Here is a 115,343-nt window from a genome sequence, read left to right as displayed (position 1 = left end):
AGGTTCCAAAGATGCAATTGTAAGAGTAAGTGTGAAGGAAGAAAAAGAAGATATTCTTTCAAGTAGCTTATTTAATGATGGCCCAAGCGAGGGTGAAAAGGTAGAAGAGACTACAAGTAGAGAATTTAAGGAAGAGTCTGAAGAAGAAACAAATAATATAGAAAATGATTTAAATTCTTCTTTAGAAGAAAGTACTCACGAACAATTTTTATCTGAAGAAGATAAGAATGAGGAATTTATAGAAAAAGAAGAAGATGAAAATGAAGATGAAGATTTTTCTGATATAGATGAAGAAGAATCTGTAGTTTCTGTAAGCGAAGAAGAGCTTTTAGAAAAAGCCAAGATAAGCCAAGAGCTACTTGGAGATATTCTTTCTAATATGAAGATTGAATCAAGTATTGAATACAATATAGTTAAAGAAAGAAATATTATTGAATTTAATATAAATGCTTTTGATGACAGAGATACATCTATAGTTATTGGTAGGAGAGGAGAAACCCTTGATGCCATCAACTACATTTTAAATCTTGTTTCTAACAAAAACTTTGAAAATTATACAAGAGTAGTTCTTGATATTGCAAATTATAGGAAGAAAAGAGAAGATCAGTTAATAAAACTTGCTCAAAATAAGGCTTTTAAAGTTAAGAAGTATAAAAAGAATATAAGACTTGAGCCTATGAATCCATACGAAAGAAGAATAGTTCATACAGCTCTTCAATCTTTTGAGGGAGTAACTACTGTATCTGAAGGTCAAGAACCTTATAGAAAAGTTGTAATCAAATATATAAAAAATATGTAGAAAATTTGAGTGAAAAAGCCACTTTTTAATTTAAGAGGCTTTTTTCTTTTTTAATATAAAATGTAGAATTTTTATATTTGGCTGGAAAAAATTTATACTTTGGGATATATTTAAATATATAAATTCTATATTTTATTTATTTTTTCATAAAGGAGGGGAAAATGGAAGATACAATTTGTGCTATATCAACTGCTATCTCTAAGAGCGGAATTGGGATTGTAAGACTATCGGGTAGGGAGGCTTTTGAACTTGGAAAAAAGCATTTTAAATCTAAGACCAATTCAAATATAGAAAATAGAAAATTAATGTATGGTAATTTTTATGATAACGATGAAAATCTTATAGACGAGGTTCTGATTTCTTTTATAAGGGGACCTAAATCTTATACAACTGAAGATATGGTAGAAGTTTATTCACATGGTTCTATTGTTTCTGTTAAAAAGATTTTAGAAAGCTTTTTACATTCTGGTGCAAGAATGGCAGAAAGAGGAGAATTTACTAAAAGAGCTTTTTTAAATGGTAGAATAGATTTAACAAAGGCTGAGGCTGTACTTGATCTTATTAACTCTGAAACAGAGATAGAGCATAGGTCTGCCTTAAATCAGCTTGAGGGATCTGTTACAAGAGAGATTGGTAAGATTTTAGATGATTTAACTGATTTAAATGTTCTTATGGAAGCTTCGATTAATTTTTCTGAAGATGATGAAATAGAGCCAGATAAAAGTTCACTTATTAAAAAGACTGAAGAAGTTTTAGATGAAATAGAAATATTAATTGAATCTCATAAGAGGGGCAAGATTATAAAAAATGGTATTAAAACTATAATTATTGGCAAGCCAAATGTAGGAAAGTCCAGCCTTTTAAATAATTTCCTAAATGAAAATAGGGCTATTGTTACAGATATTCCAGGAACGACTAGAGATGTTATAGAAGAATTTTTGGATGTAGATGGACTTAGTGTAAAGATTGTAGATACAGCTGGAATTAGGCTAACTGAAGATTTAGTGGAAAAAATAGGCGTTGAAAAATCACTAGACCTATCTAAAAATGCAGACCTAATAATAGCAATATTCGATGGTTCAAAAGAGCTTGAAAAGGAAGACTATATGATTTTAGATCATATAAGGGATAAGGAAAAAATTATTGTTGTAAATAAAACAGACCTTGATTTAAAAATAAATTTAGAAGAAATAGAAAAAAGAACTGGAAGTAAACCTATTTTCGCCTCAATGAGTGAAAGAAAGGGAATAAAGGAAATTTTAGATAGTATAAGTAGTCTATTTTTTAGCGGGAAAATCGAAGAGATGGATGATCTTGTGATTACAAGTAGTAGGCAGGAAAATCTTTTAAAAAAAGCCTACTTTTCACTTAAAAATGTTTTAAAGGGATTAGAAGATAATATTTTCCTTGACCTTATAGACGTTGATTTGAAAATAGCTACAGATAGTATTGCAGAGATATTAGGTAGAAATTTTGAAAAAGAAGATGTTCTTGATCAAATTTTCAAGAAATTTTGTATAGGTAAATAGATAATATGGAAGAGATAAAATATTTTGTTGAAGATGAATTTGATATTATAGTTGTAGGTGCAGGCCACGCTGGATGTGAGGCGGGACTTGCAAGTAGCCGACTTGGAAAGAAAACTCTAGTTATAACCATGTCCTTAGAGTCAATTGGAGACCTGCCTTGTAATCCAAACATAGGGGGTACTGGAAAAGGTCATTTAGTTAGAGAAATCGATGCTCTAGGTGGTCAGATGGCTATAAATATAGATAAATCTTTTATTCAGTCTAGAATGCTAAATACTTCAAAAGGTCCTGCCGTTCACTCACTTAGAGTTCAAGCTGATAAGATTAAATATCACATAAACTTAAAAAAAAGTTTTAGAAGACGAGAAAAATTTAAGTCTAGTTGAGGGAGAAGTAATAGAAATTCTCGAAGAAGATGGAAGAGCTGTAGGAGTTAAGCTTTCGAGAGGTTCTATATTTAAGTCTAAGGCTGTTATAGTTGCTAGTGGAACTTATCTAAGTGCCGAAATTTTGATGGGAGAGCTAAAATATAAGTCTGGGCCACATGGTATGGCACCATCATATAGTCTATCAGATTCTCTCAGAAAACTTGGAATAAGTTTAAAGAGATTTAAAACTGGCACGCCAGCTAGAGTTCATAAAGATAGCCTTGATTATTCTTTGATGGAGGTTCAAAAGGGAGATGAAAAAATAATTCCATTTTCTTTTATGACAGATAGAGAAAGTATTCAAATCGATCAGGTAGACTGCTATCTAACTTATACTACAGAGGAAACTAAAAAGATAATATTAGAAAATTTACACAGATCGCCTATGTATTCAGGTGAAAAGAGGGGAGTAGGCCCTAGATACTGTCCATCTATTGAAGATAAGGTTGTAAGATTTTCTGATAAAGATGTTCATCAGGTTTTTATAGAACCAGAGGGACTAACAACTAAGGAGATGTATGCAGCTGGAGTTTCTTCGACCCTACCTTATGAAGTTCAGCTAAAAATGTATAAAACAATAAAGGGTATGAAAGATGTAAAAATTCTAAGGCCATGCTATGGAATAGAATATGATACTATTGAACCAACAAGACTTAAAAGAACTCTTGAATCAAAGGATCTTGAAAGCCTTTATTTTGCTGGTCAAATAAATGGATCAAGCGGATACGAAGAAGCTGCTTGTCAGGGCCTTGTAGCTGGAATTAATGCAAGTAGGAAAATAGACGGCTTAGAAGATTTTATCTTAGATAGATCAAATGCCTATATAGGAGTTTTGATAGATGATTTAGTTACAAAGGGAACCAACGAACCATATAGGATGATGACATCTAGGTGTGAATATAGACTTTATCTAAGGCAAGATAATGCAGATATAAGGCTTACTCAAAAAGGTTATGATATTGGACTTGTTAGCGAAGAGAGATATAGGAAATTTAAAGAAAAGAAAGAACTAATAGATAGTGAGATTGAAAGATTGAAGCTAATAAATATTAATCCAAGCCTTGAAAATAACAAGATTCTTTTAAGCCTTGGGAGTGAAGAAATAAAAAATTCAATTAGCCTATATAATCTTATAAAAAGACCAGAGCTAAACCTTTTAGATACGCTCAAGGCTTTTGAGACCTACATTAATATACCGATTGAAGTTTTAGAAGAAGTTGAGATAATATCCAAGTATGAAGGCTATATAAAAAAACAAATGCAGCAAATAGAATCTTTTAGGAAATTAGAAAATAGAAGCTTAAAAAATATAGAAGATTATAAAGATATAAAGGGACTTTCTAATGAAGCTATTCAAAAATTAAATCAAATGAAACCAGACTCGGTTGGTCAGGCTAGTAGAATATCAGGAGTATCGCCATCTGATATTAACGTCTTACTTATTCATTTGGAGCTGGAAAGGAGAAAAGTTGGGAAATAAATTTGTTGAAGAACTTGAAGCTAAGGGAATCTTAACTTTAGAAAAAAAAAGAAAAAATAGAAAGATTTAAAGAGCTTGTTTTAGACTGGAATAAAAAAATCAACCTTACAGCTATAACAGAAGATGAAGAGTTCTATCTAAAACATACATTAGACTCTATTCTTGCCCTTCAAGCTGAAGAATTTTTTAATGCTAGAAAAATAATAGATATAGGAACAGGAGCGGGATTTCCAGGTATTATATTAAAAATTTTACTTGATGAAAAAGAATTTACCTTAATGGATAGCCTTAAAAAGAGGATTAATTTCTTACAATTAGTTAAAGATGACTTAGGTTTAAAAAAGCTAGAACTCATCCACGCGAGAGCCGAAGAGTTAGCTAGAGATAAAAACTATAGGGAAAAATATGATATAGCTGTATCTAGAGCAGTAGCAGAGCTTAGAACTTTAAGTGAATACTCACTTCCATTTGTTAAAAAAGGCGGATCATTTATAAGTATGAAGGGAGGGGCAGCCGAGGAAGAACTAAGTCTTTCCAAAAATGCAATAAAAATTTTGGGAGGGGGTATTGATAGAATAATTAACTATTCCTTAACTGAAAATGATCATGATAGAAGCCTAATAATTGTAAACAAAACCTCCATAACACCACTAAAATATCCTAGAGCTGGAGGAAAGCCTAGATCAAAACCACTATAATAATAAAGCAAAAGTAGTAGATATTATCTTTATATATCTACTACTTTTTTAATAAAATTAAAAAGGAAGCTAATATTAATACATATTAGCATAATAAAGAACACTATAAAGCTTGACAAATAAGATAAAATAGTGTAAAATTTAAAATAAGGAGGAGTACCTGTAACAATAAATGACAAGGCAAATGGTGCAAATTGGAGATATTGTGAAATATATTTAAATGAAGCAAAAATGGGAACAAGATCAAGTGAAGATAATGTTGCAACAATTATTCATGAGATGGGTCATGTACTTGGTTTAAGAGATATATATAATAAAAATTCAATAATGCATTTTAATGATGGTGGATATGCAAGAAAAGTAACAAAAGATGCGAATGATGCAGTAGTTAATAAATACTAGGAGGTATATTATGAAAAAGAAAATATTAGTCTTAGCACTACTTTTAATATTTACTTCATGCGCGAAGACTGAAAACAAAGAAAAGGCTGAACTAGCACCTAAGAAAACAGAAACAGCTGAAATAGAAAATGAAAAAGAAGTTAATAGTAGCGAAGACAAAGAAGATTTCGTTTTACTTAAAGATAATATAGATAAAAAAGACATTCTTTATAGTGGAGGTACGAGTGCTTCCTATTCAGCAGAAGGAGATTATATAAGCCAAAGCAAGGAAGCTGAAGCAATAATAATAGCTAAAGTAGAAGGAAAGGGAGAAGGCAGAAAACTATCAAGAGGAGGATTAATTTTTACTCCAATTAATGTAGAAGTATTAGATGTATTAAAAGGAGATAAAAATAGAGATTTTTCAACTATAGAACAAGTAGGTGGAGTAACAACAGCAAGAAACTATAGAGACTTTAACTTTGAAACCTCCAACGAAAAAATGGGCCTAGATAAATTAAGTGATGAAGAACTTGATAATAAATATATTGAAATGTATCCAGATGCATATAAGGAATTAAAAAAGGGTGGAGTATATATATTTTATTTAGGAGATCCAGAAAATGAAAAATTAAATTTTACTATACAAATGGACTCATACTCAATACTAAGCCTAGATGAAAACTACGAAGAGTCAAAACAAGTAGCAAATATGATAAAAGAAGAAAGTAAAGCAGCCTATGAATCAGAAGATATATACTTCAAAGGAGAAGTAGACGGAAAAGTAAGTTTAAAAGATATAATAAAGGCAGCAAAAGAATAAAGCATTTTAATTAATATTAAAGCAAGCTAAGTTTAGCTTGCTTTTTTAATTGTGCGCTTTAGCATGAATAAACCACCAGCTATGCTGGTGGTAGAAAAATAAGCTTTAGCTTCAAGCAAAAAACCTCCCATGATAAACTATTTATGTTACTGGCAGTAGCATAGACAGAAAAGGGAGGTATCCTAAATGGATAATAATAGTTTATCACATACATCATGGAATTGTAAGTATCATATAGTATTTGCTCCAAAATATAGAAGACAAGTAATATATGGAAGGTTAAAACAAGATATAGGAAAAATATTAAGGGACTTATGTGATAGAAAAGGAATAAGCATAATAGAAGCAGAATGTTGTCCAGACCATATTCATATGTTGTTAGAAATTCCACCGAAATACAGCATATCTCAAACAATGGGCTATTTAAAAGGAAAAAGTAGTTTGATAATATTTGACAGACATGCAAACTTAAAATACAAATACGGAAATAGACATTTTTGGTGCAGAGGATATTATGTAGATACAGCAGGAAAAAATGCGAAAAAAATACAAGAATATATAAAAAATCAATTAAAAGAAGATTACATGGCAGACCAAATAAGCATTAAAGAATTTGTAGACCCGTTTACGGGAGAGCAAGTAAACAAAAGCAAAAAGTAAGGTGCTTTAGCACCAGCTGTGAAAATTGGTGCACGAGAAAGAAAGTTCGAAGCATGAAATGCTGCCGGTAACAGCCCCTTATAGGGGCAAAACAAACCACCGGCTTAGCCGGTGGTTATGATTACAAAAATTATTAATAATTAGCTATTCATTAGTTATGTTTCACGTGAAACATATATTAAACAAAAAAAAAACTAAAATGTTTCACGTGAAACAAAATACAGATTAAACTATAAATATATGGTACAATATAAATGAAGGTGAAAAAATGAAAATTAGTATTTATATTGATAGAGATTGGGCGGAAAATAAAAATATTTTTTTGCTTTTTAAAAAACTAAGAAAATTATCTATTGATAGAAGACTTGAGATTAAAAAAATTGCAACATTCAAATATAATGCAAAAAATATAGAAAAAATAATAAATAATAAAGATGAAAACAAGATAATTATATCTGCAAAAAACAAGTATATAGCAAAAGCAAAGGTTAACTCAAGTCATTTTGAAAATTATACAGACAAAAATACAATCTTTCTTGATGAAAACCTAATCAATTTAAATGAAGAATTTTCAAAGCTTGAAAAGAATAGCTATTTAATATCTTATAAGTTTTTTGGCATATCTAAAAGAGACCTAAGAGAAAAACTAATATTAGACTTTAAAAAATATAATATTTTAGTAAAAATCAAGGGCTTTAAATTAAACGACGAACTAATTCTAACTATAAAATTTAAAAATGACAGCTACTTAAAAACAGATCTGAGCTTTATAGATGACTTATTTGCGAGTGAATACAAAGAGTATTATATAGGAAAAAATTATAAATCTGCTGAAGAAAGTCTATTTTCAGAAATAAAAAAAAGAAATATTAATCTAATAACTGGCGAATCTATAACAGGAGGGCTTGTTGCAGCTAAGTTTATAAATAACAAGGGTGCATCCAATTATATAAAGGAATCCTTTATAGTATATTCTAATGAGGCAAAGATTAAAACACTTGGAGTAAGGAAAAATACTTTAGATAAATATACAGCCGTAAGCAAACAAACACTTATTGAGATGCTAAAAGGACTAGAAAGAAAGAACACTTTGGCTATAGCTACAAGCGGCTATGCAGACGGAGAAAGAGATATATGCGGTATAGTATATTTTGGTGCATATTATAATGGAAGATTTAGGCTAGTAAGAAAAAGATATAGAGGAAAAAGAAATGAGGTAAGGGAAAATGCAAGTAAGGACGCCTTATTAAATGCCTATATTTTATTAAAATCTTTATAAAAATATTTCTTATATAGCTAGCAATATGGTATAATTTATTAAAAAGGAGGGTTTATGGCTAGAATAATCTCTATATTCAATCAAAAAGGAGGAGTTGGGAAAACAACTTCTGTGGTTAATATTGCTTCGGCTCTGGGAAAGCTCGGTAAAAAAGTGCTTGTTGTGGACATAGATCCTCAAGGCAATGCTACAAGCGGTCTAGGAGTAGATAAGAATTCTCATAAAACTATTTATTCCTTATTACTTAATAGTAATTTTGAAGATGGGTATTTAAAAGAAACATCTTCTAAAAATGTATCCCTTATCCCAGCTAATTCAGAGCTTGCAGGAACTGAAGTGGAGCTTGTTAATTTAGAGGATAGGGAGCTTAGGCTAAAAAATGCTCTAGAAAAATTTGAAAATGATTTTGATTATATACTAATTGACCCACCGCCTTCTTTGGGTCAGCTTAGTATCAACGCTTTAGTAGCATCAGATTCCATTATCATACCGATTCAGGCTGAGTATTATGCTTTGGAAGGAGTAAGTGAGCTTGTAAAAACCTACAATCTAGTAAAAGATACTCTAAATAAAGATTTAGAGATAGAAGGGGTTTTAATTTCTATGTTTGATGGAAGGAACAATTTAGCTCTAGAAGTTCTTGAGGAAGTTAAAAAGTATTTTAAGTCAAAAGTTTTTAAAACTTCAATTCCAAGAAATATAAGGGTAGCTGAAGCTCCGTCCTATGGTCTTTCTGTAATTGACTACGATGAAAATTCTAAGGGAGCAAAGGCCTATATGAAGATTGCTAAAGAGATAGTAAGAAACAATAAGAGGTGATTCAGTGGCAAAAAAAGAACGGGACTAGGCAAGGGCTTAGGAGCTTTAATAAGTAGTGAAGATATTGAAAGGGAGAAAAAAGACTCCATTGAAAAAATTGATTTAGATACTATAAGAGCCAATAAAGATCAGCCTAGAAAAGAATTTGATGAAGAAAAAATTAAAGAGTTGGCTGAGTCAATAAAAAGTCATGGAATAATTCAGCCGCTTATATTAAGGAAGAAAGATGGATATTATGAAATTGTAGCTGGGGAGAGAAGATTTAGGGCGGCAAAGCTTGTTCAACTTGAAAAAGTTCCCGCTATTGTTGTCGACATAGACGATGACAAGGCAAATGTTCTTTCTATAATTGAAAATATTCAAAGGGAAGATTTAAATGCTGTTGAAGAAGCGAGTAGTTATAAGAGCCTACTTGAAAGGTATAAGATAACCCAGGAGGAGCTTTCTAAAAAGATTGGAAAATCAAGGTCTTATATAACAAATACAATTAGACTTCTTAATTTAGATGATGAAAGCTTAAAATCTTTAGAAGATAGGTCTATAACGCCTACTCAAGCTAGAAGTTTACTTGCAATAGATGATTTAAAAAAGAGAAATAAATATCTTAATGATCTCATAAACAAAAAGACAAATATTAGAAAGATTGAGAAAGCAAGTAAAGAAAAAGAAAAAGATATTTTTAGTGAAGATTTAGAAAAGAGAATGGAAGAAGTTCTTGGAACTAAGGTAAGTATTGTAAAAAGAAAAAAAGGTGGAAAGATCGAAATAAAATATTTTGACAATGACGACCTACAAAGATTATTAGAATTATTAAATATAGAGTAAAGGAGATTATAAAGTGGATAAATTAATTAATTTAAGTCTAGAAAATTATTTGGAAAATGCTAAAACAAAGGAACCATACCCAGGAGGAGGATCTGTAGCAGCTTATGTTGGAGCAGTTGGAACAGCTCTTTCTATCATGGTTTTAAATCTATCTTATGACAAAAAATCATACAAAGAAATAGACGAGTCTATTAAAACAAAGCTAGAAGACTTAAAAGCTTCATTTGATAAGGATATTGAACTTTTAAAAAAATATGTAGATGAAGATGCAAGTAGTTTTGGGGGCGTGTTAGATGCTTTAAAACTTCCTAAAGAAACTGAAGAAGAAAAGAAAATTAGAAGTGAAAAGATTCAAGATGGTTATAAATATGCTTTAGAAGTTCCTCTTGGAACTGCTAGAACTTTAAATAACATCTTAAATAACCTAGATCTTTTTCGTAAAATATGGTACAGTTTCAGCAATTACTGATGTAGGATGCTCAATTCTTTTTGTAAGTTCAGCTATTGAGGCAGCTTTATTTAATGTTACTATAAATCTAAAGTCACTAAAGGATGAGGATTTTAGATCTAAGGTAGAAAAAGAAACTCATGACTTAATTGAAAATGCTCATAGATTAAGGGATAAATATCTAGAAGAAACCTACAATAGATTAAAATAGGAGGGTTTATGATTTATTTTGACAATGCTGCAACATCTTTTCCCAAACCAAAAGAGGTTATAGATGCAGTTAGTGAGTGTATGACTTCTTATGCGGCAAACCCAGGTAGGTCTGGGCATAAAATGTCTCTTATGATGGATAGAAAAATATTTGAAGCTAGAGAAGAAATAACAGATTTTATAGGTGGAGATGACCCGCTTAAGCTAATTTTTACTTCTAATGCTACTGAAGCGCTAAATATTGCAATAAGGGGTTCGGTTCACGAAGAAAGCCACGTTGTTACTACATCTCTTGAGCATAATTCTGTTTTAAGACCGCTTACACATTTAAAAAATGATAAAAATATAAAGTTAGATATTGTTTACGGTGACAAAAATTCTTATTTGAGTGCTAATAAGATTATGGAAAAGGTAACTAAAGATACAAGGGCTGTAGTTGTTACCCATATTTCCAACTTAACTGGAAGCGTAGTTGATATAGAAGAATTAGGCCAAAGAATTAAAGATTTAAATCCCAATATATTATTTATAGTTGACGCCTCTCAGTCAATTGGTCTTTTTGATGTAGATGTAAAAAGTATGAATATAGATTTACTTTGCTTTCCAGGACATAAGTCGCTACTTGGGCCAATGGGAACTGGAGCATGCTATATAAATACAGACATAGAGCTTGACTGTTATAGAGAGGGTGGAACAGGATCTTTTTCTAAACAATTAACCCAGCCTAATGTATATCCTGATAAGTTTGAAGCTGGCACTTTAAATGGGCCTGGTATAGTTGGGCTTATGGAAGGAGTAAGATATATTAAAAAAGTTGGAAGAGAAAATATTAAAAAGCATGAGCTTTCACTAAGGAAAAGATTTATAGAGGGGATTAAGGATTTGGATTTTGTTACAGTCTATGGCCCAATTGACGAACACTATTCGAATGTTTTAGCTATGAATATTAATGGAGTAGATTCATCTCTTGTTAGCTATAGGTTATCCGAAGAATTTGATATTGCAACTCGTCCAGGTATTCACTGCGCACCTCTTTGTCATGAAACTATAAATACAAGCGATATTGGGCTTGTGAGATTTAGTTTTGGCTACAGCAATACAGAAGAGGAAGTTGATAAGGCTATTTCTGCAATTAAAGCAATAGGTGAAAGTGAATGCAAGGATTAATAAATTTTTTTAAAACCGCTTCAGTCATATTATCGATAATAAGCATTGTGGGTGTCATTTTTCTATTTATGGTTATAGGTATTTTAAATAGAAGAATCAATAGGCTAAGAAAAAGATATGACAAGCTCCTTAGGGGTAGGGGAGAGATTAACATGGAAGAACTTGTTAGTATGCACTCTAAGGAAATAGAAAATTCTGAAATAAAGTTAAGTGAACTTGAAAATGATTTTAAGTTGCAAAAAGATTTTATAAAAAGAAGTATAGAGGAAATCCAAAACCAAAACAATCTAGCTGTTTCAAAGATAGGATTTCATAGGTATAATGCATTTGAGTATTTAAAGGGAGAAATGAGTTTTTCTTTAGCCCTTTTAGATGGATCTGGAAATGGACTTATAGTTACATCTATTTTTGGTAGAGAGAATTCGCAGATGTATGCAAAAGAAGTTAAAAATTTAAAAGCGGTTGATGAGTTATCTATAGAAGAAGAAATTGCTTTAAAAATGGCAATAGATAAAAAATAATTTTAGGAGGAATTAAATTGGAACTTTTTGAAGGCTTAAAGAAAAATATTGAAAACAAGGATTTAAGAATTGTATTTCCTGAATCTCAAGATGAAAGAATTTTAAGAGCTGTAGCTAGGCTTGAAAAGGAAAAAATAGTTAGACCGATACTTATTGGAAGTAGGGAAGAAGTATTAAATAAGGGAAAAGAATTGGACCTTGACCTTGGAGGAATAGAAATTATTGATCCAGAAAATTATGATGGATATGAAGATTTGGTTAATAGCTTTGTTGAAAGAAGAAAGGGAAAAGCAGCTAAAGACGATGCATATAAAATTCTAAAAAATCATAACTATTTTGGAACAATGCTAGTTTATAAGAAGCTTGCTGATGGAATGGTTTCAGGTGCTGTAGGATCAACTGGCGATACTGTAAGACCAGCCCTACAAATTGTAAAGACAAAGCCTGGAGTATCTAGAATTTCTGGAGCCATGATTATGATTAGTCCTGAAGGTGAAAAATACGTATTTTCTGATATAGCTATAAATATTACTCTCGAAGAAGATGCCTTGGCAGAAGTTGCGGTTGAAACAGCTAAAACTGCTAAGATGTTTGGTATAGATCCTAAAGTTGCTCTTCTTTCTTTTTCAAGTAAGGGTTCTGCTAAGTCTCCTGAGCAAGAAAAAGTAATGAATGCAGCTATTAAGGCAAAAAATATGGCACCTGAATTTAAAATAGATGGAGAGCTTCAATTTGATGCAGCTTTTGTAGAAAGTGTTGGGGTGAAGAAGGCTCCAGGCTCTGAAGTTGCAGGTAAGGCAAATGTATTTATCTTTCCTAGCTTGGAAGCTGGAAATATTGGATATAAAATTGCACAAAGACTTGGTAAGTTTGAAGCGATTGGCCCTATTCTTCAAGGACTTGCAGCGCCAATTTCTGACCTATCAAGAGGATGTAATGAAGAAGATATATATAAATTAACTATAATTACGGCAAATCAAGCAATAAATGACTAGGGTTTATAGGTACAGAGATCTTTCTATCATAGATTTTGGAGAAATGGAGATCTTAATAGCTTGTGACTCACTTGGCTCTATTGGGGAGAAGAAGTTAGATTTAGTTAAAACTAAAAATGAGATAGCTGGATACTATGAAGCTAGAGTTGTTTTAATGGAACTTATATCTCAGGGCGGTGAGATAAAAAGTCTTGTAAATGCTGTTTGTAATGAGTGGAATCCAACAGGAGCAGGAATTAAAAAAGGTATAGAACGTGCCTTGAAGGAAATAAATCTTGATCCTAATTTAGTTCTTAATGGTTCAACAGAGGAAAATTTTGAAACTTCTATGACTGCTTTAGGAATTATGGGAGTAGCTACAAGAAAAAAGAAATCATACTACTCAAAATCGGGTGAGATTGTATTGGCACTTGGAAAAAGGCTTTTGGGAGAAGATGTTGTAAAAGATGGTGGAAGCAGAATATTATCTTTAAATGATCTTATTCACCTTAGAAAAATGGACTATATCTCAGAACTCTTACCTGTTGGGTCTAAGGGAATTAATTATGAAATTTCAAAACTTGAAGAAAATAGTGGTTTAAAAGCAGAAATTTATGATAGTAAAATCGACAAGAACCTATCATGCGGTCCTTCAACAGTTGTCCTAGCTAGTTTAAAAGAAGAAGATATTAAGAAACTTGATTTTTTAGATATAGATAAAGAAATTGTGGCAAAGTTTATATAATATAAAGAGGTATGAAATGAAATTTAAAATATTAAATAGTAGTGCAAAAAAATATTTGAAAAATGTATATATTGAATATAGCCCAATATTTGAAAGATTGGCACTAGGGGCTAATAATCAAGATAAGATTATTATTGATGCACTAGGAGCTTGCTTGCAAGTTAAGAATAGGGAAGTTATAGACTCTGGATTTATTTATACAGTAACATTAAATGAGGTCTATAAAAATGATAAAAATCACTTTAATAAAATTGATAGCGATGACCAATATTTTTTAACTACGCTTCCAGAAAATACTATGGAATTTCAAAAATTAAATGATTTAAAATATAGTTTAAGAGCACCCCTTATCCTTAAAAATTACTATGACCTTTCTATTGGAGAGATATCAAACATACTTGATGAAAAGGCGGACATAGTTGAAAGAAGGATAAAGAGAGCTGAAAAGAGGCTGATATAATGAAAGAGACAATTAAAACATATTTAGACAATGAAACAACAAAACTAGCTTCAGGTCAAAAACCAATTAGAGAAGATATACTAAAAAAAGTTGATAAACTTCCTTTCTTTTACTACATGAAAAAAACTTTTTTTATGCTTATTGGTCTGGTAATTATTTTAGCTATAGTAATATTTGCTTTTGCAAAACCATCATCTAAAAACAAAGATAAGAAGCCAGAAAATAAAGTAACAGAAACTTCAAGTCCAAATACTAGTCAAACTAATACCAATAATAGCACTACAAGTAGTCCAGACAAAAATCAAAATAATAACAACACACAAAATACAACTAACACAAATGAGTTAAATAAAGATAAAACCAATGAGTCAACTGAAGATGGACAAAATGCAGACACTACTAATACAGATTCTTCAGTAAATTCAATATCAAATAAGAAAACTGATAAGTTTGATGTAACAGTTAAAAATAGTGAAGTTAGTTTTGATAGTCCTAAACTAGACATATATGTAAAAAATTTAGGGGAAGAAACAAGTATTACTTCTACTTTTGATGTTTATAAAGATGGTAACAAACTTGAACTTAAAGAAGAAATTCAAAGTGTTGAAGCTCAGCTAAAAAAAGATGCTGTATTATATATAGGGATAGATTTAAGTGACTACGAAGGCTTTGATAAAGGCAAGTACAAGATAAGTAAGGAATTATCTGGGGAAGAAGTATCATTTGATATAACTGTAAAATAATGAGAGTAGATAAATTTTTAGCTAATTCAGGAATTGGCAGTAGAAAAGAAGTCAAAAAACTAATTAAAGAAAAAAAGAGTTAGGCTTGGAGATGAAATTATAAAAGATCCAGGCAAGGAAGTAAAAGATAGCGACTTAGTTTATCTAGATAATGTGCCCATATCTTATAAAAAATATGTCTATATAGTTATGAACAAGAGAGCTGGCGTGGTAAGCGCTGTAGAAGATAATATTTACCAGACGGTAGTAGAAGAACTGGATGATTACCTACTTAGCTTTAAACCTTTTCCAGTTGGTAGACTAGACAGGGATACTACTGGCCTACTTATTCTAACTAATGATGGTGATTTTTCTCATAATTGCATGCACCCTAAAAGAGGAGTAAAAAAAACTTATTTAGCTCTTGTAGATAGGGATCTGGAGGAAAAAGATGTGGTAAAATTCCAAAAAGGAATATTTTTAGAAGAGGAAAATATAAGGACAAAAGAGGCAAAACTTGAAATATTAGAAGATAGACTTGCTAGGGTTACAATTACAGAAGGAAAGTATCATCAGGTTAAGAGAATGTTTAAGGCCTGCGAAAAAAATGTAATTGAACTTAAAAGGATTAAGATAGGAGAATATGAACTTCCAGAAGATCTAAAGCTAGGGGATTATAGAGAAGTTGATAGAAATAGTCTTGATAAAATATTTGAATAAAACCTGCTGGGATTAAATTTTTCCCCAGCAGGTTTTTTATATAAAAATCTAAATATATTTTTTTGTAGAAAAATTAGCTTATGCTTTAATAAAAAGACTTCCCTTCTCTAAACAAGTTACTAAGAACTAATATTTATAAAGCTAAAGCATAGATACAATAGCTTTGCCAAATAGATGTTTTAGTTTTACATAAAAAGCCTACTACTTAGACTAAAGAAAAATTATTTTTTAAAGAGTAAATTCTATAAAGACCTTTAAAAATAATTCGTATTTTACCCATAATAATAAGCTAGGATAAAAATTACTATATAGAGGAAACTCCTTCCTTACTTAAAACATATTCATATTCTTTTTCCTTAACTACAACGCTTTTAGCCAGATAATCTGTAATAGATTTATTTTCATCATTAAAAAATATAAGTAGGGCAAAAAGGTTAGTTGGGAAATTTAAAAGTAGAAATCTAGCAACAACTTCTCTAAATATAATATCTAGCAAATTAAAATCATCTTTTTCATAAATTACCTTAAGACCCATAATAATTTTTCCAATGCTTTGTCCTTTTGTGAGATAGGAGCTTATAGAAAAGTATAGAAGAACTATAATAGTAGAAAATGCGGCTCCTAGTCTTGTAAGTGGATCAATAGAAAAAATATTAAAAATTATAGATTTTATATTAGATGCAAGGAAACAATCTATAAGAAAAGCTATAAATCTTAGGGAAAATCCTGCATATATAAAAGAGCGAGATTTGTTATATAAACGCCTTTCATATTCTTCATCAAGACTAGATTTGTTAAAGAAAGTTTCTTCAGACTTAGATTGAATATTTAGATCCTCATTACTAGCTTCTTCCTTTTTCTTATTACTAGATTCATAAATTTTATCATCATCATGAAAAGGATAGATAAATTCTATATCTTTTTTATCATTTAAATCATTTAAAATCTTTTTATTTTCATCAGACATTATATACCTCCATAGATCATAAAAGGTCTATCTGCATTTTCTCTAGAAGATATTATAGATTTTACACTTTCTAAATCGGACTTTTCATTAGGAATATATTTTAAAAAGTCTAAAAAAGGTAATGAATTATAAGAATATTCAATTATACTTGCATCTTCAAGATGGTTATCGTGAGTAAGTGCATTAAGTGAGTCCTCTTCATCTCCAATTTTATCGATCATTTTATACTCTAAAGCTTTTTGAGCACTGTAGATTCTACCATCAGCAAATTTCTTAACTTCTTCTTTTGAGAGCTCACGGCCATTTGCTACAATATCTACAAATCTATCATAAGATGAATTTATGAAATCTTGAACAATTTCAAGCTCCTCAGAACTTGGTTCTTTGTAAGGTGAGAGCATATCTTTATTTTTGCCAGATTTTACAGTTACTGCTTTTACACCATATTTTTCCATAAGACCAGAAAAGTTCATTGATTGCATAATTACCCCAATTGAACCAGTTAGAGTTTCTGGATGGGCGTAAATTTTATCGGCATCAGAAGTTATATAAACTCCTCCAGAAGCGCAAATAGTGCCCATTTGAACATAAATAGGTATATTTTTTTCCTTAAGCTTCAAAATTCTTTTTCTAATTTCGCTTGACTCGTAAACTCCTCCACCAGGACTATTTACAAAAAAATATACACCCCTAATCTCATCATCTGAAATAGCCCTATCAAGAGATTTAATAAGCACGCTGTAGCTATTTGAGTTATCTTGAAGATAATTTTTACCATCATCAGCAATAACTCCTTCAAGGCTAAGTTTTAAAATTTTGCCATTTGTTCCAGCCTTTATAATATTTTCATTAGACTTATCTGAAAGCATATTATCAAAAGTATTTTTAAAGTCTTCATTTTCTTTCTTTGGTATTAGAGCATTTATCAAAATTATTATAAGACAAAGAATAATTGCTCCGATCCTTTTTGAATTCATTTTCAAGCTAATAATCCTCCTATTAATTAAGTATATTAAAATAATCTTCTACGCTTTTACCCGAATCTTTAATTTTTTTAGCTAAGTTTTCACCCACATACCTAAAATGCCATGGCTCATATATATATCCTGTCTCACTAACCTTGTCTTTAGCATATCTTAAAATGAAACCATATTTATGGGCATTTTCATTTAAGAAATTAAAAGATGGTGTATTTTCAAAATTAACACTTAAATTTTCTCCATACACAGAAAAATCAAATGCAAGTCCAGTTTGGTGTTCTGAATGACCAGCCCTAGCAGAGTAGGTGTCAGCGTAGTCTCCATCTTCTCTATAATAAGAAGAGAAAAGATTTTCTTGATAGTCATAGCTCCTAAAGGAAGAAATAATCTTTAATGATAAATTATTAGCCCCCATATCAGCTATCATTTTATCAAGTTTCTCCTTAGCTTCTTCATTTACTCCAGGGTTAAAATCGCTTGGAAGATAGTAATTTTTATTAACAATTAGCATTCCTCCAAGTACAAATAAACATTTTTCATCTTCAATTTCTAAAAAATTATCTTTTTTTACATAGTAAAAATTCCCCTTGTACTTTACCTTTAAAAAGCCATCTAAGTCTCCATAAATTTCAACATATTTACTATCAATAGTTTGGCTAGACTTACTAGACTCATCAAATGGCTTTAAATAAAGTGGACTTGACTTAGTCTGAATCATATACTTTTGAAGATCTGAAGGAAAGTCTTTTTCTGAAAAAATATTTTCCCCCTCACTTAAGAGAAGAAATTTATCTTTTAACATAGAGTTATCCTTACTATTTAAAAAAAGAATTATTTCTTTAGAAGTATAATCATCTTTAAAATATTTTCTTAAAGCCTGATATTCTTTTTTATTTTCATCGGGGTCCTTAAGAGAATTTAAATCTACTATCAAAAGATTTTTCTTAAAATAATTAAAATTTTCTTCTAGTTTATTCTTCTCTCTATTTGTTTTAAATAGATTGGATAAATAATCATAACTATAAAAAGTCTTGCTATTTAATTTCTGATTTTTAAAATTCATTTTAAATGTATTATCTTTTTTATCAAAATAAATATAGTTTTCATTTAGCTTATTATCTTTCCCATCAAGTAAGAAGATAAGATCATAGTAAGAATAGTCACAAGAATCTATATTTTTTTTCAAAAAAATATTTGAAGAGAAAAAACTAGTATTTAGATTATCTCCTACAAATAAAACCTTCATTTTATCATTTAAATCCGAAGCAAAATGAATTTCATAATCATCAGAAAAAATATTTCTTTCCTTAGCAAAAGATGTGCTAGAAAAAAGTCCAAATACAAGAAAAATAAAAAGAAAAATTTTTTTTATTAAATTTATTTCCATACAATCACCAACTTGATTATATCATAGATATGACCCCATATAAAATGATAGCTATATTATAAAAAATTTTATAAAAATAATAACTGCGGGGAAAATTCCATACTCTATAGTTATTAAACATCTTCCTTCCAGGTATCGAAAGTATCTTCCAGACACTTAAAAAAATCATCTCCAGGGCGAATAATATGCCTAACCCAATCTTTTTCTATTTTCCAGAGATTTGCCTGAACTGTAAATATACTTCTATCTGTAATTTCAAAAATTCTCTCCCAGCTATCTACAATTCTTTTTTTAACATCATCAAAAGCTCCAATATATTTTCTATCAAAAATATCAAAAGTATGTTTAAGACCCTTAGACCTTAAAAAATCTTCAAAATCCTTTCTATCATCTTCATCTTTTGCAATATATTGATTATTTAAGACCATATCCCACCTTGCTCCATCGAAAAAGATAATTTCATCTTCAGGAACACTCAAGGCGTAAACTACCTGCTTTTCAATTGGCTTTAAACAGTTATACTTTGACACGCTGCACCATATGGGATACTCAGTATCCAGATCACGTTTAATTTTTCTTTCAGCCATCTTAACAAAAAGATCATATTTTTCTAAAAAGAAGGTTGAAGTATCAAGCAAGTGAAGCTCAACATAGAGTCTTTTATTGGTTATTCTGTTTTTCCTTTCAAGTTCATATAAACTATTTTCATGCTGCCTTGTATATAGATTGACATACTCCATACTTACACCCCCATGTATTTATTTTATACCCCTAAGTTTTATAAAAGCTAGGCATATAGTATAATAAATATAGGTGATGTAATGAAAAAAAGAAGTTTTTTTACAATTGTAATATTAATCTCTTTTATACTGCTAGGCATTTATAAAGAAACAGATTTTATTAATAATATAGATAGAGGAATTTTATCAAGTATTCAAGGAATTTTTTCATCAAAATTAATTCTTCCAGATCTAATAACCTCAATTGGAAACCCAGCCACATATTTTATATTGACTCCAATATTTTTAATAATTTTTATGAGGAAAGAGGATAGAAGGGGAGCTAAAACAATTCTTATTTCAGTTCTAATCTCGACTATCCTTATGCTAAGCTTTAAAAATATTTTTAAATTGGAAAGGCCAATTGATTTTATGAGAATTGATCAAAATGGTTATACTTATCCTAGTGGCCATGCCCTAGTTTCAAGTGGAGTATATTTTACTATATATAGGATAAGAAAATTTAAAAAACCCTACAAATATTTTTTCCTTCTTCCAATACTCATTGGCTTAACAAGGCTAATCCTTGGCGTGCATTATCCAAGTGACGTTCTCATGGGAATCCTACTGGGATTAGTGGTTTCATCTTGGTCGATATATTATTATGAGGAAAATTTTTCGATAAGTAAAATTACTTTTAGCAAACAAAAATAATCTTTAATAAAAATTTTAATAAAAAATATTAATCATACTTTTACAAGAAGAGTATTTGTAGTATAATCATAGTGTAATTTATTTTTTATGGAGGATATTATGAAAAAAGTTTATGAAGGAAAAACAAAAGACGTTTATGAATTAGAAAATGGAAATTATGAACTAAAATTCAAAGACACTGTAACAGGAAAGGATGGAGTTTTTGATCCAGGCGAAAATCAAGTAGGTTTAACTATGGATGGAGCTGGAGATGCAAATTTAAAACTAACAAAATTCTTTTTTGAACTTCTTAACAAAAGAGGAATTCCAACTCACTATGTAAACTGTGATATTGAAAATAAAACAATGGAAGTTATAGCTGCAAAACCTTTTGGAAAGGGACTTGAAGCTATCTGCAGATACAAGGCTGTTGGTTCATATTTAAGAAGATATGGTCTTTATATAAAAGAAAAAACTGATCTTCCAGGATTTGTAGAAATTACTATTAAAGATGATAAAGCAGGAGATCCTCCAATCAGTCCAGAATCTCTAGAAATTCTTGGCATAACTTCATTAGAAGAAACTAAAATGCTTTATAAATTAACTAAAGATATTTCAGATATTATTAAAGAAGTTTTAGCTGAAAAAGACCTTGAACTTTATGATATTAAACTTGAATTTGGTAGGGACAAAGAAGGAAATGTTATTCTTATAGATGAAATTTCTGGTGGAAATATGAGAGTTTATAGAGGAGACGAATATATAGATCCACTTAGACTTCCTGGCCTACTTTTAGACTAATAAAATGTTATATATAAAAATCTATTCTAACTTACTCTTAAATCAATCAAATCTTATAACAAAATCCCCTCAAATTACTTTTTTAGAGGGGGTAGGGTTTTTATTTGCAAATTTACTCATATTTTTAGGCTTCTTTATATTTCATGAGCTTGGACATTATATTATGGGTAAAAGAAATAATTTTGAGTTTTTTAGTTTAGATTTTTTATTTTTTGAAATAAGAAAAATAGATAAAAAAATTAAGTTAGCCTTCCATAAGGATTTACCCTTCCCTGGAAGGCTAACTATGCTTTCAAACAAACTAGCTACTAGCGATAACTATATTCATTATTATATGGGAGGCTATTTATTTGAAGCTTTATACATAGCTTTTCTTTCATTATGCTTAATTTTAAGGGGAAAATATATCTATCTTATTTCTATTATGACCTACTATCTAATTAGATATATATATTTTTCTACAAGAAAAGAAGAACTCTTAAGTCTTACAGATTTTACTTATATAAAAATGTTTAAAGACAGAAAAGAAGCCTTAAAAAGCGATGGAAATTATGCCCTACTTCAATTAGTATCTGGGATGAGACCAAGAGATCTGGATTTTAAAAGGGACGATTTTAAAAAAGATATTTTTAAATACTATTACTATCTTGATAAAAAAGAATATAAAAAGCTCTCATCCTACCTTAAAGATTTATATATAGGATCGTTTGGCGAAAATATGGTTAATAAGCTTGCAATATACTACGAGCTTATATTTTATTACTCTTTTATAGAAAAAGATAAGTTTAAAGCCTACAAGTACTATAAGGAAGTTGAAAAAGAGCTTGAACAAGACCTTGATGTAAATTCTCTAAGGATTAGGGCTTATTATGAGTATTATATACAGATTGACGAAAAAAAAAGCTTTAAAATTTATAGAAAAAGCTGTTGAAATGGCACCATCTTATCCAATAAAGGGACTTTCAATAATGGAAGTTGATTTATTAGAAGAACTTAGAGAGGAAATTTTAAAAAATAAACACAAAAATAGAATATACTTATAAAATACTTTAAATTGGGTATAAACTATAAGAGGTGTTTAGCTTATGAAATTTGATTATAATGCTCAAGTTAAAAGACTTGTTTTTTATTTTAAAAGTGGAGAAAAAGAAAAAAAAAGATTTATGTATAGGAGTAGAGTTTGAGCATTTTGCCATAGATAATGAAAGTCTTGAAACTAAAACTTACCATGGAAAAGATGGCGTTGGTGAGTCTCTTGAAGAAATAGGGAAAATGGACTCTTTTATGAGATTTGAAAATGACGGATACCTTCTAGGCCTAACTGCTGATGATTTTGAAATATCAACAGAGCCAGCTGGTCAATTTGAAATATCAATTTCAAAGAAAAAATCTATAAAAGATTTAGAGAAAATATACTTAGATTTTATGAGAAAATATTTGAAAGTTTTTAAAGACAAAAACCAATCGCTTGTAGCCATGGGCTACCATCCAAATACAAGTATCAACGACTTTAAAATCTCTCCCAAAAAACGCTATGAGTTTATGTTTAACTATTTCAAAGATAAGGGAACTATGGCCCATAATATGATGAAGGGAACCTCATCTGTTCAAGTTACTATAGATTACTTAAATGAGAAAGATTTTGTAAACAAGTACAAGGCTTTTACCTATCTTTCTCCTATTTTATATGCCTTATTTGACAATAGCTATATATTTGAAAAAAAGCCTCTTGAGACTTATGCAATAAGACAGGAAATTTGGGAAAACACAGATCTTGCTAGATCAGGAGTCTTAGAAGAAGCCTTCCTAGAGGATTTTTCATACGAAAAATATGCGGAATATATACTAAATAATAATACAATATTTATTGATGACGAGATGGGATTAAGATCAACTGAAAATAAACTTTTTAAGGAAATCTTCGATCCAGAAAAAGAGGGAACGAGTGATATTTTCCATGCTATATCCATAGTTTTTCCAGATGTCAGACTTAAAAGATATATAGAAATTAGAATGATGGATGCAGTGCCATACCCTCTTAATTTTTCAATCGTTACCCTCATAAAAGCTCTAGCCTATAAGTCTGGTAATATAGAAAAAATCCTTAAAGAATTTAAGGGAGTCAAATTTTCTGATTTAGATAAGGCCAGGGGAGAAATAAGAAAAAAGGGAATAAATGCAAAATATTATGGTAAAACTATCTTGGAATGGGGAAAGTTTTTATACGATTTAGCTGAAAATAGCCTTGATGAAGATGAAAAACCATATTTAAAAGAGTTCAAAAAAATAATAGATGAAGGCAAAAGTCCAAGAGAAAAATTTAAAGAAATATATGAAGAAAAGTCTTTAAAAGATGCAGTAGAAAGTGAGAAAATTAATGTTTAATCAACAAATACTAGACGATTATTTTAAAATAGTTTATGAAATGGAGGACATAGCAAAAGAGGATTTAAAACTTTTAAGGAAAAAGGTCAGTTCATCTACGGCGACCTATCATGGCGAGCCAGTTCCTATAACCTATCAGCCAATGCTTCTACCTAAAAAGACTGTTGATGATTTTAGGAGAATTTCTAAAATACTTATGTCTATAACTAGAAAGGTAGTTTCTAAATTTTTGGAGGATGAGGATTATAGAAAGCTCTTTCATTTTGATAGTGACCTAGTAGATTATATTCTTATGGATCCAGCCTACAGCCTGCCAGTTCCTATAGCTAGATATGATTTATTTTATAATGAAGCTGATGATTTTATGCTCTGCGAATTAAATACTGATGGATCAAGTGCTATGAATGAAGACAATGTACTTGCTGATCTTTTTATTGAAACGGAGGCAATGAAAAAACTTAGTGAAAATTACTCTATTAAGTCTTTTGACCTATTTACTCCATGGGTAGAAAAAGTTATTTCTTTTTATAAGGAAAATAAAAAAGAAGATCTTAAAAATGTAGCAATAGTAGATTTTATAGACAAGGGGACTGGAACCGATTTTAAAGTATTTAAAGAAAAGTTTGAAGAAAAGGGTGTAAATTGCAAGATAGTAGACCCTAGAGATATTAAATATAAGGACGGATCAATTTACTTTGAAGATTTTGAAATTCAGCTAGTTTATAGAAGGGCTGTTACCAGAGATCTTTTTGAAAGAAGAGAAGAGATTGGGGAATTTTTAAAAGGATATAAAGAAAATGCTTTTTTAATGCTTGGATCTTTTAGGTCACAAATAATGCACTCAAAACTAATTTTTAAGGTATTTAGAGATCCTAAGACAAGGGAAATATTAAGTGAAGAAGAAAATGAATTTATAGAAAAAAGAGTTCCATTTACAGATATATTTGATAATAAGGACGCCTACTATAAAGTTTTAGAAAACAAAGACAAATATATATTAAAGCCATTTGATGGATATGCTTCAGGAGGAGTTGTTGCTGGAAGAGAACATTCACAGGAAGAGTGGGAGTATATTCTAAATGATATTTTTGGCTCAAATTATATATATCAAGAGTATTTTGAACAAGAAAAGATGGATTTTTTAGTTTTAAAAAATGGAGAATTTGTAAATGTTCCCCAAGCTAGAGTTTTCGGCCTATTTATTTATATGGAAGAATTTGTTGGACTCTACACTAGAGTTGGAAATGAAGCTCTTATTTCAGGAGCAAGAGAGTATATAGTAACTCCTAGTTTTGAGCTTTCTGACAAGTAGAAAAATCTTTTAATACTATAATGACCAATATTTTTACAATATAGATATAAAACTAAGGATGCTAAGCTAATTCTTAAAGCCTAGCATCTTTTTTATTAATTCTATATTATTGTATTTAGGAGTATAAAAATATAAAAATTCAATAAATTTATAGAAGTTCAAAAACAAAATATATGGCTTATGGAAAATATAAATATTTTAAATATTCCAACTTAAAAAAAGACTATAAGTAGCTAATTAAAAATATAAATTTTTTATATAAGTAAAACCCTCTCTTATCTTTTGGATAAAAGAGGGCTAAAATTTGTTTATCCTAATCTATTTTAAGCTAAGTTTTACTTAACTTCTTTATTTTTTAAGATGATACTTCCTCCTATGAAAAAGACTATTGTCCAAAGTAGGAGAATAGATAAACTAAAATATATATTGTTACTTTCAGGTCCACTCATAAAAACAATACTTCCATTTGCAATTTTACTTGCAGAAATATGTGTAAATGGGCTAAAGATAAGTAGAGGATTTTTAATTATAGTATTTATATAGAAAAAACCAGCAGATAGAGAAAGGGTTAATAGCAAAACTTTTATTTTTTCTTTTACGAAGATAGAAATAAAAGTACCCATACTACATAAAAAAGCAAGTTGGAAGATATAGCTTATTAACAGCCTTAGATTATATTTCCAAATCGGAATAAGTTTAAAATAATCTCCATCATTTAAAATAATTTTTTCTCTACATCAACATCTTTAATATATTGCACAATAGGGAAATTCAAATCCCCCAAACCTTCTGTAACTAGTCCAAAGGCGAACAAAATAATAAAGATTAGCCCCAAAACAATTAGGGATAGGAAAAAAGAAGTGAAAAACTTTTTAATATGGTATTTATTTCTAGATATTGGCTGAGTATATAAAAGTTCAATTTGATTTCCATACTCCCTATCATAAGAATATCCTCCAATAGAAATCATACAAATTAATCCTATAACAATAAGATCAATAGGGTAAGTTCTTTCAATTCTTCTAGGCAAATAAAAAGCCGAATGAGAATAAACATTATCATTTCTATATTCAGATTTCCATATATCAACATCTTCTAGGGAAGACATAAAAAGTTCATCTGAAATTAAAGCAGTTTCGTTATTATTTTTTGCCATAGACTTATATACTTTTTTAGATTCAAGATAGGAAGGCTCAGTATAATTTCCAGATTTAATATAAGATGAATAAATATTTTCATTGTTCATAATTTCATTTAATTTGTAGTTATAAAAGCTACTTCCATCTCCATTAGAGTAGAAGTCATAAGCTTTTAAAGAAAGATCATAAAGCTTTTTAAATTTCTCTATATCTTCATCCCACATTTTCTTTTCTTTTTTATATTCTTCGCTATCTATTGAAAATCCAAGATCCTCCCTATAAGATTTTAGATTCATTTCTGCTGTAGACTTAATAGAATCTAATTTTAACATAAATATTATTGGCAAGTTTTCCTTATAGTCTTTAGCAAATTTTTTATCTTTTATAAAAAATGATAGGCATAAGATTATAAATATCAAGAATATAGAATATATAAACTTAGAGAAATTTTTATCTTTTAATATTTTAAAAAATTCAAAAGCCCAGAGAGAATTAATAGTAAATTTACTATCTTTTTTCTTTACAAAGCTTAAGTCTCTTTTTGAGATTAGTAGAGATAAATAGCTCATGAAAATAGAAATTAAAAAATAAATATAATAGACTCCAAAGTTAGATTTATCTGTATATTTGGTAACCCAGTTACCGGCTTTATTTATGACTGAAACTCTGCCTAAAATATTATCCTTATAATTTATAGCAAATAGAGGATTATATATAACTTTAAAAGAATCAAAAGATTTTGTAATTATACTTAAAATAATGAAAATCCCAGAAGTTATTATTATAACGCTTAAAGAATCCTTCATTTTTTCACTTAAGAGTAATATTAAAGAGCTGTAAAAAATAACCATAATTATATAGGCTAAAAAAATTTTTAAAAGGAGCTTATAAGCATAAATATAGTATAGATTTCCATCAGTTGAAAAGATTCTGTAAATTTCTAAATGTCCATTATACCACTTTTGTCCCATTAAAAATCCAATTATTATTGTAAATAAAACCACGGATAGAAAATATATAATAGCACTTAATAGCATAATTATTTCTTTAGAAAAAAGAATTTTTATCTTATTTATTGGCTGAGTTTCTAAAAGTACTATATTTCCTAAATTCTTTTCTTTGGAAATGGTTGAAGCAAATGAGATCAAAAGTAAAAAAATAGGTAAAATACCAAAAAATATAGGGCTTAAAGTTATAAGAACCCTCATAGGATTAGAAGAATAAGAGCCATAAACTAAATCAGTTACCCTAGTATCATTTTCAATCATCTTTTCAACTTCAAGATCAGTCCATTTAAAATCAAGCCTATCTGCTAAAGGTGTTTCTATAGACATTTTCTCTAAAAGTTTTTTATTTTCATTTATTTGTTTAATAACAGACTCTCTTATATCAAAAGCAGTTTTTTCCTTGTCATTGTTATTTTTAGCATTATTTATATCCTTATAAAAAGCCTGCATAATTATATTTTGACTCACTCCATATTCATCCTTTTCTTCATTTGTAAGCGAAGAATATTCGTCTGAATATATGTCAATACCAGAGTAGATATAGGATAGGGCAGTATTTTGATTATTAATATAAGAGTCAATAGCAAAGTTATTCGACTTATAAGTAATAAAGGAAACTAAGAAAGCACTTATAATAAATAACAAAAAAATTTTCTTTTTGTTAGTCTTTATAAATTCAAATTTAAACATAATGTCCCCTTGATAAAATAATTAAAGCTAATCTGCTAAAAAAAGTATTCCTGAATAAGTAAGAAAATATTTATTTCCAGTATTCTTTAGACTTTTAAGCTTTAGACTTCCTTGATAGTAGTGACCGCTTCTATAAACTCTTCTATATATGGTGCCCTTAACAGCTATAGAGTTTGACTGATAAAAAGATTCAATATAAGGTATATATTCTCTAACTGGTGCCCTAAGAATAGTATTTTCGGATTCTACCTTAGCAAGCACAGACTTAGAAGGGCTTAGGCTAGTAGCAACTAAAATAGCTGCAAGTAATAAATTAATTTTTCTTTTCATAAAAAAACATCTATAATAAGTATTTTTATAAAGAGAATATAATTCTCAAACTACTTATTATATTTCTCTTTATATGATTATATTATCATATTAAACTAAAAAACTCAATACTATTTCTAATATATTTTATTAAAGTAATAAGAAAATAGAAGACGGATAACAAATAAAAAGATGGTATTTATATAACTTAAAATTTATTATAAAAAATATAATAATCTTGAGGTTAAATAAATTTATATTTTTAAAGATTTTTATTGATTATAGAACAAAAAAATAATTTTTAAATTTATTTTCTATTTAATCTTCTTTAATTAATAGTTGAAAGATTTAGATCAAAAATTTTATACTTTAAAAACTTTCTATTATCTGAATTTCTTTATTTTAATATCTATAGGTTTAGTTTTATTATAATATTTGATATCAGAATATACTTTAATTATCTATTATATTTGGTTTCATAAATCAACTAGTATAAAAGTGATTTAGTATAGGATATTTAAATAAAACCATAGAATTAATTTATTTAGATAAAACACTATTAAAAAAAGTTTATGTATGCTATAATATTAAAGAGGTGATTAATATGACAGTAAAAAAAGTTTCTTACAAAGATTTAGAAAAAGAAAAAATTGATAATGAAGACTTAATCGAATCTGCTAAAAAGGGCCTAGTATATGAAAAAGATGGAAAATTCTATACTTTTAAAATGGTAAGGGCGACAAAGTGCAGGATTGATGTTGTGGATGATAATCTAGATGAAATTTTGGAAGAATTTAGAAAAGATTTTCCTTTTATGACATATATCTGCCAAAAGGACGAGCAAGTTAGAAAATTTGATAAAATTGCTAAAAAGCGTGTTAAGATAGAAACTCTTCTTCCAAGCAAGATTGAGCTTGACAAGGAGGAGGTAGACGCTATGAAATCTTTCCTTTCTGAAGCTATTGTTATTCCTTGCATTGATACAGAAAAAGGTCCTGTAATGTGTGCTCAACACGAACAGTTATATTATATTGATAGTAAGAAATATAAAAAAATTGATATAGTGTATGTTGATGAGGATAAAAAGATTTTAAAAGCTAGAGAAAAGGCTGAAAAAGCTGGAGTAAATAATATTAAAGATTGTAAACTCGTATAAAATATCTTTAATTTTAGGTTAATTAATCATTAAAAGAATTTATATCTAAAATAACATTTAATTAAAAGGTGTATATGTTTCTTTTGGAAAAAACATATACACCTTTTATTTATTATAAGGCTTATAATTTATTTTGATTGAAACTCTTTTTTGAAATAATCATATTAGTATTATTAGTTTAATTAAACTGTGTTTTATAATGGATAACAAAAAAAGTAGGATAAGCTTCCTATCCTACTTTCTGAGCCTTGCCTGACACTTGGGGCAAACTTTTATTTTTTTATTAAAACATGAGAAAAATAGTTTACTTTCACAATCTGGACACTTGTAACTCACTATAAAATATATAAAAAGTCCAAGGGATATAAAAAAGATTATTAGGCCCAGGGTAACTTTTTTTAAATAAATAGAGAAGATAGTAAATATTATTAGTCCTAAAACAAGTGAAATTATAGCAAAATTAGCATAATTTCTAACCTTTCTAAATTCCATTAAGGTTATATCTTTATCTTTTTTGAACATATTAGAAGTTCTCTTTCAAATAGTCCACTACTTCTTCCATTTTCATAGCTCTTGAGCCCTTAACTAGAACGTAGTCCCCTTCAAGAATCAATTCCTTAAGTGAGTGAATAAGTTCTTTTTTGCTTTCAAAGAAGATGGCTTTATTTTCTCCTAAAACTTCTTTAGCACCTCTTATTATTTCTTTTGATTCATTACCTGTAGCTAAAACAAGATCAATTTCATCTGTCAAAAAGTCTTTGACCATATAGTGAAGCTGTTTAGAATTATCTCCAAGGTCTAGCATATCTGACAGGATAAGAATATGCCTTTTAGGATCCTTATCTTCTAGTAAGGTTTCTATTGCCGCCTTTAAATTTTGAGGGTTTGACTTGTAGCTGTCATCAAGTAGCTTTATTTTTTTTAATTTAATACAATCATTTCTCATTTTTGTAAATTCTGTATTATTAATCGCATCATTTATTTCTTTAGTATTAAGATTAAAATTTTGAAGGACAGCATAAGCCATGGCGGCGTTATATACTTGGTGGTCACCTTTTAAATTTAAATTTATTTCTTCCCCATTAATTTTAAAAGATGTACCCAATTCTGTTTTTTCTACATCTTCAATTAGAAAATCTGAACCTTCTTTTTTCCCAATAGATTTTATATCCAGCCCTTTAAGTATTTCAAGTGTTTTTTTTTCTTAGAATAGGGTCGTCATTGTTGTAGTAGAATATTCCTGAATCTACAAAGCCTTTTACTATATCTAACTTTTCTGTAGCCACATTTTCTTTTGTTTTTAAAACATTTAAATGTGAATCAGCTATATTTGTAATCATGGCATAGTTTGGCATACCTATTTCTGTTAATATCTTAATTTCACCAAAGCTTTCAGTTCCCATTTCAAGAATTAAAACTTCCGTATCTTCTTCCATGCTTAGTATTGTAAGAGGTAGGCCAATGTCATTATTTTGATTTCCCTTAGTAGCGTGAGTCTTATATTTAGTTTTAAGGCTTGAATAAAGCATATCTTTTGTTGTTGTTTTTCCATTAGATCCAGTAATTGCTATAACTTTTGGATTAACTAATAGTCTATAGCCTCTAGCTAAGGTTCTTAGGGCGATTTTAGTATCGTCAACTAAAATTATTGGAATATCTATATTTGGAAGTTCGTGTTTTTTATCCCAAAAAGTAGCATAGGCTCCATTTTCAATAGCTTTTTCTATAAAATCATGGCCATCAAAATTCTCCCCAATAATTGGCATATAGATATTGCCCTTATTTAAAGTTCTGGTATCTATTGAAACTCCATTAATATCTATATCTACCTGTCCAGCTTTAACTAAAAGTTCTCCTTTAGATAAGTCTTTTATAAGGTTTAAACTCTCTTTCATTATAGGGACCTTTGTATCTTGCTTTTTTCTTCAAAAGCAATCAGAGAATAGTCAATTAGTTTATCTAAAATTTCAGTTAGAGGAATATTTCCTATTTTTTCCCAGCTTTTTGGAAATAGAGAAGTAGGAGTCATACCAGGAATTGTATTTACTTCATTTATTAAAATCCTACCAGTTTTTTCTAGAAAAATATCTACTCTTGAATAAGCGGTAAGTCCAAGTGCCTTAAAACATTTAACGGCAGTTTTTCTTATTTCATCTTCAGTTTTTTCATCAAGGTCTGCCCTTGGATTTATAATAGTTGTTTGGTCAAAATATTTTGAGTTGTAGTCAAAAAATACATGGTCACTAACAATATGTTCTCCAGGATATGCTGCTACTGGATCATCAAGTCCCATTACTGATACTTCAAGCTCTCTTCCATCTATAAATTCTTCTACAAGAATTTTATCGTCATATTTTTTAGCTTCTAATAGGGAGTTTTTTAATTCATCCCTATTACCCGCCTTATTTGCTCCAACAGAAGAACCTGCATTTGAAGGTTTTACAAAAAGTGGATAATTAATTTCTTCTTCAATTTTTTTAATTTCAAGATCAATATCTTCTTCGATATTACTCTTAAGTACTGCTAAGAATTTAGCTTTTTCAAAACCCATACTTGTTAATACTTCATTAGTAGTTATCTTATCAAAGGTAATTGCTGAAGCCTTTAGAGAAGAACCAACATAAGGAAGATTTAGACTGTCGAAAAATCCTTGAAGTGTTCCATCTTCTCCCATAGAACCATGTACTAATGAAAACATTATAGAATCATCCTTAAGGGATTTAAGGAAATCTACTATTGTTTCAAGAGGTTTTTTACTTGATGTAATAACTAGATCCTTTATATCTTCTACACTACTCACCTTTTCAAGACTTAAAAATCTACCTTCTTTGTCTATAAAAACAGGGTATATGTCATATTTTTTATTTAAACTATTAATTACATTTTTAGCACTCATTAGTGAAACTTCGTGTTCTACACTTTTTCCACCATAAAACACATATATATTTTTAATCATAATAACCTCCTTATTTGTCAAAACTATTATACTACATAAAGGCCCTATAATCTATTATAAAAAGTTTCTATATGTTTTTTAATTAATATAAGATTTATCCCAAAAGGCTAAAAAGTATATTAATTTTCAATTATCTTTGATACAATGTACATTGAGGAAGATTTTTTATAAAACCACTAATAAATAAAAATATTTAAAAAAATAAATTATAGATAAAATTAAGGAGGCTTTTTGTGGATATTACAAAAGATAAGCTATTAGAAAAGCTGGAGTTTTTTTCAAATTTCAAATTCAATAAAAATTATAATGATTTAACTAAAGAAGAGAAATTTGTAGCCATAACAGATAGTATTATGGCCCTTACTTCTAAAGATTGGACAGACCAGCTTGGTAAAAAAGCTAGGCAAAGAAAGGCATATTATTTTTCTGCTGAATTTTTAATTGGAAGAAGCCTAGGAAATAATCTATTAAATTTGGGAATATATGACTTAGTTAATTCTATTTTAGAAGAAAAAGGGGATAGAATTAAGGATATTGAAAATGAAGAAGAAGACGCAGCTCTTGGTAATGGCGGTCTTGGTAGACTTGCAGCCTGCTTTTTAGAATCAGCAGCAAGCCAAGGATTTAATTTAGATGGATATGGGATAAGATATAGTGAGGGCCTTTTCAAGCAATTTTTTAAAGATGGCTTTCAAGCTGAAGAGGGAGACGACTGGTCAAGTTTTTATAATCCTTGGTCAAAGAGAATTGTTTCAGATGAAAAAATTATAAAGTTCAAAAATCAAACAGTAAAGGCTTGTCCATACGATATGCCTATTTTTGGATATAAAAATGGACAAATTAATAGACTTAGACTGTGGCAGGCGGAGGCTGTAAATGAATTTGACTTTAACCGCTTTAATAATTTTGACTATGATGGGGCGGTAAGAGAAAAAAATGAAGCTGAAGACTTAACCAGAGTTTTATATCCTAACGATGAAAGAAGAGAGGGAAAACTACTTAGAATTAAGCAGCAGTACTTTTTTGTTTCAGCATCACTTCAAGATATAGTTTCAAATTACAAGAAAAATTTTGACGATAAAGAATTTAAACATTTTCATGAATATGTAAGTATTCAGTTAAATGATACCCACCCTGTAATTGGCATACCAGAATTAATAAGGATATTATTAGACGAAGAAAAAATTTCATTTGAAGATAGTTTTAATATTGCAAGAAAAATATTTAATTTTACCAACCACACAATTTTAAGAGAAGCTATGGAAGTCTGGTCAGTAGACTTAATAGATGAAACTAGCCCTAGAGTTCTTGAAATAATCCAAATGATTGAACAAAGACTTGTAGAGGAGCTTTATAATAAAGGCTTTAAGGAAGAGGAGATTAATTTTTTAAGAATAGTAAAAGATGATAGCATCCACATGGCAAATCTTGCAATTTTTGTTTCCAACAAGGTAAATGGAGTTGCCGAACTTCATACAAATATTCTAAAAAATGAAACCTTAAAAGATTGGTATGGAGCTTATCCTTATAAGTTTACCAATAAGACAAATGGAGTAACTCAAAGAAGGTGGCTTATCTACTCAAATATGGAGCTTAGTGATTTTATCGATAGAAAGCTAGGTTCAAATGAGTGGAGAGAAGATTTTTCTAAGATAAAAGAATTAGAAAAATTTGCCGAAGATGAACCTTCTATAAGAGAATTTTTAGAAATTAGAAAAAAGAAAAAGATTGAACTAACAGAAATTATAAAAGAAACTACTGGAATAGACGTTGATCCAAATTCTATATTTGACGTGCAAGTTAAGCGTCTACATGAATATAAAAGGCAGCTTTTAAATGCCCTACACATTGTTTACCTTTATCATAGGTTAAAGGAGGATAAAAATTTTATAAGCGAAAAAAGAACCTTTATATTTGGAGCCAAAGCTGCACCAGCTTATTTTAGGGCAAAAGCTGTAATTAAATTTATAAATGAAATTGCAAGAGTTATAAATAATGATAAGGATATAGATGGAAAGATAAAGGTTGTTTTCTTAGAAAACTTCAGAGTTTCTCTAGGAGAAAAAATTTATCCAGCCTGTGATTTTTCAGAGCAAATTTCAACAGCCGGCAAGGAAGCATCTGGAACTGGAAATATGAAATTTATGATGAATGGTGCTATTACAATAGGAACTTATGACGGTGCAAATGTAGAAATATTTGAAAAGGCTGGAGAGGAAAATAATATTAGATTTGGAAAGACTGTAGAAGAGCTTATGGAAATAAAGCCTAACTATGATCCATACAAGATTTACCAAGAAGATATATATATTAAAAATGCCCTTGACTCACTTATGAGTGGTGAATTTAAGGACAATGAATCCTATATGTTCCTTGATATATATAACTCACTACTTAAAAGTGAGGGAGGAGATAGGGCTGATAGATATTTTGTCTTAGAAGATTTTGAATCCTACAGGAAGGCCCAAGAAAAAATTTCTGAAGTTTATAAAGATGAGATGAGATTTGGAAAAATGTGCCTATTAAATATAGCAAATTCAGCTTATTTTTCTTCAGATAGGACAATTAGAGAGTATGCAGAAGAAATTTGGAAGCTAGAAAGTCACAATTAAATTTTAAGTTCAATAAATAGTATTTATAAAAAATCTAATTTTAAAAAATGTTAAATAAGCCAATAGGTAATTAATTTATTTTAATTATTTATTGGCTACTTTTTTAAAAACATAAAAAATGTCCCAAATATTATAAAATACTTGGGACAAAATTTAAAAAGATTAAATTGTGTGTTTTTTAAAAAGTCTACATTATTTTGATATAACCCAGAAAGGTCCACCATCTTGAGCAGCTCTAGAAGCCTCTCTTATAAGAGTGTCGGCATCCCACTTCTTGTAAATATTTTTTACATGAGCAGGATCAGATATATAGATTGAGTCATCATTTGTATAGTCAATTAGGATTATGAAGTGGCCAGTTCCTTCTGAGAAAATTCCATTGCCAGTAAGCTCCACTATTAAATTGCCCGCTTTTAATTCATCTAAAAGTTCTTCCTTTGTTGCAATTCCTAATGATTTTACTTTAAGTCCAAAACTTTCGCAAGTGCCTGGAATTATTTCGTGGAAAGCACCGCCACCAGAAGCTAAATAGCCTTCTTTATCAGCCCAGTCGGTCATACTAACCGGATCAAACTCGTTATCTGTAAGGGAAGAGATAATTGTCGCCATAACAGTTGGACCGCAAGCATCGGTTCCTATTGTAAATTTTGTATTTGAACCAAAAGGAAGGTCCTTCCATCTAGGATCTAGCTGATTGTAATATTTTAAAGGACCAGCAACTGAAGATAATTTAATATTATCGAAACTATTATCATCTGTTTCTTTTTCTAGGATTTTATTATTTTCTTCTTCAGTTTTTTTAGCAATATTATTTTCTTTGCTTTGATCTGGATTTATAGACTCTTTATTTTCTACAAATTCCTCACCATTATTTGACTCATCGCTTTCTTTACTATCTATTACTTTTCTAGCAGAATGTGCAATAAATGAGTTTTGAATATTTGGGGAAAAAAACTTAACACATAGGCTAGTTATTATAAATGCCATTATGAATAAAAATAAGCCTAATTTTAGTGGATGCTTCTTAGACTTTCTTCTATAATTATTTTTTTTATTTTTCATTTTATCTACCTCATCAATCATTATATAAAAATTAATAAAAAATTACAAGAAAAATTTTTCATCTACATAATTTCTACATAATTCATTTGTATAATACCTATTGTAAGGATGAGATTAAGAAGTATGAAGCTTTTAAGGAGATGATAATATGACTAATGAAAACTATGATAAGTTTGATGATACAAAAGGCTTAGATAATAATAGAGAAAATTCAAACGATGAATCCTTCACACAAAAAATTTATGATGATGAAGACTTTAAAAATAAAACATATGAAAGTTACAAAAATTATTCAGATTACGATAATCAAAGTAGTTATGTGGGTGATAAAGACTCAAATGATGAATATGACATTTTAAGAAAAAAAGAAAGAATGAAAAATAGAGAAGAAAAACTAAGGTCTATGATAAGAGAAGAAGTTAATAGAAAAAAATCACATCCTATCTTAACTTTTTTATTTTCTGTACTAGGATCTCTTCTCGCTGTGATCCTTTTACTAAACTTTGGACCTAAGTTTTTACCTGGAGTTTTTACTCCTGCTGCAAACGAAAGTCAAAATATTGGCACAAATGGTGAAAATGTTGTAAATATAAGTCCAAGTGAGGAAAAAAATACAGAATCTTTAGTTTATGAAAAAGCATCTAAATCTGTTGTAGGAGTTACTACAGTAATTCCTGGGGAGTCAAATCCATTTTTCCAAATGCCATCAGGTCAAGGAGTTGGATCGGGAGTAATTATGTCAGAAGATGGTTATATATTAACTAATTCCCACGTAATATCAGATGGTATGGCTCAGGATGTAAAAGTAGTATTTAAAGATAAAAACAAAGAACCAATGCCAGCAAAGGTTTTATGGTTTGATAAGGATATGGATCTTGCTGTTTTAAAAATTGACGCTCATGGCCTAACTCCAATTAGCCTTGGAGATTCATCTAAAATAACTGTGGGAGATAAGGCTATTGCAATAGGAAATCCTCTTGGACTAGACTTACAATCAACCTTAACTTCAGGTTATATTTCCGGTCTTGATAGGACTATTAAGGTTCAAAATGGACAAATGGATGGTCTTATTCAAACTGATGCGGCAATTAATTCAGGAAATTCAGGTGGAGCTCTTTTAAATAATAGGGGAGAACTTATTGGAATAAATACAGCAAAAGCTGGTGGAGCAGAAGGTCTAGGATTTGCAATTCCTATAAATGAAGCAAATGCAATTGTAAAAAAGATTCAAAGTGGATCAAACTTTGAACCAGTTGTAATGGGAATAAAATCAGTAACTACTGACTACTATAAGGGAGTTACAGGAAGAGATCCTGGAGTTGATAAGGGAATTATCGTTGTAGAAGTTGTTAAAAATTCCCCTGCAGAAGCTTGTGGTTTAAGACAAAATGATATTATAGTTTCTATTGATGATACAGAAATTTCATCAATGGGTAAACTTAGATCTAAATTACTCTCTTATGATTTAGGAGATAAGGCAAAACTAAAAGTTATAAGAGATGGAAAGGAAATGGAAATAGAAATTACATTTTCAGGCCAATTAAATTAGAGTGATTGAAGGTATGTATTGCGACTCCTTTTTTAAATATATTATGCACAAAAAACGTAGGATTTTATCCTACGTTTTTTGAATTTAGAAAAAATTATTCAATAATTCTCCTTGGCCCATCGGAAATTACAACCTCATAAATTTCTCCTGAAAGAGAAGTTTTGTTTTTATATTCTGTAAGTAAAGCTCTTTTAAAATAAGATCTATCTTTACTTTTTATAAGGGCAATAGCGCATCCTCCAAAACCTGCACCAGTCATCCTTGCCCCCAATGCGCCAAAATATCTAGCAAGGCTAGTTATGGTATCAAGTTCATATCCAGTAACCTCATAATCATCTTTTAAAGATCTGTCTGATTCATTTAGGAGACTGCCCATATAAACATAGTCTTTTTCCCTAGAAGCTTTTATAAAATCCAAAACCCTTTGATTTTCAGTTATTATATGCCTAACTCTTTTTACTAGTGTATCTTCATTTAATAAACTTAAGACTTCATCCATTTCATTAGTAGAGATTTCTGAAAGAAATTTATAGTTTTTAGTCCTATTAATAATTTCCAAAGACTTATCGCATTCAGCCTTTCTTTCATTGTACTTTGAATCAGTTAATTTTCTATGCTTTTTTGTATTTAAAATCATAAGAGCATTATTATCTAGATCAATATCCTCATAGGAAAAATTTAAGTTCGAAGTGTCAAGAAGAATCATCTTATCTTTTCTTCCCATAGCTATTGCAAATTGATCCATAATCCCAGAGTTAAGCCCAATAAATTTATTTTCTACATCCATGCCAACTTCAGCAAGAATTTTATTATCAATTTTTCCATCGTTAAAAAGCTCACTCATGCAATATCCAATCAAAATTTCGAGTGAGGCAGAGGAAGAAAGTCCAGACCCTGTTGGAATATTTCCCATAATAACTCCGTCAAAGCCTTCAACATTATATCCTCTTTTCTTTAAGAAATTAACCATACCTAAAGGATAATTAAGCCAATTATTTTTTGGATTAAAATCTTCTCCAATTTCTAGCTCTCTATATACTTTTGCATTTAATGACCTAAGTCTAATTTTATTTGTACCATTTTTTCTAATGGCAATGTAGCTTCCAATATCTATAGCAGCAGGAAGTACATAGCCTCCATTATAGTCTAAGTGCTCACCAATTAAATTTATCCTACTTGGAGCAAAGAAAAGATCGTATTTAAAATTACCGAAAAAAGTTCTTGCCCTATTTTTTATTTTATTCTCTATTATTCCCATTACTACTTCCTTAAAAATTCAATAGCTTTTTCAGGGCTAAGAGGATTTCCAAAAGCGCCTGCTAGAGTTTCAGATGAAGCGTTATATTTAATGGAATTTTCACTTCTTAAAACTGGAGCAAATTTTAGGTGAAAGCGGAAAAAATCATCCGCATCGGCGTAAGCCTCGGAATTAATTGGCTTATTAAAAATACCCATCATGTAAGGAAATTCTCTACTAAAGCTAGAGTCCATTATTTTTACTAAATTTTTTAATAAATCTACAAAATCTTTCTTTATATCATCATCAAAATCTTCAAAAGAAGCTAGACTTTTACTATTAAAAACGTAAGTTTCAAAAGGATATCCTGCAAAATAAGGGATAAAGGCGGTAAAGGTATTATTTTTATAAATAATCCTTTTACCATCCCTTAATTCCTCTTTTAAAATCTCATCATATAAATTATTGCCGGACTCATAGAAATATTTTTGGGCATTATTAAGTTCTTCTTTTATTTTAAGTGGCATAAAAGAATATGAATATATTTGTCCATGTGGGTGGGGCATAGTTGTGCCAACTTCCTTACCCCTATTTTCAAATGGAAAGAAATATTTTATCTTCTTATCCTTTTTTATTTCTAAAAATCTATTTATCCAAAGGTCAACTAGCTTTAAAAGATGATCATCCGATAGGTCATAAAGCTTACCATTATGGTCTGGAGTATATAAAACAACATCACAGTAGCCATAAGCTTCCTTATTATGATATAAGCCATCTCTTTTATTTTCCAAAATATGCTCAGTTGAAAGAATAGGAAAGTCGTTTGGATAAAGCAGTACATCATAAGGCTCAACATTTTTATATTGAGGGCAAAAAGCGCAGTAGCCACTTGGCATATCAGGCCTTTTATTTCTATTGCTATTAATCATCGTGTAATCATCTAAAAGTGGATTATATCTTAATTCGGCCATTAGTCCATCCTTTCTATTTTTATCTTTGTAGTAAAGCTAATTTTTTCATGAGGCTTTAGGGCTTTTAAACCATTTCCAACAGCCCTATCTAACTTATCATAAAATCCATTACTAGGTTCAAGAGCCATATTTTCTTTGCCCTTTTCTCTAGAGATCCAAATCGCAAAGTAGGGAAGAGTATTTTTATCAAATTCTAAGCTTAAAACTTTTTTTATAGATGGATAAAATATCCTAGCTTTATTATTTTTTAAAATTTGGTCATTGTAAAATTTGTAAGTTTTTCCACTTTCATAGCTTCTAAGCTCACAAATATCTTTTTCTTTAAGCTCCTCCATACCTTTTACATTAAATATTTTATCCTTGTCAAAAGGTAGAGAAAAGTAAGAATCTGGATCAAAATTAAAAAGTGGGTGAAGAGTATATAAAAAATAAGAAATATGATTGTTCTTATTTTCAATTTCATAATCAAATCGAGCCTTATTTTTCTCTAAAGTTACTATTCTTTTGAAGGAAAGACCTGAAGAGTTAGAATAAGCCCTACCAACAAATGAGTTCTCCTTAAAAGAAAGATCCCAACCAGATCTCCAAAGGTCTCCGTGGTCCTTATAATTTACACCTAAAAATTGGCACTGGTCTATAGTAGGAAAACACTCATCAAGTCCATAGTCAAAACCTGATTCAAATAGAGAATCTGAATCAGGTTTGATTTTGGAATTTCCTTGAAATAAATATTCTTTTGAATAATCTTTAAAAGATATGATTTTTCCTCCAAAGTCTTCACAAATAGTCATTTCAAGTATTTCTGATCTTATTTTTTTCATTATTTTTTCTTTATATACTTTCTAACATCTATTGCAACAGCTATTATAATAATTAGACCACGAATAATATATTGCAAATAAGGATTCATATTAATATAGTTTAAACCATAAGTTATAAATTGAAGAATTATAGTTCCTATAAGAACCCCTGGAATTGTTCCAATACCACCTGAAAATGAAACCCCACCTACAACGCAGGCTGAAATAGCATCAAGTTCATAAGAAAAACCAGTATTTGAGGTAACAGATCCAACTCTACCAGCTTCTAGAAAACCTGCTATACCATAAAGGATTCCAGATAAAAGGTAAATTATCATTATATTTTTTACAAGATTTATACCACTAACTTCAGCAGCCTCAGGATTGCCACCGATTGCAAACATATTTTTTCCAACTTCCGTCTTGTTCCATATTACCCACATAATAGCGGCAACTATTATTAAAAACCATACAAGATTTGGAATGCCTAAAAATGAACCAGTTGAAAGTTCTGTGTATCTAGTTTGAAGTGTACCTATAGGCTGAGCACCATTTGTTTGTGACTCAATATAAATTTGAAGAAGTCCAAATGCAATTAGTTGAGTTCCAAGTGTAATAATAAATGCGTGAATTTTTAAAACTGCAACCCCAAAACCATTTACAAGTGCAAATAAAACTGCAATTATGATAGATGCAATTAGAGGAACTATCATAGGTAAAAGAGGTAGGTTAGGGTACATTCTAGATGCAAATTCTGGAGATTGCAACAAAGATGCAGATACTGCTGCAGAAAGTCCAAGTATTCTACCTGCAGAAAGGTCAGTTCCCTGTAAAATAATTAGGCCTGCAACACCTAGGGCAAGAATACCTCTAGTTGAAGCTTGAGTTAAAATATTTGTAAAGTTTTTTATAGACAAAAATGAAGGTTCATAAATTATAATTCCTAATATCATAATGCCTAGGATAATATATAGTGAATAATTTAGTAGAAAGGCTTTAAGTTCTTTTTTATCCTTTTTTACTGCTAAGCTTTTATTTTCAGATTTCAATTTTTTTCCTCCTATAAGTATTTTCCAGCAAGTTCCATAATTTTTTCTTGGGTCAAGTTCTTTGCATCTTCTATGCCAGCAAGTCTTCCATTACTCATAACAAGTATGCGGTCGCATATTCCAAGCAGTTCTGGAAGTTCAGAAGAAACCACTATAACGGCCTTATTTTCATTACAAAGATCTAATATCAATTTGTAGATTTCAAATTTCGCCCCAACATCAATTCCCCTTGTAGGTTCATCTAAAAGTAGCACCTTAGGGACAGTCAGTAGCCATCTTCCAATGATTACTTTTTGCTGATTTCCACCAGAAAGAGATGCTATTTTTGTCTTGCTTGAAGGAGTTTTAACATTCATACTTTCAATAACCCACTTAGTAGATTTATTTCTTAAAGCTTCAGAAACAAAAGGTCCATTTTTATATTTTTTAATTGAAGCTAAAGTTGAATTTTCCTTTAAGTCTAGCATAGGGAAGATTCCAGTTGATCTACGCTCTTCTGTAAGATAGGCAAAACCGTTTTTAATAGCTACCTTAGGATCTTTATTTTTTATTTCCTTTCCTTCTAAGAAAAGTTTACCAGTTGCCTGTCTGGAACCAAAAATTGATTCAAGAAGCTCAGTTCTTCTAGAACCTACTAGGCCAGCTATACCTAGGATTTCTCCTTCTCTAAGTGAGAAGTTTATATCCTTAACTCCATCAGGATAAACTGAGTTAAGATTTTCTACCTTCAAAATAACTTTACCAGGCTTATTAGTCTTTTCTGGGAATCTATTTTCAAGTGGTCTACCTACCATAAGAGAAACTATGTCTTTATTAGATAGATTTTCCGCTCTTTCAGTTGCTACCCATTTTCCATCTCTAAAAACGGTTATATCATCTGAGATTTGTTTTATCTCTTCCATTTTGTGAGAGATATATACAATACCAATTCCTCTTTTCTTTAGCATCTCTAAAACTTCAAAAAGTTTTTCAACTTCCTGGTCGGTTAGAGAAGAGGTAGGTTCATCTAAAATAAGAACCTTAGCATTGTAGGAAACAGCCTTAGCAATTTCTGCCATTTGCCTTTGAGAAACAGAAAGTTTACCCATTTTAATTTTGGGACTAATATCAAGACCAATATCATCAAAAATCTTTTTAGTATCTTCATACATTTTTTTCTCATCTACAAAAATAGATTTTTTAGGAAATCTTCCAAGCATCATATTTTCAGCTGCAGATCTTTGAAGGACTTGGTTTAACTCCTGGTGAACCATAGAAACACCATTTTCCATAGCCTCTTTTGGGTTTTCAAAATGTACTTTTTTACCATCTAAAAATATTTCTCCTTCATCTTCTAGATAAATTCCAAAAAGACATTTCATGAGGGTTGATTTTCCAGCACCATTTTCTCCCATAAGAGCATGGACACTTCCCCTCCTAACTTTTAAATCCACCTTATCTAAAGCCTTAACGCCAGGGAAAGATTTTGAAATTCCCCTCATCTCAAGGACATAATCATTATTCGTGTTCAAAAAATCACCCCTATCTTTTTATTATGTAAATTTATGGAAGGAACTAGCCCTTCCATAAAAAAATCTATTCAGCTGTATAAGGTAGGTAAGGAATTCTAACTGCGATCTTAGAGTCATCATACTCGTATTCTGTACCTTCGATAAATTCCTTTCCTTCTAAAGCATTTACGCTAAGTGCTTTTATAGCTTTTGCCATTAGTTCTGGATCTTGTTTAACTGTACCAGTCATAGTACCTTTTTTAATTGCAACTTTAGCATCTTCAACTGCATCAACTCCAAATACTCCAACGAATTTAGCAATATCAAATTTTCCTTCTTGGTCAGGCTTATTTAAACCTGCAGATTGTAGAGCAGTTATAGCACCGATTGCCATAGTATCGTTATTTGAAATAACAACATCAATATTATCAGCATCCTTTGCTAGCCATGCTTCCATAGCTTGTTGAGCAGGACCGCCTTCCCAGCCAGCTATTTGTTCAGCAATTTTATTAACTTCTATTCCAGCTTCTTCAAGAGTTTTTACTGCATATTTACTTCTTGCAACTGCTTCAGCATTGTCTATACCACCATGAAGTAAAACATAGTCTAGTTTACCATTTTGGTTTCTATCGTGGCCGCCTTCTTTCCAATATTTAGCAATTAATTCACCTTGAATTTCTCCAGCTTCTTCAATTCTAGTTCCAACGAATCTAGCCTTGTCATAAGAAGCATAAACATTTCCGTCAGATGGCTCTCTATTAAAGAAAATAACAGGAACATTAGCTGATTTAGCCTTTTTCGATAACTGTTGGAGCAGCCCCTACGTCAACTATATTTACTAGTAGTAGGTCTACGCCCTTTTGAATAGCAGTATCAATTTGGTCATTTTGTTTAGCTTGGTCATTTTGTCCATCATATTCAAGGACATTGTAACCTTCAAAAAGCTTATTAACTTCTTTTCTTACTGTAGAAATATAAGTGTCAGAATATTGATAATAAAGAACAGCTATCTTTTTATCAGAAGATGGTTTTGAATCCTCATTATCTTTCTTATCACTATTTTCCCCACTAGTTGCCGAATCTTCTGTGTTGTTAGAAGATTTGGTAGTATCATTTGCCTTGTTACAAGCTGCTAATCCTAGGATTAGAAGAGAAATAACAAGAAGAAATGAAAACGTTTTTTTATTGAACATTTTATCTCCCCCTTTGGTAATTTAATCAGTGCTAAAACGTAACAACTGATTATCATTTTTATGATAACAGATAAAAGTGATAGTGTCAACGTTTTTTTCTCTTTTAATATGTATTTTTCTCTGCTATAATAAATATATATGTTGGAAGCAAAGGAGGGATATTGTGGAAGATATTTTAGAGGAAAACATTGAGGAAATAAAAAAATTAATCAAAGAAAATAATTTAACTCTACTAAAAGAAAAGCTAATGAATTTAAATCCCGCAGATGCTGGAGCCATCTTAGAAGAGCTGGAGGATAACGAGCTATTATTAGCTTTGAGAGTTCTTCCAAAAGATACTGGAGCTAATGTGTTCTCATATCTTTCAAATGGAAAAAAGAATCTTTTAGCTGAGAAAATTTCTAAAAACGAACTTGGCTATATTCTTAAAGAGCTAAGATTTGATGATATGATAGACTTTTTAGAAGAGATGCCTAGGGAAGCTGTATACGATATTTTAAAAAATACTTCTGACGAAAAAAGAAATCTAATTAATCAATTTTTAAATTATAAAGAAGACTCCGCTGCTTCTATAATGACTATAGAATATGTTGAGCTAAGAGAAAAAATGACAGTTGGAGAAGCTATTGAGCACGTTAGAGAAGTTGGACTCAAAAAGGAAACGGTATATACACAATATGTAGTCGATAAACTCGGAGTTTTAGTTGGCATTGTTTCACTTAGAAAACTTGTAACATCAGATAGGGGTCTTTTAATCCAAGATATAATGGAAAGAGATATTATATCTGTAAATACTGAAGATGATAGGGAAGTGGCCCTAGATATTTTCAAAAAGTATGGTTTTTTAGCAATTCCAGTTATAGATAATGGCAGGAGACTAACAGGTATTATTACGGTGGATGATATTATGGACGTTATGGAAATCGAAGCAACAGAGGACTTTCATAAAATGGCGGCCGTATCACCATCGGAAAAAGAATATTTTCAAACTTCATCATTTGAAATGGCAAAAAATAGGCTAACTTGGCTTTTAATTCTTATGATCTCTGCAACTTTTACTGGAAGTATTATTAAGGGGTATGAAGACGTATTATCTAAGTTTACAGTTCTTTCTATGTTTATACCTATGCTTATGGATACTGGTGGTAATGCTGGTTCTCAATCATCAACCCTTATAGTAAGAGCTCTTGCAACAGGCGATGTTGAGATTAAAGATGCTTTCAAAATTATGAGAAAGGAAACTATGGTAGCCTTAACATGTGGTATAATTTTAGCCATAGTCAATTTTATTAAACTTACATTTATAGAGTCAAAAAGTGTTATAGTAGCTCTTACAGTATCCTTAACTTTAATTTTTACTGTTCTTATGGCAAAATTAGTGGGAGCAACTCTTCCTATCATAGCCAAAAAATTAAAGTTAGACCCAGCTATAATGGCTGGACCCTTAATCTCAACTATTGTTGATACTATGAGCTTATTTATCTACTTTAAATTTGCGACAGCCCTAGTTGCTAAATAGAAGGGATAAAGATAAATGATTGAGTATTGGGATTTATATGATAAGAATTTTATAAAGTTAGATGGCTATTCTCACATTAGAGGAAGAAGAATTCCAAAAGGATATTATCATCTTGTAGTAAACACTATAGTTAAATCAGGGGAATATTTTCTATTTATGAAAAGAGATCCTAATAAAGCTTCCTATCCAGGTTACTACGAACTTACAGCTGGAGGATCTTGCCTAAAAGGAGAAAGACCCTTTCATGCTGCAAAAAGAGAGCTTTATGAGGAAACTGGGATCAGAGCTAAAAATATTGAAAGATTATATTTTTACAAATCAAACGCAGCTTTTTACATGGGTTTTATCTACGAAACCAACAAGGACAAGGAAAATATAAGATACCAAGAAGGAGAAACTGTAGGTCACAGGTGGGTAAGAAAATCTGATTTAAGAGATTTTATTGATGGGCATAAGGTTGCTACTAAATCACTTAGAAGATATCTTCTTAAATTTAATGAGAGTATTTAACTTTTATAAGTAAATTTAGGTCAATAGTTAAAAATTGACTATAAGGAAGGACAAAACTTGCTTAAATTCTTGCAAGATTATTTTTAAACTCCTTCAAGGCTTAGTAAATAGGCAGCTACTCTTTCTTAGAATAGGTAAGTTAACTTTTAAATAATTAAAATTATAAAATTTTATAATTAGTGAATAGATATAAAAATGTTAAAAGTCTATGAGAGCTGAAAAACTCATAGACTTTTATTTTTTTTGCTAAAGACTTAGCTATTTAGTTTTTATATATCTAGTATAGCTTTTTTAAATTTAAAATGCATTATAACAGGAATTAAATTTACTCTAATAAAACTAGGGTAAAATTTTTCTTGCTTTTTACAAATAAATACTACTTTTTTTATTTTAAGCAAATAAAAAGCTATATTTACTACTCATTCAATTAATTAGAAGCCTCACTCAAAATTTCACTTACTTCTTTTATAACATTATCGCTTATAGTTTCACTTCCTCCAACCACATGAATATTTTCTTTGTCATAATTTTTTAGACTATCTCTTAGGTATGGATTTAGTGAATCTTTTGCTGTTAGCACCAGGCTATAGTTTAAGCTTTGTGCAAGGTTAGATGCAGTTAGGGCATCAATATAACCTTCTCCAGATGCTAAAATAAGTCCATTTGAGCTTGTAGTATTTGAAATCTTAACAGAAGTTTCATACCTATCTTCTCCAGAAATTCTAGTAACTTCTAGGCCAAGACTCTTAAGTTTTTCTTCTATTTCACTTGATATAGAATTTACTCCTCCAACTAAAACTATCTTCTTACTTGACCAAGCCTTAATTGCACTTAAAGACCTACTTGTAAGAGTATTGGACTCGGTTAACAGTAGGGGTGAACTTTTTCTAGCTGCAAGTGCAGAAGCTGATAGGGAATCGGCAAAAGATTCGCCTGATGCAAGGTAAACTATATCCTTATTTAAAGTATATTCATTTGCTAAAATAGCTGTATCGTACCTATCTTCTCCAGAAATTCTTCTTACAGAGTAAGAAAGTTCTCTTAGCTTTCCTTCAGCATTTTGAGATACAGAATTTACTCCACCTAGTATTACGACATTTTTTACTCCCTTTTCTTCAAGAGAATTTATAGTCTCAGCTGGAAGAGATGTATCAGCTAGAAGGATAGGTGCGTTTAAATGCTTTGCTAGGTTAGAAGAAACTAAAGCATCTGGGAAAGAATTTGAAGATACAATTACTGCATAGTTTGAGTCATCTAGATTTTTAGCTATTACACTTGCAGTTTCATACCTATTTTCTCCAGAGATTCTCATGCCAGCTAACAATTTTTTAGCTTCTTCTTCCTTTCTCTTTCTTTCCTCTTCTTTTTTCTTTCTCTCTTCCTCTCTCTTTCTTGCTTCCTCTAAGATTTTTTCATACTCAGCCTTTTGATTATTTACAAAGTCCTCTGGAAGATTTTCAGTAGCATAGAAAACAAGGGCATTTCCGTTGTATCTTTCCCTATTTCCCTTATCTGAAGGAATATTTCTCATCTTTGCAGCGTCTTCCCAAGCTTTTCTAATCATAATAGTAGTAGATCCGCCGCCATCAAAATCGTATATGTCTTTGTAGCCAAGCTGGGATAGGTAGTCTGTTGATTGGGCAAGTGATAAACCAGCAGCGTGAGGTTTCTGCCTTCCATCAGCTGCTATTATAGTAACTTTTCCCTCATCATTTTTAGCAAAAAGAGTTCTTGGAGCTCCTCCACCCAAATTATAATATTTTTCGTTTTTCTTGCCATTTTCTAGCATAGGAATGAAAACGCCAATGGCTTCATCTACATTTTGCCAGTCAATGCTATCTCCAAAGGCTCTTGTATCTACAGAAAAACTATCGCCCTTCTTTACGCTTTTCAAATCCTTATAGTGAATGGACTTTTTTGAAGCGGTTACTACAAGCTCTCCTTCATTTAAAGATGAGCTTGAAGGCTTTTTGGAAGATTTTTCTTCTACTTTTATAACACTTCCGTTAAGCGTAGAACCGATTTTAATTCCCTTAAAGCCATCTTCCATTTTAACAGTAATTTCTATATGATCATCTTTTTCTAAAAAACTTGGTGCAAAAGATGAAGTGTATATGTGAACAGGGTTAACTTTTGTTAACCTATCCTTATTTATAGAATATATTGCCTGATTGATTCCACCTATTTTCGCATGGATTATAGGATTTACAAAGCCATAAACTAGTTTTTTATCTTTAGTAAATCCAAGTGTTTTCATATAGGAAGCTCCAGTAGTTTCAAGTATTCCATCTGAAATAACACATCCCTTTGGAACTCCATCAGACAAATAAGAATCTCCATTTATTCCAAAAACTACATAATTTCCTTTTGATTCAAATTCCTTAGTAAGTACGCTCAGCCTATCTCCGCCCTTTAGATATGGTCCAAATAAAACTTTTGCCTTAACTGGACTATTTGTATAATTAAAATCAATTTGGTGAAGATTTTGAGGACCAAAAGAATTTGTAGATCCAATGTGGTGGTACATAATCTCTGGAGTAAGCGGCCTTGGATTGTTCATATTTATTTTTCCAAGACCATTTACTTCTTCTGCAAATGCAGGTCTTGCTAGGAAAAGTCCTAGAGATAGACCCATAATTATAAAATTTTTCTTAAATTTAAATTTCACTTTAACTTACCTCTTTCTAGTGCCAAATATTCCTCTATAAATAGATTTTCCAGCCTCTCTTCCAATAGAATAAAGCATAGAATTTAACATTTTTGTAAAAGGAGACATGGCCTTTTTTCTTTCCTTAGCTTCTTTTTTTTCTGACATCTCTTTTTGCTTTTGAAGCTCCATCTCTTTTTCAAATTCTTTTCTTTTTTCAGCATCTTCTATATAAAACTCGTAGAAGGAGTATGAGTTTTGATCTATTTGATATTTATTATAAAGGTTAGATGAATTAACTGATTCTGAAACCTTATTTTCATTTGCTGGACCAAGCTTTGAAAGAGGAGGTTTTATAAGAACTTTTTTCGCAGTAGCTGGAACAAAGTCCTCTTCCAAAAAACTTACTATAGCTTCGCCCTTTTTTAAATTTAATATTGCTTCTTCGTAGTCTATGCCTTCTTCTTGCCTTATGGAATTAGCTAATGCCTTTACCTTCTTTATTTCATTTGGAGTGTAGGCTCTTAGGGAGTGAATTATTTTGCTTGAAAGATTTGAAAGGATTTTTTCTGGAATATCTTCAACATATTGTGTTATAAAGAAGATACCAACTCCTTTAGATCTAATAAGTCTAACAATTTTTTCAATCTCATCTATCATATAAGGATTTGCCCCCTTAAAAATAAGATGAGCCTCATCAAAGAAAAATACCATTTTAGGAACATCTTCAAAATCTACTTCCTCTAATTTGTTGTAAATACTAGATAGGAAAAAAAGATTGATTGCGGTGTAAAGGCTTGGGTATTTGTAAAGCTCCTTAGAGTATAAAATATTAATTCTACCATCTTCAGAGAATAGATCATTTATATCAAAGGCTGGTTCTTTGAAAAAATCTCTTAGGCCTTTTTCTTCAAGAGCATCAATTGATCTTAAGATTTTTCCTATTGATTGAGGATTTAATAGACCATATTTTTCTTTTAACTCTTTTATATTGTCTCTAAAATATTCAAAAAGAGCCTTTAGATCATCAAAGTCTAAGATTTTGATTCCATTTTCATCCGCAAACTTAATAGCTTGTACCATAATTTCTTCTTGAGTTTGATTTAACTCCAGAAGGACCTTTAGCATATAAGGGCCGAAGTCTGTTACAGAAGTATTGACATCAAGACCCATTTTTCCAAAGAGGTCTAAAAAATTAACCTTAAAAGACTCTGGCTTGTAGTCAGTTATTTTTAAATTCTCTAACCTTTCTTCTACAGTAGAACTATCTCCCTCTTCTATAAGAGAAGACAGATCGCCCTTAATATCGCTTACAAAAGTTGAAATATTTCTTTTATTTAACTCCTCTATAAGAACTTTAACAGTGGTAGTTTTCCCTGAACCAGTGGACCCTGTAATAAGTCCATGCCTTGTTAGGCTAGAAGGGTCAAGATAAACTTTTTCTCCTTTTTCTGAATTACCAATATAAATTTTTTCCATAAATTTCCCCTTTTAAAATGGACGAGACAGTAAATATTATTTTATAGTAAATGCTCCCTAACTATTCCCGGTGTAGTCATATTAAATGGATCTAGAATTTTATCAATTTCTTCCTTAGTTAAAAGTTTTTCCCTTTCAAGAATAGATCTTACTTTTTCTCCAGTTCTTAGAGACTCTTTTGCTATCCTAGCTGAATGAGTATATCCAATATGAGGAACAAGAGCAGTTATTATACCAGTAGATTTTTCTACATCTTCTTTAAGTTTTTCTTCATTTGCTGTAATTCCTTCTATACAATTTACTACAAGAGTATCAATAGCACCAGTTAATACTTCAATAGATTCAAAAAGACTATAGAAAAGAACAGGTTCAAAAGCATTAAGTTGAAGCTGACCGCCTTCAGCACAAAGTCCAATAGTTACATCATTTCCGATAACTTTAAAAGCAGCTTGATTTACAACTTCAGGAATAACAGGATTTACCTTTCCTGGCATAATAGAAGAACCATTTTGCTTTGGAGGAAGATTAATATCTCCAACCATAGTTCTTGGGCCAGAAGATAAAAGTCTAAAGTCATTTGACATCTTAGAAAGATTAACAGCCATAGTTTTGAGGCTTGATGAGAAGAATAGAAGACAGTCAAGATTACAAGTGCCATCAACTAAGTTTTCACTTCTCTTTAAGTCAAGACCAGAAATTTTTGAAAGATTTTCTGTAATAGCAGCTAGGTATTCTTCACTTACATTTATACCAGTACCAATAGCTGAAGCGCCCATATTGATATTTTTTAAATCTTCAATAGCATATTTAATCCTTCTCTCATCTCTAATAAACAAATCTCTATATGATAAAAATTCTTGTCCAAGTCTTATAGGAACAGCGTCTTGAAGCTGAGTTCTACCCATCTTAATAACCTTATCAAACTCTTTAGCTTTCTTATCTAGGGCCTCAGTTAACTTATCAACTTGTTCAAAAAGTTTTTTACTTAAAAAAATAGCTCCAAGCTTTCCACTAGTTGGATAAACATCATTAGTTGATTGAGCCATATTTACATGATCGTTAGGGTGAACCTTACTATAAGAACCCTTTTTCGCCGCCTAGAATTTCTTCAGCTCTATTTGCTATAACTTCATTTGCATTCATATTGGCAGTAGTTCCAGCTCCACCTTGAATAGGGTCACAGATAAATTCATCGTGGAATTTTCCAGCTATTATCTCATCTGAAGCCTTTACTATTGCATCTTTTACCTCATCTGATAATACGCCTGCTTGGTGGTTAGAAATAGCAGCTGCTTTTTTTATCATAGCTAGAGCTATGATCATTTCCCTGTGTAAAGTTTTTCCAGTTATCTTAAAATTTTCTTTTCCCCTTAGAGATTGCACTCCATAATAGGCATCTTTTGGTACTTTTTTCTCACCAATTGAATCACTTTCAAGTCTAAAATCCATATACAAAAAAATCCTCCTTATAAATTTATAAATCTAATGTAAGTATAACACAAATAGGTATTTTGTAAACGATTTTTATCTATTGGGCTCTATAAAAAACAGCTAAAAAGTAAAGCTAGCGAAGAATATAAGAGTAAATTAAAAGATAAAAAAATATTTTTTAAGAAAATGTTTTTAAATTAATTTTCTATAAATCTATAATTTTTATTATTACAAATTAAGTAAATTAAAAGTAAAATAATTTTATTCAAGTAAATAAGTCTTGAATAATAGCTTAATAAAGTTTATAATCAAGATATAATCAGAATTACTGGAGGTATTGTAAAATGGATATTAGAGAAGAAGCCCTAAAGCTTCATAGAGAAAAACAAGGAAAGATAGAAGTAGTTTCAAAAGTTGAAATAAAAGACGGCAGCGATCTTGCTCTAGCATATACTCCTGGAGTTGCAGAGCCATGTAAAGAAATTGCAAAAGATGAATCGCTTTCATACACTTATACAAATAGAGGCAATATGATAGCAGTTGTTACAGATGGATCAGCTGTTCTTGGCCTTGGAAATATTGGCGCATCAGCAGGTATGCCAGTTATGGAGGGAAAATGCGTATTATTTAAAGAATATGGAAATGTAGATGCCTTCCCTATTTGCTTAAAAACTCAAGATCCAGACGAAATAGTAAATATTTGTAAAAACTTAGAGCCATCATTTGGTGGAATTAACCTAGAAGACATAAGTGCACCAAACTGCTTTATAATCGAAGAAAGATTAAAAAAAGAACTTGATATTCCAGTTTTTCACGATGACCAACATGGAACAGCAATTATAACTCTTGCTGCAGTTATAAATGCCTTAAGAGTAGTTAAAAAAGAAATTTCAGATGTAAAAATCGTACTTTCAGGAGCAGGAGCAGCAGGAATAGCAATTAGTAAACTTCTTATGGATGCTGGAGCAAAGCATATACTTCTTACAAGTAGACACGGGATTTTAACTAAGGACAATGCAAAAGACCAGTCAAGAAAAGAAATAGCTGAAATTACAAATAAAGAAAATAGAGAAGGAAGCCTAGCTGATGCATTAGTAGGTGCAGATGTATTTATAGGAGTATCCGCACCAAATTTAGTAACAAAAGAAATGGTAAAAACAATGAACAAAGATGCTATAGTACTAGCTATGGCAAACCCTATTCCAGAGATCTACCCAGACGAAGCAAAAGCTGGTGGAGCGAGAGTAGTTGGAACAGGAAGAAGTGATTTTCCTAACCAAGTTAATAATGTTTTAGTATTCCCTGGAATTTTTAGAGGAACACTTGATGTAAGAGCAAAAGAAATAAATACAGAAATGAAATTAGCTGCAGCACATGCAATAGCTAATATGGTTAAAGAAGACGAACTAAACGAAGACTTTATATTGCCACTTGCAACAAACAAAGAAGTAGGCAAGATGGTAAGTGAAGAAGTAAAAAAAGCAGCTATTAAGACAGGAGCATCTAGAATTTAAGAGGAATTAATATGATAGGATTTTCATTAGACCTAACCCTTGAAAGTTCACTTATGAAAACATACATTGATAAAATGCATGGGGCAGGTTTTAAAAGTGTATTTATAACAATAAATATTCCAGAAGATGATAGCAAGGAAGAATATAAGGAAAGACTGACCATCCTTGGCAAGCAGTGCAAAAAATATAATATGACAATAATGCTTTCAGTATCAAAACAATCTCTAAAAGAAACAAAAATTGACCTGGAAGATATAGAATTTTTAAAAAGCATAGGCATAAATGGTATTAGGGTTACTAAAGAAACCACTAACGAGCGAATAGCTGAAATCTCCAAACATTTTAGAGTAGGAATCTCAGCATCCCATACTACAAAACAGGACATTAAAAAACTTAAAGAACTGGGCTGCGACCTATCCAAATTAGAAGCTTGGTTTAACTACTATTCTAGGGAAGATACTGGTCTATCCATGGATTATATGAGAGAAAAAAATCAAATTTTGGAAAAAAAGAGGCATAGAAACAGTTGCATTTTCTCCTGGAGATAGCACAGAAGAAGTGATGAATGAGTATGTGACTCTAGAGTGCCATAGGGGAAGAAGTCCACTTTATTCCATAATAGACCTAATAGAAGACGCCGGAGTAGACTCCTGCTATGTTGGCGATAGCCCAATTGGCGAAAAAACAATCTATCAAGTAAAAGAATACTCATTTAATAAAATAATCCCACTATATGTAGATGTATTAGATGAAGAAGCATTTGAACTTGTATGTGGCATTCACAACAACTGCAAAGATGAAGCAGAAAATGTAGTTAGATTTGATAAAAAAATAGAAGGAATAAATATAGTTGATAGATATTTAGTTTCAAGGCCAAAAGGATCCTTAACCATAGACAACCACAGGTATGGAAGATTTATGGGAGAGGTTCAAATTACCAAAAAAGACCTAGCCTTAGATAGAAGAGTCACAGTAATTGGAAGAGTTAGAGAAGAAGATCTTGAACTAGTTGATAAAATACATGGTAGGACAGGGTTTGAACTGATTGAAAATAATTAAGAGTAGGTAGAGCTTATGGGAAATAAGTATCCTAAAAGGATAAGAGTTTTTTTAATAGTAATGGAGCTAGTTTCCATCTTACCAATATATTTGCCCTGGTATTATTTACCTAAAAAAACAATAACGGGAGAGATGGTATTTGGAAAATACTTAGGAGTTTATATAGGACTTTCTATAATGTATATATTTTTCTCCCTAATTATAAAAGATTTAGTAGGTAAAAAACAGCTCATACTTTTTCTTTTGATAACCATATTAAAAATAGGACTATCCACATATCTAACATTTAGCCTTGGCTACTCACCAACCCCATACTTTGTAATGTATTTAATATTAGAAGCATTCAATATAACACTAAGCGTAATATCAACCACAAGATTTAGATATTATTTATAAAACATAAATTAAAGCAAGCTTTTTTGAGAGCTTGCTTTTTTATTGTGCGCTTTAGCATGAATAAACCACCAGCTATGCTGGTGGTAGAAAAATAAGCTTTAGCTTCAAGCAAAAAACCTCCCATGATAAACTATTTATGTTACTGGCAGTAGCATAGACAGAAAAGGGAGGTATCCTAAATGGATAATAATAGTTTATCACATACATCATGGAATTGTAAGTATCATATAGTATTTGCTCCAAAATATAGAAGACAAGTAATATATGGAAGGTTAAAACAAGATATAGGAAAAATATTAAGGGACTTATGTGATAGAAAAGGAATAAGCATAATAGAAGCAGAATGTTGTCCAGACCATATTCATATGTTGTTAGAAATTCCACCGAAATACAGCATATCTCAAACAATGGGCTATTTAAAAGGAAAAAGTAGTTTGATAATATTTGATAGACATGCAAACTTAAAATACAAATACGGAAATAGACATTTTTGGTGCAGAGGATATTATGTAGATACAGCAGGAAAAAATGCGAAAAAAATACAAGAATATATAAAAAATCAATTAAAAGAAGATTACATGGCAGACCAAATAAGCATTAAAGAATTTGTAGACCCGTTTACGGGAGAGCAAGTAAACAAAAGCAAAAAGTAAGGTGCTTTAGCACCAGCTGTGAAAATTGGTGCACGAGAAAGAAAGTTCGAAGCATGAAATGCTGCCGGTAACAGCCCCTTATAGGGGCAAAACAAACCACCGGCTTATGAACTGACCCCAAAAAGTTGGACCTAAAAAAACCAACTTTGAGGAGGTCAGTTTTTTCATGACAAAATATAGTACAGAATTTAAGATGAAAATAGTACAAGAATACTTAAATAAAGAAGGAGGATATAAATATTTAACTGATAAATATGGACTCAGTGATCATTCAGTAGTCAGAAGATGGGTAAATTCATACAAAACACAAGGATATGAAGGCTTAAAAATTTCTAGAAAAAATAATAGTTACTCTTTCGAATTTAAGAAGAATATAGTAAACTTGTACTTAACAGGAGAAATGTCCTATCAAGAACTTTCTAATCAATTTAAGATTAATAATCCAGCGATCATTGCTAGATGGGTAATTGATTTTAGAAATCAAGGACTTGATGGACTTAGACCTAAAAAGAGAGGAAGACCTTCAAGTATGACTAAAGATAAAAATAATGAAAAAGAAAAAGAACAAGTAAAGAAAGAATATTCTAAGGAAGGGATAGACGAAATTGCTGAACTTAAAGATAAGCTTTACTGGGCACAAATGGAAATAGATTTTCTAAAAAAAAAAGATGGAATTAGAGGACGAGGAAGATCAGAAAATGAGAGAATGGCTAGAATAATTCACTCATTAAGAGAAAAATATCCACTAAAAGATTTACTTAAACAATTTAATTTTCCAAAATCAACATACATGTATTGGCAAAAAAGATTTGATAGAAAAAATAAAGATGAAGCCTTTGAGAATCAAATCAAGAAAATGAGAAAAGATAATCCAAACTATGGATACAGAAGAATACATGCGATGCTTAGAAGACTTGGAATTTTAATAAACAAGAAAAAAGTTCAAAGGTTGGTACAGAAGCTGAAACTTCAGGTAACAAACTTTGCACGTAAATCAAGAAAATATTACTCATACAAGGGAACAGTAGGTAAAGTAGCACCAAATAGGATAAAAAGAAGATTTAAAACATCTGTAGTACATCAAAAAATCACAACAGATACAAGTGAATTCAAATACTATGAAACAGATAAGTATGGGAATATGCAAGTAAAAAAACTTTACTTAAATCCTTTCTTGGATATGTTTAATGGAGAAATCATTAGCTATTCAATAACAACTTCACCTACATTAGATGCAATAATAACATCACTTGAAGAAGCAATTTCAAAGACTTCAGATTGCAAGTTTAAAAGAATATTCCATTCAGATCAAGGATGGGCATATCAATTAAAACAATATACTGAAAAATTAGAATCTAATGGAATTTTACAGAGTATGTCAAGAAAAGGAAATTGCTTAGATAATTCTCCTATGGAGAATTTCTTCGGGATATTAAAACAAGAAATTTACTATGGTAGAACGTTTAAATCATTTAACGAACTAAAAAAGACAATAGAAGAATATATAAAATATTACAATGAAGATAGAATAAAAGAAAAACTTGGATATTTAAGTCCAGTTGAATATAGGAAATTGAATGCAGCTTAGCTGCGATTTCCCCTAGGGGAAATATGAGGACAAAAAAACCAGAGACAAATATTTCTAAATGTCTCTGGTATAAAGTCCAACTTTTTGGGGTCACCTTATTAGCCGGTGGTTATGATTTAGATAGCTATAAAAGAATAGCTAAATTTCATCCAATAATTTATAACATATTTAGAAAAAGCATATAGATTCTTTAAACAAGCTATGGCTTCAAGAAAAAATACTAAAAATATTTTATAAGCAAAAAATTCTTTAATCCACCTTAACAATTCTACTATTTTTACAACTTACCATGGAAGAATTATGGCGGCAAAGGAAGAAGGAATAAAAGAAGCACCTTGTATCTTTGCAGACCATTTAAATGAGGCGCAGAAGAAAGCTTATATATTAGCTGATAACAGAATGGCTCTAGATAGGGCGATAAGATGCGGCAATGATACAAGTGAATCTGTTTATGATGATAGGGGACTGATTGTTTTTTAATATGGGTATAATTATATAACAATGATTAAATCAATTGGAGGATAGTATGGCAGGAATGGGTTGTTACGTCGGTAAAAATATAATGAGATACCATGATGGCGCTATAGTTTATGATATTTACACAAAAACTGAACTATTAGATTATATAATAAATACTTTTGGAAATGTGATAAATGCCAAACAGTCTATGTATGGGATAGCAAAACGGTAGATTGCTCAGGAAATTACTTGAAAATTGAGGATTTTGATGAAAATATCAGCTCGATAAATGTCGAGAAAATGGAAGAAATATTTGTCATAAATGTAAATGACAATACTGATGATTTATTAGTAAATGATTTATTTAGCAAGAATCCATTTAGACCATATAAATATTATGTTACTAAAAATCTATATGACATAATTAAAATTGCTACAATGGTTGAGGAAATAGACAACAATGTTTTTAGGAGGCGTTGTTATGAAAGCGATTCTTAACACGTACAAACTCGTACGCAAGCATGCAGGCTCCACATACATATTTATCTTAATTGAATCTTTGATCACGGCTCTTGTTAGTCCAGCTATAATTTACGCTACGGCTATGGCTGTCGATTCGATTCTTAACTATGTACATGGGGAACGCAATTTATTTCCAGTTATTTTATTAATACTTTTGTTTGCTTGGGGCGAAGTATCGAAGTTCATTCGAAATATTTTAGATATTAAGCTTGAGCAAAAACTCGAACTTAATTTAAATATGGCTGTCATGAATAAACTTGATAAAATATCTTTGGAAGAGATTGAAAAGTCAGGTTTTCAAGACAAACTAAACAAGGTGAAGGACCGTCCACACATGGCAGTCATCGAATTATTCAATTCATCCATAGCCATAGCAGCAATTGCGGTGAAGGTAGTTGGCGTTGCTTTTGTATTCTTTACGATATCAGCTTATCTTGGCCTTGCGTATATCATAAGTGCTGCGCTTGATGTATTTTTCAGCTTTAAGGCAGTCAATAATATGAATAAGATGTTTGAGAACACAACGCATAATGAGCGTGAAATGGAAAATATTTTAAGGATACTAAAGGACAAGAACGCCATTTATGAGATAAAAGTTTTTCAAATGAAGTCTTTGTTTCTTAAGAAGTTTAAAAAATATTCCGAAGCTGTTTTTGATGAGAGACTTAAGACGACTATAGCAAGTCAAAAGTATCTTTTGCTAAGCTCTTTTATAAACATAATATGGATGGGCCTTGCGATACTTTTTGTAATATTAAAACTTATGCAAAGAGCAATTAGCGTCGGCTCACTTACTGCGGTCATCACATCTGCGTCGACTACTTTGGATATGGCGGAGGATTTTGTTTATGAAGCTTCTAGCGTAGCTAATTCTGGCTACATCGCAGAAACACTTCTTTATATACTTAATTATGATGAAAAATCAGTCAAAGAGCAATTTAATAGCGGAGCCAAAATTATTTTTGAAAATTTAAGTTTTAAATATCCACAAAGTGAAAATATTGTTTTAGATGATTTATCTCTAGAGATTGACAAGAATAAGGTAACTGCCATAGTTGGTGAGAATGGTGCTGGCAAATCAACTATAATTAAGCTGATAGCTGGGCTTTATAAGCCAAGTAGTGGCTCTGTCAAGATCAATGGCACTGAGCCATATTATTTATCGAAAAGAGAATTGGCAGATAGCTTAGCAATAGTTTATCAAGACTTTCAAAACTATGAGCTTAGTATAAAGGATAATGTTTTGCTGGGTGATGAAAAGGACATTTCAAGCGATTTAAGCTTAATGGAGCTTGACAAGTACGATGCCAATACTAATTTAGGTAAACTTGAAGACGACGGCGTCTATCTATCTGGTGGCGAGAGTCAAAGGCTTGCAATTGCGAGAGCCATCTCAAAATCTTCTGACTTTTTGATCTTTGATGAGCCAACTGCATCCATGGACCCAATGATGGAAGCAAAGATGTATGAGGGTATAATCAAGGTACTTAAGATGCGTGGTGCAATCATTATAACCCACAGACTTGTTTTATCAAAGCTTGCTGATGAAGTTCTAGTCATTGACAAGGGAAGGATTATTGAACGAGGTACGCACGAAACGCTTATGGAAAAGGGCGGCAAATATGCAAAAATGTTCACTGAGCAAGCAGCTTGGTATAAGGAGGCAAAAAATGAATAAAGTGATTAAAAAAGTTTTTAGCATAACGCCAATCGCGAGCATCTATGTCTTCATCTACCATATAATTTCAGGTTTATTTGTCGCAGCTAAGCTATATGCCTCGATGCAGATCATACAAAGCGGCTATGAATATATCAAACACGCCAATAATATTGAAACTATTATAAAATATGGCCTTATGCTTTTAATAATAATTTTACTTGAAAGGCTTCTTGAGTATTTTTATGCAATCGCTATGAATGGCTATCTATTCGAAAAAGACTGGCAGTTACTTAAATAGAGAGCTGGCAGAAAAATTATCAAGGGTAGACTTAATTAACTTTGAAGATAGAGATTTTTTAACTATAGAAGAAAGAGCAGCCACAGCTGTTGATGACGAAAGGCTAAGTAATTCGGTAAGGCTACTTGCCATGGTGATAGGTCAAGGACTTGAAGTTATATTGATACTGATAACGCTTTGGACTTATAGTCCATACTTAGTTGCACTTGCGGCTTTAACAGTAGCCCCTTACCTGATCACAAGACTTATACGCGGCAAGGCCTTTTATGATCTCAAGAGCATAGAAGCCTTTGACGAGAGGAAGCTAAATTATTTCTACAGCATATTTACAGATACCAAGACTAATAGAGAGATAAAATCGTATAATAGCTCAAATTTTTTCTTAAGTAAATATACTAGCGTTTTTAAAGATATTAGCAAAAAATATTTTTACGAGAGACTAAAAGATGCTAAGTCACTGCTTTTCTGTGACATACTAAGCGTTATAGCCTTCTCCATCGCCATAGTCATAACAATAAAACTTGCCTTCGTTGGTAAGATACTCATTGGTATGATGGGTGCTGCACTTATGGCTTATCAAGACATGCAAAAGTCTAGTAAGGATATGATAGTGACTGTAGGCAATTTGCCTAGAAATGTTTCCTTCGCAAGCGATTACTTTACTTTTATGGACAGCAGCGAAGAGAAAAAGGCTTACGATGTAAATTTTGGCAAAATTAGTGTAAAAGATGCTTCATTTACTTATCCAAAAACTGATAATGGTCTTCACGATATTAGCTTAAGTATATATGAGGGCGAGAGCGTGGCAATAGTTGGATACAATGGCTCCGGGGACAGTGATATAATGATGACAGATACAATAAATCCATTAAAATCAAAGTTTAAAGGCTTCCACAAAACTTTTAAACAAGACGATTTAGGATTAAGTCTGTCATCTTTTTTATTAAATTAACAAAAAAGAAAAGAAAACATAAGTAATAAGGATTGAAGAGAATATGATAATATTTAGAGTTTTTTTCAAAATCATATTGTTTCCTATTAGGATAGCGTTAAGTATCATAATTCTATTTTTAACGTTTGTATTAGGACTCAGCACAATATTTTTCAAACTGATTTCATTTATCGCTATTATGGGATTTTTAGGATCTGTTTATCATGGAGAAAAAGCACTTGCTATAGATGCGTTTATACTAGCATATCTTTTTAGTCCTTATGGTTTACCAGTGCTAGGATATTTTATTATAGAAGTGATAGAAGGGGTGAATGAAAGAATAAAAGTAATTTAAATATAAAAATAAATAGATTAAAACGATGAAAAAGAGATAGCAAAATCAAAGCTATCTCTTTTTATATGAAAAGAAAGGGGGTTATGATGAAAGAAATAGTTAAATTTGAATACTATTATGGCAATGAATCAGAACAATATTCATTTTTTAGGATTCCCAAAACTTTATTCACCGACTTAAATTTTAAAAAACTATCCGTAGAAGCAAAAATTCTTTATGGAATTCTACTCGATAGAATGAGCTTGTCAATTAAGAATAAATGGTTAGATGAAGAAAACAAGGTATACATTATCTATACCATAGAAGAAATTATGGAAGTATTAAATTGGGGGAGAAATAAATCGGTCAAAGTAATGAAAGAAATTGAAGAGATAGGATTATTAGAAAAAAAGAGGTTAGGACTTGGAAAGCCAAATTTACTCTATGTAAAGAACTTTATTTACACAGAAAATAATAAAACTACAGAAGTTTCAAAAGCAAACCTCAAGAAGTTTAAAAAACAAACTTCAGGAAGTTTAGAAAACAAACCTCAAGAAGTTTCAAAAGAGGACTCTAATAATACTAATATTAATAATACTGAAACTAATAATACTGATTTTAATAATACCACCCCCATATCCCCCTTAGAAAAGCTAGGAGAAAAATCAAAAAAAACTTTGGAGGAGGAAGAATTAAAAGAAACTATAAAAAAGAATATATCTTATGAAATCTTTGAAAAAGTAAGAATAGAAGAAAAGAAGCAAGTAGATGTAATGATAAATGTACTTGTAAAAGCCTTAACTAGCTTTACAAACATTAAAATAGGAGGGAGGCATATATCCAATGAAAATTTTAAAGAAAAATTTCTAAGTCTTAACTATAAACACATAGACTATGTTTTGAAATACCTAAGAGAAAATGCTCCAAAGGATATTAGAAACATTAATGCTTATCTACTGACTCTCTTATACAATGCAGATGAAAATATTAGAAACATAGAAGTCATAAAGAGAGAAGATCAGAAAAGAGAAAACTATGACTATAGTAACGATGAGGATATATGGAGAGAAATTTTAAATACTTGATAGGAGAGGAGCATATGGAATTAATAAAAGAAATCCTAGAACAGAAAATAAAAAATGCAGAAACAAATAGTCCATCAAAAGATGAAGAAAATAGGAGTTATATAGATCAAGAAACAGGATTAAAATATTGTGCAAAATGTAAAACACCAATTGAAAAAGAAATAGACTTCTTTGGAGAAATAAAAAAAGTTGGTATTTTATGTCAATGTAAAAAAGAAAGACAAAAATTAGAGGAAGAAAAAAGAAAAGAAAATAAAAGGCTTTTAAAAATTGAACACTTAAAAAAAGAGTGTTTTTCTGATCCTATCTTATTAAATTGGAATTTTAAAAATATGGACAAAGATAGTGAGCATGAAAAAGTAGCAAAAAATTATGTGGAAAAATTTGATGAAATATATGAAAATAATATAGGATTAATTCTCATAGGGAATGTGGGATGTGGAAAAACATATCTTGCAAGTGCTATAGCAAATGCTTTACTAGAAAAAGAAATATCAGTCAAAATGACAAATTTTTCAGTAATTTTAAATGATATGACTAACTTTGAGATTGATAAGAGTAAGTATATAGATAACCTAAATCATAAGAAACTATTAATTATTGATGATTTTGGAATGGAAAGAGATACAGATTTTGCAGCTGAGCATATCTTTAACATAATAGATAGTAGATATAGAAGTGGGAAACCTCTAATTATAACAACAAACTTAAATATATCAGCTTTAACTAATCCTGAAACTATAAAAGATAAAAGAATTTACTCAAGGATACTTGAAATATGCAGTCCCATTATATTTACAGGAGAAAATAGAAGAATAGAAAAAATGAAGGAGAAATCAAAATTAGCCTATGAAATATTAAAAAAAGAATGAAAGTAGGTGAGTGAATGCAAAATGATGATATAAATAGCAGAACAATAGCCATAGTAAAAAAAGCGGGGATAGTTACAGCCAAGCAAGTTATAAATTTGATGAAGAAAATATTAGAAATAAATAAACATAAAGCGCAGACAGAACAGTCAAGACCCTTAGAAAAATTTAAAAAAGTAAAAGTAAAAGATCTTGTAAAAAAAGGTAAAGTAGAAACCTTAGAATTAAATGACATAGACTTAAAAGCATTGAAAAAAGAATTAAAAAGATATGGGGTGAAATTTTCCATAAAGAAAGATTTAGAAAATGGAAACAACATTATCTTTTTTCAAGCAAAAGATATAAAAGTGATGGAACAAGCTTTTAAAAAGACAGTCCAGAAATTTACTAAAGATAAGTCAAGAAAAAGAAAATCTGTAATAGAAAGGCTTAATAACTTCAAGGATAAAGTCAAAGATACTATTGACAGAGATAAGGTTAAACATAAGCATCAGGAACAAAGTTTATAATAAAAGCACTTAGATATATAATATATATGATGAGAAGGCATGAATAGCTTTATTGTTGAATACTATGAAAAAGAAGATGGAATCATCCAGTAGAAGAATTTCTCTTATCTATAGATAAAAAATGAGAACAGAAGCATTAGGGAAAAAACTAAAAAATACCTTTGAAAGTAAAATATAAGTATAATGGTGGTTTAAAATGACAAATAAAAGAATATGTCCCATATGTAACTCAAAGATGAAGCAACAGTTTATAGGTCTATTACATTGCAAGTGTGGTATAAGCTATCATAGAGATTTAGGATATTTTAAAAGAAATGAGAATATGATTTTTGTCTTGGAAAGAAAAAAAGATAGGTAAAAAAATAAAACAAGTTCCAGTAATAATATATAAAAAAGATAAATAAGATACTAATGGGTAGAGAAATCTACTCTTTTTTATGGAGAGGAAGTGATTAATTCGAAAATACTAAATGAAATAATAAAAGATATAAAAAATGTTTTTAAGATAAGAGATAAGAAGAAATTTGTATTAGAAAATCTTCCTTACCTCTTATTTTTTTATATAGGAAATATCTTTGCAAGCCATGTCAACTCTTATGTAGGAGGAGATATAATAGATAGAATTCTAGTAGCTTTTAGTCAAATAGATACTTTAAAATATATTCCATCATTAAAAATAAAAAATCTGATACCCGGTCTAATTCTATCAGTAGTTATTAAGTTAATCCTTATACAGAAAAAGAAAAAAGCAAAAAAGTTTAGAGAGGGCAGAGAATATGGATCGGCAAGATGGGGAAATGAAAAAGATATTGAGCCATACATTGACAAGAAGTTTGAAAACAATGTGCTATTAACTCAAACTGAAAGACTTACCATGAACAATAGACCTAAAAATCCAAAATATGCGAGAAATAAAAATGTATTGGTAATTGGAGGTTCTGGTAGTGGTAAAACAAGGTTTTTTGTAAAGCCAAATCTCATGCAAATGCACTCTTCATATGTAGTAACCGATCCAAAAGGAACATTAGTCTTGGAATGTGGGAAAATGTTGGAAAGAAATGGATATGAGATAAAAATACTAAACACAATAAACTTTAAAAAATCCATGAGATATAATCCCTTTGCATACTTGAAAAGTGAAAAAGATATTTTGAAATTAGTACAAACAATAATTGCAAATACTAAGGGAGAAGGAGAAAAATCAACTGAGGATTTTTGGGTGAAAGCTGAAAAACTCTATTACACAGCACTTATAGGATATATCTGGTATGAAGCTCCTAAAGAAGAACAGAACTTTACAACTTTACTTGCTATGATAGATGCAAGTGAGGTAAGAGAAGAAGATGAAAATTTTAAAAATGCAGTAGACTATATGTTTGAAGCATTAGAAAAAGAAAAGCCAAATCATTTTGCAGTAAAACAATATAAGAAATACAAACTAGCAGCAGGAGTAATAGAATTAAGGAGAACACTTAATCACTGTTTTAGTGAAATATGTACTTCTTAATTCTTTTTTATTTAAGAAATTAAGAGGAAGGAGGAAAAAGTGAGGAATTTTGAAAAGATAACAGCACTCTATGAGAGATTAAGTCGAGATGATGAACTTGAAGGAGAAAGTAACTCAATCGTTAATCAAAAGAAAATCCTTGAAGAATATGCAAGTAAGAATAATTTAACCAACATCATCCATTTTACAGATGACGGAATAAGCGGGACACAGTTTGATAGACCAGGCTTTATGGAAATGATGAACGGAGTCAATCAAGGAAATATTGGTTGTATCATTGTAAAAGATATGAGCAGACTTGGCAGAGATTATCTCAAAGTTGGTCAATGTATGGAGATATTAAGACAAAAGGGCGTAAGACTAATCGCTATCAATGATAATGTAGATAGTTTTTACAGAGAAGATGATTTTACTCCCTTTAGAAATATCATGAATGAATGGTATGCAAGAGATACATCAAGAAAAATACAATCGACTTTCAGGTCAAAAGGCGAAAGTGGGAAACATACTGCAAGCACACCGCCTTATGGCTATATCAAAGATGAAAAAGATAAAAACAAATGGATAGTAGATGAAAAAGCAGCCGAGATAGTAAGACGAATATTTAATCTTACAATGGACGGAGCAGGACCATACAAAATAGCAAAGATACTGGAAGCGGACAAGATAGATATACCCGCTTATCATCAGCAAAAAATGGGATATGGATTACATCAAAGCAAAAACTTTGAACATCCCTATCGTTGGTGCAGCTCAACAATAGCAAGCATTTTAAAGAAACAAGAATACTTGGGGCATACAGTCAATTTCAAAACAAGAAAGCACTTCAAGGACAAGAAAAGCAAATATGTATCCGAGGATAACTGGCTTATTTTTGAAAATACACACGAGCCAATCATAGACCAAGAAACCTTTGATAATGTGCAAAGGATAAGAGGAAATGTAAAAAGGTATCCTGACGGTTGGGGAGAATATCACCCACTCACAGGACTAATGTATTGTGCAGATTGTGGGAGCAAGATGTATGTTCATAGAACAAGCAATTATAAGAATATTCCCTATTACACTTGCAGTGCCTATACTAAAACACCATGTGGCACACTTTGTCCATCAGCACACAGAATAAAAGCAGAAGCGGTCTTAAACCTTATTAGGGAAACACTAAAAGATATTAAAAAATACCTTGATGAAGATAATGAAGCCTTTATCCGTTCCATTCAAAATGAAATGGAAGAAAAGGAAAAAATAGAGATAGAAAAGAAACGCACAAGGCTTATTGACAGCAAAGGAAGATTACAGGAATTAGAAAGACTGATGTGTCGTATCTATGAAGATATGATCCTTAACAAAATACCAAATAGCAGATATGAAATACTAAATAACCAATATGAAACGGAGCAGATAACTTTAAGTAAAGAAATTAAGGATTTGGAGCAGCAGGTATCAAGATATGAAAAAGAAACAGACAGAGCTAAAAAATTTATATCTCTTATCAGTCGTTATGAAAACTTTGATGAACTTACAACCACAATGATAAATGAGTTTGTAGAAAAGATTGTCGTACATGAAAGAGATAGAAAAGGAAGTCAGACATCAAAGCAAAAGATAGAAATTTACTTTAATTTCATAGGCAATTATGAACTGCCACAGGCGGAGTTAAGTGATGAAGAAAAACAAAAACTTGAGGAAGAAGAAAGAAAAATCGAAGAAAGAAAAGACAAGCTACATCAAAATTACCTGAAACGAAAAGCAAGCGGAAAACAGAAAGAGTATGAGGATAAATATAAGGCAAGAAGGGAGCAGAAGAAACAAGAGAAATTAAAGGTTTTAAAAAGAGAGGGGATACCGGCAAGAGATTTTCAGTAAAGGCAAGAGATTTTCAGTAGAATATTTTGATTGACTTTGAGGTTAGATTATGCTAACATATAGTAAACGGTGTTATCTTAAATAGAGGTGAAAAATTAGTGAGGAACAAAGAAGCTACAATTAAAAAAATCTTACAGAGTGCAAATGATGAGTTTGCAGAGCATGGATTTGAACAGGCATCTGTACGAGTAATTGCTAAAAATGCAGGAGTTACACCGGGTGCAATATATAAGCACTTTAAGTCTAAAGAAGATATTTTTAAGGTACTTGTAAGTCCTATACTTAATCACTTATACAGAAGAAGTAAAGAATTGACAAATCAAGCGATTGAAGAAATTAAAGTAAATGGATTACAAGCTTTTGGAGAAAAATCTGATGATAGTAATAGGGAATTATTGGAATTTATTTACCAAAACGATCCTATAGTTAATCTTTTGTTTAACTGTTCTCAGGGTACGGAATTTGAATCAATTCGTCATGATTTAGTGAATCTTGAAGTGCAGGGTGCTAAGAAATTGATCGATGTTCTTAAAGAAAAAAAGATTGAAGTAAATGATTTGAATGATGATGAACTTCATGTTCTTTATACAATGGCATGTACACCTTTATTTGAGGTAATCACACATAGGTATTCATATAATGAAGCCTTGAATTTTATCGATATGATGGAGGCAGCAATGAATTTTGGTTGGAGGAGGATTATTAAATGAAAACATAATATAAAATTAAAAATAATAAATTTTGAAATCGGGTTAATCCCGATTTTCTGCGTTTTATGGAAAGTAAACAAAAATAAGAAAAATTTACCAGTAAAGATTATTTTGAATCAATCATATTGCAACTGGTAAATAAAAATAAAAATTTAAAAGGAGGTATTCAAATGAATGAAACAAAATTAAAAACAAAAGATTTAGTTAACATCGGCATTTTTTCAGTGATTTATATGGCATTATCCATGGCGGTAATGATTATTCCAATACTTTCACCGATACTTTGGTTATTATGGCCAGCAATGACAGGCATAATATGTAATTTTATTTACATGTTGTTGGTCTCTAAGGTGCCAAAACCAGGAACGGCTTTACTTTTGATAGCAATTACAGGGATTATATATTTTGCTATAGGAGAATGCACTTTTACAATTGTCATAACTTGCGTTATTGCAGGAGTTTTAGCAGAAATTACTAGAAAAATTTTGGGATATAAAAGTCAAAAAAGCGTAATAGTATCTTCAGGATTGATTTGCATTGGGTTGATTGGATCACCATTGCCTATGTGGTTGTTCCAAGAATCTTATATGAAATCTATTATTAAAATGGGAATGAGTCCAGAATATGTAAATAAATTACAAACTTTAATTTCAATTCCAACACTTATCGGGATGATCATTACTGCATTTATTGGAGGAGTCATTGGTGCATATATAGGTAAAGCAATGTTCAAAAAACGTTTTGAGAAGGCTGGAATTATGTAAATGGAGGGTATTGTAAGAGGCATTATAAAGCTAAATCCACTAACTGAAATCATTTTTTTGATTTCAGTTAGTATTATTAGCTTTGCAAATAATAGCTTAAAATTAGATGTTTTTATTCTTTTAATGGTTGCTATTATAGCGTTATTTATGGGACTTGTTAAAATATCTTTAAAGGCATTGTCTATGTTTGTATTATTACAGGGATTGAAATATTTTGTTTTGCCGATTCTACCAGATGTCATATCAGCACATTTTGGATTATTGGTGATTCATGCTCCTAAGTTAATACCGATTTTTTTAGTTGGTCAAATTCTTGTAAAAACTAATCCTATACGAAATATTATGTATGCCTTAAAAATGATGCATTTTCCAAAAAGCCTAATTATTTCTCTAGCAATAGGCATCAGATATTTTCCATCTTTAAGAGAAGAAAAAATATTAATCTCAGATGCAATAAAAATAAGAGGCGTGACTGGATTTAAAAAGATACAATTAGGACTAATATCTTTAATAGTTACAGCTTCTAATACCGCAGATGAATTAGCTCAGGCTATTACAGTAAGAGGGATAGAAAATCCTGCAAGAAAGACCTTTATGGATGATGCAGGATTTAACATTTGGGATCTAATAATTATTCTATTATGTATTCTGATGTTCTTTAATGTAAAGTTCAAGTTATTTTTATAAGAGGTACGAAACATGATTAATATAAATGAAGCTTCATATTCCTATAAGAGAAGCTTAGAAAACCAGTTAAAGAAAATTTCAATAAAGATTAATCAAGGAGAAGTTATCTTATTATGCGGAAAATCTGGTTCTGGGAAAACAACTATAACAAAATTAATCAATGGATTGATTCCTCATTTTTTAGAGGGAAATTTATTAGGAAATATTTTTATAAATGGGATAAACACAAAACAAATGAAGATATATGAAATTTCTGAAAAAGTGGGAACAATTTTTCAAAACCCCAAAACACAGTTTTTTAATTTAGATTCAGATAGTGAACTAACATTTGGATTAGAAAATTTAGGTGAAAACCCTGATAAAATAAAAAGACAAGTTTTTAAAGTGGTACGTGATTTGGGAATTGAAAGATTAAAAAACAGAAATGTTTTTATGATGTCAGGTGGAGAAAAGCAATTACTTGCTATTGCATCTATTTATGCTACCAATCCAGATGTATATGTGTTTGATGAACCTTCTGCAAATATTGATGAGTATGGCATTGAAAGAATAAGAGAGATGCTTATAAATCTTAAAACTCAGGGCAAGACAATTATTATTTCTGAACATAGACTCTATTATTTAATGGATTTAATTGATAGAGCTATTTATTTACAAGACGGAAAAATAAAATATGTTTTTTCAAATGTGGAATTTTCTTCAATTAGTGATGACTCACGAAAGAAACTAGGACTTAGAACTTTTGTAAGAAAGAAAAATGATGATTTTGCAAATCCTGTCACATTTTGTGAATCTGATGACTTTGTAGTTTCAAATTTAGAATATGAAAATAAGAAACAAAAAATTTTAGATAAGATAAATATTTCCGGAAACAAGGGAGATATTATTGCAATAACAGGTAAAAATGGTCAAGGAAAAACAACATTAATGAGAATTTTGTGTGGACTGTTGAAAGAAAACGAAGGAAAAATAAGTTATAAAGGAAGTCCCATAAAATATAAAAAACGAAGAAAACTTTGTTATATGGTTATGCAAGATGTAATTCATCAGTTTTTTTCGGAATCTGTAAGAGATGAATTTAGTTTATTTGATTCTAAAATAGATGAAAAGCAAATAGATAATATTCTAGAAAAATTAGATCTTAAAAAATTAGATAATCGTCATCCTATGTGCTTATCAGGAGGTCAAATGCAGAGACTTTCTGTAGCATTGGGGATGTTAATGAATAGAGAAATTATTATTTTGGACGAACCAACGAGTGGACTTGATTATACAAATATGCTCGAAATAAGTAAAGTCATTAAAGAATTTTCAAATAATAAAATTATATTTATTGTTACGCATGATAATGAATTGATTGATAGTACATGTAATAAATTATTGGAAATTTGCGATGGCAGAATAAAAAGATTTTATGAAAGAAGGTAAAAGATGGATATCTTAAAGGGACATAAAAGCAAGATTTTCGCAGCTGTATTCATTGCGATAATAGGAGTAGGATTTGGTGTAATACCTTATTTTTCTGTAGCAGCCATTATTAATAACTTGGTTGCAAAAAATGCAAATTTAAATAATTATTATCCATATATTTTTGCTGTATTTTTGGGATTTTTGGCAAGTATATTATTTCATGAAATATCTACTATTATTTCTCATAATCTTGCCTACAGGATTATTGAAGATAAAAGAAAGTTATTAGCTGACAAATTAAGTAAAATTTCTATGGGAGAAGTTGAAAGAAAAAGCAGCGGACAGTGGTCTCAATTTATGGTGGAAACACTTGATAAAATGGAAAAACCGATTGCTCATGTGATTCCAGAAGTTATTGCTAATATATTCATTCCTATAGTATTGATCATAACAATTTTTATAATGGACTGGAGAATAGGAATTGCAAATTTGCTTACAATTCCATTAGGATTATTGTTCTCAATGTTAATGATGCGAGGTTATGAAGAAAAATCTAAAAGATACCAAGAAGCAGCTAAAGCTATGAATACGACAATGGTTGAATATGTAAATGGTATTAAAGTTATAAAAGCATTTAATAAATCAGCATCATCATTTGGGAAATTTAGAAAGACTGTTGAAGAGAATAAGAACGCAATGCTTGATTGGTATTTGAGTGTTTGTTTTTCAATGACAGCAACTATGGAAACTATCCCGTCAACTATGGTATTCGTTTTACCAGCTTCATTGTATTTCTTTATGAAGGGTAGTGTTGAAGTAGGAACTCTTATCACGTGTATATTGCTATCATATGCTTCATATAAACCATTAATAAAAGCTATGAGTCATATGGAAACAATAGCAAATATAAAAGTTGTATTTGAAGAAATAAAAAAAATAATGGAAATTCCTAACTTAAAAAGAGGAGAAGAAGTAAGAGATATAAAATCTTATGATGTAGAGTTTAAAGATGTTACATTTGCATATGAAGAGTCAAAGAATGTATTAAATAATATTTCGTTTAAAGCAAATGAAAATGAGTTAACTGCAATCGTTGGAAATTCAGGTAGTGGAAAGTCTACTATTACAAAACTAATCGCAGGATTTTGGAATGTTTCTAATGGAGAAATTTTAATTGGAAAAACAAATTTGAACGAATTGCCTTTAAAACAGAATATGGAGCTTGTTAGCTATGTATCGCAAGAAAACTTTCTTTTTAATAAAACAATATTAGAAAATTTAAAGATGGCGAAAGAAGATGCGAGTATGGATGAAATTAAAGAAGCTTGTGAAAAAGCGAGTTGCTATAATTTTATAAAGGGCCTACCAAATGGATATGAAACTATTGTAGGGAAGGGAGGAGCAAATCTTTCTGGAGGAGAAAAGCAAAGAATTGCAATAGCTAGGTGTTTTTTAAAGAATAGTCCTATTGTACTACTTGATGAAGCAACAGCATATTCTGATCCTGACAATGAATCAGTTATTCAACAGTCTATTGATAAGTTAATTAAAGATAAAACAGTGATTATGGTAGCTCACAGGTTATCTACAATTGTAAATGCAAATAAAATAATTGTGGTGGATAATGGAGAAGTAATTGAAGAAGGCACTCATAAACAATTACTAGAGTTAAATGGGAGATACAAAAAAATGTGGGATGTATATACAGAATCTAAAGAAATCGAGGTGATATAAAGTGAGAGAATTGATAAAAACTTTATATGAGGTGTCAGGGTCATATTCAAATAAAATAACAAAAATGCTTATTTTTGATGTATTTAAGGGAGTATTTGAAGGAGTTTCTTTAGGTGCAATTCTATTATGTTTGACCAAAATTTGTGAAAATATATTTACGAACCAAAGCATTTTAATGAAAGATGTGTATATTGTTTTTATTATTGCAGCTATAAGTTTGGTGGGGAAAATTATATTTGGATATCTGGCTGATAAAAACAAATATATTGCTTCGTACAATTTAGGAGCAGAAAATAGATTATATATTGGTGATCGTTTAAAAAATGTAAACATGGGATATTTCAGCACAAATTCTTTAGGGAATATAGCAGGAGCATTGTCAACTGTTATAGGTGAACTTGAAACAATAGGAGTTTTTATTATTGAGCAAATGCTTGTAGGTACAATACAGACACTAATTATGGTTATTTTCATACTACCTTATGATTTTGCAACAGCTATAATTATATTGTTGACTTTGATTGTTGGAACCTTAGTAAACTTATTCACACAAAAAAGCACAGATCAACTAACAGAGAGATTGTTAGGACTTAAATTGGATTTAAGTGAAAAAATGCTTGAGTATGTAAATGGGATAGGAATAACTAAAGCATTTGGAAAAGATAAAAATACAGTCAAGGAACTAAACGAAAGTATTACAAAAAGTCGCAAAGGCTTCCTTGCTGTAGAAAAAATTTTAGTTCCAACACAGTTTTTATTCTTGTTAGTATTTAAACTTGGTATTTGTGTGATAATTTTTAGTTCTATAATAAGATATTTATCAGGGGATATTGAAGTTACTAAAGCTATTATATTAATTGTTATGAGTTTTGTTGTTTTTTCTGGATTTGAATTAGCAGGAAGTATGCAGAGTATTAAGGGTGTTGCTGTACGAAATCTTAATACTGTTATAAATTTAAGAAATTTGCCTGTAATTGAAGAAGGTGAAATGACAGAAGTAGATAAAGCAGAAATATCAATGAACAATATTTCATTTTCTTATGGAAAAGAAAATCTTTTCAATAATCTAAGTATGCTTGTTCCAGATGGAAAAACTACTGCTCTTGTTGGATTTTCAGGAAGTGGTAAAACAACACTTTGCAATTTAATGGCGAGGTTTTGGGATGTAAATTCTGGCGAAGTAAAAGTTGGAAATCTAAATATTAAACAGTACAAGTATGATGAATTGCTTTCAAATTTTAGCTTTGTTTTTCAAGACGTGTATCTTTTTGATGATACCATAAAAAACAATATTAAGTTTGGTAATCCAAATGCAACAGATGAAGAAATGATAGATATTGCCAAAAAAGCTCAGTGCCATGATTTTATTATGAAATTGCCACAAGCTTATGAAACTGTTTTGCAAGAAGGGGGTTCAAATCTATCGGGTGGTGAGCGTCAACGAATTTCTATTGCAAGAGCCATGTTAAAACCGAGTAGGTTTGTAGTTCTTGATGAGGCAACTTCAAGCGTAGATCCAGAAAATGAAAAAGAATTATTGATTGCTTTGAAAAACTTATTAAAAGGCAAAACCGTTATTGTAATTGCACACAAGCTTTCTACTGTAAAAAATGCAGATCAGATAGTTGTTTTAAAAGATGGTGTTATAAAACAAGTAGGAACACATAGTGAACTTGCATCTAAACATGGAATATATAAGGATTTTATTGAAATCAGAAAACAATCTGAAGAATGGGTAGTTTAGAAAGGTTTGATATATGAATATTAGATAGATGTAAGAAACGGGGGAGTAAGATGAAAAAGACTTTTCATATAGAAGAAAGAAATAACAAAAAATTCTTCTTGCCTTATAGTTTCTTATTATCTCAAGCAACTAAATATATCTAAAGAAAAGATAGATTCATTTCTTTTTCGGAGGACTATTTACACCAAAGTGTAGAAGTCCTCCTTTTTTATTCTCAAAAAGCAAAACAGAGAACTTAAAAAGGAGGATTACACAATGGACAAAAAAGAATATTTCCTTTATGTCAAAGGAAAAGCCGTACCTGTAAGTGAAGAAGTCTATAAAGCCTACTGGAAGATAACAGAGCATGAAAAATATCTCCAAAGAAAAGATTGGAAGCATAATGTTATACCATTTTCAGCACTGGATCATGATGGACACTTTGTAGATAACATCATAGATGAAAAAATAGACTTAGAAAAAATTGTAGAAGTAAAAATGCGAATTGAAGAACTTCATAAAGCATTAAATACTCTAACACAAGAAGAACGAGAGCTAATGGAAGCCATCTTCTACAAAGAAGAAAGCCTAAGGTCAATCAGCAGAAGAGAGAAAGTTACACATCAAGCAATCAGCGGGAGGAGGGATAGGATTTTAGAAAAACTGAAAAAAATTTTAGAAGATAAAATCTAAAAACTTGGAAAGGTTAAGTGTCAAAAAAAGGTGCTTAACCTTTCTTTATGGAAACAAGCAGATACCAAAACGGAGGAATTAAAAATGAAGAAAGAAAACACATTACAGGAAGTACAGGAACAAATTTTTGAACTTCAGGAAGAAAGAGAAAAGTGCGATGTAAAGCTGAAACAATTACAAAATCAAGGCAAGAAATTAGAAAAACTTGCAAATGAAAAAGAACGAAAAAGAAGAAATCACAGGCTTATACAAAGAGGCTTGATAGTAGAAAGAGTAATTAAAAATCCTCTAATATTTACCAATGAGGAGATAGAAAAGCTGTTAAACATCTCTACTCACACAGAAGAATACAGACAAGCCTATGAAGAAATGATAAATGGGAAAGATATGGAAGATAAAACAGACATCGAGTAGACAGAATAAAAAAACTTAGTTTTTTCAGAAGCTCCCTGCAAGGGCAAAAAGCTTCGCAGAACGCAAAGCACCCTTTAGGGTGTATAATTGCGCCCTTAGAAAATCTAAGGGATTTTAGCAAGTCTTTGAAAATCCAAAACTTAATAAAAATATACGGATAAAGCAGATAGGAAAAGATACAAAAAATAACCTGTCTGCTTTTTTCTTTACCTGAAAACAAACAATAAACGAAAGGAGCTTATGAAGATGGCAGAAACATTTCACTTTAATATTTCCATGATAAGCAGAGGAAAAAGTAAATCGGCAGTTGCAAGTGCAGCATATATCTCTTGTGAGAAAATCAAAAATGAATGGGACGGAGAAGTTCACGATTACCATAATAAAAAGGGACTTTTACATTCAGAAATTTTCTTGCCGGAGCATGTGCCAAAAGAATTTAAAGACAGAAGTTATTTATGGAACTCAGTAGAGTTAAATGAAAAAGCAAGCAATGCACAGCTTGCAAGAAACTTCATTATCGCCTTACCGAAAGAATTATCCTTTGAAGAAAACAAGAAACTCATTACCGACTTTATACAGGAAAATTTTGTATCAAAAGGAATGATAGCAGACCTTGCTATTCATGATGGAAATGATGAAGAAAATAACAATATCCATGCACATATTATGACTACCCTCAGACCAATCAATGAAAAAGGAGAGTGGCAGGCAAAAAGCAAAAAAGAATATGTACTTGATGAAAAGGGAGAAAAGATAAAACTAAAAAGCGGAAACTATAAAACAAGAAAAATAGAACTGACAGACTGGAACAATAAAGGCAACGCAGAGAAATGGAGAAAGAATTTTGCAAGCCTTTGTAATCAGTATTTAGAAAAAAATCATCAGGAAAAGAGAGTGGATCATCGCTCCTACAAAAGACAAGGGATAGAAGAAATCCCAACCATTCATTTAGGAGCAAGTGCCAGTGCCTTAGAGAAAAAAGGAATAGAAACCGACAAAGGAAACATCAACAGAGAAATCAAAAAGCATAATTCCTTAGTAAAAGCCATCAAGAACAAGATAAAAGAAATCACCTATTGGATAGACTCTTTACTTGGAAATCTGCAAGCAAAATACGATGAGTATAAACAGACTAAGAAAGATGAACTTGAGAATAAAGCGGAACTCTTTAACCTCTATGAATATATTTCTATCTACAACGAGATACAGGGAGAAAAATCAAAAAATTTATCCTACTACGGACAGATAAAAAAGGGGAATGCAGACCTAAAGAGATTTGTAAAAGCAATCTACTATTTGAAAGATAATAAACTTCAAACCATAGCAGACCTACAAGAAAAAGTCATTGAACTGGCAAAGCAAAGTAAAAAGATAAGTGGTGATATTCAGAGTAAAACACAAAGAATAAAAGACTTAAATCAATGTGTAAGCTGCATAGACTCTATCAAAGAAAACAAAGAGGTCTATCAGGAATACAAGAGCAAAACCATATTCAAAGACAGCTTTTACAATTCCCATAAAAAAGAAATAGACAGATACCTAAGAGCAAGAAAGACCATAGAAAAAATCACCGGGACATCAGCCATAAAGTCGAGTGATTGGCAAAAAGAAATATCAAGTCTTGAAAATGAGATACAAAGTTTAACGGAAGATAAAGCTAAAGTACAAGATGAATTTAAGCAGATAGACCATATCAAATATGCAGTAAAGATTGTCAATGATGAGTATGGAATAGATTTATCCATAGAGATAGACAAGGCAATTAAGAGGGGAGATAAACCAAGTGTAATTGCACAACTGAAAAAAATTTCAAGAGCAAGAGGAAAGAAAGGGTCAGTACAAACAAAAAGCAAAAGAAAAGGCTAAAGAAAATTATAAAAATAAAGGGGAGGAAAGATAAAAATGGCAGACAACAGAAGATACTATTGGTTAAAATTGAAAGAAGATTTTTTTACAGATAAGAGAATCAAAAGGCTAAGAAAAATATCAGGAGGAGATACCTATACAATCATTTATCTTAAATTGCTTTTACTTAGCTTAAAAGATAGTGGGAAGCTGTATTATGATGGAGTAGAAACAGACTTTATCAAAGAGCTTGCCTTAACGATTGATGAAACGGAAGATGATGTAATGGTTACAGTAAATTATCTTGTAGCACAAGGATTGATGGAGATAATTACAGAAAATGACGAGTATTTTTTAACAGAAATTCCAAGTCTTATAGGTTCAGAAACAGCTTCTACAAGGCGTTCAAGAAAATCGAGAGGACAAAAAGCGTTGCAATGCAACACTGGTGCAACACCTTGCAACCTTTTGCAACAAAACTGCAACGGAGATATAGAGATAGATAAAGAGATAGATATAGAGTTAGAAAAAGAGGGGGAGATAGAAAAAATATCCCCCAACCTTTATGGAGAATATAAAAATGTTTCCTTAACCGATGAAGAATATGGGAAGTTAAAGGATAAAATGCAAGGTCATAGGGAAGAAATGATAGAGAAGCTGTCAACCTATATGCAAAGCACGGGAAGAAACTATAAAGATCATTATGCGACCTTAGTTCATTGGTATGAGCAAGATAAAGGTAAATTAAAAGAAAGCCATAAATCAAAAGTATATACCTTTGAAGATTATGACAAGGGGGAACACTTGTAGACCTCGTATAAGACGGTGGAAAGGTGTTTTTAGAGCGTTAATGATAAAATAGGTATCAGACTATAGCTAAGTGTAAAATAGGGCTTAAAATTGCAGTATGGAAAAATATCGTATTTATGATAAAATGATAATGATATGGTAATAAACTCAGTTATAAGGAGAGGATATATAAATGCGAATTCAATTTACTGTAACCGATGAAGAACTTGAAATTTTAACTAAAAAAGCAATAGAGGGAGGTTTCCCAAGCGTTACTGAATATTGTAAGTGTAGCAGTTTACAAGAAAATACAAGCTATGCTGACCTATATACTACCTTATTAAACAAAATTAGCTCTTTACCGAAAGGCAAAGAATTTGTTTTGAGAGAGTTAATCGCAACACCGCCGGCATTGATTGGCAGATGGTTTTATGAAAATGTAAATAAGAGACTTGTAAAAAATGTGGAACACATCGGAAAAGCTGAAGGCGGAGTAGAAAAATATAAAAGAATTTAGATAATGTTGGAGGTGCATTTCATGGCAGAAGAAAATAAAGAGATAGTTATTGTAGATGATAAAACTATACAAGAAAAAATATATCTTATTCGTGGGCAAAAAGTAATGCTTGATGCAGATTTAGCTGAAATATATGGTTATGAAACAAAAAACTTTAATAGACAGGTGAAAAACAACGCAGAAAAATTTGAAGGTGAAGACTTCATGTTCCAATTAACGGACGAAGAAATGGTAGAACTTTCAAGGTGCAAAAATTTCACCTTGAACAGAGGGACTGGTAGAGGAAGTAATATTAAATACAATCCTTATGCCTTTACAGAACAAGGAATCTATATGCTTATGACTGTACTAAGGGGTGAACTTGCTGTTAAGCAAAGCAGAGCCTTAGTTAGAACATTTAAGCAAATGAAAGATTTTATAATCGAAAATCAAGATTTTATTAGCTCAAAAGAATTGGTACAAATAGCAGTACAGACAAATCAAAACACAAAGGATATAGCTGAAATAAAGTCGCAAATGGCTACAAAAGAAGATTTGAAAAAGGTTATGGATAATTTTATAGATCCGGACACATACAAGCATTTCCTTTTAATGAACGGAGATAAGATTGAAGCAGATGTTGCCTATACCAAAATATATAAGTCTGCAAAGAAAAGTATTTATGTGATAGACAACTATATAGGCTTGAAAACCTTAGAATTATTAAGGGCTGCAAAAGACAATGTTGAAATTATAGTCTTTAGCGACAATGTGAAAAACAAGGATATGCTGACAAAAAATATCCTAAACGATTTTAGAAAAGATTACCCTAATATCAATCTGAAGATGAAAATTGCAGGTAAAAAGTATCACGATAGATATATTGCCATTGACTATGGAACAGACAGTGAAGCCTTTTATCTTTGCGGAGCTTCATCAAAAGATGCAGGAAATAAAATATCAAGTATTACCAAGATAGAAGAATCCTCTAAGGATATGTATCATACAATGTTTGGTGGAATGTTAAACAATAAGAATTTGAAAATTTAATATGCAGATAACAGAATAGACAGTTATATGAGCTTTAAGCAAGGCGGTAGAAGTAAAAATCTATCGTCTTTTTTTATTGCAACAAACAGGAGGAAAAATATATGCACGAAAATAAAAATGAACAGAATACAGGAACAAAAACTATAAAGAAAATTGGTAAAGCAACCTATGAGGTTGTTGTTCACTTTAATGAAAATGCAACGGAAACAATGCAAGACAAATTAAAACGCATAATTCTTAGAGAAATGGAGAGAGAAAAACATCAAAAAGTCGATAAAAATGATTAGAAAGTCCTTGACAAGTTGTTACAGGAAAAACTGCCAAATCAATCCTTATATCCTGTGGAGCAAGGCTTGCTCCATTTGATATTCAGGAACTTAGGGACTTAATGAAAGAAGATGAACTGGAGCTTGATACACTTGGAGAAAAGAAAACAGCTTTATTCGTAATAATATCGGATACAGATGATACATTTAACTTTGTAGTATCAATAATGTACTCACAATTATTTAATCTATTATGTGATAAAGCAGATGATGAATATGGCGGAAGACTTCCTGTTCATGTGAGATGCCTACTTGATGAATTCGCAAATATCGGCTTAATTCCTAAATTTGAAAAGCTGATAGCAACTATTAGAAGTAGAGAAATATCAGCTTGTATAATATTACAAGCACAATCACAACTAAAAAGTATCTATAAAGATAATGCAGATACCATAGTTGGCAATTGTGATTCGACGTTATTTTTAGGAGGCAAAGAAAGAACAACATTAAAAGAATTATCTGAAAGCCTAGGCAAAGAAACCATAGACCTATATAACACATCAGAAACAAGATCAAATCAAAAGAGTTTTGGTTTAAACTATCAAAAAACTGGAAAAGAATTAATGAGTCAAGATGAAATAACTGTAATGGATGGTGGGAAATGTATCTACCAATTAAGAGGAGTTAGACCATTTCTTTCAGATAAATTTGACATAACCAAACATAAGAATTATAAGTTCCTTGAAGATTATGATAAGAGAAATATATTTGACATAGAGAAATACCTGCAGAGAAAAGATGAGGTTAAGTTAAAAGAGAGTATGGTAGTTGAAATATTAGATGAATAAATTTAAAATTAGAAGTAAGATAGATATTTAGGAAAGATTAAAAGAAATTACTTGACAAAAAATATTTTATAGCATATAATAATGTCAACAGTACCCGACACGCCTCTTAACAATGCGGACCAAGTCGGGTCATTTGATTTTAGGAGAAAAAATGAAAAAAATTCATCAAGAACCGATTAGTATAGAAAATCAAGTAAAAAACTTAATAGACTTAGGACTTTTAGTAGAAGATAAAACTTATGCTAAGAAAATTCTTGGAAGAATATCCTATTACAGGCTGATTAAAGCTTATAGTATCACATTAAAAAAAGATGGAAGATATATATCAGGAATAAGTTTTGAAGATATTGTAAGTTTATATAAATTTGATAGAGAACTTAGACAGCTTATATTTGAAACAATAGAGCATATTGAAGTTTCTTTAAGAGCAGTTATCACAAACTATTTTTCTTTAAGATATGGGAACTTTTCATATAAAGATATGAATAATTTTGAGAAACAAAAGGAACAAGAAAGGGTACTAGAAGAATTAGCAAGGGAAGTTAAAAGAAATAGACGCTCACCATTTATAAAAAACTTTAAAGACAATTATGAAGGTGGAGAAATTCCACTCTATGCAGTGATAGAAGTGGCAAGTTTTGGAACTTTATCTAAAATGTATAAGAATATGAAAAATGAAGATAAAAGTAAAATTGCAAAAGTCTTTCATACAGACTACCATTACTTTGAATCTTGGATAGAAAATTTTGCCTATATAAGAAATATATGTGCCCATTATGGCAGGCTATATGGAGCAAAGCTTACAAAATCACCAAAGCTATATAAAGAATATTTAAAAAATAATATTTCAAACAACACAATATTTGCCACATTAGTAAATCTTAGAATAGTTTCTGAAGAAGAAAATTACAAAAAATTTTATCATGATCTAACAGAACTAATAGCAAGATATGAAAATATTGAATTAAGACATGTTGGTTTTATAGAAAACTGGAAAGAATTACTAAAACCATAAAATTAAATAGAGAAATTTACACCGAAAAAAACATTTCGGTGTTTTTTTATGCCCAAAGGAGGAAGAATGAAATATATACGAGATGAGCCGAAAAAATAAGATACAGAGAAAAATGAAATATTAATCAATTAGAAGTAGAAGCGATAGAGAAAACTATCGCTTTTTTTATGGAATAAAGGAGATAGAACAAATGGAAAGAGAAATGCTAAATATTAATGGAAATCTAGTAGGAGAAATAAAAACAACTGCAATAGATACAAAGGAAGGAGAAAAAGAAGTAGCTAACTTCACAATAGTTAGAAAGAACAAAGAAGAAGGAAGGGTTAAAAAAGAATATATTTACTGTAATCTCTACGGAGAAAAGGCAAAAAGTGTGAAGGAATTTAAAAGTGGAGAATACATCCATATTTTTGGATATTTTAAGGAAACAAAAAAAGAAGACAAGACATTTAAAAATTTTATAGTAAAGCACATAAATAAAATTGAAAAAGAAGAAAAAGAGGAGGAAATATAAATGGAATTTTTTACACAAGCAGTAAATGTATTAAAAATATTAGTTACAGCAATTGGTGCAGGGCTTGGAGCATGGGGTGTTATCAACCTGATGGAAGGTTATGGGAATGACAACCCTGGTGCTAAATCTCAAGGTATTAAGCAATTTATGGCAAAATAAGGACGGAATAACACAACAAATTCTCTAAAACAAATCACTAAATCAATGTAAGATTGAATGAAATCAATATTTATGCTATAATTAAATAAATCTAATACAGAGAAAAAGAGGGATATTATGGCACTTAACTATAAACCATTATGGATACAGTTAGCAAAAAAAGGATTAAAGAAAACAGATGTAATAGCTATGGCAGGACTAACAACAAATGTTATGGCACAAATGGGTAAGGATAAACCAATTACATTTAAGAATTTAGAAAAAATATGTAATGCATTAGATTGCACTCCTAATGATATCATTAGTTTTGAAGATAATTTTAGTGACGAGGAATAGTAAATGACTTTAAGTACAGAAGACCAAGTTAGGGATTATGCAAAAGAAATATTAGGCTTTGATGAAATTGAAGAAAACATCAATCAAGGTACTGGACAAATAACCACTTTTAATCAATTAGGCTTTAAGGAATATTCAGATAAGCCAGATGGTTGGTATTTGCCTAAAAATATGAATGATGTAGCAATAATCCTTGAAACAAAATCAGAAGAAAGAGATATTAGCAAACAAATTTTTATTGATGAGCTAATAAAAAATATAGACATAATTTCAAGCAAATATAAAAAGACAATTGGGATTTTGTACAATGGCAAAGAAATCGCTATATATAAAAATAAGGAACTCATAAGAGTAGCTAATAAACTTCAACATATGCAATAATATATTGATTTGTTTAAAGAAAATTATATAGATAAAAACAAAATTTTCACTCTAACAAAAAGAATAAATGGTATGGATAAAATAAATGGTACAATTTAAAATCGAACATATAGGAACGCTTTGAAACGCTCACAGAGCAGGTGAAACAGGCATAGGGTATCACGGAACAGATAAAGATGGAAAACGCCTTAGAATGGACTGGACGAATGAATAACATACGAGCGTGTGCATGAGAGATTCTAGAAGTAGAAATGATCTTTGCGTAAATACAGAAAAGTAGCAGAGCTTAAAACTCTGTTGCTTTTTTAGTTTTACCTCTTGACAAATAGTACGGTTATGGACTATACTGATTTAGTACGGATATAGACTAAATGTGAGGAGGATATTATGATAAAAAATATTCAATTTATGGAACAACTAAATCAATACTATACAACATGGCAGGAATGGAACTGTATGTATGAAGAATGGGCAAAGGCAAATGGATTATCTGCCAACAGTCTGTTAGTGCTTTCTGCGATTTATGATAGTAAGGAAGAATGCACACAGAAAAAAATCAGTCAAAGATGGTTGGTTCCCAAGCAGACAGTGAACATGATTTTGAAAGATTTTGAAAAACAGGGCTTGGTCGAATTGTCTCCTATGCGGACAGACAAAAGGCGCAAGACAATCTGCTTTACACCAAAGGGAAAAGAATATGCAAAAACCATTTTGTCTAAACTTCGAAAAAGTGGAAATGAATGCAATTGATGAGATGGGGATAGAACGTATGAAGCGATTTAATGAAGATGCCGCCTTGTTTGTAAAGCTACTCGGAAAAGCAGAGGGAAAAAATAATGAAATATAAGCATGACATTAGAATTTTTTTTCAATATGTAATTCCCTCCGTATTATCTTTTGCATTATCTGGAGTATATGCGATTGTTGATGGTTTTTTTGTCGGAAACAGTATGGGAGATATAGGCGTTTCCGCTATAAACATAGCATATCCCCTTGTGGCAGTCATTCAATCTCTGGGAACGGGAATTGGAATGGGAGGAGCAATTTATTATTCAATCAGCAGAGCCGAAAAAAAGGAGGCACGAGCAAAAGCGTTTACTGCGGGAGCTGTGTGGCTGTTAATTGTCACAAGTGTTTTTGTAACAATCACATTTTTCTTTTTGAGCAGTTTCCTTTTAAGGCTGTTAGGAGCAGGAAATCAGCTTCTTTCTTTGGGAGAGGACTATATTTCTATTATTGCGTTAGGCGCAGGTTTACAGATTATAGGAACTGGTTTAGTTCCGTTCATCCGTAATCACGGCGGCTCGTCTTATGCAATGTTTTCTATGATTGCAGGGTTTGTGACAAACATAATTTTAGATTATCTGTTCGTATGGGTATTAGGGCAAGGTCTTTCGGGTGCAGCATGGGCTACGGTTATCGGACACGTTGAAGCAGCAATTCTGATGACGTATTGTGGTTTGGACAAGGAATAATAGGAGTCAACCACAACATGTAGTGGTTTGAGTACGAAAATTGGGTCAAAAACAGGCTAAAAAATACCGTTTTTTGACCCTTTTAAATAGGGCATTTGACAGATGACATTTGATGTTTCGGGATTAAAAATCCATAGGGTGAGGTAGATTAGCACAGAACTTTATTGAATAGAGAAATTAAAAGTTATATAATCAGTTGCATAAGGAGGAGTTAAATATGTGTACATGTATTGCAGTAGTAGATATTACTTTATCTCATTTATAATGAAAAAAATTAAAGGAGGTAAAGGTATGGGTATGTTTTCTATATTTGTTATTGAGAGATTTCATTATCAACCAAACCAAAAATAATTGGTTATAATGAGCTCTTAAGATTAGTTCATTATAACCGGCAAGGAGAAGTTTATAATGAAACAGAAAAACCCGAAAAATACGCAAAATTTCATTACATCTAAAAAGCATGTAAAGGAAATATTAAAATATACGAATATCAATAAACAAGATAAAATAATAGAAATTGGGTCAGGAAAAGGACATTTTACCAAGGAACTTGTGGAAATGAGTCAACGGGTGAATGCTATAGAGATTGATGAAGGTTTATGTCATTCCACGAAAAAAGCAGTTGAACCTTTTCAGAATATAAAAGTTATTCATGAGGATATTTTGAAGTTTAGCTTTCCTAAAAATACAGACTATAAAATATTTGGTAATATTCCCTACAATATTAGTACTGATATTGTAAAAAAGATTGCTTTTGATAGTCAAGCGAAATATAGCTACCTTATTGTAGAGAGGGGATTTGCTAAAAGGTTGCAAAATACCCAACGAGCTTTAGGTTTGCTGTTAATGGTGGAAATGGATATAAAAATTCTTAAAAAAGTGCCACGAGCATATTTTCACCCTAAGCCTAATGTAGATTCTGTATTGATTGTACTTGAAAGGCATAAACCATTTATTTTAAAGAAGGACTACAAAAAGTATAGATTTTTCGTTTATAAATGGGTAAACAGGGAATATCATGTTCTTTTTACTAAAAATCAATTAAGACAGGTGCTGAAGCATGCGAATGTTACTGATCTTGATAAATTATCCAATGAACAATTTTTGTCTGTTTTCAATAGTTACAAATTATTTCAATAAATTAAAAATAATTAAGCGTTCTCTAACTTTAAGAGAACGCTTAATCTTATTACATTGAAAAATGCATTCTATTATTTTCAATTATTATGATATAACATAACTATCATTTTACTTATTTGCATATTTGCACGAAAATATAGTTATCGACGACTATTCTGATAATAGCAACTAATATAGTCAATGATAACTCAAAATTTATTGATATAGTAGGTATATGTGCAACTAATTAGGGAAGATTTTAGCTTGCCATTTCTGAAACAGCTAAAACAAGTATTGCGTAAAGAATGCGCCAGTCTTCCCATGGACTTAAAATGCTTGCTTGGGGCACACATAAAACCCCTTGAACAATCTATTGACAGAGTTGAAGGACTGTCGGAGATTCTAAGACGAAGTAATCCTAAAATGGCCCTATGCCATACAGATATTCATAATTGGAACTTGATGCAACGGGATGAGCAGTTAGTTCTAATTGACTGGGAAGGCTTGAAATTGGCTCCAGTAAAAGCTGATCTCATGTTTTTTGTTGATAAGCCATATTATGATGTATTTATGAACATATACCTGAAATTACACAAAGATTTTTTAATCAATACGGATGCTTTGTTATTCTATCATATTAGACGTAAACTAGAAGATATATGGGAGTTTATTGAACAACTTTTATATGACAATCAAGAGGATAAGGAAAGAAATGAAACTATAAAAGTTCTTGATGGTGAACTGAATAACTTAGTGTTTTGAAAAAAGAATAACGTATTATTAAGCTAAATAATATTGGAGAAGAAAATGAATAAACAAGAATTATATCAAATTGCTTTCAGTATAATTAATCATAAAAAGTTACGGAACTTTGGAACTTCAGGGCATGTTGTAATATGGGCAGACAAAAAAATAGAAGCGACAAAACAAGTTGTATTAAAACACTAAGCTGAAAAACGATTAGAAAAAATCTAGTCGTTTTTTTATTTTAAGGAAGGAAATATTATGACAAGTAAAAGATTAAGTATTGAAGAACAGATCGAAAAAGAAAGAAGAAAGCATCAAGCAATTACAAAATCAGAAAAGACAGTTGAAGAAAAAACTTAATGAACAAGAAAGAAAAGCAAGAAACAAAAGACTTATAGAAAAAGGAGCGGTGTTTGAAAGTATTTTTGAAGAAAGTACTGATTTAACAAAAGATGAATTTTATAAGTTAATAAAAATGTTAAATGATGAAGAAATAAGATTAAACATAATGGAAATTTTAGAAGAAAGAATAGATGATAATGTAGAAAAATCATCTAAAGATGAAATAACATAATTGTCCCTTGGTTACAAGGGCGCAATTATACACCCTAAAGGGTGCTTGCGTGCCTTTAGAGCCAAACCCTTGCAGGGAGCAACAACCATTCGCTTTTTAAAAGTCAAGGGTAAATAAACTCGCTAAGGCTCGCCCTTGACTTTTAAAATTTGAAATGAACAAAACAATTAAGCCGACTAACTGCCTGTACCCGTAAGGGTAAAACAACAAAAATTAATTCAGTAGTCGGCTTTTTCTATTCTATCATTTCAAAACACTCATTCACAAAGAGGCTATAAAAAATCTATTAAACCTCCACCTACTTGTACCCGATAGGGTGAAACAACAAGAAAGAAAGGAAGTGATAAAAATGGCAGACAGTTTTCATTTTTCAGTAAACATAATATCAAGAGGAAAAGGAAAAAGTGCAGTAGCAAGTGCAGCATATATAAGTGGAGAAAAAATAAAAAATGAATGGGACGGAGTAACCCATGACTATACAAGAAAAGAAAAAGTATTAGTAAAAAATATAATATTGCCTGATCATATACCAAAAGAATTTAATGATAGGTCTACCTTATGGAACAAAGTAGAAATGGCAGAAAAAAAATTCTAATGCACAACTAGCAAGACAATTCATAATAGGACTACCAAAAGAATTAACTTTAAGTGAAAATAAAAACCTAGTTGAAAGATTTATAAAAGAAAATCTAACATCACAAGGAATGATAGTAGATTATGCAATTCATGATGAGAGTCAAGACAAAAATGGAAATATCCATTGTCATATAATGACCATAATGCGACCCATAAACGAAAAAGGAGAGTTCTTAGCAAAGTCAAAAAAAGAATATATCCTAGATGAAAAAGGAAAAAAAGTATTAAACAAAAATGGAAAACCAAAGACAAGAAAAGTAGAACTAACAAGCTGGAATGATAAAGGCAATGTAGAAAAATGGAGAGAAAATTTTTCTAGCCTTTGCAATGAATATCTAGGAAAAAATAATATAGAAAAAAGAGTAGACCATAGGAGTTTTAAAAGACAAAATTCAGATTATCTACCGACAATCCACTTAGGATCAGCAGCAAGTGCAATGGAAAGAAAAGGAATAGAAACTGACAAGGGAAACTATAATAGAGAAATAAGAAAATATAATAACCTTGTAAAAACAATAAAAGAAGAGATAAAAACATTAAAGTGTTGGATAGGAAATTTATTAGATAACTTATCTACTGCTTATGAAAAATTTAAGGATATAGAAAGAGATAAGGTAATAGACAATCCTAAACTTTTCAATCTAACAAATTATCTATTAACTTATTCAGAAATTCAAAAAGAAAAAAGTAAATATCTAAAAGGATATGCCAAAACTAATAAAGAAAAATATGACTTCAAAAAGCTAACAAGTGCATATAGTTATTTAAGTAAAAATGACATAGAAACCATAGGTCAGTTGCAAACAAAAATAGAAACTTTAAAGTCTAATAGTTATACTCTAAATAAAAAAGCAAAGACAATCCATAAAGAAATGGAAGATGTAGAAAAGAAAATTTTATACTATGAAATCTACAAAGCAGAAAAAGAAGTTTATGAAGAATATCAAAAGAAAAATATATTCACAAAAGAAGCATTTTATAATAAACATAAGAAAGATATAGACCAATATAAGGTAGTAAGAGAGAAATTAAAAAAACTCCTATCAGATAAGGAAAAACTAAGTCCTAAAAAATGGAATGAAGAAAAAAATCTTTTAATGGCAAATCTTGAAGAAATAAATAAAGAAAAAGACAAGATAAAAGATGAATACCAGGAAATTAATCATATAAAATATTCAGTAGATTTTGTAAACAAAGAACTCGGAATAGATTTATCTATAGAAATAGATAAGTTAATAAAACAAGGTGAAAAACCAAGTGTAATAGCACAGATTAAAAAATTCCAAGACCAAGTTAATAAAGATAATGAATACAGAGAAATGATGAAAAACAAGAAAATAGATCAAGAAAGATAAGACCTGGTAAAAATAACTTATCCAAGCTATAATATGACCAAGAAAATAAAAACCGTTCTAGGAGGTAATAGAGATGAATAAAAGGCAAGAGCTAATAGATGAACTCATAAAAGCAAATGAAGATGGAACATACAAAACATATAAAAGCACAGAAGAAATAAAATCAATGAACAATGAAGAAATACAGATATTATATTCCAACATGAAAAACTATCTATCAGACAAAAGAACACACATAAACTACTAAAGGTGGAAAGGCATTGTAAGCTATTTTAAAGTATAAAAGGTACAAATACCTAAGAAATATATAAAAACATCAAAATAAAGCATTCCACCACCAAAAACAATAAAATAAAAACAATCAAAGGGAAGTATAGAAAAATTAAAGCCTATACTTCCTTTTTTTTAATTCAAGCAAAGGAGATAAAACATGATAAACGAAGAAATAAGCAAAGAAGCAGGTCAAGCAGCACAAACCATAATATCATACACAATAAAGGCAGCAAAAGAATCAATCAATCTTGAAAAAGAAATAAGAAAAAAGATGAATGATACTTTAGAAAAAGCAAACGGAAACTTAAAAAGTCTTATGGGCGATGAAATGAAAATAAAAGACCTCTACAAAAAAGGACAACTAGAAAATATAAGCATAGATCAAAGTGACCTCAAAGACTTAAAAAAAGAACTAAACAAACTTGGAGTAAGTTTTTCAGTAATGAAAAACAAAGAAAACCAAAACTATGAAATATTCTTCCAAGCCAAAGATATAAAAGTAATGGAATATGCCTTTAAGCAAGTCATAGCCAAGGAAAATAAAAAAGAAAAAGAAAGTATCCTAAAACAAATAAAGAAATACAAAGACCTATCCAATAACAAGGATAAGACAAAAGAGAAAGTCAAAAGGAAAGTAAAAGAAAAAGTAAAACCAAACAAAAAAGATATGACCAGAGAAATCTAAGGGAGTAACAAAAAGTTACACCCTTAGATAACCATAATAACAAGACTTCCAAAAAGCAGAAGTCCAGAATTCCGAAAATCGGAAATCAAGAATTTCGATTATCGAAAATCTGGAACATATCAATGTAGAAAGGATATAAAATTGAATAAACACAATATTTATGATATAATTAGAACAATTAAGAGGTCAAAGAGGTGCTTGTATGAATAACAAAAATAACATAGATAGAGTTCATGATGATGTTTTTAATAGTATAAAAACATTAATGGATAAGGCAAGAAATGAAGTCGCAAGAGAAGTCAATAATATTTTAGTTCAAACTTACTGGGAGATTGGACGTATTATCGTAGAAGATGAGCAAGGTCATTCAGAAAGAGCAGAGTATGGCAAAGAGCTTATAAATGACTTATCAAGACAGCTTACAAGAGAGTATGGCAGAGGATTTTCAAGGTCTAATTTACAGAATATGAGAAACCTATATTTATCATATCCAATTTGCCAGACACTGTCTGGCAAATTGACCTGGTCCCATTATTGCGAACTCTTATCTATCAGCGATGAGAAAAAGCGAAGCTTCTATGAAAAAGAGAGTATAAATGCAAACTGGTCAGTAAGAGAGCTTAAAAGACAAATTAAAACCTCACTTTTTGAAAGATTGCTCTTATCATCAGGAGAAGAGAACAAAGAAAAAGTCCTAGACCTAGCCTTAAAGGGCAATGAAATAAATAAAGCATCTGACCTTGTAAAAGACCCTTATGTGTTTGAATTTCTAGGCTTGCCAGAAGAAAAACCAATGATGGAAAGTGATTTAGAAAAAGCACTCATAGATCATATCGAAAAATTCTTGCTTGAACTTGGCAAGGGATTTATGTATGTAGGTAGTCAGCAAAGGGTAACGCTCGGCAACACCCACTATTATGTGGATATGGTATTTTATAATAAAATATTAAGGTCTTATGTCTTAATCGAACTAAAAACAAGTAAGCTTATGCCGGAAGCAGTTGGGCAAATAAATATGTATCTCAATTATTATAAGGCAGAAGTCAATGACGAGATGGACAATGAACCAATAGGTATAATCTTATGTACAGACAAAGACGGAGTACAAGCAGAATACGCCTTAGGAAATTTATCAAATAAAATATTCGCATCAAAATATACTTTGTATATACCAGATAGGGAAGAGCTTGAAGAACAAGTAGAAAAAGTTATTAAAAAATATAAGGAAAAATAAAATATAAATTATAAGGAGAAGTAGAGAAAAAAATCTACTTCTTTTTTTATTGCAAGGAGGATTAGAATGGCAGCAAACAAAAGATATTATTGGATAAAACTAAAGGAAGAATTTTTCACAGACAAGAGGATAAAAAGACTAAGGAGAATATCGGGAGGAGATACCTACACGATAATCTACCTCAAACTTTTATTACTAAGCCTAAAAGATGAGGGCAAACTCTATTATGACGGAGTAGAAAGTGATTTTATAAAAGAGTTAGCACTAACCATAGATGAAACAGACGATGATGTAATGGTCACAGTTAATTATTTAATCAATCAAGGCTTATTAGAAGTTGTAACAGAAAATGATGAATATTACCTAACTGAAATACCAAACTTAATCGGATCAGAAACAGCCTGGGCAGAGAAAAAAAAGAAGATACAGACAAAATAAACAGAGGACATTGTCCTTAATGAGTCCAACCCATGTCCGACAAGAGATAGAGATAGAGAAAGATATAGAGATAGATAAAGATAGAGAGGGAGAGATAGATAAAAAGTCCACCCCCATCTTTTATGGAGAATTTAAAAATGTAAGATTAAGCAAAGAAGAATATAAAAATCTTAAAGAAAAATTAAACTCACACACAGAAATAATGATAAATAAACTATCCAGATACATGGAAAGCAGTGGTAAGACCTATCAAAACCACTATGTGACAATCTTAAAATGGTATGAAGAAGACAAAGAAAAACTAACACAGAAAAGTTTAAATAAAAAAATGAACTATGACGTAGGAGAATCTTTATAGATAAAAAGAGGTGGAAAGGCATTATTAAAGACTTTAAGTATGAAAAGGTATAAAAGTATGCCAGAGATAATAAAAAGATAAATATGACACTTAAAAGGCGATTAGAAAATTAAAAATCTAATCGCCTTTTTTTTATTGCATGAAAGGATAAGCTATGACAAAAAGACAAACAAAATATATTGTAAAAAGAAATTATGATAATAGAAGAACAGACACAGACGCTTTTCTAAGATTAATAAAAAAATCAAGCAAATTAAATAAGACTAATGAAATTGAGTACAACAAATATAATATTGATAGTAATAAAAAAGAGTGCTATAATAAAAATAGTTTTAGAGAAAGTTGTGTTATTTCCGAAAACTCAAATAAGGAGGAATAGGAAATGATACAAACAAATTCAAATCACTTTTCATTCAAAGCTGCAATTTATTGCAGACTATCTAAAGATGATGAGCAGAAAGGAGAGAGTGCCAGCATACAAAACCAAAAGGAACTTTTAGAAAACTATGTAAAATCAAGAGGTTGGAGTATTTACGATGTATATATAGATGATGGATATACTGGATTAAATACAAATAGACCATCATTTCAAAGACTAATTAGAGATATTGAAAATAAAAAAGTGGATATAGTCATCACTAAGGACTTATCAAGGCTTGGAAGAAACTATTTACAGACTGGATACTATACAGAAAATTTCTTCCCAAAGAACAATGTCAGATATATAGCTTTAAATGATGGAGTAGATACCTTTCAAGAAAACAATGAAATAGTTCCTTTTAAAAATGTTTTAAACGAGTTTTATTCAAGAGATGTTTCCAAAAAGATGAAATCTGCCTATATGACAAGAGCAAGGCAAGGGAAATTTATTGGTTGTCTTGCTCCAATAGGATATAGGAAAGACAATGATGATCCACATAAATTAGTAATCGATGATGAAACTTCATGGATTGTTGAAAAAATTTTTGATCTTGCTTTTAGTGGTTATGGAGTACAAGCAATTAGGAGAAGACTTTTTGAAGAAAAAATACCTACACCTACCTGGTGGAATAGAAAAAAAGGACTTAGAAATAAAAAAACTAAGTTAGAAATGACCGTAGATGGTGGAGAGTATTGGTGGGATTGCACAACCCTAAAAGAAATTATTGAAAACCCAGTTTATATTGGTCATATTGCTAGTCAAAAAGTTAATTATAAATTCAAAGTAGGTTGGTTATCCGATAAACCTAAAGAGGAATGGATAATAGTAGAAAATACACACGAACCAATTATTTCTGAAGATATTTATAATATAGCAAATGAAAAATTAAAGAGCAGGAGAAGACCATTTAAAAATGGAGAAGAAAGTATATTTGCAGGTATTGTGAAATGTCCCGATTGTGGAAAATCTTTAAATCTTGGAAGAAACAAATCGAAAAAAAGAGAAAAGTTACTCACTTGTAACACTTATAGAAGATATGGAAAGTCATTATGTAGTCAACATAGAATTTATTACGATACTCTTTATGAGATAGTGCTTAAAGATATTAGAAAAAATGCAGAAATAGCATTAAAAGACGAAAAAGAAATTATAAAAGCACTTGAAAAATCACGAGAAATTGATAATGAAGAAGAACAAAAATTTATCATGGATAAGATTTACGAAGATCAGATAAGAGTAGAAGACTTAACTAAAAAGATTGAAAGACTATATGATGACTGGCTAGATAACAAGATAAGTGAAAGCAACTTCCAAAAAATTCTTGAAAAATCACAGAAAGAACAAGATTATCTAAACCAAAGAATAGAAGATAATCAAAAATTGATTGTTAAAGAAGATCTTGAAGATATTAATGTCAAAAAATGGATTGAACTCATAAAAAAACATAAGGATATAAAGAGGCTGGACAAAGAAACCTTAAATGAACTCATCTCAAAAATCTATGTTCACGAAAAAGAAGTAGTGAATGGAGAAATCACCCAAACAATTGATATTTACTACAATTTCATAGGAAATACAGACACACTACAAGTATTTTACAATCTCTAATTAGGCATAAAGCAGCTTATGGCTGGAGGGGGAATTGTACTCATAGGTTTAAAACTAATACCGCTATTAGCAAACGTGTTAAAATAAAATGTTTAATATAGTAGATAAGATCAAAGAGTTTTTTTCGGAGATACTTATTGATATGATCAAGGAAAATTTAAGCGGAATGTTCCTTGATATAAATGACAAAGTATCAACGATAGCAAATGAGGTAGGAAAGACTCCGAGTGGATGGAACTTGGAGGTTTTCCACTTCATAAAGTCTATTTCAGAAAATGTTATACTTCCCATAGCAGGTCTTATCATAACGGCTGTACTATGTATTGAATTAATTCAAATGGTAATGAACAAAAATAATATGCATGACACAGATACCTTTGATTTTTTTAAATATATGATAAAAATGTGGATAGCAGTATGGCTTGTATCTCATGCTTTTGACTTTTCTATGGCAGTATTTGATGTGGCACAGAATTTAATAGGAAAGGCAGCAGGTGTGGCAAATGCTAGTGCAAAAGTTTCTCCAGGTGATATAGCTAATATGGTAGATAGCCTAAAAGGAGAGTCAATAGGAAAATTAATGACTATAGTACTAGAGACATCAATTGTAAAGATGATAATTCAAGGGATATCAATACTAATTACAGTTATTCTATACGGCAGGATGATAGAAATATATATTTATACTTCAGTTTGCGCCATACCTTTTGCCACAATGGGTAATAAAGAATGGGGAAGTATTGGAACAAACTATATAAGAGGGCTCTTCGCACTTGGCTTGCAAGGTTTATTCCTACTTATATGCGTAGGAATTTATGCCGTACTTGTTAAGACTTTAAATATATCAGACATACACAAAAGTATTTTTGAATTACTAGGATACACCTTAATACTTGGTATAACTATGATGAAATCAGGAAGTATTGCAAAATCAATTTTAAATGCTCATTAATAAAAAAGGAGAAGATGATGAAAATTAGAAGAAAAAAAGACAATAAAATTAATTTAAAAACACTTGGAACAATAGGACTCCCAATACTTTTAATAGCGGGATATATTACAAGAGAAATACAAAATAGAATGATTATAAGAAAAACATTGGAAGTTTTAGATAATAGAGAAGAAACGAATGAAAAAGTCTTAGAAATAGCAGTGAATATGGGAAAATCATTAGAAGATCTGAACAGAGAAGATATATATGGCTTTTACTTAGAGGGTTTAGAATAATGGCTTATGTAAATGTCCCAAAGGACTTAACAAAAGTAAAAACAAAGGTAGCTCTAAATCTAACAAAAAGACAATTAATTGGCTTTACAATTGCAGGTCTAATAGGCTTTCCAGTATATTTAATGGTAAAAAAAGTGCTGCCTAATGACCTATCTATGTTAATTATGATAGGTGTGTCTTTTCCTATAATATTTGCAACTCTTTATGAAAAGGACGGGATCTATTTTGAAAAATATTTAAAGTATATTATAGATAAGAAAAGACAGACAAGTATAAGGATATACAAGACAGAATGTATTTATGATATAAAGAAACAAAGAAAGGAAAGGAGTAAATGAATCAAATACAGAAAAAACAACAGAAAAAATTAAATCAAGAAAAAAGAAATTTAAAAAAACAAAAAGAAGATTTAAAAAGCATTAGTATAAGTCAAAAAAAGATGAAAAAAGCAAATATTTCTAAAGAAAAAGGAAAGCCCAAAAAGAAGCTTTCCTTTTTTGGTGGGAAGAAGAAAAAGAGCGTTCAGGAAACAATCCCTTATTTAAGAATGTTGAGAAATGGGATTTGCCAAGTTGAGAAGAACAAATTTAATAAAATGATACGTTTTTTAGATATTAACTACCAGCTTTCAACAGAAGAAGATAAGGAAAGCATATTTAATGAATTTTCAAGTTTTTTAAACTATTTTGATCCAAGTGTTGATATAGAACTTTCATATATTAATCGCATAGGAAAAAATGAAGAAGTAGAAAAAAACATCAATGTTCCAGATAGAAACGATTCATATAATGAAATACGAAAAGAGTACAGGAAAATGCTAAAAAATCAGAGTCAAAAAGGAAATAATGGACTTACTAAATATATGTATATCACCTTTAGCTTACAAGCACAAGATTTAAAAGAGGCAACTACAAGACTTGAAAGAATGGAAATGGATATATTAAATAACTTTAAGCAGATGGGAGTAAAAGCTTATGTATTAAGTGGATATGAAAGGTTAAAGGTTATTCACGATATATTAAATCCGAATAAGAATTTTGTTTTTTCCTTTGAAGACCTAAAATATAGTGGACTATCTACTAAGGATTATATAGTACCAGCATCATTTAACTTTTCATCTCACAATCAATTTAAAATTGGAGAATACTTTGGAGAAGTAAACTTTCTGCAAATTCTAGCACCTGAATTATCAGATAGATTATTATCAGAATTTTTAGGGGTTGAAGAAAATATGATTGTAACATTTCATATAAATTCCATTGATCAAACAGAAGCTATAAAGATGATTAAAAGAAAAATAACGGACTTGGATAAAATGAAAATTGAAGAAAATAAGAAGGCTATAAGATCAGGATATGATATTGATATTCTTCCAAGCGATTTAATTACCTATGGTAATGATGCTAAGAAACTATTGGTAGAACTTCAAAATCATAATGAGAGAATGTTTGTCATAACTATTTTGTTTACAAATATGGAAAAAAGTAGAAAGAAATTGAGTAATATAATCTTTCAACTAAATTCAATAGCAGGTAGGCATAATTGTGTATTGAAAAATCTTAACTATAGACAGGAACAAGGACTAATTTCCTCCCTACCACTTGGAAAAAATGAAATCGAAATAAAAAGAGGACTTACAACTAGCTCTACAGCAGTCTTTATTCCTTTTACAACAGAAGAGTTGTGCTTAGAAGGAGAGAGCTTATACTACGGATTAAATGCTTTAAGTCGTAACATCATTATGACAGATAGAAAGCTTTTAAAGAATCCAAACGGTTTAATACTTGGAACGCCTGGTAGTGGTAAATCTTTTTCGGCTAAAAGAGAAATTACCAATGCTTTTTTAATTACACAAGATGACATCATTATCTGTGACCCGGAAGGTGAGTATGGAAATTTAACTAAGGCACTAGGTGGAGAAGTTATAAAAATATCGCCAACAAGTAAGGATTATATAAACCCGTTGGATATAAATGTAGACTATGCCGATGAAGACAATCCCTTATCTTTAAAGTCTGATTTTATTCTTTCACTGTTTGAACTTGTAGTAGGAAAGGAAGGATTAAGTGCAGAAGAAACTTCAGTAATTGATAGATGTCTTCCAATATTATATAAGGATTACTTCGACAATCCAATTTCTGAAAATATGCCAATTTTAGAAGATTTATATAATTTACTTTTAAAACAAGAAGAAAATGTAGGGAAAAAATTAGCGGTAGAAATGGAAATTTATGTCAAAGGCAGCCTCAATGTATTTAACCATAGGACTAATGTAGATACAGGAAATAGAATTCTTTGTTATGACATTAAGGAATTAGGAAAGCAACTTAGAAAAATAGGTATGTTAATTGTTCAAGATCAAGTGTGGAATAGAGTAACTATTAATAGAAATAAGAAGGAAACCAGATATTACTGTGACGAATTCCATTTGCTTTTAAGAGAAGAACAAACAGCCTCATATTCCATAGAAATTTGGAAGAGATTTAGAAAATGGGGCGGGATTCCAACAGGATTAACACAAAATGTAAAGGTGCGCCCAGATAGGGTGTTGTGTAAAGTAGCGTAGGTGCTACTGCATACGATAGTGTGCAAATCAAACTGTCTTACCGATTGAAAGGAAACTTTCACGGGACCAAAGCATGACAGTTAAGGGATTAGTCACCGAAGGACTTTAGGTGCGACTGTTTCCCGATGATAAGAAGATATGAGGATAAGATTGAATTTATCGAATGTGAGGTCTAAGTTCCTGTTTTTTGCAGGTTAGGGTAAAAGTCCTGAAACCCTAGTTATAACACTACAATGTCATCTTTTACGGCATTGTAACTATCAAGAAAGTTATGAAACAGGCATGAGAACATGTCATAACAGACCGAAAGCATATCCGACAATCTTCAACGACCTATACACAACATTAACTGGGGATTGCCTAAGTCAGACATATTTGTTTGATATGGCAACGGAAGTTCCATAGTAGTCCGAGAGAGTTAATAACTCTTACATGGCGAAGGGAACTAGTTAGTAAATTCTAAAACAGAAAAATGAAAGGGAGGAGAAACCTCAATGAAACCAACATTTGAAATTTTAGAGCGTATAGAAAAGTGTTCAACAAAATATGTAGATGGCGTGTTTACGAGGATTTACAGATACTTGCTTCGTGAAGATATTTACCACGCTGCCTACCAAAATCTTTATGCAAACAAAGGAGCAACAACAAAAGGTATCGATGAAGATACAGCAGATGGATTCAGTAACGAATACGTTCAAGAGTTGATTAATTCACTTAAAGATGGTAGCTATAAAGCAAAACCGGTAAGACGAGAATATATACCAAAGCAAAATGGTAAATTGCGTCCATTGGGCATACCAACATTTAGGGACAAATTGTTGCAAGAAGTAGTCAGAATGATACTGGAAGCTATCTATGAACCAATATTTCACAAAAACTCACATGGATTTAGACCTGGAAAAAGCTGTCATACAGCATTAAAGCAGATTAAAACTGAATTTACAGGTGTAGTGTGGTTCATAGAAGGAGATATTAAAGGTTGTTTTGATAATATCAACCACAACAAGTTAATAGAAATACTTGGCAGGAAAATTAAAGATAGCAAATTTTTAAACATAATACGTCAATTCTTAAAGGCAGGCTATATTGAAAATTGGCAATACAATGCAACCTATAGTGGAGCACCCCAAGGTTCAATATGTGCACCAATTTTAGCGAATATCTACCTTAATGAACTTGATAAAAAGTTTGATGAAATAAGTACTCATTTTGATAAGCCAAGTTCAGCATATAAAAGCCCTAAATACCATGAAGTGGATAAAGAAATGAAACGTTTGTCCTATTGGATAGACAATACCACGGACGAAGAAGAAAGACAGGAATTAATAAAGCAATACAAGGAGCAAAAGAAGTCATTAAGAACTTTACCTTGTAAAAATAAAGATAACAAAAGATTTACCTTTGTTAGATACGCTGATGACTGGTTAGTTGGAGTTTGTGGTACAAAAGAAGATTGCAAGGATTTAAAAGAAGAAATCGCCAAATTTTTAGATGAGGAACTAAAGCTTACATTAAGCGAAGAAAAGACCCTTATCACTCATAGCTCTGAGAAAGTTAGGTTTTTAGGATACGATATTTCAGTAAGAAGAAACAAACAAGTCAAAGGGCATAAAATGAAAAATGGAAAATGGCGACAATCTCGAACCTTGCATATGAAAGTTGCCCTTACAATTCCCCACTCAGACAAAATAGAAAAATTTATGTTTGATAAAGGAGTTATACGCCAAAAAGAAAATGGTGAAATTCAGCCAATACATCGTGCAGGACTTTTAAACTTATCTGATTCTGAAATTGTGGAGCATTATAATGCAGAAGCTAGAGGTTTATGTAATTATTACAAATTAGCAGTTGACTATCATACATTAGACTACTTTTGTTATCTCATGGAATATAGTTGCTTAAAAACCATAGCAAACAAGCATAAAACAAGCATTCGCAAAATCATAAATAAGTATAAGGACGGGAAAACATGGTCTGTACCCTATGAAACAAAAGCAGGAACAAAACGTGTGAAGCCCGTTAAAATAGCAGACTGCAAAGGTGGAAAGGTTGAAGATATAATTTTCGTTAGAAAGAAATTTAATTGGAAAACGACTATTAGACAGAGATTGAATGCCAAAACCTGCGAATTGTGTGGTTGTAAAAATGCTGAACTCTATGAGGTTCATGTGGTTAAGAACCTAAAAGACTTAGGCGATTCCAATTGGGAACAAGCAATGAAAGAGAAAAGAAGAAAAACACTTGTAGTCTGTAACAAGTGTCATAAAGAAATACATGAACACTAAACTAATATGTTAATTACTAATGGGGAGCCGAATACCTCGAGAGGGGTACGTTCGGTTCTGTGGGAGGGTCTAGGAAACCGCTACTTTGTAGTAGGCGCCTTTGCCCTACCCGCCGACCTTTTAGCCAGTCCTGAAATAGAAAATATATTTGATAACACAGATTTTATCTTAATGCTTAATCAAGCTAGTGGTGATAGGGAAATTTTAGCTAATAAGTTAAATATATCTCTTTATCAGTTATCCTACGTCACAAATTCCAATGAGGGAGAGGGATTACTATTCTACGGAAACACAATAGTACCTTTTGTAGATAGATTTCCTAAAGATACGAAATTGTATAAGTTAATGACAACTAAACCAGAAGAATTAAAGGAAGGGATAGAAATTGATAGACAGAGAGAAGTTAAAAACTAACTATATTATTAATTTAGATGCAATTTCTGCTCTAAAGGAATTTCCAGATAAAACATTTGATTGCTGTATTACATCTCCTCCATATTATGGACTTAGAGATTATAAAGCAGAAGGACAAATTGGAAGAGAAGAAAGTCCGGAGGAATATTTAAATAAATTAATTGAAGTCTTTAGAGAAGTAAAAAGAGTATTAAAAAAAGAAGGAACACTTTGGATAGTTATTGGAGATTCTTATGCAGGCACAAGAAGCAAAAAAGAATATAAAGATCCTAAAAACACAGAAGGAAGAAGTGGTCAAAAAGAGTCTATTACAGAAAAACTCAGTGGATACAAGGCAAAAGACTTAATGGGGATACCTTGGCAACTAGCTTTAAAATTAAGAGAGGACGGTTGGTATTTACGAAGCGATATTATTTGGCATAAGGAAAATGCCATGCCTGAGTCTTGTAGAGATAGACCATCAAGGTCTTATGAACATATCTTCCTACTATCAAAAGCAAGAAAGTATTTCTATAACTTTGACGCTATGAAAGAACCAATAAAAGAAATAAGCAAGAAAAGATATATGAGGGCAAGAGGAAAAAATAATAAGTATTTACAAGAAGGTACAGGAGCTAAAAGACAGAGCATAAATGAAGCAAGAGAGTATGGAGAATATATAGGAGATAATGTCCCTAAGTTTAGAAACAATAGAGATATTTGGACTATTAACACCAGTGCATTTAAAGGAAAACACTATGCGGTATTTCCACCAAAACTGGTAGAACTTTGTATAAAAGCAGGATGTCCTAAAAAAGGCTTGATTCTTGATCCATTTATGGGTTCAGGAACTGTTGGAATGGTAGCTATTAGGATGGACAGAGAATATATTGGAATCGACATAAACAAAGACTACTGTCAAATAGCTAAAGAAAGGATTGAGAAAAATATGAAATAGGAGGCGTATATGAAAAAGAAAGGGAAAGTAAACCCAAGAGATGTACCAAAGACCAAGCTTATATCAGAAAAGAAAGAAGAAAGCAATGAAAAATTCAGTAATACAGAGAGACCATCAGATTTTTCAAAAAAAGAAATAAATAAAGTAAAAAGCAGGAACAACATAGACAATAATGTTGAAAACTCTAAATATTACTCAGATCATTTGCAAGAAAATAGTCAGGATTTATTCAAAGAAAAAGAAAAGCCAAATAGAGAAAGAAGACAAAGAAAAATCCATGAGGAAAAATTTGCAGAAGCCTCATATCATAATGAATATCAGCCGGAATATTCGCAACGGCAGCATAGAAAAATGGAAGAAAATGAGGAAAGTAGATATGGTGAATATCACGGGCAAGAAACAGAATATAGGCTAAGTAATTTTAAAGAAGATTTTAATGATGGAGTAATTTCAACTAACTCTAATATAAAAAGTAGCATTTCTCCTCAAAAAAATTGCAAGGGGAATAGTAATTTAAAATGGAAGAAAAACGTTGAGAGTGAAAGTTTTAATGATGTGCCAGAGAAAAAAATAAGGAGATTTAGAAAAGAAGATAAGAATTTTAATAGAGAGGTAAGTTCAACATATGATCCATTATCACAGGACTCAGATAATGATGGTGTCATAGATCACTATGACATGAACTTTAGTGATAGCAATGTATCCTATAGGGATACAAGAGATGACTATAAGTATTTACCATCTTCTGATGTGCAAAGAAAAAAATTGGGATGGTTATTCTATTCTTGGTAAGAAAGGGAAAGAAAGCTTTCAAAAAAACACCTTTAAAAAACTTTATCAATCTCAAAGTCAGTTTAAGGATAAAGGGGAAAAAGCAGAATTAAAATCTTTAAATGGGAAGTTTAGAAGAAAAGATCTATCATATAAGGCAAATGAAGAAGATAAAAAAATAATTCAAGACCTGAATACTAATAAAAAACAAAATAGCAAATATTTCAAGGGCAAAGTTAGAAATTTAGAAGAAAAAAATATGCTAATGGGTAGGGTTTCTAGTGGGAAATTTAGACAGGATAGCCTATCTGAAGGATTTAAAAGTGAATCTGAAAAAAATAAAGACAAATATAATATAAATAAAAAGAATCAAGAAAAAATAGGTACGAAAAAAGAAATCTTCAAACAGGAAAAAAACGTAATAAAAAATGAGAATCTTGAAGTAGATGAACTTGATTTAAATCATAGTGGAATTTCTAATAAAAACAAGGGAAAGAAAAGACAAATAAAAGACGCTTTTGATAATACTATAAAGAAAAGCAACTTTGATCCAAAGAAAGAATACACCAGGACAAAAAAAGAAGTACAGGATTCTAAAAATGTATCTGAAGAAAATAAGGTAGATACAAAAAATAAAACTAAATTTCATTCTAAAAAAGATAACAAAAGTGAAAAAGATAAGTTTTATAAAAAGGAAGATAAAGTATCAAAACTATATGAGAAAAAGAATAAAAAGGAAAAAGAGTTAATTAAGGATAAGAAAAAGTCAAAAAAAGCGGGTTTAGAAAAACCTATTACTTTTGCGAGTGCTATGACGGCAAACTATCTATATAGTGGGAAAGATGATAATGCAGGCGTTAACGCTGCTTATAAGTTTAGTAGAACTACCGAAGTTATTGGCAGAGAAATTAGCCATCTTAGAAGAAAAAAACCTTTAAAAACTCAGAGAAAAATTAAATCTTTAGAAGGAAAAATTTATAAGAAAGAAAGTAAACTACTCTTTCAAAGAAATTTTGAAGAATTGAAGAAGACTAAAGCTTATCAAAACTCTAATAAATTGAATCGATTTTTTATGAAAAAGAAGTTTCAGAGAGATTTTAGGAAGAAACACGGGGAAGGTTTAGTAAATAGAATAAAGAAATCTTTCGCTAATATTGGAAAGAAAACATTGGAAGTTTTAAAAAACAAAGGATATAAGCAAATTTTAATTGCCCTTTGTATTTTAGGACTTTTTTTAATGCTATTTCAAGGAATTAGCAATGTTGGAAGTCTTACTTCAGGATTAACAAGTAATGTTATAGCTACAAGCTATCTATCAAAAGAAGAAGTTTTAATGGATATTAATAATGAATTTACAAGTTATGAATATGCATTACAAGATGAAATAGATAGTATTAAAGAAAATTATCCAAATTATGATGAATATCATATAAAAGGAGATTCTGTTGGTCATGATCTACACGAGCTTTTTAGCTATTTAACAGCAAGATATGGAGAGATTAAGTCAGCTGAAGAGATACAAAAGGAATTAAAAAAACTATTTAATCAAATGTATGAGAAAAAATATACTTCAAAGTCTATTACAAAATATGACAGTGAAGGAAATCCATATACCTATAGAATTCTAACACTAACTATAAAAAAGAAAAGTATTGATGAAATAGCAAGAGAAGAATTTGAAAACTATGAAACAAATATGGCTCATTATTTAGCATTACTTGATAGTCAGGGAAATATGAGTGGATATTTTGGATCAAGCTATGGGAACTTGGGAGAGATTATAGACAATCCAAACTTTGGAAATCCTGGTCTTGCTTTTGATTCTGAAACTGCCAAAGCCTTATTTAATGAAGCAGAAAAGCATATAGGTAAAAGATATGTGTTTGGAGCAAGTGGACCATCTAACTTTGACTGTTCAGGTTTTGTATGTTGGTCATTTACAAAGTCTGGTGTAAAGAGAATGCCAAGAACTACAGCTTGGCAAATTTATAAAAACTATTGTAATCCAATATCTCCAAGCGAGGCAAAACCTGGGGATATTATTTTCTTTAAAGGCACATATAATTCGGGTACGCCAATTTCTCACGTAGGGATATATGCCGGAAATGGAATGATGCTCCATGCAGGAGATCCTATCCAATATGCCAGTATAAACTCAAGGTATTGGAAAAATCACTTTTATTCCTTTGGTAGACCAAAATAAGGGGAAGGAGTAAAAATCTATGAATAAAAAATTAATCAGAAACATAGAAAAACAGAAGAATTTAAGAAAGAAAAAAGAAGAAATTGAAATAGAACTTCAGTTATTAGTAGAGGAACAAGAAGAAATAGAAAATTTAGAGGTCATCAAGGAATTTCGAAGTCGAAAAATATCTCTTGATGAATTTTTATTTATTGTTAGAAAAAATAAGGAAGAAGAAAATAGAGAAAGACAAGAACTTAAAAGAAAAGATACAAATGAAAGTGAGGAAAATTTATGAAAAAAATAACCAGTGGAATTTTAGCTGTGATGATGCTACTTGTAAGTTTAGTGAATATATTGGCTGTAAGTCCTGTATATGCAAGTACAGATTATAAGGTAGAGTGGACGGAAGATGATTTTATGTATTCCTCTGAGGGAAATATAATTGCCTTTAGTGATAAAGGCTTAGAAAAGAAAGAAAAGACAAATATTCTAGTATTTCCTGAAGGAACGAAGTCTGTAAATGGAAATTATTCTTTAAGTCATTCAAATGATGAACTTAGATATAAAAGAGAATTTGGACGTGGCAAACATTGGGATAAAGTAATTATTCCTGATTCTGTTAAGCATTTAGGTTATGCTGCCTTTTACGAAGCAAGTATAGACGATGTAAAACTATCAAATAGGCTAACTTATCTTGGTGGTTTAGCATTTTTCAATTGTGGACTTAGAGAAGTGACTTTACCTGATACTTTGGTAAATATTGAACATAATGCTTTTGAAAGAAATAACCTCCAAGAAATAACTATACCTAAGTCTGTAAAGACAATTGAACAGTATGCTTTTTCAAAAAATAAATTGCACACTATAAAAGTTTTAGGCAATCCAAATATTAACAGTAAGGGAGTATTCCATAATCAAGAAGTTGAATATAGACCAAAACAAAATCCATTTTACGAAAATCATTTTGGTTTCAACGGAAATCAAGGATTCAAATCTATTCCTAATGGATTAAGGTTTGAAAATGGAGAGTTTGTCTTTGATAAGAATGTAGATAGTGTAGAAATTGAATTTGATTATAATAATGATATGTATCAAGGAAAGATGACTATTTACAATCCAAATAAATATTCCATTGATACTCAAACAGATTTAACAGGGCAAGATATTGATGAAAAGGACAATAAGATTGATGATTTAACTAAAAATATTAAGGACTTAGAAAATCAGATCAAAGACTTAAATGATAAGAAACAAGAAGACCAATCAAAGATAGATGAATTAAAGGAAAAGTTAGAATCTTGCAAAGATAATGGAGAGAACTTAAAACAAGAAAAAGCTAAGTTAGAAGAAGAGATTAGAGATAAAGATAATAAGATTGCTCAATTGAATAAAGAAATTGAGAATCTTAAAAATTCTAATAATGATGAACTAATAGCAGAAATTACTCAGCTTAAAGATGAATTAAAAAGATTACAAGATGAAAATGCAAAACTAAAAGAAGATTATTCATCTACAAAATGGGAGTTAGAATCTGAAAAAGAAAAGACCGACAAAAACGAAAATAAAGTCAAAGAAATGCAAGAAAAGCTTGAGTCTTTAGAAGAGGAGCTTGCAAAGAAGACTAAAGAAATTGAGGATAAAGATAATAAAATTAAGGGTTTGGAAAAAGATCTTGATGAAAAAGATACTAAGATAAAAGATCTAGAGTCTAAAAAGAAAGAAACAGAAAACGCTAAGTCAGAATGTTGTAAGAAAATTGAAGAGCTTCAAAAGACTATTGATAGTTTAAAAGAATCATCTGAAAATACAAAAAAAGAATTAGAAGAGAAGATTAAAGGACTAGAAGAAAAACAAAAAGCTTCTGAAGAAAAAAATTAAAAAGCTAAAAGAAGAATTAGATAAGAAAATCGAAGAAGCAAAGAAGTTAATCGAGGAAGCAAATAAAAAAGCGAAAGAAGAACTTGAAAAACAAGGTAAGGATGAAAAAGAGAAAAATCTAAACCAAGACTTATCTAAGAAATTAGATGAACTTCTAAAACTCCAAAAAGAAAACAAAGAGAAGAAAGAAGATAAGAAATCTCAAGATAAGAAGTGGAACGAACTTTTAAAAGCTGATGACAAGAACATTCTAAATCAATTTGATCTTAACAAGATGAAAAAGCAAGAGGAACAACAGGACAAAAAACAAGCTAAAGATGAAAAAGAATTTGCAGTTTTCCAAGTAGACAAAAACTTTTATAACATTATAAAAGATGGAAAGAAAACTACTGTGTATATGGATGTAAAAGCATATATTAAGGATAATCGCATTATGCTACCTGTTAGATATGCAGCTTATACTCTTGGGTTTAATGTAGAATATGATGATAGTAAGAGAGAGGCTATCTTTTCAAATAAAGAAAATACAGCCTTACCTAAAAAAACTCTAAGATTAAATATAGATACTGGTGTTATGAAAGATAGTCAAGGAAACATTTATCATTCTGACACTAAACCTGTAATTATAAATGGAAGAATTCACGCATCTATTTCCAATATAGCTAAAGCTTTTAATGCAAGCTGTGGGGATATAAGAGATGAAAAAGATCAAAGTATAGAATGGGATAATAGCAGAAAGGCAGTTTATGTCTTCAAGAATATAAAGTAAGAAAAGGAGAGAATTATGAAGAAAAAAAGATTAGGGGTAGCCTTAGTGCTACTCCTTTTACTATTCAGTATGCCAAGCATATCCATAGCTAAGAGCAATGAAAATGAAATAAAAAATCAGTCAAATGATATTTATTTGCCAGAAAAAAGTAAAGAATTAGAAAGCTTATTTGATGAAGATGTATATGAACCATCTAATGAGAGTCAAAAAATTCCTTATCAGGAAGTTCCGAAAATACAAGAAAATAACATAAAAAATGAGCAAGTAGATAAAAAAGAAAAGCCGTCTATACTTGTTAAAGGTGGCAATACTAAAGCAATTAATCCATTAGCTACAAAAGAAAATAAGGCAAGAGGAACAGTTATAGAAAATGTAGATAAAAATGGACAGGATATTACACCGAAAGTAGAAGATCAAACATCAAGAGATGAAAAAAAGGAAAATCCAATAGATGTTAGACAATTTTTAACCTTTCAAACAAAGAGTGGAAAAACTATGCACCTCATTGTAGATCACTCGGAAAATCAAGAAAATGTGCAACTACTAACAGAAGTTGGAGAACAAGATCTACTAAATATGATTGAAGGAGAAAGTGAAGTAAAGCCAAAAGAAGAAGTAGTAAAAAAAGAAGAACCGGTGGAGGAAAAACCGAAGAAAGAGGAGAAAGAAGAAAAGAAATCAGGGATAGGACTTTATTTATTTATGGGTTTAATTATTGTTGGTGTAATGGGTGCAGGATATTACTTCAAAATCTATAAAAAAAATGAAGAGGAAAGTTTTGAAGAGGAGCAAGATTATAATGAATTAGAAGATGATTATGAATCTGAAGGGGAGGATTATGATCTTGAAGATAAGGAAGATACAGAAATTATTCCAGATGAAGATGAATTTTAATCTTCTCAATGATTTAAGTAGTAGATTAAGGACAACAATAAACTCAATTATCGTGTAAATTTATAAAAAAAGTATAATTAGAATTCTGGAACTTTAATAAAAAACGATGAACAAAACGACAGCCCAAACTTAATATAAAAGGAAAGCTAAGTATAAATGATTGATTGTATAATTAAGAATTTGATGATATGAAATTTCTTGATAATTTTTGAAACAAATTGGGATAGAAATTCAAAGCCTTGTTGCAAACACACTTATAAAAATATATAATATAAGTGTAAACACAACAAGGGGATGAATATAATGAATTATAGAAAGCAAATTGAAATACATCTAAAAGAATCAGGTGGTATTATAACATCTGCTTATTGCAGAGAGAATAACATACCTACAGTATATTTAAGTAGACTAGCAAAAGAGGGAAAATTGTTTAGAGTTCAAAAAGGAATATATATTATTGAAGATGGTGATTTCGATGAGTACTATTTTTTCCAATATCAGTATAGAAAGGCGATATTTTCCTATGAGACAGCTTTGTTTCTACTTGGGGTAACGGACAAAATTCCATGGAGAATAGATGTTACAGTATACAATGGATATAAATTTAATGAGAAGCAAGATACACTTAATATCAATTATGTAAAAAAATCTATTTATAATCTAGGAATTATACAGAAAAAGACAATGTTTGGAAACACTGTGAATGTTTACTCCTACGAAAGAATACTTTGTGATTTTATTTCCAACAAAGAAAAAATGGATACTGAAGTTTATGTAAAACTCATTCGTTCTTATTTTAAATATAAGGATAAGGATATACATTCTCTATATAAAATAGCAAGAAAAATGGGAATAGAAGATAAAGTAAAGGAAGTTATGGAGGTGGTATATGAATAAAGCAAAGTTAACCGCCATTTGTCATAATATAAGCAAAGAATCAGGACTCCCATTTAATTCAGTAATGTTATATTATTTTTTGGAAAGCATATTAAAAAAATTAGCACAGAGTAAGTATCATGAAAAATTTATTTTTAAAGGAGGTTTTCTTTTATCTAATGTAGTAGGGATAGATTCAAGAAGCACAGTAGATATAGATCTTCTTTTAAGAAATATGCATTTATCAGAAGAAAATGTATTAAAAACAATACAAGAATTACTAGAAGCAAGTCATTCAGATGATATATCCTATAAAGTAAATGGAATAAGTACAATCAAGGAAGATGACCAGTATGGAGGGTTTCGTGTAAGTATACTTTGTAGGATGGAGAATATAAGACAAATTGTACCTCTTGATATTGCAACAGGTGATGTTATCACCCCACATCCCATAGATTATAAATATATAAGTGCTTTTGGGCAAGAAGATATTTTAATTAAAGCCTATCCTATTGAAACAATTGTGGCAGAAAAAATTCAAACAATATACTCTAGGGGGTTTTTAAATAGCAGAAGTAAGGATTACTATGATCTTTATATAATTTATAAATTAAAAGATAAAGAAATGGATACCAAGATATTAAAAGAAGCATGTATTAGAACCTTTGATTATAGAAAAACGGAATTTGATATAGATAAAATCATAAATTTAATGAGAATGCTAAAAACGGATCAAGCTTTTTTATACAGATGGAATTCTTATTCGAAGAAAAATCTTTATGCTAGAGACATAAAGTTTGAAGATGTAATAGATAATGGAATAAATATTATAGAAAAAATAAAAAATCAGTAGAGCTATAAAAAGATGAGGGATTGAAAATTTAATCTCTCATTTTTTTATTAAAAAATTAAAGGAGGAAAAATGAAATTAGTAATCGCAGAAAAACCAAGTGTTGCAGCATCAATAGCAAAAGTTATAGGAGCAAAAAATAGAAATAATGGATATTATGAGGGGAATGGATACATTGTTTCATGGTGTGTTGGGCATTTAGTACAAATGGCAAATCCTGATGTGTATGATGAAAGATATAAGAAGTGGAGAATTGAAGATTTACCTATTATCCCAAAAGAATACAAGTATGAGGTAACGAAGACAACTAAAAAACAGTTTAATATTCTTAAAAGACTAATGAATAGTAATGAAGTTGACACCATTATTAATGCTTGTGATGCTGGTAGAGAAGGAGAAGCTATCTTTAGACTTGTATATATGATGGCAAATTGTAAGAAGAAAATGAAACGTCTTTGGATTTCCTCAATGGAAGACTCTTCCATAAAAGAAGGATTTAGCAACTTAAAAGATGGAAGTAATTATGATAATCTTTTTGATTCAGCTAAGGCTCGTGCCATAGCTGATTGGCTTGTTGGAATGAACATAAGTAGACTTTACTCCTGTCTATATAATGAAAATTATAGTGTAGGCAGAGTACAAACACCAACTTTATCAATGATTGTGAATAGAGATGATGAGATAAATAGTTTTAAAAAAGAAAAATATTATACAGTGGAGATTTCTATGAATGGATTTACACTGTCGACAGATAGAATTGATGACAAGATAGTGGCAGAGCAGCTTAAAAATTTAATCGGAGAAAAAATTGAAATAACCGATGTAATTAAAAAAGAAAAGATTACAAAGCCTAATCTGCCCTTTGATCTAACAACACTTCAAAGAGAATGTAATAAGTATTTTGGATACAGTGCAAAACAAACCCTAGATTATGCCCAAAGCCTGTATGAAAAGAAGTATATTACCTATCCACGAACAGATTCAAGATATTTGACAGTAGACATGATAGAAAGCACTGTAAATAATATTATAGGAAAAAATGATTTTGACACAGAAAGAATTAAGGTAGTTTTTAATTCTGAAAAAGTTACAGATCATCATGCAATAATTCCAACGATAAGTTCATTAAATAAGGATATTTCAAATCTTCCGGAAAGTGAAGCCAAAGTATATAGACTTATAACAAATAAACTCTATGCAAGTTTTGGATATCCACTTGTAGAAAATACAACAAAGATAGTGGCTGAATTTGACGGGTTTGAATTTATAAACACTTATAAAATAATTGCAGAAGAAGGGTTTACAAAATATTTAGAAGAATATACATCAAAGAAGAAAGAAGATATACAACTTCCCGATGTAAAAATAGGAGATCTTTTATATATTGAAAATAAAGATATAAAAGAGAAATATACAAAACCACCTAAACACTTCACTGAAGACACACTCTTAAAAGCTATGGAAATAGCTGGAAATGATGAATTAGTTAAGGATGTCGAAGTTGAAAGAAAAGGACTTGGTACTCCTGCTACAAGAGCGGGAATAATAGAAAATTTGATATACAAAGGTTATATAAAAAGAGAAAAGAAAAACCTAATATCAACTAGGAAGGGATTAAACCTAGTTACTATAGTTATAGATGAGTTTAAATCTCCAAAGACAACAGCAAAATGGGAAATGAGATTAAGTGATATAGCAAAGGGTAAGGAAAATAAAGAGAATTTTTTAAAAGAAATTGAAGAAGAAATAGAAAATACTATAGATAAATATTATAAGTAAATTAATTATAAAAACTTGAATATAATTATAGGAATGAAGAAAGGAGTGATTTTTGAAAGAAATAGGGTATAATATAAGTGATAAAAGAGTAGGCATTAGGAAATTTACTTATTTGATATTACTATGAATATATGTTATACTCTTATCAGATAAAGATGGTGTCCCACTACCGTTAAAGGTGGAGCATTAAAGAAGGTGTCTCACTACCTATATCCCAAAGGTGAAGCATTAAAGCAAGCAGAGAGGATTAAACCTCTCTGTTTTTTTAGGAGAAAATAATGGTAGAAGTTATAAAATATGGATTTTATACTGTAAATTCCGATTACCTTGAATATCTAAATAAAGTAGATTCAGAAGTTTATTATAATCCATCGTATAGAAACAGTATAAAACCATTTGTTGGAATTATTGTTGGTATAGAAAATTATAATTATTTTATTCCAATTTCTTCTGCAAAGGAAAACGCAAAAAATGAAAGAATGTTTCTGATGAGCATTTTTTAATTTATGAAGTGATCGATGATAGTATTACTAAAGATGGAGATATTTACAGATATTATTCTGATAAAGAAAAAATGCACATATTATCTATATTGGATATTAAGAAAATGATTCCTGTACCGACTGATTGTTATGAAAGAATTGATTTTAACGAACTTGAAGATATCAGATATAAAGACTTATTTCAAAAAGGATATGCTTTTTGTTTAAAAATAAAAACAAAGATCTTGATAAAGGTAGAAAAAATATACAAAAATCAAAAGAAAACAGGAATTATAAGAAGAGCAAATTGCAATTTTTCAAAGTTAGAAAAGGCAATGTTGGATTGGAAGCAATAGAATAAAGGCAGTTAAAGTGATTAGAAAAGTAAAAAATCTAATCGCTTTTTTTATTGTAATAAAAAGATAGAGTAAATGACATGTTAAAGTTATCTTTTGCTTACAGAAATTTAAAAAATAGAAAGAAATAAAGTTTAATAAATAAATATATAAAAATTTAGTTCATTTTTATCACTATAATGAGGAGGGATAAAATGCCAAGATATGATATAGTAGATTTAAGTAGAACAATCTATCTTGCAAAAGAAGAATTTAAGAAAGATATAAAAAAATATGAGGAATATTTAAAGGTATCAGGCAATAACTATAAGTATCCATATATACATCAAATATCTATATACAATATGGATCCAAAAGCAACAGCCTGTGCAGAATTTGATTATTGGAAAAGTATAGGTAGAAGCGTTAAAAGAGGCGAAAAAGGAATACCACTTTTAGATATAGATAGTGGAAGGATAAAATATATATTCGACATGAGGCAAACAGTAAGTATTAATCATAATATTTCTGAGGTAAAGCTATGGAAATATGATAGCAAAAAGCATTTAAACTTACTAGATGAACTGATAGATAAGTTTAAAGAAAAAGATAGTAAGCTTCTATTAAGCCAAGAAGATAAAATTGATGCCTTAGTAGAAAGTAATGTTAGAGGAAAATTCAATAAAATTTTAGAAAGTCTATCTGATGAAAGTTTAAAAAGCATTCAAAAGGTAGACCTTTTTAATTTGTTAAAAGAATCCGTAAAAATTTCCATAAGCGAGAGAATGGAGGTCTCATATCAGCTAAAAGAAGAAAACTTATCTTTACTGTCTAAAATATCAAGTTCGGACATAGACAAAGTATTAAGTATAAGTGCTAATATAAGTAAAAATATCTTACTTGATTTGGGAAGTGAAATAAAAAGATTAGAAATTTTAGAGAAAATTCAAGAAAGAAAAGATTTGGAGCAGACAAAAGAGCTTAAGGAGCGTTATAATAAATTAAGTTCTGATATAAACGGTGAAATAAATTTTAAAGGAGGCTTGGAAGATGAAAGAGAAATTAACATTGGCAGGCAAGGAATACCTCATGGAGGAGGGGATTTACACACCAATCGTCAAGGAGAATTCCTTCGAGAGACAGGGAGGGACATACAAGATGGAAGAATTGGAGGAAGGCATGGAAGTCCTAATACCCAATATGGCAATTCCCAAGGAAATAGATTTAAAGAAACTCAACAGATGGGGAAGGATGAGATTGAACTTTCTCAAGGAGAACAAAGAAGAGGATTATCAGATAATGTATTTGCAAGGGACATTGATGGATCATCTTCTATCAAAGGAAAAAGAGATAGAGGACTTTATCACGAGGGAAGAAGTCAAAATGATGGAAACTTGGGGTCTGACAGAAGAACTGAAAGAAGAGGACTATCTGAAATATCTGAGATTGAAGAAGAACATGGATATGACCCTACAAGAAATAGGGGAAAGGGAGATAATCCTAATCTAAAAAATGAGGAAGTAGAGTCTACTTCCTTTTTTTCTGCTAAAAATCATGGAGAGCAAATATCCTTCTCAAATCCAATAAGTCAAAGAGAAATAGATACATTTTTAATACATGGAGGAAATCATGAAGATGGAAGATTAGCAGTAATAGCAGAATTTTCTAAGGGTAAATCTTTAGAAGAACAGGCAAACTTTTTGAAAGAAATATATAAGGGAGCCAATGGTCTTGAAATTGAAGGAAGAAAGATATCTGCATGGTTTGGAAAGGAAGGAGCAATTTTTAAAGATGGAGATGAGGCAAGATATAGAGAAGGGCAAATAGTTTCTTGGAAAGATTTAGCTAATAATATTAATGATTTATTAGATAGAGGAGAATTTGCTAGCAATGTGGAGGTTATAGAAAGTGCGACATATGAAAGAGAAAAAATAGCAGAAACATTATTGTATTTAAAGAGAGACCTTTCTGATGAAACTAAGGATAGATATCTATCGAGTCTTAATGATATAAAAGGAATAGGCTTCCAAGATGAAAAAGAAAATCTCGGGAAAAAACTTGAAGATAAAAATTTTATAAATAAACTCAGAAAAGAATACGAGGTATTTTTAGAAGAATATAAGATTAATCCTGATATTTTAAGATTTCATCATTATAAATTATCTAGAATCTATAATGATATCAATGATCTAGAAATAGAAAGAAAATTATATAGGTCAAATTTAAAGGATATTGCACCTATTCAGAGTTTTATAACACAAGATGAGATAGATGAAAACTTAAAAAGAGGAAGTGGGTTTTCTGATGGAAAGAAAAGAATATATGAATTTTTCACTAAAAAGCATGATTTGAAAGAACAAGCAGACTTCTTGAAAAATGAATATGGCGTAGGTGGAAGTTCTCATGCACTATCTGCTGCAAGAGAAAGTGGTGAGTGGCACGATGCGAAGGGAATAAAATATAATAAAGGTAATGCAAAAGAAATATTACTATCTTGGTCTAATGTTGCAAGAAGAATTAATGACCTTATTAAAAAGAATAGATATATAGATGAAGAAAGTTTTGAAGAAAATAGGGAGAAAAAAACAGATCAGGAAATCAATAAAATAGAAAAAGAAAGCCAGGAGTATATAAATTATCAAGATGATTTGCCTCCAACTGATAATGATGTATATATAGAAAGAACAAATAATAGTTCTATATATTATTATCAAGGACAGTCTGTAGCAAGTATAGGTGATGATGGAAAACTTATCATTTATGATGAATTTATACCAAACTTTTTAAAAGAAGAACTATATTCCATAGCCTTTGAAAAACAATTAGATATACCATTAGACCAGTTAGACGATGGAATTATTCTTGAGGGAATACATGACACTTTTTATATTAAAGAAAAGGAAGAAATAGAAGGAAGAGAATATTACCTTTTAGAAAGTCAAAGTCGATATGATGATATTCCAAATATTGTAGTTAATTCTAACAAAGAAGTTATAGATGATGATATAGTAAATGGGTTTGAAGAATTTAAGGAATTTTATACTAATAAAAATAAAGAGAATATAGGTTTTGATTTAGATAGCCATATAAAAGATGATTATTGGATAATTGAGTTTAATGAGGGTTCAAGTCTAATAGAAAAAGATTATGCAGGACAAAGGCTGACTAAAGAACTATTAGATGAAATAAGGAAAATAGATGAAAAGATAAGACTTCATAATAAGACCTTAGGAGAAGATGAGTATGGTCAGATGACTGATGAGTGGGAGGGGTACTCCAAATTCTATTTTAACCATATAGTAGATGGGAAAATAGTTGATCACTATAAGATAGACATAGGTGATGGAAAT

The 115,343-nt window shown here is 30.4% G+C and carries 111 protein-coding genes and 11 pseudogenes (2 of these 122 running past the window's edge); 101 read left to right on the top strand and 21 right to left on the bottom strand.

All coding sequences use genetic code 11. From position 1 onward, the window contains the following. From jag to VLK81_RS01275, 20 genes and pseudogenes are all read left to right on the top strand, one after another. On the top strand, positions 1-799 hold the 3' portion of the coding sequence (jag, locus tag VLK81_RS01360; protein ID WP_324618717.1) for an RNA-binding cell elongation regulator Jag/EloR. Its footprint begins 134 nt before the window's first position; 799 of the gene's 933 nt are visible here — the last part of the coding sequence; the start codon falls outside the window, past its left edge; its stop codon occupies positions 797-799. 161 nt (positions 800-960) lie between these two features. Then, positions 961-2,328, top strand: a complete 1,368-nt coding sequence (gene mnmE / locus VLK81_RS01355; RefSeq protein WP_324618716.1) for a tRNA uridine-5-carboxymethylaminomethyl(34) synthesis GTPase MnmE — start codon at positions 961-963, stop codon at positions 2,326-2,328. Between the two features lie 5 nt (positions 2,329-2,333). Continuing rightward, a pseudogene (mnmG, locus tag VLK81_RS01350) lies at positions 2,334-4,236 on the top strand (tRNA uridine-5-carboxymethylaminomethyl(34) synthesis enzyme MnmG). A 56-nt stretch (positions 4,237-4,292) separates the two neighbouring features. After that, a complete protein-coding gene (rsmG, locus tag VLK81_RS01345; protein ID WP_324618905.1) occupies positions 4,293-4,934 on the top strand; it encodes a 16S rRNA (guanine(527)-N(7))-methyltransferase RsmG in 642 nt (213 codons plus the stop codon). 231 nt (positions 4,935-5,165) lie between these two features. After that, entirely contained in the window at positions 5,166-5,336 is a 171-nt protein-coding gene (locus VLK81_RS01340; RefSeq protein WP_324618715.1) for a zinc metalloprotease, read from the top strand. Between the two features lie 10 nt (positions 5,337-5,346). Then, entirely contained in the window at positions 5,347-6,138 is a 792-nt protein-coding gene (locus VLK81_RS01335; protein WP_324618714.1) for a hypothetical protein, read from the top strand. Between the two features lie 186 nt (positions 6,139-6,324). Further along, positions 6,325-6,798 carry an IS200/IS605 family transposase gene (gene tnpA / locus VLK81_RS01330; RefSeq protein ID WP_324618628.1) on the top strand — a complete coding sequence of 158 codons (474 nt, stop codon included), beginning with the start codon at positions 6,325-6,327 and terminating at the stop codon, positions 6,796-6,798. Between the two features lie 268 nt (positions 6,799-7,066). Beyond that, positions 7,067-8,077 carry a CinA family protein gene (locus VLK81_RS01325; RefSeq protein WP_324618713.1) on the top strand — a complete coding sequence of 337 codons (1,011 nt, stop codon included), beginning with the start codon at positions 7,067-7,069 and terminating at the stop codon, positions 8,075-8,077. 54 nt (positions 8,078-8,131) lie between these two features. Further along, positions 8,132-8,896: a ParA family protein gene (locus VLK81_RS01320; protein ID WP_324618712.1), complete on the top strand. Its 765-nt coding sequence runs from the start codon at positions 8,132-8,134 to the stop codon at positions 8,894-8,896. 48 nt (positions 8,897-8,944) lie between these two features. Then, complete coding sequence (locus tag VLK81_RS01315) at positions 8,945-9,721, top strand: ParB/RepB/Spo0J family partition protein (protein WP_324618903.1); 777 nt, start codon at positions 8,945-8,947, stop codon at positions 9,719-9,721. 13 nt (positions 9,722-9,734) lie between these two features. Beyond that, the gene (locus VLK81_RS01310; protein ID WP_324618711.1) at positions 9,735-10,190 is read left to right on the top strand and encodes a cyclodeaminase/cyclohydrolase family protein; all 456 of its coding nucleotides are present in this window, start codon (positions 9,735-9,737) and stop codon (positions 10,188-10,190) included. Continuing rightward, a complete protein-coding gene (locus VLK81_RS09725) occupies positions 10,150-10,380 on the top strand; it encodes a cyclodeaminase/cyclohydrolase family protein (RefSeq protein ID WP_407651953.1) in 231 nt (76 codons plus the stop codon). Before VLK81_RS01310 ends, VLK81_RS09725 begins: the two co-directional genes overlap by 41 nt. An 8-nt stretch (positions 10,381-10,388) precedes the next feature. Further along, positions 10,389-11,546, top strand: coding sequence for an aminotransferase class V-fold PLP-dependent enzyme (locus VLK81_RS01305; protein ID WP_324618710.1), 1,158 nt, complete (start codon positions 10,389-10,391; stop codon positions 11,544-11,546). Further along, positions 11,534-12,067 (top strand): DUF4446 family protein, encoded by a 534-nt coding sequence (locus VLK81_RS01300; RefSeq protein WP_324618709.1) that lies wholly within the window; start codon positions 11,534-11,536, stop codon positions 12,065-12,067. The genes VLK81_RS01305 and VLK81_RS01300 overlap by 13 nt, the downstream gene beginning before the upstream one ends. Positions 12,068-12,084: 17 nt before the next feature. Beyond that, positions 12,085-13,062, top strand: a complete 978-nt coding sequence (pta, locus tag VLK81_RS01295; RefSeq protein WP_324618708.1) for a phosphate acetyltransferase — start codon at positions 12,085-12,087, stop codon at positions 13,060-13,062. After that, on the top strand, positions 13,055-13,786 hold the full coding sequence (locus VLK81_RS01290) for a hypothetical protein (RefSeq protein WP_324618707.1): 732 nt from the start codon (positions 13,055-13,057) through the stop codon (positions 13,784-13,786). Before pta ends, VLK81_RS01290 begins: the two co-directional genes overlap by 8 nt. A 16-nt stretch (positions 13,787-13,802) precedes the next feature. Further along, positions 13,803-14,246 carry a hypothetical protein gene (locus VLK81_RS01285; protein ID WP_324618706.1) on the top strand — a complete coding sequence of 148 codons (444 nt, stop codon included), beginning with the start codon at positions 13,803-13,805 and terminating at the stop codon, positions 14,244-14,246. Then, the gene (locus VLK81_RS01280; RefSeq protein WP_324618705.1) at positions 14,246-14,989 is read left to right on the top strand and encodes a hypothetical protein; all 744 of its coding nucleotides are present in this window, start codon (positions 14,246-14,248) and stop codon (positions 14,987-14,989) included. Before VLK81_RS01285 ends, VLK81_RS01280 begins: the two co-directional genes overlap by 1 nt. Continuing rightward, positions 14,989-15,072 (top strand): S4 domain-containing protein, encoded by an 84-nt coding sequence (locus VLK81_RS09720; protein WP_407651952.1) that lies wholly within the window; start codon positions 14,989-14,991, stop codon positions 15,070-15,072. Before VLK81_RS01280 ends, VLK81_RS09720 begins: the two co-directional genes overlap by 1 nt. Before the next feature lie 106 nt (positions 15,073-15,178). Continuing rightward, positions 15,179-15,688, top strand: a complete 510-nt coding sequence (locus VLK81_RS01275) for a 16S rRNA pseudouridine(516) synthase (protein WP_324618704.1) — start codon at positions 15,179-15,181, stop codon at positions 15,686-15,688. Positions 15,689-15,992: 304 nt separating this feature from the next. On the opposite strand, the gene VLK81_RS01270 is transcribed toward VLK81_RS01275, so the two are convergent. The 4 genes from VLK81_RS01270 to VLK81_RS01255 all read right to left on the bottom strand — a co-directional run bounded on the left by VLK81_RS01270 (position 15,993) and on the right by VLK81_RS01255 (position 19,762). Further along, positions 15,993-16,655, bottom strand: coding sequence for an RDD family protein (locus VLK81_RS01270; protein WP_324618703.1), 663 nt, complete (start codon positions 16,653-16,655; stop codon positions 15,993-15,995). Further along, positions 16,655-17,632 (bottom strand): signal peptide peptidase SppA, encoded by a 978-nt coding sequence (gene sppA / locus VLK81_RS01265; protein ID WP_324618902.1) that lies wholly within the window; start codon positions 17,630-17,632, stop codon positions 16,655-16,657. The genes VLK81_RS01270 and sppA overlap by 1 nt, the downstream gene beginning before the upstream one ends. A gap of 22 nt (positions 17,633-17,654) precedes the next feature. Further along, entirely contained in the window at positions 17,655-19,022 is a 1,368-nt protein-coding gene (locus VLK81_RS01260; RefSeq protein ID WP_324618702.1) for a M15 family metallopeptidase, read from the bottom strand. Positions 19,023-19,135: 113 nt separating this feature from the next. Then, a complete protein-coding gene (locus tag VLK81_RS01255; RefSeq protein ID WP_324618701.1) occupies positions 19,136-19,762 on the bottom strand; it encodes a DUF3841 domain-containing protein in 627 nt (208 codons plus the stop codon). Between the two features lie 81 nt (positions 19,763-19,843). On the opposite strand from VLK81_RS01255, the gene VLK81_RS01250 reads away from it, so the two are divergent. The 5 genes from VLK81_RS01250 to VLK81_RS01230 all read left to right on the top strand — a co-directional run bounded on the left by VLK81_RS01250 (position 19,844) and on the right by VLK81_RS01230 (position 24,932). After that, positions 19,844-20,455, top strand: a complete 612-nt coding sequence (locus VLK81_RS01250; RefSeq protein ID WP_324618700.1) for a phosphatase PAP2 family protein — start codon at positions 19,844-19,846, stop codon at positions 20,453-20,455. A gap of 99 nt (positions 20,456-20,554) precedes the next feature. Next, the gene (locus VLK81_RS01245) at positions 20,555-21,235 is read left to right on the top strand and encodes a phosphoribosylaminoimidazolesuccinocarboxamide synthase (RefSeq protein ID WP_324618699.1); all 681 of its coding nucleotides are present in this window, start codon (positions 20,555-20,557) and stop codon (positions 21,233-21,235) included. 163 nt (positions 21,236-21,398) lie between these two features. Further along, positions 21,399-22,166, top strand: a complete 768-nt coding sequence (locus VLK81_RS01240; protein ID WP_324618698.1) for a hypothetical protein — start codon at positions 21,399-21,401, stop codon at positions 22,164-22,166. A 206-nt stretch (positions 22,167-22,372) separates the two neighbouring features. Then, entirely contained in the window at positions 22,373-23,620 is a 1,248-nt protein-coding gene (locus VLK81_RS01235) for a glutamate-cysteine ligase family protein (protein WP_324618697.1), read from the top strand. Further along, complete coding sequence (locus tag VLK81_RS01230) at positions 23,613-24,932, top strand: glutathionylspermidine synthase (protein ID WP_324618696.1); 1,320 nt, start codon at positions 23,613-23,615, stop codon at positions 24,930-24,932. The genes VLK81_RS01235 and VLK81_RS01230 overlap by 8 nt, the downstream gene beginning before the upstream one ends. Positions 24,933-25,267: 335 nt before the next feature. Here the strand turns inward: VLK81_RS01230 and VLK81_RS01225 are convergent, their stop codons facing one another. From VLK81_RS01225 to VLK81_RS01215, 3 genes are all read right to left on the bottom strand, one after another. Then, a complete protein-coding gene (locus tag VLK81_RS01225) occupies positions 25,268-25,555 on the bottom strand; it encodes a hypothetical protein (protein ID WP_324618695.1) in 288 nt (95 codons plus the stop codon). Between the two features lie 92 nt (positions 25,556-25,647). Next, positions 25,648-27,768 carry an ABC transporter permease subunit gene (locus VLK81_RS01220; RefSeq protein ID WP_324618694.1) on the bottom strand — a complete coding sequence of 707 codons (2,121 nt, stop codon included), beginning with the start codon at positions 27,766-27,768 and terminating at the stop codon, positions 25,648-25,650. A gap of 27 nt (positions 27,769-27,795) precedes the next feature. After that, positions 27,796-28,098, bottom strand: a complete 303-nt coding sequence (locus VLK81_RS01215; RefSeq protein ID WP_324618693.1) for a hypothetical protein — start codon at positions 28,096-28,098, stop codon at positions 27,796-27,798. Between the two features lie 583 nt (positions 28,099-28,681). On the opposite strand from VLK81_RS01215, the gene VLK81_RS01210 reads away from it, so the two are divergent. Next, complete coding sequence (locus VLK81_RS01210; protein WP_324618692.1) at positions 28,682-29,233, top strand: hypothetical protein; 552 nt, start codon at positions 28,682-28,684, stop codon at positions 29,231-29,233. 523 nt (positions 29,234-29,756) lie between these two features. Here VLK81_RS01210 and VLK81_RS01205 read toward each other — a convergent pair. The 3 genes from VLK81_RS01205 to VLK81_RS01195 all read right to left on the bottom strand — a co-directional run bounded on the left by VLK81_RS01205 (position 29,757) and on the right by VLK81_RS01195 (position 32,189). Continuing rightward, positions 29,757-30,338 (bottom strand): glutamate ligase domain-containing protein, encoded by a 582-nt coding sequence (locus tag VLK81_RS01205; RefSeq protein WP_324618691.1) that lies wholly within the window; start codon positions 30,336-30,338, stop codon positions 29,757-29,759. Between the two features lie 82 nt (positions 30,339-30,420). Further along, positions 30,421-31,128 (bottom strand): UDP-N-acetylmuramoyl-tripeptide--D-alanyl-D-alanine ligase, encoded by a 708-nt coding sequence (locus VLK81_RS01200; RefSeq protein ID WP_324618690.1) that lies wholly within the window; start codon positions 31,126-31,128, stop codon positions 30,421-30,423. Beyond that, a complete protein-coding gene (locus tag VLK81_RS01195) occupies positions 31,128-32,189 on the bottom strand; it encodes a D-alanine--D-alanine ligase family protein (protein ID WP_324618689.1) in 1,062 nt (353 codons plus the stop codon). The genes VLK81_RS01200 and VLK81_RS01195 overlap by 1 nt, the downstream gene beginning before the upstream one ends. A 233-nt stretch (positions 32,190-32,422) precedes the next feature. Between VLK81_RS01195 and VLK81_RS01190 the strand changes: the two genes are divergently transcribed. Further along, positions 32,423-34,801 carry a glycogen/starch/alpha-glucan phosphorylase gene (locus VLK81_RS01190; RefSeq protein ID WP_324618688.1) on the top strand — a complete coding sequence of 793 codons (2,379 nt, stop codon included), beginning with the start codon at positions 32,423-32,425 and terminating at the stop codon, positions 34,799-34,801. 192 nt (positions 34,802-34,993) lie between these two features. Here the strand turns inward: VLK81_RS01190 and VLK81_RS01185 are convergent, their stop codons facing one another. After that, the gene (locus tag VLK81_RS01185; RefSeq protein WP_324618687.1) at positions 34,994-35,863 is read right to left on the bottom strand and encodes a C39 family peptidase; all 870 of its coding nucleotides are present in this window, start codon (positions 35,861-35,863) and stop codon (positions 34,994-34,996) included. Positions 35,864-36,011: 148 nt separating this feature from the next. On the opposite strand from VLK81_RS01185, the gene VLK81_RS01180 reads away from it, so the two are divergent. Further along, positions 36,012-37,412, top strand: a complete 1,401-nt coding sequence (locus tag VLK81_RS01180; RefSeq protein ID WP_324618686.1) for a S1C family serine protease — start codon at positions 36,012-36,014, stop codon at positions 37,410-37,412. Positions 37,413-37,506: 94 nt separating this feature from the next. Here VLK81_RS01180 and VLK81_RS01175 read toward each other — a convergent pair whose 3' ends face one another. The 7 genes from VLK81_RS01175 to VLK81_RS01145 all read right to left on the bottom strand — a co-directional run bounded on the left by VLK81_RS01175 (position 37,507) and on the right by VLK81_RS01145 (position 44,152). Beyond that, positions 37,507-38,670, bottom strand: coding sequence for a galactokinase (locus VLK81_RS01175; protein WP_324618685.1), 1,164 nt, complete (start codon positions 38,668-38,670; stop codon positions 37,507-37,509). Between the two features lie 2 nt (positions 38,671-38,672). After that, the gene (gene galT, locus VLK81_RS01170) at positions 38,673-39,620 is read right to left on the bottom strand and encodes a galactose-1-phosphate uridylyltransferase (protein ID WP_324618684.1); all 948 of its coding nucleotides are present in this window, start codon (positions 39,618-39,620) and stop codon (positions 38,673-38,675) included. Further along, the gene (locus VLK81_RS01165) at positions 39,620-40,441 is read right to left on the bottom strand and encodes an aldose epimerase family protein (protein WP_324618683.1); all 822 of its coding nucleotides are present in this window, start codon (positions 40,439-40,441) and stop codon (positions 39,620-39,622) included. Before VLK81_RS01165 ends, galT begins: the two co-directional genes overlap by 1 nt. Then, positions 40,441-41,469, bottom strand: a complete 1,029-nt coding sequence (gene mglC, locus VLK81_RS01160; RefSeq protein ID WP_324618682.1) for a galactose/methyl galactoside ABC transporter permease MglC — start codon at positions 41,467-41,469, stop codon at positions 40,441-40,443. Before mglC ends, VLK81_RS01165 begins: the two co-directional genes overlap by 1 nt. Positions 41,470-41,480: 11 nt before the next feature. Continuing rightward, positions 41,481-42,980, bottom strand: a complete 1,500-nt coding sequence (locus tag VLK81_RS01155) for a sugar ABC transporter ATP-binding protein (protein ID WP_324618681.1) — start codon at positions 42,978-42,980, stop codon at positions 41,481-41,483. Between the two features lie 64 nt (positions 42,981-43,044). Further along, positions 43,045-43,728 carry a substrate-binding domain-containing protein gene (locus VLK81_RS01150; protein ID WP_324618901.1) on the bottom strand — a complete coding sequence of 228 codons (684 nt, stop codon included), beginning with the start codon at positions 43,726-43,728 and terminating at the stop codon, positions 43,045-43,047. A gap of 19 nt (positions 43,729-43,747) precedes the next feature. After that, positions 43,748-44,152 (bottom strand): substrate-binding domain-containing protein, encoded by a 405-nt coding sequence (locus VLK81_RS01145; RefSeq protein ID WP_324618680.1) that lies wholly within the window; start codon positions 44,150-44,152, stop codon positions 43,748-43,750. 163 nt (positions 44,153-44,315) lie between these two features. Here VLK81_RS01145 and mgtE point away from each other — a divergent pair, with 163 nt between their 5' ends. Continuing rightward, entirely contained in the window at positions 44,316-45,671 is a 1,356-nt protein-coding gene (mgtE, locus tag VLK81_RS01140; protein ID WP_324618679.1) for a magnesium transporter, read from the top strand. A 15-nt stretch (positions 45,672-45,686) separates the two neighbouring features. Next, positions 45,687-46,181, top strand: coding sequence for an NUDIX hydrolase (locus VLK81_RS01135; RefSeq protein ID WP_324618678.1), 495 nt, complete (start codon positions 45,687-45,689; stop codon positions 46,179-46,181). A 427-nt stretch (positions 46,182-46,608) separates the two neighbouring features. Here the strand turns inward: VLK81_RS01135 and VLK81_RS01130 are convergent, their stop codons facing one another. The 3 genes and pseudogenes from VLK81_RS01130 to VLK81_RS01120 form a co-directional block, all read right to left on the bottom strand. Then, a complete protein-coding gene (locus tag VLK81_RS01130; protein WP_324618677.1) occupies positions 46,609-48,849 on the bottom strand; it encodes a cell wall-binding repeat-containing protein in 2,241 nt (746 codons plus the stop codon). Between the two features lie 6 nt (positions 48,850-48,855). After that, positions 48,856-50,307 carry a helicase HerA-like domain-containing protein gene (locus VLK81_RS01125; protein ID WP_324618676.1) on the bottom strand — a complete coding sequence of 484 codons (1,452 nt, stop codon included), beginning with the start codon at positions 50,305-50,307 and terminating at the stop codon, positions 48,856-48,858. A gap of 41 nt (positions 50,308-50,348) precedes the next feature. Continuing rightward, positions 50,349-51,756, bottom strand: a pseudogene (locus VLK81_RS01120) (aspartate ammonia-lyase). Between the two features lie 326 nt (positions 51,757-52,082). On the opposite strand from VLK81_RS01120, the gene VLK81_RS01115 reads away from it, so the two are divergent. The 71 genes and pseudogenes from VLK81_RS01115 to VLK81_RS09820 all read left to right on the top strand — a co-directional run. Next, positions 52,083-53,252: an NAD(P)-dependent malic enzyme gene (locus VLK81_RS01115; protein ID WP_324618675.1), complete on the top strand. Its 1,170-nt coding sequence runs from the start codon at positions 52,083-52,085 to the stop codon at positions 53,250-53,252. A gap of 11 nt (positions 53,253-53,263) precedes the next feature. Then, on the top strand, positions 53,264-53,800 hold the full coding sequence (locus VLK81_RS01110; RefSeq protein ID WP_324618674.1) for a MupG family TIM beta-alpha barrel fold protein: 537 nt from the start codon (positions 53,264-53,266) through the stop codon (positions 53,798-53,800). A gap of 13 nt (positions 53,801-53,813) precedes the next feature. Beyond that, a complete protein-coding gene (locus tag VLK81_RS01105; RefSeq protein WP_407651949.1) occupies positions 53,814-54,311 on the top strand; it encodes a phospho-sugar glycosidase domain-containing protein in 498 nt (165 codons plus the stop codon). A 15-nt stretch (positions 54,312-54,326) separates the two neighbouring features. Next, positions 54,327-54,707, top strand: a complete 381-nt coding sequence (locus VLK81_RS01100; protein WP_324618673.1) for a hypothetical protein — start codon at positions 54,327-54,329, stop codon at positions 54,705-54,707. A gap of 179 nt (positions 54,708-54,886) precedes the next feature. Beyond that, positions 54,887-55,360, top strand: coding sequence for an IS200/IS605 family transposase (gene tnpA / locus VLK81_RS01095; protein ID WP_324618628.1), 474 nt, complete (start codon positions 54,887-54,889; stop codon positions 55,358-55,360). 166 nt (positions 55,361-55,526) lie between these two features. Beyond that, entirely contained in the window at positions 55,527-56,948 is a 1,422-nt protein-coding gene (locus VLK81_RS01090; protein WP_324618672.1) for an IS3 family transposase, read from the top strand. A gap of 300 nt (positions 56,949-57,248) precedes the next feature. Further along, positions 57,249-57,428: a ParB N-terminal domain-containing protein gene (locus tag VLK81_RS01085; RefSeq protein WP_324618671.1), complete on the top strand. Its 180-nt coding sequence runs from the start codon at positions 57,249-57,251 to the stop codon at positions 57,426-57,428. A 46-nt stretch (positions 57,429-57,474) separates the two neighbouring features. Continuing rightward, positions 57,475-57,639, top strand: coding sequence for a hypothetical protein (locus VLK81_RS01080; protein WP_324618670.1), 165 nt, complete (start codon positions 57,475-57,477; stop codon positions 57,637-57,639). Between the two features lie 68 nt (positions 57,640-57,707). Beyond that, on the top strand, positions 57,708-57,905 hold the full coding sequence (locus VLK81_RS01075; protein WP_324618669.1) for a hypothetical protein: 198 nt from the start codon (positions 57,708-57,710) through the stop codon (positions 57,903-57,905). Further along, complete coding sequence (locus VLK81_RS01070; protein ID WP_324618668.1) at positions 57,868-59,607, top strand: ABC transporter ATP-binding protein; 1,740 nt, start codon at positions 57,868-57,870, stop codon at positions 59,605-59,607. Before VLK81_RS01075 ends, VLK81_RS01070 begins: the two co-directional genes overlap by 38 nt. Continuing rightward, positions 59,600-59,887, top strand: coding sequence for a hypothetical protein (locus VLK81_RS01065; protein WP_324618667.1), 288 nt, complete (start codon positions 59,600-59,602; stop codon positions 59,885-59,887). Before VLK81_RS01070 ends, VLK81_RS01065 begins: the two co-directional genes overlap by 8 nt. Further along, the gene (locus tag VLK81_RS01060) at positions 59,847-60,839 is read left to right on the top strand and encodes an ABC transporter ATP-binding protein (protein ID WP_324618666.1); all 993 of its coding nucleotides are present in this window, start codon (positions 59,847-59,849) and stop codon (positions 60,837-60,839) included. Before VLK81_RS01065 ends, VLK81_RS01060 begins: the two co-directional genes overlap by 41 nt. Positions 60,840-60,882: 43 nt before the next feature. Further along, positions 60,883-61,173, top strand: coding sequence for a CD1845 family protein (locus tag VLK81_RS01055; protein ID WP_000583243.1), 291 nt, complete (start codon positions 60,883-60,885; stop codon positions 61,171-61,173). Positions 61,174-61,259: 86 nt separating this feature from the next. Then, positions 61,260-62,237 carry a replication initiator protein A gene (locus VLK81_RS01050; RefSeq protein ID WP_002838936.1) on the top strand — a complete coding sequence of 326 codons (978 nt, stop codon included), beginning with the start codon at positions 61,260-61,262 and terminating at the stop codon, positions 62,235-62,237. Between the two features lie 14 nt (positions 62,238-62,251). Then, positions 62,252-63,109: an ATP-binding protein gene (locus VLK81_RS01045; protein ID WP_002838954.1), complete on the top strand. Its 858-nt coding sequence runs from the start codon at positions 62,252-62,254 to the stop codon at positions 63,107-63,109. Positions 63,110-63,123: 14 nt separating this feature from the next. Then, a complete protein-coding gene (locus VLK81_RS01040) occupies positions 63,124-63,615 on the top strand; it encodes a PcfB family protein (protein WP_002838927.1) in 492 nt (163 codons plus the stop codon). Between the two features lie 196 nt (positions 63,616-63,811). Beyond that, a complete protein-coding gene (locus VLK81_RS01035; RefSeq protein WP_456151803.1) occupies positions 63,812-63,973 on the top strand; it encodes a hypothetical protein in 162 nt (53 codons plus the stop codon). A 90-nt stretch (positions 63,974-64,063) separates the two neighbouring features. Then, a pseudogene (locus tag VLK81_RS01030) lies at positions 64,064-65,065 on the top strand (VirD4-like conjugal transfer protein, CD1115 family); the annotation flags it as partial. A 96-nt stretch (positions 65,066-65,161) separates the two neighbouring features. After that, positions 65,162-66,988 carry a recombinase family protein gene (locus VLK81_RS01025; protein ID WP_324618665.1) on the top strand — a complete coding sequence of 609 codons (1,827 nt, stop codon included), beginning with the start codon at positions 65,162-65,164 and terminating at the stop codon, positions 66,986-66,988. A gap of 98 nt (positions 66,989-67,086) precedes the next feature. Beyond that, positions 67,087-67,698, top strand: a complete 612-nt coding sequence (locus VLK81_RS01020) for a TetR/AcrR family transcriptional regulator (protein WP_324618664.1) — start codon at positions 67,087-67,089, stop codon at positions 67,696-67,698. Between the two features lie 170 nt (positions 67,699-67,868). After that, complete coding sequence (locus VLK81_RS01015) at positions 67,869-68,462, top strand: MptD family putative ECF transporter S component (protein WP_001006067.1); 594 nt, start codon at positions 67,869-67,871, stop codon at positions 68,460-68,462. After that, positions 68,463-69,149, top strand: coding sequence for an energy-coupling factor transporter transmembrane component T family protein (locus tag VLK81_RS01010; RefSeq protein ID WP_048950574.1), 687 nt, complete (start codon positions 68,463-68,465; stop codon positions 69,147-69,149). Positions 69,150-69,161: 12 nt separating this feature from the next. Next, entirely contained in the window at positions 69,162-70,577 is a 1,416-nt protein-coding gene (locus tag VLK81_RS01005) for an ABC transporter ATP-binding protein (protein ID WP_048950573.1), read from the top strand. A gap of 3 nt (positions 70,578-70,580) precedes the next feature. After that, positions 70,581-72,293, top strand: a complete 1,713-nt coding sequence (locus tag VLK81_RS01000) for an ABC transporter ATP-binding protein (RefSeq protein WP_048950572.1) — start codon at positions 70,581-70,583, stop codon at positions 72,291-72,293. Between the two features lies 1 nt (position 72,294). Beyond that, complete coding sequence (locus VLK81_RS00995) at positions 72,295-74,037, top strand: ABC transporter ATP-binding protein (protein WP_324618663.1); 1,743 nt, start codon at positions 72,295-72,297, stop codon at positions 74,035-74,037. 255 nt (positions 74,038-74,292) lie between these two features. Then, on the top strand, positions 74,293-74,709 hold the full coding sequence (locus VLK81_RS00990; protein WP_324618662.1) for a sigma factor-like helix-turn-helix DNA-binding protein: 417 nt from the start codon (positions 74,293-74,295) through the stop codon (positions 74,707-74,709). 84 nt (positions 74,710-74,793) lie between these two features. Further along, complete coding sequence (locus VLK81_RS00985) at positions 74,794-75,123, top strand: DUF3847 domain-containing protein (RefSeq protein WP_019192822.1); 330 nt, start codon at positions 74,794-74,796, stop codon at positions 75,121-75,123. Positions 75,124-75,369: 246 nt separating this feature from the next. Then, positions 75,370-77,023: pseudogene (gene mobQ, locus VLK81_RS00980) on the top strand (MobQ family relaxase). A gap of 2 nt (positions 77,024-77,025) precedes the next feature. Next, positions 77,026-77,778, top strand: a complete 753-nt coding sequence (locus VLK81_RS00975; RefSeq protein WP_048949719.1) for a phage replisome organizer N-terminal domain-containing protein — start codon at positions 77,026-77,028, stop codon at positions 77,776-77,778. Positions 77,779-77,950: 172 nt separating this feature from the next. Next, positions 77,951-78,274: a hypothetical protein gene (locus VLK81_RS00970; RefSeq protein ID WP_001222545.1), complete on the top strand. Its 324-nt coding sequence runs from the start codon at positions 77,951-77,953 to the stop codon at positions 78,272-78,274. Positions 78,275-78,295: 21 nt separating this feature from the next. Further along, positions 78,296-79,303, top strand: coding sequence for an ORF6N domain-containing protein (locus tag VLK81_RS00965; protein WP_324618661.1), 1,008 nt, complete (start codon positions 78,296-78,298; stop codon positions 79,301-79,303). A gap of 101 nt (positions 79,304-79,404) precedes the next feature. Further along, on the top strand, positions 79,405-79,590 hold the full coding sequence (locus VLK81_RS00960) for a transposon-encoded TnpW family protein (protein ID WP_156702901.1): 186 nt from the start codon (positions 79,405-79,407) through the stop codon (positions 79,588-79,590). Positions 79,591-79,601: 11 nt separating this feature from the next. Next, a pseudogene (locus VLK81_RS00955) lies at positions 79,602-80,417 on the top strand (VirD4-like conjugal transfer protein, CD1115 family); the annotation flags it as partial. Positions 80,418-80,568: 151 nt separating this feature from the next. Then, on the top strand, positions 80,569-81,432 hold the full coding sequence (locus tag VLK81_RS00950) for an Abi family protein (RefSeq protein ID WP_142959435.1): 864 nt from the start codon (positions 80,569-80,571) through the stop codon (positions 81,430-81,432). A gap of 190 nt (positions 81,433-81,622) precedes the next feature. Further along, on the top strand, positions 81,623-81,946 hold the full coding sequence (locus VLK81_RS00945; protein ID WP_324618660.1) for a single-stranded DNA-binding protein: 324 nt from the start codon (positions 81,623-81,625) through the stop codon (positions 81,944-81,946). After that, positions 81,947-82,105 carry a Maff2 family mobile element protein gene (locus VLK81_RS00940; protein ID WP_102722993.1) on the top strand — a complete coding sequence of 53 codons (159 nt, stop codon included), beginning with the start codon at positions 81,947-81,949 and terminating at the stop codon, positions 82,103-82,105. 117 nt (positions 82,106-82,222) lie between these two features. Continuing rightward, positions 82,223-82,441 (top strand): helix-turn-helix domain-containing protein, encoded by a 219-nt coding sequence (locus VLK81_RS00935; protein WP_019133880.1) that lies wholly within the window; start codon positions 82,223-82,225, stop codon positions 82,439-82,441. A 3-nt stretch (positions 82,442-82,444) separates the two neighbouring features. After that, the gene (locus VLK81_RS00930; protein ID WP_020999723.1) at positions 82,445-82,822 is read left to right on the top strand and encodes a hypothetical protein; all 378 of its coding nucleotides are present in this window, start codon (positions 82,445-82,447) and stop codon (positions 82,820-82,822) included. Positions 82,823-83,209: 387 nt separating this feature from the next. Continuing rightward, the gene (locus tag VLK81_RS00920) at positions 83,210-83,572 is read left to right on the top strand and encodes a MarR family transcriptional regulator (protein WP_324618659.1); all 363 of its coding nucleotides are present in this window, start codon (positions 83,210-83,212) and stop codon (positions 83,570-83,572) included. A gap of 86 nt (positions 83,573-83,658) precedes the next feature. Continuing rightward, positions 83,659-84,297, top strand: coding sequence for an MATE family efflux transporter (locus VLK81_RS00915; protein ID WP_324618658.1), 639 nt, complete (start codon positions 83,659-83,661; stop codon positions 84,295-84,297). A 225-nt stretch (positions 84,298-84,522) separates the two neighbouring features. Beyond that, positions 84,523-84,648 carry an erythromycin resistance leader peptide gene (locus VLK81_RS09715; protein ID WP_017771940.1) on the top strand — a complete coding sequence of 42 codons (126 nt, stop codon included), beginning with the start codon at positions 84,523-84,525 and terminating at the stop codon, positions 84,646-84,648. A 57-nt stretch (positions 84,649-84,705) separates the two neighbouring features. After that, the gene (erm(A), locus tag VLK81_RS00910; RefSeq protein ID WP_023610344.1) at positions 84,706-85,437 is read left to right on the top strand and encodes a 23S rRNA (adenine(2058)-N(6))-methyltransferase Erm(A); all 732 of its coding nucleotides are present in this window, start codon (positions 84,706-84,708) and stop codon (positions 85,435-85,437) included. Positions 85,438-85,653: 216 nt separating this feature from the next. Continuing rightward, complete coding sequence (locus VLK81_RS00905; protein ID WP_001176020.1) at positions 85,654-86,178, top strand: phosphotransferase; 525 nt, start codon at positions 85,654-85,656, stop codon at positions 86,176-86,178. Positions 86,179-86,223: 45 nt separating this feature from the next. Continuing rightward, positions 86,224-86,364, top strand: a complete 141-nt coding sequence (locus VLK81_RS00900; protein WP_023610342.1) for a hypothetical protein — start codon at positions 86,224-86,226, stop codon at positions 86,362-86,364. Positions 86,365-86,476: 112 nt separating this feature from the next. Next, a complete protein-coding gene (locus VLK81_RS00895) occupies positions 86,477-86,737 on the top strand; it encodes a DUF3847 domain-containing protein (protein ID WP_407651951.1) in 261 nt (86 codons plus the stop codon). A 349-nt stretch (positions 86,738-87,086) separates the two neighbouring features. Then, positions 87,087-88,728 (top strand): annotated as a pseudogene (gene mobQ, locus VLK81_RS00890) (MobQ family relaxase). Positions 88,729-88,801: 73 nt separating this feature from the next. Next, positions 88,802-88,975 carry a hypothetical protein gene (locus tag VLK81_RS00885; protein ID WP_020999718.1) on the top strand — a complete coding sequence of 58 codons (174 nt, stop codon included), beginning with the start codon at positions 88,802-88,804 and terminating at the stop codon, positions 88,973-88,975. A 183-nt stretch (positions 88,976-89,158) separates the two neighbouring features. Beyond that, entirely contained in the window at positions 89,159-89,686 is a 528-nt protein-coding gene (locus VLK81_RS00880; RefSeq protein ID WP_023610324.1) for a PcfB family protein, read from the top strand. Positions 89,687-89,888: 202 nt separating this feature from the next. After that, positions 89,889-90,920, top strand: a complete 1,032-nt coding sequence (locus VLK81_RS00875; RefSeq protein WP_023610325.1) for a PDDEXK nuclease domain-containing protein — start codon at positions 89,889-89,891, stop codon at positions 90,918-90,920. A gap of 66 nt (positions 90,921-90,986) precedes the next feature. Beyond that, positions 90,987-91,716: pseudogene (locus VLK81_RS00870) on the top strand (phage replisome organizer N-terminal domain-containing protein). Positions 91,717-91,870: 154 nt separating this feature from the next. Further along, positions 91,871-92,095, top strand: coding sequence for a hypothetical protein (locus VLK81_RS00865; RefSeq protein ID WP_004825731.1), 225 nt, complete (start codon positions 91,871-91,873; stop codon positions 92,093-92,095). 3 nt (positions 92,096-92,098) lie between these two features. Further along, the gene (locus tag VLK81_RS00860; protein WP_023610347.1) at positions 92,099-93,745 is read left to right on the top strand and encodes a recombinase family protein; all 1,647 of its coding nucleotides are present in this window, start codon (positions 92,099-92,101) and stop codon (positions 93,743-93,745) included. Between the two features lie 6 nt (positions 93,746-93,751). Beyond that, the gene (locus VLK81_RS00855; protein ID WP_202947905.1) at positions 93,752-93,832 is read left to right on the top strand and encodes a Maff2 family mobile element protein; all 81 of its coding nucleotides are present in this window, start codon (positions 93,752-93,754) and stop codon (positions 93,830-93,832) included. A gap of 1 nt (position 93,833) precedes the next feature. Next, positions 93,834-94,697, top strand: coding sequence for a VirB6/TrbL-like conjugal transfer protein, CD1112 family (locus VLK81_RS00850; protein ID WP_324618657.1), 864 nt, complete (start codon positions 93,834-93,836; stop codon positions 94,695-94,697). A 17-nt stretch (positions 94,698-94,714) separates the two neighbouring features. Next, positions 94,715-94,972 (top strand): hypothetical protein, encoded by a 258-nt coding sequence (locus VLK81_RS00845; RefSeq protein ID WP_002842341.1) that lies wholly within the window; start codon positions 94,715-94,717, stop codon positions 94,970-94,972. Continuing rightward, positions 94,972-95,310 carry a PrgI family protein gene (locus VLK81_RS00840; protein WP_002838958.1) on the top strand — a complete coding sequence of 113 codons (339 nt, stop codon included), beginning with the start codon at positions 94,972-94,974 and terminating at the stop codon, positions 95,308-95,310. Before VLK81_RS00845 ends, VLK81_RS00840 begins: the two co-directional genes overlap by 1 nt. Further along, positions 95,307-97,502: pseudogene (locus VLK81_RS00835) on the top strand (VirB4-like conjugal transfer ATPase, CD1110 family); the annotation flags it as partial. The gene VLK81_RS00840 and the pseudogene VLK81_RS00835, both read left to right, overlap by 4 nt. Positions 97,503-98,032: 530 nt before the next feature. Continuing rightward, a complete protein-coding gene (locus tag VLK81_RS00830) occupies positions 98,033-99,823 on the top strand; it encodes a reverse transcriptase domain-containing protein (RefSeq protein ID WP_070431222.1) in 1,791 nt (596 codons plus the stop codon). A 114-nt stretch (positions 99,824-99,937) separates the two neighbouring features. Continuing rightward, positions 99,938-100,237: pseudogene (locus VLK81_RS00825) on the top strand (VirB4-like conjugal transfer ATPase, CD1110 family); the annotation flags it as partial. Next, positions 100,209-101,174 (top strand): DNA-methyltransferase, encoded by a 966-nt coding sequence (locus VLK81_RS00820; RefSeq protein ID WP_002838948.1) that lies wholly within the window; start codon positions 100,209-100,211, stop codon positions 101,172-101,174. The pseudogene VLK81_RS00825 and the gene VLK81_RS00820, both read left to right, overlap by 29 nt. Positions 101,175-101,183: 9 nt before the next feature. Beyond that, positions 101,184-104,148: pseudogene (locus VLK81_RS00810) on the top strand (C40 family peptidase). Positions 104,149-104,167: 19 nt separating this feature from the next. Then, positions 104,168-104,425 carry a hypothetical protein gene (locus tag VLK81_RS00805; RefSeq protein WP_001035536.1) on the top strand — a complete coding sequence of 86 codons (258 nt, stop codon included), beginning with the start codon at positions 104,168-104,170 and terminating at the stop codon, positions 104,423-104,425. Further along, a pseudogene (locus VLK81_RS00800) lies at positions 104,422-106,777 on the top strand (leucine-rich repeat protein). Before VLK81_RS00805 ends, VLK81_RS00800 begins: the two are co-directional and overlap by 4 nt. A gap of 15 nt (positions 106,778-106,792) precedes the next feature. Continuing rightward, positions 106,793-107,671 carry a CD1107 family mobile element protein gene (locus VLK81_RS00795; RefSeq protein WP_324618654.1) on the top strand — a complete coding sequence of 293 codons (879 nt, stop codon included), beginning with the start codon at positions 106,793-106,795 and terminating at the stop codon, positions 107,669-107,671. Between the two features lie 303 nt (positions 107,672-107,974). Beyond that, positions 107,975-108,568: a type IV toxin-antitoxin system AbiEi family antitoxin domain-containing protein gene (locus VLK81_RS00790; RefSeq protein WP_001109528.1), complete on the top strand. Its 594-nt coding sequence runs from the start codon at positions 107,975-107,977 to the stop codon at positions 108,566-108,568. Then, positions 108,561-109,400 carry a nucleotidyl transferase AbiEii/AbiGii toxin family protein gene (locus VLK81_RS00785; RefSeq protein ID WP_324618653.1) on the top strand — a complete coding sequence of 280 codons (840 nt, stop codon included), beginning with the start codon at positions 108,561-108,563 and terminating at the stop codon, positions 109,398-109,400. Before VLK81_RS00790 ends, VLK81_RS00785 begins: the two co-directional genes overlap by 8 nt. 69 nt (positions 109,401-109,469) lie before the next feature. After that, positions 109,470-111,176 (top strand): DNA topoisomerase 3, encoded by a 1,707-nt coding sequence (locus VLK81_RS00780; RefSeq protein WP_324618652.1) that lies wholly within the window; start codon positions 109,470-109,472, stop codon positions 111,174-111,176. Positions 111,177-111,454: 278 nt separating this feature from the next. Continuing rightward, a complete protein-coding gene (locus VLK81_RS09830; RefSeq protein ID WP_456151802.1) occupies positions 111,455-111,679 on the top strand; it encodes a type III toxin-antitoxin system ToxN/AbiQ family toxin in 225 nt (74 codons plus the stop codon). Positions 111,680-111,687: 8 nt separating this feature from the next. Next, a complete protein-coding gene (locus tag VLK81_RS09825) occupies positions 111,688-112,014 on the top strand; it encodes a type III toxin-antitoxin system ToxN/AbiQ family toxin (protein WP_456151801.1) in 327 nt (108 codons plus the stop codon). 1,029 nt (positions 112,015-113,043) lie between these two features. Then, positions 113,044-113,502 (top strand): TnpV protein, encoded by a 459-nt coding sequence (locus VLK81_RS09710; protein WP_079392108.1) that lies wholly within the window; start codon positions 113,044-113,046, stop codon positions 113,500-113,502. A 383-nt stretch (positions 113,503-113,885) separates the two neighbouring features. Further along, positions 113,886-115,343 carry the start of a hypothetical protein gene (locus tag VLK81_RS09820; RefSeq protein WP_456151805.1) on the top strand. 1,806 nt of this gene lie beyond the right edge of the window, so 1,458 of the gene's 3,264 nt are visible here — the first part of the coding sequence; the start codon lies at positions 113,886-113,888; its stop codon lies off the right edge, out of view.

Source organism: Citroniella saccharovorans, from assembly GCF_035481615.1.
GTDB classification, from domain to species: domain Bacteria; phylum Bacillota; class Clostridia; order Tissierellales; family Peptoniphilaceae; genus Citroniella; species Citroniella saccharovorans.
The sequence above is the reverse complement of the archived record's forward strand: the minus strand, read 5'-3'. Positions and strand labels throughout refer to the sequence as shown.

Bases quoted from the DNA above. Each gene is read 5' to 3' on its own strand.
- mnmE (WP_324618716.1), top strand. From the start codon at position 961: ATGGAAGATACAATTTGTGCTATATCAACTGCTATCTCTAAGAGCGGA.
- VLK81_RS01340 (WP_324618715.1), top strand. From the start codon at position 5,166: ATGGGAACAAGATCAAGTGAAGATAATGTTGCAACAATTATTCATGAG.
- VLK81_RS01335 (WP_324618714.1), top strand. From the start codon at position 5,347: ATGAAAAAGAAAATATTAGTCTTAGCACTACTTTTAATATTTACTTCA.
- tnpA (WP_324618628.1), top strand. From the start codon at position 6,325: ATGGATAATAATAGTTTATCACATACATCATGGAATTGTAAGTATCAT.
- VLK81_RS01325 (WP_324618713.1), top strand. From the start codon at position 7,067: ATGAAAATTAGTATTTATATTGATAGAGATTGGGCGGAAAATAAAAAT.
- VLK81_RS01320 (WP_324618712.1), top strand. From the start codon at position 8,132: ATGGCTAGAATAATCTCTATATTCAATCAAAAAGGAGGAGTTGGGAAA.
- VLK81_RS01305 (WP_324618710.1), top strand. From the start codon at position 10,389: ATGATTTATTTTGACAATGCTGCAACATCTTTTCCCAAACCAAAAGAG.
- VLK81_RS01300 (WP_324618709.1), top strand. From the start codon at position 11,534: ATGCAAGGATTAATAAATTTTTTTAAAACCGCTTCAGTCATATTATCG.
- VLK81_RS01290 (WP_324618707.1), top strand. From the start codon at position 13,055: ATGACTAGGGTTTATAGGTACAGAGATCTTTCTATCATAGATTTTGGA.
- VLK81_RS01285 (WP_324618706.1), top strand. From the start codon at position 13,803: ATGAAATTTAAAATATTAAATAGTAGTGCAAAAAAATATTTGAAAAAT.
- VLK81_RS01280 (WP_324618705.1), top strand. From the start codon at position 14,246: ATGAAAGAGACAATTAAAACATATTTAGACAATGAAACAACAAAACTA.
- VLK81_RS09720 (WP_407651952.1), top strand. From the start codon at position 14,989: ATGAGAGTAGATAAATTTTTAGCTAATTCAGGAATTGGCAGTAGAAAA.
- VLK81_RS01275 (WP_324618704.1), top strand. From the start codon at position 15,179: ATGAACAAGAGAGCTGGCGTGGTAAGCGCTGTAGAAGATAATATTTAC.
- VLK81_RS01270 (WP_324618703.1), bottom strand. From the start codon at position 16,655: ATGTCTGATGAAAATAAAAAGATTTTAAATGATTTAAATGATAAAAAA.
- sppA (WP_324618902.1), bottom strand. From the start codon at position 17,632: ATGAATTCAAAAAGGATCGGAGCAATTATTCTTTGTCTTATAATAATT.
- VLK81_RS01260 (WP_324618702.1), bottom strand. From the start codon at position 19,022: ATGGAAATAAATTTAATAAAAAAAATTTTTCTTTTTATTTTTCTTGTA.
- VLK81_RS01255 (WP_324618701.1), bottom strand. From the start codon at position 19,762: ATGGAGTATGTCAATCTATATACAAGGCAGCATGAAAATAGTTTATAT.
- VLK81_RS01250 (WP_324618700.1), top strand. From the start codon at position 19,844: ATGAAAAAAAGAAGTTTTTTTACAATTGTAATATTAATCTCTTTTATA.
- VLK81_RS01245 (WP_324618699.1), top strand. From the start codon at position 20,555: ATGAAAAAAGTTTATGAAGGAAAAACAAAAGACGTTTATGAATTAGAA.
- VLK81_RS01240 (WP_324618698.1), top strand. From the start codon at position 21,399: ATGGGTAAAAGAAATAATTTTGAGTTTTTTAGTTTAGATTTTTTATTT.
- VLK81_RS01230 (WP_324618696.1), top strand. From the start codon at position 23,613: ATGTTTAATCAACAAATACTAGACGATTATTTTAAAATAGTTTATGAA.
- VLK81_RS01225 (WP_324618695.1), bottom strand. From the start codon at position 25,555: ATGGGTACTTTTATTTCTATCTTCGTAAAAGAAAAAATAAAAGTTTTG.
- VLK81_RS01220 (WP_324618694.1), bottom strand. From the start codon at position 27,768: ATGTTTAAATTTGAATTTATAAAGACTAACAAAAAGAAAATTTTTTTG.
- VLK81_RS01215 (WP_324618693.1), bottom strand. From the start codon at position 28,098: ATGAAAAGAAAAATTAATTTATTACTTGCAGCTATTTTAGTTGCTACT.
- VLK81_RS01210 (WP_324618692.1), top strand. From the start codon at position 28,682: ATGACAGTAAAAAAAGTTTCTTACAAAGATTTAGAAAAAGAAAAAATT.
- VLK81_RS01200 (WP_324618690.1), bottom strand. From the start codon at position 31,128: ATGAAAGAGAGTTTAAACCTTATAAAAGACTTATCTAAAGGAGAACTT.
- VLK81_RS01195 (WP_324618689.1), bottom strand. From the start codon at position 32,189: ATGATTAAAAATATATATGTGTTTTATGGTGGAAAAAGTGTAGAACAC.
- VLK81_RS01185 (WP_324618687.1), bottom strand. From the start codon at position 35,863: ATGAAAAATAAAAAAAATAATTATAGAAGAAAGTCTAAGAAGCATCCA.
- VLK81_RS01180 (WP_324618686.1), top strand. From the start codon at position 36,012: ATGACTAATGAAAACTATGATAAGTTTGATGATACAAAAGGCTTAGAT.
- VLK81_RS01175 (WP_324618685.1), bottom strand. From the start codon at position 38,670: ATGGGAATAATAGAGAATAAAATAAAAAATAGGGCAAGAACTTTTTTC.
- galT (WP_324618684.1), bottom strand. From the start codon at position 39,620: ATGGCCGAATTAAGATATAATCCACTTTTAGATGATTACACGATGATT.
- VLK81_RS01165 (WP_324618683.1), bottom strand. From the start codon at position 40,441: ATGAAAAAAATAAGATCAGAAATACTTGAAATGACTATTTGTGAAGAC.
- VLK81_RS01145 (WP_324618680.1), bottom strand. From the start codon at position 44,152: ATGTTCAATAAAAAAACGTTTTCATTTCTTCTTGTTATTTCTCTTCTA.
- VLK81_RS01135 (WP_324618678.1), top strand. From the start codon at position 45,687: ATGATTGAGTATTGGGATTTATATGATAAGAATTTTATAAAGTTAGAT.
- VLK81_RS01125 (WP_324618676.1), bottom strand. From the start codon at position 50,307: ATGGAAAAAATTTATATTGGTAATTCAGAAAAAGGAGAAAAAGTTTAT.
- VLK81_RS01115 (WP_324618675.1), top strand. From the start codon at position 52,083: ATGGATATTAGAGAAGAAGCCCTAAAGCTTCATAGAGAAAAACAAGGA.
- VLK81_RS01110 (WP_324618674.1), top strand. From the start codon at position 53,264: ATGATAGGATTTTCATTAGACCTAACCCTTGAAAGTTCACTTATGAAA.
- VLK81_RS01105 (WP_407651949.1), top strand. From the start codon at position 53,814: ATGAATGAGTATGTGACTCTAGAGTGCCATAGGGGAAGAAGTCCACTT.
- VLK81_RS01100 (WP_324618673.1), top strand. From the start codon at position 54,327: ATGGGAAATAAGTATCCTAAAAGGATAAGAGTTTTTTTAATAGTAATG.
- tnpA (WP_324618628.1), top strand. From the start codon at position 54,887: ATGGATAATAATAGTTTATCACATACATCATGGAATTGTAAGTATCAT.
- VLK81_RS01090 (WP_324618672.1), top strand. From the start codon at position 55,527: ATGACAAAATATAGTACAGAATTTAAGATGAAAATAGTACAAGAATAC.
- VLK81_RS01085 (WP_324618671.1), top strand. From the start codon at position 57,249: ATGGCGGCAAAGGAAGAAGGAATAAAAGAAGCACCTTGTATCTTTGCA.
- VLK81_RS01080 (WP_324618670.1), top strand. From the start codon at position 57,475: ATGGCAGGAATGGGTTGTTACGTCGGTAAAAATATAATGAGATACCAT.
- VLK81_RS01075 (WP_324618669.1), top strand. From the start codon at position 57,708: ATGGAAGAAATATTTGTCATAAATGTAAATGACAATACTGATGATTTA.
- VLK81_RS01070 (WP_324618668.1), top strand. From the start codon at position 57,868: ATGTTTTTAGGAGGCGTTGTTATGAAAGCGATTCTTAACACGTACAAA.
- VLK81_RS01065 (WP_324618667.1), top strand. From the start codon at position 59,600: ATGAATAAAGTGATTAAAAAAGTTTTTAGCATAACGCCAATCGCGAGC.
- VLK81_RS01060 (WP_324618666.1), top strand. From the start codon at position 59,847: ATGGCTATCTATTCGAAAAAGACTGGCAGTTACTTAAATAGAGAGCTG.
- VLK81_RS01055 (WP_000583243.1), top strand. From the start codon at position 60,883: ATGATAATATTTAGAGTTTTTTTCAAAATCATATTGTTTCCTATTAGG.
- VLK81_RS01050 (WP_002838936.1), top strand. From the start codon at position 61,260: ATGAAAGAAATAGTTAAATTTGAATACTATTATGGCAATGAATCAGAA.
- VLK81_RS01045 (WP_002838954.1), top strand. From the start codon at position 62,252: ATGGAATTAATAAAAGAAATCCTAGAACAGAAAATAAAAAATGCAGAA.
- VLK81_RS01040 (WP_002838927.1), top strand. From the start codon at position 63,124: ATGCAAAATGATGATATAAATAGCAGAACAATAGCCATAGTAAAAAAA.
- VLK81_RS01035 (WP_456151803.1), top strand. From the start codon at position 63,812: ATGACAAATAAAAGAATATGTCCCATATGTAACTCAAAGATGAAGCAA.
- VLK81_RS01015 (WP_001006067.1), top strand. From the start codon at position 67,869: ATGAATGAAACAAAATTAAAAACAAAAGATTTAGTTAACATCGGCATT.
- VLK81_RS01010 (WP_048950574.1), top strand. From the start codon at position 68,463: ATGGAGGGTATTGTAAGAGGCATTATAAAGCTAAATCCACTAACTGAA.
- VLK81_RS01005 (WP_048950573.1), top strand. From the start codon at position 69,162: ATGATTAATATAAATGAAGCTTCATATTCCTATAAGAGAAGCTTAGAA.
- VLK81_RS01000 (WP_048950572.1), top strand. From the start codon at position 70,581: ATGGATATCTTAAAGGGACATAAAAGCAAGATTTTCGCAGCTGTATTC.
- VLK81_RS00990 (WP_324618662.1), top strand. From the start codon at position 74,293: ATGGACAAAAAAGAATATTTCCTTTATGTCAAAGGAAAAGCCGTACCT.
- VLK81_RS00985 (WP_019192822.1), top strand. From the start codon at position 74,794: ATGAAGAAAGAAAACACATTACAGGAAGTACAGGAACAAATTTTTGAA.
- VLK81_RS00975 (WP_048949719.1), top strand. From the start codon at position 77,026: ATGGCAGACAACAGAAGATACTATTGGTTAAAATTGAAAGAAGATTTT.
- VLK81_RS00970 (WP_001222545.1), top strand. From the start codon at position 77,951: ATGCGAATTCAATTTACTGTAACCGATGAAGAACTTGAAATTTTAACT.
- VLK81_RS00965 (WP_324618661.1), top strand. From the start codon at position 78,296: ATGGCAGAAGAAAATAAAGAGATAGTTATTGTAGATGATAAAACTATA.
- VLK81_RS00960 (WP_156702901.1), top strand. From the start codon at position 79,405: ATGCACGAAAATAAAAATGAACAGAATACAGGAACAAAAACTATAAAG.
- VLK81_RS00950 (WP_142959435.1), top strand. From the start codon at position 80,569: ATGAAAAAAATTCATCAAGAACCGATTAGTATAGAAAATCAAGTAAAA.
- VLK81_RS00945 (WP_324618660.1), top strand. From the start codon at position 81,623: ATGGAAAGAGAAATGCTAAATATTAATGGAAATCTAGTAGGAGAAATA.
- VLK81_RS00940 (WP_102722993.1), top strand. From the start codon at position 81,947: ATGGAATTTTTTACACAAGCAGTAAATGTATTAAAAATATTAGTTACA.
- VLK81_RS00935 (WP_019133880.1), top strand. From the start codon at position 82,223: ATGGCACTTAACTATAAACCATTATGGATACAGTTAGCAAAAAAAGGA.
- VLK81_RS00930 (WP_020999723.1), top strand. From the start codon at position 82,445: ATGACTTTAAGTACAGAAGACCAAGTTAGGGATTATGCAAAAGAAATA.
- VLK81_RS00920 (WP_324618659.1), top strand. From the start codon at position 83,210: ATGATAAAAAATATTCAATTTATGGAACAACTAAATCAATACTATACA.
- VLK81_RS00915 (WP_324618658.1), top strand. From the start codon at position 83,659: ATGAAATATAAGCATGACATTAGAATTTTTTTTCAATATGTAATTCCC.
- VLK81_RS09715 (WP_017771940.1), top strand. From the start codon at position 84,523: ATGTATTGCAGTAGTAGATATTACTTTATCTCATTTATAATGAAAAAA.
- VLK81_RS00900 (WP_023610342.1), top strand. From the start codon at position 86,224: ATGAATAAACAAGAATTATATCAAATTGCTTTCAGTATAATTAATCAT.
- VLK81_RS00885 (WP_020999718.1), top strand. From the start codon at position 88,802: ATGAATAAAAGGCAAGAGCTAATAGATGAACTCATAAAAGCAAATGAA.
- VLK81_RS00880 (WP_023610324.1), top strand. From the start codon at position 89,159: ATGATAAACGAAGAAATAAGCAAAGAAGCAGGTCAAGCAGCACAAACC.
- VLK81_RS00875 (WP_023610325.1), top strand. From the start codon at position 89,889: ATGAATAACAAAAATAACATAGATAGAGTTCATGATGATGTTTTTAAT.
- VLK81_RS00865 (WP_004825731.1), top strand. From the start codon at position 91,871: ATGACAAAAAGACAAACAAAATATATTGTAAAAAGAAATTATGATAAT.
- VLK81_RS00860 (WP_023610347.1), top strand. From the start codon at position 92,099: ATGATACAAACAAATTCAAATCACTTTTCATTCAAAGCTGCAATTTAT.
- VLK81_RS00850 (WP_324618657.1), top strand. From the start codon at position 93,834: ATGTTTAATATAGTAGATAAGATCAAAGAGTTTTTTTCGGAGATACTT.
- VLK81_RS00845 (WP_002842341.1), top strand. From the start codon at position 94,715: ATGAAAATTAGAAGAAAAAAAGACAATAAAATTAATTTAAAAACACTT.
- VLK81_RS00840 (WP_002838958.1), top strand. From the start codon at position 94,972: ATGGCTTATGTAAATGTCCCAAAGGACTTAACAAAAGTAAAAACAAAG.
- VLK81_RS00830 (WP_070431222.1), top strand. From the start codon at position 98,033: ATGAAACCAACATTTGAAATTTTAGAGCGTATAGAAAAGTGTTCAACA.
- VLK81_RS00805 (WP_001035536.1), top strand. From the start codon at position 104,168: ATGAATAAAAAATTAATCAGAAACATAGAAAAACAGAAGAATTTAAGA.
- VLK81_RS00795 (WP_324618654.1), top strand. From the start codon at position 106,793: ATGAAGAAAAAAAGATTAGGGGTAGCCTTAGTGCTACTCCTTTTACTA.
- VLK81_RS00790 (WP_001109528.1), top strand. From the start codon at position 107,975: ATGAATTATAGAAAGCAAATTGAAATACATCTAAAAGAATCAGGTGGT.
- VLK81_RS00785 (WP_324618653.1), top strand. From the start codon at position 108,561: ATGAATAAAGCAAAGTTAACCGCCATTTGTCATAATATAAGCAAAGAA.
- VLK81_RS00780 (WP_324618652.1), top strand. From the start codon at position 109,470: ATGAAATTAGTAATCGCAGAAAAACCAAGTGTTGCAGCATCAATAGCA.
- VLK81_RS09830 (WP_456151802.1), top strand. From the start codon at position 111,455: ATGGTAGAAGTTATAAAATATGGATTTTATACTGTAAATTCCGATTAC.
- VLK81_RS09710 (WP_079392108.1), top strand. From the start codon at position 113,044: ATGAAAGAGAAATTAACATTGGCAGGCAAGGAATACCTCATGGAGGAG.